This is a genomic window from Cohnella candidum, assembly GCF_003713065.1.
Taxonomy (GTDB): Bacteria; Bacillota; Bacilli; order Paenibacillales; family Paenibacillaceae; genus Cohnella; species Cohnella candidum.
Genome location: NZ_CP033433.1, coordinates 4,427,501 through 4,542,843, shown reverse-complemented (window position 1 = coordinate 4,542,843; position 115,343 = coordinate 4,427,501). Strand labels below are relative to the sequence as shown.

The 115,343-nt window shown below is 55.4% G+C and carries 111 protein-coding genes, 7 tRNA genes and 1 rRNA gene (1 of these 119 cut by a window edge); 30 read left to right on the top strand and 89 right to left on the bottom strand.

All coding sequences use genetic code 11. The features are described 5' to 3' along the window. From EAV92_RS21040 to EAV92_RS21020, 5 genes are all read left to right on the top strand, one after another. Positions 1-206, top strand: the 3' end of a protein-coding gene (locus tag EAV92_RS21040) for a PAS domain S-box protein (RefSeq protein WP_123042895.1). The gene continues 1,678 nt to the left of window position 1, outside the view; 206 of the gene's 1,884 nt are visible here — the last part of the coding sequence; the start codon falls outside the window, past its left edge; the stop codon is at positions 204-206. Between the two features lie 385 nt (positions 207-591). Continuing rightward, positions 592-1,038, top strand: coding sequence for a hypothetical protein (locus tag EAV92_RS21035; RefSeq protein WP_123042894.1), 447 nt, complete (start codon positions 592-594; stop codon positions 1,036-1,038). A 6-nt stretch (positions 1,039-1,044) separates the two neighbouring features. Then, complete coding sequence (locus EAV92_RS21030; RefSeq protein WP_123042893.1) at positions 1,045-1,272, top strand: helix-turn-helix transcriptional regulator; 228 nt, start codon at positions 1,045-1,047, stop codon at positions 1,270-1,272. Between the two features lie 150 nt (positions 1,273-1,422). Continuing rightward, on the top strand, positions 1,423-2,790 hold the full coding sequence (locus tag EAV92_RS21025) for a hypothetical protein (RefSeq protein ID WP_241158341.1): 1,368 nt from the start codon (positions 1,423-1,425) through the stop codon (positions 2,788-2,790). A gap of 334 nt (positions 2,791-3,124) precedes the next feature. Further along, entirely contained in the window at positions 3,125-7,054 is a 3,930-nt protein-coding gene (locus EAV92_RS21020) for a carbohydrate-binding protein (protein WP_123043842.1), read from the top strand. A gap of 60 nt (positions 7,055-7,114) precedes the next feature. Here EAV92_RS21020 and EAV92_RS21015 read toward each other — a convergent pair whose 3' ends face one another. The 3 genes from EAV92_RS21015 to EAV92_RS21005 form a co-directional block, all read right to left on the bottom strand. Further along, complete coding sequence (locus EAV92_RS21015; protein ID WP_241158339.1) at positions 7,115-8,293, bottom strand: acyl-CoA dehydrogenase family protein; 1,179 nt, start codon at positions 8,291-8,293, stop codon at positions 7,115-7,117. A gap of 329 nt (positions 8,294-8,622) precedes the next feature. Continuing rightward, entirely contained in the window at positions 8,623-9,093 is a 471-nt protein-coding gene (locus EAV92_RS21010; RefSeq protein WP_123042892.1) for a hypothetical protein, read from the bottom strand. 3 nt (positions 9,094-9,096) lie between these two features. Further along, positions 9,097-9,648 (bottom strand): NAD(P)H-dependent oxidoreductase, encoded by a 552-nt coding sequence (locus EAV92_RS21005; protein ID WP_123042891.1) that lies wholly within the window; start codon positions 9,646-9,648, stop codon positions 9,097-9,099. A gap of 163 nt (positions 9,649-9,811) precedes the next feature. Here EAV92_RS21005 and EAV92_RS21000 point away from each other — a divergent pair, with 163 nt between their 5' ends. Both EAV92_RS21000 and EAV92_RS20995 read left to right on the top strand, forming a co-directional pair. Next, positions 9,812-10,450: an HlyD family secretion protein gene (locus tag EAV92_RS21000; protein WP_123042890.1), complete on the top strand. Its 639-nt coding sequence runs from the start codon at positions 9,812-9,814 to the stop codon at positions 10,448-10,450. A gap of 10 nt (positions 10,451-10,460) precedes the next feature. After that, on the top strand, positions 10,461-11,996 hold the full coding sequence (locus EAV92_RS20995; protein WP_123042889.1) for a DHA2 family efflux MFS transporter permease subunit: 1,536 nt from the start codon (positions 10,461-10,463) through the stop codon (positions 11,994-11,996). Positions 11,997-12,045: 49 nt separating this feature from the next. Here the strand turns inward: EAV92_RS20995 and EAV92_RS20990 are convergent, their stop codons facing one another. Both EAV92_RS20990 and EAV92_RS20985 read right to left on the bottom strand, forming a co-directional pair. Beyond that, on the bottom strand, positions 12,046-12,150 hold the full coding sequence (locus EAV92_RS20990; RefSeq protein WP_123042888.1) for a sporulation protein YjcZ: 105 nt from the start codon (positions 12,148-12,150) through the stop codon (positions 12,046-12,048). 160 nt (positions 12,151-12,310) lie between these two features. Next, on the bottom strand, positions 12,311-12,664 hold the full coding sequence (locus tag EAV92_RS20985; RefSeq protein ID WP_123042887.1) for a hypothetical protein: 354 nt from the start codon (positions 12,662-12,664) through the stop codon (positions 12,311-12,313). 157 nt (positions 12,665-12,821) lie between these two features. Here EAV92_RS20985 and EAV92_RS20980 point away from each other — a divergent pair, with 157 nt between their 5' ends. Together EAV92_RS20980 and EAV92_RS20975 are read left to right on the top strand one after the other, a co-directional pair. After that, a complete protein-coding gene (locus EAV92_RS20980) occupies positions 12,822-13,406 on the top strand; it encodes a TetR/AcrR family transcriptional regulator (protein ID WP_123042886.1) in 585 nt (194 codons plus the stop codon). Further along, complete coding sequence (locus tag EAV92_RS20975) at positions 13,403-14,347, top strand: SDR family NAD(P)-dependent oxidoreductase (RefSeq protein WP_123042885.1); 945 nt, start codon at positions 13,403-13,405, stop codon at positions 14,345-14,347. Before EAV92_RS20980 ends, EAV92_RS20975 begins: the two co-directional genes overlap by 4 nt. Positions 14,348-14,392: 45 nt before the next feature. Here EAV92_RS20975 and EAV92_RS20970 read toward each other — a convergent pair whose 3' ends face one another. The 5 genes from EAV92_RS20970 to EAV92_RS20950 all read right to left on the bottom strand — a co-directional run bounded on the left by EAV92_RS20970 (position 14,393) and on the right by EAV92_RS20950 (position 18,064). Continuing rightward, complete coding sequence (locus EAV92_RS20970; RefSeq protein WP_123042884.1) at positions 14,393-14,686, bottom strand: hypothetical protein; 294 nt, start codon at positions 14,684-14,686, stop codon at positions 14,393-14,395. A gap of 169 nt (positions 14,687-14,855) precedes the next feature. Continuing rightward, positions 14,856-15,146 (bottom strand): hypothetical protein, encoded by a 291-nt coding sequence (locus EAV92_RS20965; protein ID WP_123042883.1) that lies wholly within the window; start codon positions 15,144-15,146, stop codon positions 14,856-14,858. 52 nt (positions 15,147-15,198) lie between these two features. After that, the gene (locus tag EAV92_RS20960; RefSeq protein ID WP_123042882.1) at positions 15,199-15,783 is read right to left on the bottom strand and encodes a TMEM175 family protein; all 585 of its coding nucleotides are present in this window, start codon (positions 15,781-15,783) and stop codon (positions 15,199-15,201) included. Positions 15,784-15,810: 27 nt separating this feature from the next. Next, positions 15,811-17,076, bottom strand: coding sequence for an FAD-binding protein (locus EAV92_RS20955; RefSeq protein ID WP_123042881.1), 1,266 nt, complete (start codon positions 17,074-17,076; stop codon positions 15,811-15,813). 16 nt (positions 17,077-17,092) lie between these two features. Next, positions 17,093-18,064, bottom strand: a complete 972-nt coding sequence (locus tag EAV92_RS20950; RefSeq protein WP_241158338.1) for a glycoside hydrolase family 43 protein — start codon at positions 18,062-18,064, stop codon at positions 17,093-17,095. Positions 18,065-18,136: 72 nt separating this feature from the next. Here EAV92_RS20950 and EAV92_RS20945 point away from each other — a divergent pair, with 72 nt between their 5' ends. Both EAV92_RS20945 and EAV92_RS20940 read left to right on the top strand, forming a co-directional pair. Beyond that, a complete protein-coding gene (locus EAV92_RS20945; RefSeq protein WP_123042880.1) occupies positions 18,137-18,502 on the top strand; it encodes a DUF6864 domain-containing function in 366 nt (121 codons plus the stop codon). Next, positions 18,499-18,813 carry a hypothetical protein gene (locus EAV92_RS20940; RefSeq protein ID WP_123042879.1) on the top strand — a complete coding sequence of 105 codons (315 nt, stop codon included), beginning with the start codon at positions 18,499-18,501 and terminating at the stop codon, positions 18,811-18,813. Before EAV92_RS20945 ends, EAV92_RS20940 begins: the two co-directional genes overlap by 4 nt. A gap of 17 nt (positions 18,814-18,830) precedes the next feature. Here EAV92_RS20940 and EAV92_RS20935 read toward each other — a convergent pair whose 3' ends face one another. Further along, on the bottom strand, positions 18,831-20,585 hold the full coding sequence (locus EAV92_RS20935; protein ID WP_164472873.1) for a methyl-accepting chemotaxis protein: 1,755 nt from the start codon (positions 20,583-20,585) through the stop codon (positions 18,831-18,833). A 189-nt stretch (positions 20,586-20,774) separates the two neighbouring features. Then, positions 20,775-21,140, bottom strand: coding sequence for a heme-copper oxidase family protein (locus tag EAV92_RS20930; RefSeq protein WP_123042877.1), 366 nt, complete (start codon positions 21,138-21,140; stop codon positions 20,775-20,777). 162 nt (positions 21,141-21,302) lie between these two features. On the opposite strand from EAV92_RS20930, the gene EAV92_RS20925 reads away from it, so the two are divergent. Then, entirely contained in the window at positions 21,303-21,896 is a 594-nt protein-coding gene (locus EAV92_RS20925) for a YdeI/OmpD-associated family protein (protein WP_123042876.1), read from the top strand. Here the strand turns inward: EAV92_RS20925 and ligD are convergent. Further along, positions 21,893-22,801, bottom strand: a complete 909-nt coding sequence (ligD, locus tag EAV92_RS20920) for a non-homologous end-joining DNA ligase (protein ID WP_123042875.1) — start codon at positions 22,799-22,801, stop codon at positions 21,893-21,895. The genes EAV92_RS20925 and ligD overlap by 4 nt on opposite strands. Positions 22,802-22,897: 96 nt before the next feature. Here ligD and EAV92_RS20915 point away from each other — a divergent pair, with 96 nt between their 5' ends. Continuing rightward, positions 22,898-23,845, top strand: a complete 948-nt coding sequence (locus EAV92_RS20915) for an ATP-dependent DNA ligase (protein WP_123042874.1) — start codon at positions 22,898-22,900, stop codon at positions 23,843-23,845. 7 nt (positions 23,846-23,852) lie between these two features. On the opposite strand, the gene EAV92_RS20910 is transcribed toward EAV92_RS20915, so the two are convergent. From EAV92_RS20910 to rarD, 4 genes are all read right to left on the bottom strand, one after another. Next, a complete protein-coding gene (locus EAV92_RS20910; protein ID WP_123042873.1) occupies positions 23,853-24,860 on the bottom strand; it encodes a FecCD family ABC transporter permease in 1,008 nt (335 codons plus the stop codon). Next, positions 24,857-25,843, bottom strand: a complete 987-nt coding sequence (locus tag EAV92_RS20905) for a FecCD family ABC transporter permease (RefSeq protein ID WP_123042872.1) — start codon at positions 25,841-25,843, stop codon at positions 24,857-24,859. Before EAV92_RS20905 ends, EAV92_RS20910 begins: the two co-directional genes overlap by 4 nt. Beyond that, positions 25,844-26,788, bottom strand: a complete 945-nt coding sequence (locus EAV92_RS20900) for an iron-hydroxamate ABC transporter substrate-binding protein (RefSeq protein WP_420888789.1) — start codon at positions 26,786-26,788, stop codon at positions 25,844-25,846. It abuts the gene before it with no gap. A 141-nt stretch (positions 26,789-26,929) separates the two neighbouring features. Then, positions 26,930-27,823, bottom strand: coding sequence for an EamA family transporter RarD (rarD, locus tag EAV92_RS20895; protein WP_123042871.1), 894 nt, complete (start codon positions 27,821-27,823; stop codon positions 26,930-26,932). A gap of 128 nt (positions 27,824-27,951) precedes the next feature. On the opposite strand from rarD, the gene EAV92_RS20890 reads away from it, so the two are divergent. Beyond that, positions 27,952-28,554, top strand: coding sequence for a P-loop nucleotide/nucleoside kinase family protein (locus tag EAV92_RS20890; protein WP_241158337.1), 603 nt, complete (start codon positions 27,952-27,954; stop codon positions 28,552-28,554). Positions 28,555-28,576: 22 nt separating this feature from the next. Here EAV92_RS20890 and EAV92_RS20885 read toward each other — a convergent pair whose 3' ends face one another. Beyond that, entirely contained in the window at positions 28,577-29,386 is an 810-nt protein-coding gene (locus EAV92_RS20885) for a TIM barrel protein (RefSeq protein ID WP_241158582.1), read from the bottom strand. A 122-nt stretch (positions 29,387-29,508) separates the two neighbouring features. On the opposite strand from EAV92_RS20885, the gene EAV92_RS20880 reads away from it, so the two are divergent. Together EAV92_RS20880 and EAV92_RS20875 are read left to right on the top strand one after the other, a co-directional pair. Next, complete coding sequence (locus EAV92_RS20880) at positions 29,509-30,774, top strand: aminopeptidase (protein WP_164472872.1); 1,266 nt, start codon at positions 29,509-29,511, stop codon at positions 30,772-30,774. A 74-nt stretch (positions 30,775-30,848) separates the two neighbouring features. Continuing rightward, positions 30,849-31,034 (top strand): hypothetical protein, encoded by a 186-nt coding sequence (locus EAV92_RS20875; protein ID WP_123042867.1) that lies wholly within the window; start codon positions 30,849-30,851, stop codon positions 31,032-31,034. A 149-nt stretch (positions 31,035-31,183) separates the two neighbouring features. Here the strand turns inward: EAV92_RS20875 and EAV92_RS20870 are convergent, their stop codons facing one another. The 9 genes from EAV92_RS20870 to EAV92_RS20830 all read right to left on the bottom strand — a co-directional run bounded on the left by EAV92_RS20870 (position 31,184) and on the right by EAV92_RS20830 (position 39,441). Continuing rightward, positions 31,184-32,071 (bottom strand): hypothetical protein, encoded by an 888-nt coding sequence (locus EAV92_RS20870; protein WP_164472871.1) that lies wholly within the window; start codon positions 32,069-32,071, stop codon positions 31,184-31,186. Further along, complete coding sequence (locus EAV92_RS20865) at positions 32,068-33,495, bottom strand: S-layer homology domain-containing protein (RefSeq protein ID WP_123042865.1); 1,428 nt, start codon at positions 33,493-33,495, stop codon at positions 32,068-32,070. The genes EAV92_RS20870 and EAV92_RS20865 overlap by 4 nt, the downstream gene beginning before the upstream one ends. Positions 33,496-33,580: 85 nt before the next feature. Beyond that, positions 33,581-35,317: a threonine--tRNA ligase gene (thrS, locus tag EAV92_RS20860; RefSeq protein WP_123042864.1), complete on the bottom strand. Its 1,737-nt coding sequence runs from the start codon at positions 35,315-35,317 to the stop codon at positions 33,581-33,583. A 376-nt stretch (positions 35,318-35,693) separates the two neighbouring features. Continuing rightward, on the bottom strand, positions 35,694-36,188 hold the full coding sequence (locus EAV92_RS20855) for a DinB family protein (RefSeq protein WP_123043838.1): 495 nt from the start codon (positions 36,186-36,188) through the stop codon (positions 35,694-35,696). Positions 36,189-36,194: 6 nt separating this feature from the next. Next, positions 36,195-36,956, bottom strand: a complete 762-nt coding sequence (locus EAV92_RS20850; protein WP_123042863.1) for an RNA polymerase sigma factor — start codon at positions 36,954-36,956, stop codon at positions 36,195-36,197. Then, positions 36,956-37,378 carry a VOC family protein gene (locus EAV92_RS20845; protein WP_123042862.1) on the bottom strand — a complete coding sequence of 141 codons (423 nt, stop codon included), beginning with the start codon at positions 37,376-37,378 and terminating at the stop codon, positions 36,956-36,958. The genes EAV92_RS20850 and EAV92_RS20845 overlap by 1 nt, the downstream gene beginning before the upstream one ends. A 149-nt stretch (positions 37,379-37,527) precedes the next feature. Further along, the gene (locus EAV92_RS20840) at positions 37,528-38,529 is read right to left on the bottom strand and encodes a hypothetical protein (protein ID WP_123042861.1); all 1,002 of its coding nucleotides are present in this window, start codon (positions 38,527-38,529) and stop codon (positions 37,528-37,530) included. Continuing rightward, positions 38,501-39,064, bottom strand: coding sequence for an RNA polymerase sigma factor (locus tag EAV92_RS20835; RefSeq protein WP_123042860.1), 564 nt, complete (start codon positions 39,062-39,064; stop codon positions 38,501-38,503). Before EAV92_RS20835 ends, EAV92_RS20840 begins: the two co-directional genes overlap by 29 nt. A gap of 134 nt (positions 39,065-39,198) precedes the next feature. Further along, complete coding sequence (locus tag EAV92_RS20830) at positions 39,199-39,441, bottom strand: VOC family protein (protein ID WP_123042859.1); 243 nt, start codon at positions 39,439-39,441, stop codon at positions 39,199-39,201. 238 nt (positions 39,442-39,679) lie between these two features. On the opposite strand from EAV92_RS20830, the gene EAV92_RS20825 reads away from it, so the two are divergent. From EAV92_RS20825 to EAV92_RS20810, 4 genes are read left to right on the top strand one after another with little or no spacing between them, the layout of a single operon-like run. Further along, positions 39,680-40,009: a PadR family transcriptional regulator gene (locus tag EAV92_RS20825; protein ID WP_123042858.1), complete on the top strand. Its 330-nt coding sequence runs from the start codon at positions 39,680-39,682 to the stop codon at positions 40,007-40,009. A gap of 13 nt (positions 40,010-40,022) precedes the next feature. Next, the gene (locus EAV92_RS20820; RefSeq protein ID WP_123042857.1) at positions 40,023-40,889 is read left to right on the top strand and encodes a pentapeptide repeat-containing protein; all 867 of its coding nucleotides are present in this window, start codon (positions 40,023-40,025) and stop codon (positions 40,887-40,889) included. Between the two features lie 14 nt (positions 40,890-40,903). After that, positions 40,904-41,674, top strand: a complete 771-nt coding sequence (locus EAV92_RS20815) for an ABC transporter ATP-binding protein (protein ID WP_123042856.1) — start codon at positions 40,904-40,906, stop codon at positions 41,672-41,674. Beyond that, complete coding sequence (locus tag EAV92_RS20810; RefSeq protein ID WP_123042855.1) at positions 41,675-42,445, top strand: ABC transporter permease; 771 nt, start codon at positions 41,675-41,677, stop codon at positions 42,443-42,445. A gap of 64 nt (positions 42,446-42,509) precedes the next feature. On the opposite strand, the gene EAV92_RS20805 is transcribed toward EAV92_RS20810, so the two are convergent. Beyond that, on the bottom strand, positions 42,510-43,004 hold the full coding sequence (locus EAV92_RS20805; protein WP_123042854.1) for a DUF1579 domain-containing protein: 495 nt from the start codon (positions 43,002-43,004) through the stop codon (positions 42,510-42,512). Between the two features lie 166 nt (positions 43,005-43,170). Here EAV92_RS20805 and EAV92_RS20800 point away from each other — a divergent pair, with 166 nt between their 5' ends. Then, positions 43,171-43,587 (top strand): SRPBCC family protein, encoded by a 417-nt coding sequence (locus tag EAV92_RS20800; RefSeq protein ID WP_123043837.1) that lies wholly within the window; start codon positions 43,171-43,173, stop codon positions 43,585-43,587. Between the two features lie 83 nt (positions 43,588-43,670). Here the strand turns inward: EAV92_RS20800 and EAV92_RS20795 are convergent, their stop codons facing one another. The 5 genes from EAV92_RS20795 to EAV92_RS20775 all read right to left on the bottom strand — a co-directional run bounded on the left by EAV92_RS20795 (position 43,671) and on the right by EAV92_RS20775 (position 50,931). Then, complete coding sequence (locus EAV92_RS20795; RefSeq protein ID WP_123042853.1) at positions 43,671-44,264, bottom strand: DJ-1/PfpI family protein; 594 nt, start codon at positions 44,262-44,264, stop codon at positions 43,671-43,673. Between the two features lie 77 nt (positions 44,265-44,341). Then, positions 44,342-45,442, bottom strand: a complete 1,101-nt coding sequence (locus EAV92_RS20790; protein WP_123042852.1) for a stalk domain-containing protein — start codon at positions 45,440-45,442, stop codon at positions 44,342-44,344. Between the two features lie 6 nt (positions 45,443-45,448). Then, on the bottom strand, positions 45,449-47,833 hold the full coding sequence (locus tag EAV92_RS20785; protein ID WP_123042851.1) for a hypothetical protein: 2,385 nt from the start codon (positions 47,831-47,833) through the stop codon (positions 45,449-45,451). Positions 47,834-47,836: 3 nt separating this feature from the next. Further along, positions 47,837-49,831: a P-loop NTPase family protein gene (locus EAV92_RS20780; RefSeq protein ID WP_123042850.1), complete on the bottom strand. Its 1,995-nt coding sequence runs from the start codon at positions 49,829-49,831 to the stop codon at positions 47,837-47,839. 188 nt (positions 49,832-50,019) lie between these two features. Further along, complete coding sequence (locus EAV92_RS20775; RefSeq protein ID WP_123042849.1) at positions 50,020-50,931, bottom strand: LysR family transcriptional regulator; 912 nt, start codon at positions 50,929-50,931, stop codon at positions 50,020-50,022. Positions 50,932-51,090: 159 nt separating this feature from the next. On the opposite strand from EAV92_RS20775, the gene EAV92_RS20770 reads away from it, so the two are divergent. Both EAV92_RS20770 and EAV92_RS20765 read left to right on the top strand, forming a co-directional pair. Next, on the top strand, positions 51,091-51,558 hold the full coding sequence (locus tag EAV92_RS20770; protein ID WP_123042848.1) for a DinB family protein: 468 nt from the start codon (positions 51,091-51,093) through the stop codon (positions 51,556-51,558). Continuing rightward, the gene (locus tag EAV92_RS20765) at positions 51,555-51,953 is read left to right on the top strand and encodes a nuclear transport factor 2 family protein (RefSeq protein ID WP_123042847.1); all 399 of its coding nucleotides are present in this window, start codon (positions 51,555-51,557) and stop codon (positions 51,951-51,953) included. The genes EAV92_RS20770 and EAV92_RS20765 overlap by 4 nt, the downstream gene beginning before the upstream one ends. A gap of 66 nt (positions 51,954-52,019) precedes the next feature. On the opposite strand, the gene EAV92_RS20760 is transcribed toward EAV92_RS20765, so the two are convergent. From EAV92_RS20760 to EAV92_RS20750, 3 genes are read right to left on the bottom strand one after another with little or no spacing between them, the layout of a single operon-like run. Next, a complete protein-coding gene (locus tag EAV92_RS20760; RefSeq protein ID WP_123042846.1) occupies positions 52,020-52,499 on the bottom strand; it encodes a VOC family protein in 480 nt (159 codons plus the stop codon). Positions 52,500-52,518: 19 nt separating this feature from the next. Continuing rightward, positions 52,519-53,022, bottom strand: coding sequence for an SRPBCC family protein (locus EAV92_RS20755; RefSeq protein WP_123042845.1), 504 nt, complete (start codon positions 53,020-53,022; stop codon positions 52,519-52,521). After that, a complete protein-coding gene (locus tag EAV92_RS20750) occupies positions 53,019-53,423 on the bottom strand; it encodes an ArsR/SmtB family transcription factor (RefSeq protein ID WP_206424247.1) in 405 nt (134 codons plus the stop codon). Before EAV92_RS20750 ends, EAV92_RS20755 begins: the two co-directional genes overlap by 4 nt. A 320-nt stretch (positions 53,424-53,743) precedes the next feature. On the opposite strand from EAV92_RS20750, the gene EAV92_RS20745 reads away from it, so the two are divergent. Next, a complete protein-coding gene (locus EAV92_RS20745; protein WP_420888834.1) occupies positions 53,744-57,712 on the top strand; it encodes a galactose-binding domain-containing protein in 3,969 nt (1,322 codons plus the stop codon). Positions 57,713-57,788: 76 nt separating this feature from the next. Further along, a complete protein-coding gene (locus EAV92_RS24765; RefSeq protein WP_206424246.1) occupies positions 57,789-60,332 on the top strand; it encodes a carbohydrate-binding protein in 2,544 nt (847 codons plus the stop codon). A gap of 53 nt (positions 60,333-60,385) precedes the next feature. On the opposite strand, the gene EAV92_RS20730 is transcribed toward EAV92_RS24765, so the two are convergent. The 10 genes from EAV92_RS20730 to EAV92_RS20685 form a co-directional block, all read right to left on the bottom strand. Further along, the gene (locus EAV92_RS20730) at positions 60,386-61,360 is read right to left on the bottom strand and encodes an NAD(P)-dependent alcohol dehydrogenase (RefSeq protein WP_123042842.1); all 975 of its coding nucleotides are present in this window, start codon (positions 61,358-61,360) and stop codon (positions 60,386-60,388) included. 125 nt (positions 61,361-61,485) lie between these two features. Continuing rightward, the gene (locus EAV92_RS20725) at positions 61,486-62,967 is read right to left on the bottom strand and encodes a DHA2 family efflux MFS transporter permease subunit (RefSeq protein ID WP_241158336.1); all 1,482 of its coding nucleotides are present in this window, start codon (positions 62,965-62,967) and stop codon (positions 61,486-61,488) included. Between the two features lie 40 nt (positions 62,968-63,007). Continuing rightward, entirely contained in the window at positions 63,008-63,436 is a 429-nt protein-coding gene (locus EAV92_RS20720) for an SRPBCC family protein (protein ID WP_123042840.1), read from the bottom strand. Positions 63,437-63,506: 70 nt separating this feature from the next. Further along, entirely contained in the window at positions 63,507-64,466 is a 960-nt protein-coding gene (locus EAV92_RS20715) for a sigma-70 family RNA polymerase sigma factor (protein WP_123042839.1), read from the bottom strand. 87 nt (positions 64,467-64,553) lie between these two features. After that, the gene (locus EAV92_RS20710; RefSeq protein ID WP_123042838.1) at positions 64,554-65,273 is read right to left on the bottom strand and encodes a hypothetical protein; all 720 of its coding nucleotides are present in this window, start codon (positions 65,271-65,273) and stop codon (positions 64,554-64,556) included. A gap of 404 nt (positions 65,274-65,677) precedes the next feature. Then, a complete protein-coding gene (locus EAV92_RS20705) occupies positions 65,678-68,335 on the bottom strand; it encodes a tyrosine-protein kinase family protein (RefSeq protein ID WP_123042837.1) in 2,658 nt (885 codons plus the stop codon). Positions 68,336-69,004: 669 nt separating this feature from the next. Continuing rightward, complete coding sequence (locus tag EAV92_RS20700) at positions 69,005-69,859, bottom strand: sulfurtransferase (protein WP_123042836.1); 855 nt, start codon at positions 69,857-69,859, stop codon at positions 69,005-69,007. Between the two features lie 24 nt (positions 69,860-69,883). Then, positions 69,884-70,294 (bottom strand): SRPBCC family protein, encoded by a 411-nt coding sequence (locus tag EAV92_RS20695; RefSeq protein ID WP_123042835.1) that lies wholly within the window; start codon positions 70,292-70,294, stop codon positions 69,884-69,886. Positions 70,295-70,362: 68 nt separating this feature from the next. After that, positions 70,363-71,388: a hypothetical protein gene (locus tag EAV92_RS20690; RefSeq protein ID WP_123042834.1), complete on the bottom strand. Its 1,026-nt coding sequence runs from the start codon at positions 71,386-71,388 to the stop codon at positions 70,363-70,365. A 23-nt stretch (positions 71,389-71,411) separates the two neighbouring features. After that, positions 71,412-72,614, bottom strand: coding sequence for an MFS transporter (locus tag EAV92_RS20685; RefSeq protein ID WP_123042833.1), 1,203 nt, complete (start codon positions 72,612-72,614; stop codon positions 71,412-71,414). Between the two features lie 123 nt (positions 72,615-72,737). Between EAV92_RS20685 and EAV92_RS20680 the strand changes: the two genes are divergently transcribed. Continuing rightward, positions 72,738-73,619, top strand: a complete 882-nt coding sequence (locus tag EAV92_RS20680; RefSeq protein WP_123042832.1) for a LysR family transcriptional regulator — start codon at positions 72,738-72,740, stop codon at positions 73,617-73,619. 74 nt (positions 73,620-73,693) lie between these two features. Here EAV92_RS20680 and eno read toward each other — a convergent pair whose 3' ends face one another. From eno to EAV92_RS20650, 6 genes are all read right to left on the bottom strand, one after another. Continuing rightward, positions 73,694-74,986, bottom strand: coding sequence for a phosphopyruvate hydratase (gene eno, locus EAV92_RS20675; RefSeq protein ID WP_123042831.1), 1,293 nt, complete (start codon positions 74,984-74,986; stop codon positions 73,694-73,696). A 46-nt stretch (positions 74,987-75,032) separates the two neighbouring features. Further along, positions 75,033-76,568: a 2,3-bisphosphoglycerate-independent phosphoglycerate mutase gene (gene gpmI / locus EAV92_RS20670; RefSeq protein WP_123042830.1), complete on the bottom strand. Its 1,536-nt coding sequence runs from the start codon at positions 76,566-76,568 to the stop codon at positions 75,033-75,035. A 1-nt stretch (position 76,569) separates the two neighbouring features. After that, a complete protein-coding gene (tpiA, locus tag EAV92_RS20665) occupies positions 76,570-77,325 on the bottom strand; it encodes a triose-phosphate isomerase (RefSeq protein WP_123042829.1) in 756 nt (251 codons plus the stop codon). Positions 77,326-77,341: 16 nt separating this feature from the next. Continuing rightward, a complete protein-coding gene (locus EAV92_RS20660) occupies positions 77,342-78,523 on the bottom strand; it encodes a phosphoglycerate kinase (protein WP_123042828.1) in 1,182 nt (393 codons plus the stop codon). A 170-nt stretch (positions 78,524-78,693) separates the two neighbouring features. Further along, positions 78,694-79,698, bottom strand: coding sequence for a type I glyceraldehyde-3-phosphate dehydrogenase (gene gap / locus EAV92_RS20655; protein ID WP_123042827.1), 1,005 nt, complete (start codon positions 79,696-79,698; stop codon positions 78,694-78,696). A gap of 108 nt (positions 79,699-79,806) precedes the next feature. Then, positions 79,807-80,829, bottom strand: a complete 1,023-nt coding sequence (locus EAV92_RS20650; RefSeq protein WP_123042826.1) for a sugar-binding transcriptional regulator — start codon at positions 80,827-80,829, stop codon at positions 79,807-79,809. A gap of 232 nt (positions 80,830-81,061) precedes the next feature. Between EAV92_RS20650 and EAV92_RS20645 the strand changes: the two genes are divergently transcribed. From EAV92_RS20645 to sda, 3 genes are all read left to right on the top strand, one after another. Continuing rightward, positions 81,062-81,136 (top strand) — tRNA-Arg (locus EAV92_RS20645). Between the two features lie 562 nt (positions 81,137-81,698). Next, positions 81,699-82,280 (top strand): ATP-dependent Clp endopeptidase proteolytic subunit ClpP, encoded by a 582-nt coding sequence (clpP, locus tag EAV92_RS20640; protein WP_123042825.1) that lies wholly within the window; start codon positions 81,699-81,701, stop codon positions 82,278-82,280. Positions 82,281-82,491: 211 nt separating this feature from the next. Continuing rightward, positions 82,492-82,752 (top strand): sporulation histidine kinase inhibitor Sda, encoded by a 261-nt coding sequence (gene sda, locus EAV92_RS20635; RefSeq protein WP_241158335.1) that lies wholly within the window; start codon positions 82,492-82,494, stop codon positions 82,750-82,752. A 122-nt stretch (positions 82,753-82,874) separates the two neighbouring features. On the opposite strand, the gene EAV92_RS20630 is transcribed toward sda, so the two are convergent. Together EAV92_RS20630 and EAV92_RS20625 are read right to left on the bottom strand one after the other, a co-directional pair. Further along, positions 82,875-83,336 (bottom strand): DUF2269 family protein, encoded by a 462-nt coding sequence (locus tag EAV92_RS20630; protein WP_123042824.1) that lies wholly within the window; start codon positions 83,334-83,336, stop codon positions 82,875-82,877. A gap of 13 nt (positions 83,337-83,349) precedes the next feature. Further along, on the bottom strand, positions 83,350-84,078 hold the full coding sequence (locus EAV92_RS20625; RefSeq protein WP_123042823.1) for an NAD(P)-dependent oxidoreductase: 729 nt from the start codon (positions 84,076-84,078) through the stop codon (positions 83,350-83,352). Positions 84,079-84,220: 142 nt separating this feature from the next. Between EAV92_RS20625 and EAV92_RS20620 the strand changes: the two genes are divergently transcribed. Next, entirely contained in the window at positions 84,221-84,589 is a 369-nt protein-coding gene (locus EAV92_RS20620) for a winged helix-turn-helix transcriptional regulator (RefSeq protein ID WP_123042822.1), read from the top strand. A 67-nt stretch (positions 84,590-84,656) separates the two neighbouring features. Here EAV92_RS20620 and EAV92_RS20615 read toward each other — a convergent pair whose 3' ends face one another. The 35 genes from EAV92_RS20615 to EAV92_RS20445 all read right to left on the bottom strand — a co-directional run bounded on the left by EAV92_RS20615 (position 84,657) and on the right by EAV92_RS20445 (position 115,190). Further along, positions 84,657-85,421 (bottom strand): SIMPL domain-containing protein, encoded by a 765-nt coding sequence (locus EAV92_RS20615; RefSeq protein WP_123042821.1) that lies wholly within the window; start codon positions 85,419-85,421, stop codon positions 84,657-84,659. A 123-nt stretch (positions 85,422-85,544) separates the two neighbouring features. Next, entirely contained in the window at positions 85,545-85,814 is a 270-nt protein-coding gene (locus tag EAV92_RS20610) for an HPr family phosphocarrier protein (RefSeq protein ID WP_123042820.1), read from the bottom strand. A gap of 102 nt (positions 85,815-85,916) precedes the next feature. Continuing rightward, positions 85,917-86,852: a DNA-binding protein WhiA gene (gene whiA, locus EAV92_RS20605; RefSeq protein WP_123042819.1), complete on the bottom strand. Its 936-nt coding sequence runs from the start codon at positions 86,850-86,852 to the stop codon at positions 85,917-85,919. Between the two features lie 5 nt (positions 86,853-86,857). After that, positions 86,858-87,844 carry a gluconeogenesis factor YvcK family protein gene (locus tag EAV92_RS20600; RefSeq protein ID WP_164472869.1) on the bottom strand — a complete coding sequence of 329 codons (987 nt, stop codon included), beginning with the start codon at positions 87,842-87,844 and terminating at the stop codon, positions 86,858-86,860. A gap of 8 nt (positions 87,845-87,852) precedes the next feature. Next, complete coding sequence (gene rapZ / locus EAV92_RS20595) at positions 87,853-88,743, bottom strand: RNase adapter RapZ (protein ID WP_123042818.1); 891 nt, start codon at positions 88,741-88,743, stop codon at positions 87,853-87,855. 78 nt (positions 88,744-88,821) lie between these two features. Beyond that, a complete protein-coding gene (locus EAV92_RS20590; RefSeq protein ID WP_123042817.1) occupies positions 88,822-89,772 on the bottom strand; it encodes an ROK family glucokinase in 951 nt (316 codons plus the stop codon). Positions 89,773-89,930: 158 nt separating this feature from the next. Beyond that, positions 89,931-90,881, bottom strand: coding sequence for a thioredoxin-disulfide reductase (trxB, locus tag EAV92_RS20585; RefSeq protein WP_123042816.1), 951 nt, complete (start codon positions 90,879-90,881; stop codon positions 89,931-89,933). 39 nt (positions 90,882-90,920) lie between these two features. Then, on the bottom strand, positions 90,921-92,666 hold the full coding sequence (locus EAV92_RS20580; RefSeq protein ID WP_123042815.1) for a tetratricopeptide repeat protein: 1,746 nt from the start codon (positions 92,664-92,666) through the stop codon (positions 90,921-90,923). A 276-nt stretch (positions 92,667-92,942) separates the two neighbouring features. Beyond that, on the bottom strand, positions 92,943-93,386 hold the full coding sequence (locus EAV92_RS20575) for an SRPBCC family protein (protein ID WP_123042814.1): 444 nt from the start codon (positions 93,384-93,386) through the stop codon (positions 92,943-92,945). Position 93,387: 1 nt separating this feature from the next. Then, positions 93,388-93,888, bottom strand: a complete 501-nt coding sequence (locus EAV92_RS20570) for a MerR family transcriptional regulator (protein ID WP_123043834.1) — start codon at positions 93,886-93,888, stop codon at positions 93,388-93,390. A 165-nt stretch (positions 93,889-94,053) separates the two neighbouring features. Then, a complete protein-coding gene (locus EAV92_RS20565) occupies positions 94,054-95,007 on the bottom strand; it encodes a ribose-phosphate diphosphokinase (protein WP_123042813.1) in 954 nt (317 codons plus the stop codon). An 83-nt stretch (positions 95,008-95,090) separates the two neighbouring features. Then, complete coding sequence (gene hisJ / locus EAV92_RS20560) at positions 95,091-95,897, bottom strand: histidinol-phosphatase HisJ (protein ID WP_123042812.1); 807 nt, start codon at positions 95,895-95,897, stop codon at positions 95,091-95,093. 9 nt (positions 95,898-95,906) lie between these two features. Next, positions 95,907-96,542 carry a bifunctional phosphoribosyl-AMP cyclohydrolase/phosphoribosyl-ATP diphosphatase HisIE gene (hisIE, locus tag EAV92_RS20555; protein ID WP_241158581.1) on the bottom strand — a complete coding sequence of 212 codons (636 nt, stop codon included), beginning with the start codon at positions 96,540-96,542 and terminating at the stop codon, positions 95,907-95,909. A 14-nt stretch (positions 96,543-96,556) separates the two neighbouring features. After that, the gene (gene hisF / locus EAV92_RS20550; protein ID WP_123042810.1) at positions 96,557-97,315 is read right to left on the bottom strand and encodes an imidazole glycerol phosphate synthase subunit HisF; all 759 of its coding nucleotides are present in this window, start codon (positions 97,313-97,315) and stop codon (positions 96,557-96,559) included. Between the two features lie 59 nt (positions 97,316-97,374). After that, the gene (gene hisA / locus EAV92_RS20545; RefSeq protein WP_123042809.1) at positions 97,375-98,115 is read right to left on the bottom strand and encodes a 1-(5-phosphoribosyl)-5-[(5-phosphoribosylamino)methylideneamino]imidazole-4-carboxamide isomerase; all 741 of its coding nucleotides are present in this window, start codon (positions 98,113-98,115) and stop codon (positions 97,375-97,377) included. A gap of 269 nt (positions 98,116-98,384) precedes the next feature. After that, on the bottom strand, positions 98,385-98,999 hold the full coding sequence (gene hisH / locus EAV92_RS20540; protein WP_123042808.1) for an imidazole glycerol phosphate synthase subunit HisH: 615 nt from the start codon (positions 98,997-98,999) through the stop codon (positions 98,385-98,387). Between the two features lies 1 nt (position 99,000). Next, positions 99,001-99,603, bottom strand: a complete 603-nt coding sequence (gene hisB / locus EAV92_RS20535; RefSeq protein ID WP_123042807.1) for an imidazoleglycerol-phosphate dehydratase HisB — start codon at positions 99,601-99,603, stop codon at positions 99,001-99,003. Continuing rightward, on the bottom strand, positions 99,600-100,889 hold the full coding sequence (hisD, locus tag EAV92_RS20530; protein ID WP_123042806.1) for a histidinol dehydrogenase: 1,290 nt from the start codon (positions 100,887-100,889) through the stop codon (positions 99,600-99,602). The genes hisB and hisD overlap by 4 nt, the downstream gene beginning before the upstream one ends. A 2-nt stretch (positions 100,890-100,891) precedes the next feature. Then, entirely contained in the window at positions 100,892-101,539 is a 648-nt protein-coding gene (gene hisG / locus EAV92_RS20525; RefSeq protein WP_123042805.1) for an ATP phosphoribosyltransferase, read from the bottom strand. Further along, a complete protein-coding gene (locus EAV92_RS20520; RefSeq protein WP_123042804.1) occupies positions 101,536-102,750 on the bottom strand; it encodes an ATP phosphoribosyltransferase regulatory subunit in 1,215 nt (404 codons plus the stop codon). Before EAV92_RS20520 ends, hisG begins: the two co-directional genes overlap by 4 nt. Positions 102,751-102,896: 146 nt before the next feature. After that, entirely contained in the window at positions 102,897-104,804 is a 1,908-nt protein-coding gene (locus EAV92_RS20515) for an FAD-dependent oxidoreductase (RefSeq protein ID WP_123042803.1), read from the bottom strand. A 42-nt stretch (positions 104,805-104,846) separates the two neighbouring features. Continuing rightward, the gene (locus EAV92_RS20510) at positions 104,847-105,320 is read right to left on the bottom strand and encodes an acyltransferase (protein ID WP_206424244.1); all 474 of its coding nucleotides are present in this window, start codon (positions 105,318-105,320) and stop codon (positions 104,847-104,849) included. After that, complete coding sequence (gene ppaX / locus EAV92_RS20505) at positions 105,317-105,979, bottom strand: pyrophosphatase PpaX (RefSeq protein ID WP_123042801.1); 663 nt, start codon at positions 105,977-105,979, stop codon at positions 105,317-105,319. The genes EAV92_RS20510 and ppaX overlap by 4 nt, the downstream gene beginning before the upstream one ends. Further along, entirely contained in the window at positions 105,972-107,057 is a 1,086-nt protein-coding gene (gene lgt, locus EAV92_RS20500) for a prolipoprotein diacylglyceryl transferase (protein ID WP_123042800.1), read from the bottom strand. The genes ppaX and lgt overlap by 8 nt, the downstream gene beginning before the upstream one ends. A 29-nt stretch (positions 107,058-107,086) precedes the next feature. Next, a complete protein-coding gene (gene hprK, locus EAV92_RS20495) occupies positions 107,087-108,019 on the bottom strand; it encodes an HPr(Ser) kinase/phosphatase (RefSeq protein ID WP_123042799.1) in 933 nt (310 codons plus the stop codon). 130 nt (positions 108,020-108,149) lie between these two features. Beyond that, positions 108,150-109,274, bottom strand: coding sequence for an ABC transporter ATP-binding protein (locus EAV92_RS20490; protein WP_123042798.1), 1,125 nt, complete (start codon positions 109,272-109,274; stop codon positions 108,150-108,152). Positions 109,275-109,361: 87 nt separating this feature from the next. Then, positions 109,362-110,456: a PucR family transcriptional regulator gene (locus EAV92_RS20485; RefSeq protein WP_123042797.1), complete on the bottom strand. Its 1,095-nt coding sequence runs from the start codon at positions 110,454-110,456 to the stop codon at positions 109,362-109,364. A 75-nt stretch (positions 110,457-110,531) separates the two neighbouring features. Next, positions 110,532-111,479: an MraY family glycosyltransferase gene (locus tag EAV92_RS20480; protein ID WP_123042796.1), complete on the bottom strand. Its 948-nt coding sequence runs from the start codon at positions 111,477-111,479 to the stop codon at positions 110,532-110,534. Positions 111,480-111,606: 127 nt separating this feature from the next. Then, a tRNA-Lys gene (locus EAV92_RS20475) sits at positions 111,607-111,682 on the bottom strand. 9 nt (positions 111,683-111,691) lie between these two features. Continuing rightward, positions 111,692-111,776, bottom strand: a tRNA-Tyr gene (locus EAV92_RS20470). Positions 111,777-111,804: 28 nt separating this feature from the next. Further along, positions 111,805-111,880 (bottom strand) — tRNA-Phe (locus tag EAV92_RS20465). Positions 111,881-111,906: 26 nt separating this feature from the next. Beyond that, a tRNA-Asp gene (locus EAV92_RS20460) sits at positions 111,907-111,983 on the bottom strand. Between the two features lie 13 nt (positions 111,984-111,996). Continuing rightward, a tRNA-Val gene (locus EAV92_RS20455) sits at positions 111,997-112,072 on the bottom strand. Positions 112,073-112,090: 18 nt separating this feature from the next. Further along, positions 112,091-112,167 (bottom strand) — tRNA-Met (locus tag EAV92_RS20450). 92 nt (positions 112,168-112,259) lie between these two features. After that, positions 112,260-115,190, bottom strand: a 23S ribosomal RNA gene (locus EAV92_RS20445). Positions 115,191-115,343 lie beyond the last annotated feature (153 nt).

The window sequence follows — 115,343 nt, the reverse complement described above, 5'->3', positions numbered from 1 at the left end:
TGCACATGCCGGTCCTGAACGGCCTCGAGGCGGCAAGGGCGATCAAAGAAGAGCACGGAGAGAATAGTCCGCGGATTATCGCGGTCACGGCCAATGCCCTGAAGGGCGATCGGGAGAAATGCCTGGCCGCGGGCATGGACGAGTACGTCAGCAAACCCGTCCAGCGGGAAGCCATTCTCCAACTGTTGAACCGGTATCTGAACTGATCGGAAGCCAGGCCCCACGGGGACCTGGCTTTTTCTTTCGGTGGCTTGAATAAGATCCGCGCCTACTTCGCCTCCAATTGCACGGAGTTCGATTTTGCACGCTTGCATCCACTTTATTGCCGAAAGTTTGGCTGTAGTTCGATTTTGCACACTTACAGTGCTGCTTTCCGGCAGCCTCTATGGATTCCTGCGTTTTAAGTGTGCATTTTCAAATTGCAGCGCGCTTGATGTCGAGAGTACTCGCTCTAAGTGTGCAAAATCGAATTACGGGTGCTTTAACTCATATGAGTGTAAATTAAACTTGACATTATGAATGGTATGAATTACATTATGATTAGAAAATCATACCTCTAGTCAAAATTACTTACGCTCGGGAGGATAAGCCATGACTTATCAGGAAAAGAAGAGCATCGTCACGTTATTCAGCACCATTCTCATTTTCGTACTGTACTGCCTGTACATGTATCCGAAATACCCGGGGGAAAGCGCGGACATAACGGAGGTTTTCCACTACTGGGGCTCCTTCGTCCTCGTGTTGACTTTGGTCTCGATTGTAGCTCACATTATCATCAGCATCGCTTTTAACGTCTTTTTCCGAGTGACGACCGGAGAGAAAGAGCCCGCATTCGAGGACGAGCTGGACAAGCTCATCCGCCTCAAATCAATCCGCGTTTCTTTCGCCGTCTTCGTTATCGGATTTCTCCTGGCGATGGGCTCGCTGGTGTTGGACTATCCGTCGAAGGTCATGTTCATGATCCTGATCGCCTCCGGGTTCGCGTCCGACGTGACGGGTTCCCTGTCCAGGCTGTACCACTATAGAAGAGGAGTCTAATCCGATATGGGCAAAAATCTCGTCGGTAACCATATCCGCAAGCTGCGGTTCAACAATAACGAAATGACTCAGCAGCAGCTGGCCGACAAGGTCGGCGTCACCCGGCAAACGATCGTCGCGTTGGAGAAGGGAAACTATTCCCCCTCCCTGGAGCTGGCGTTTCGCATCGCCCATGCCTTCGGCTTGCCGCTTGAAGAAGTGTTTTTCTATGGAGAAGAGAACGCAAACTCCTGAATAGGGGACCGGCAACCGCACGAGAGAGCGGGAATGCCGGTCCTTTTTTCTATGTGCAGGAAAGCATTGACAGGGAAACCATGCGGTGCTAAGATTTCCCTACTAAATCACTATGTTTTATAAGTATTAAGAAGAGAGGATGATACAATCGTGATTCTGCCATTTTCCAAAGGCAACAAATACCTGCTTACCGCCGCTTTAGCCGTCTCGTTGCTCGTTGGCGCCCAGCCCGTTTCGCATACTTCCGCGGCTGCAACGACAACGGCGGCTAAGGAAATTTCCTCCGCGGAATTCGCCGCTTTCCTTAAGGACAAGTTCAATGTCGCGCTTCCCGCGAGAATCACCCGGGGCGAGTTCATCCTCGACCTGGCCGCCTCGGTCCGACTGGAGCCGGCCGACGCTCCGGTGACTTTCGCGGACCTGCCGTCCTCCAGCCCTTATTACGATGCTGCCAATACGTTGTATAAGAATGGCGTGCTCGCCTCCGACACCGTCAATTCTTCCGCCTCTCTCACGGCGATTAACGCCGTCCAGTTGTCCGTCCGCGCAGCCGGCCTCAAAGAGTTGGCCGCTTCCTATCCGCAAGCGAAAGCCGAACTCGCGATCGCCAAGCTGCCGATCCGGGCGGATAAGCTCAACCTGCAAACCCGGCAGGAACTTGCCGCTGCCGTCGATACGGGGCTCCTGCCCTCCGCTTACTACAATCAACTCAAATCCGGAGCCGGCGTCACCGCGGACTTGGCCAACGTTCTAATCGGCAAGACACTCGTCTTCCGCGGCCAATATAAGCATTACATTGGCAGTGTCAGCGATCCCGACATTTACGCCAAACTAACGGACGCGTACAATGCCTCCGTCATCATCCGGTCCGACAAGCTCCAGAAGGTCGTCGATGCCGCGCTGGAACAGGGCCTCGTTACCGGATACAACCTGAAGGACAGCCGCTATGAGCCCAATTTCATCGAATCGTTAACGCTCGTCTATGGTCATTCCGACCTGAAGCACGCCATACAGCTGATCGGCCTCCTTCGAAGTGAAGGGATCGACGCCAAAGTCCAATTCGAGCCGAAAACTTCCGCATTCGTGTACCTCAAAGAATGGGGCGACCCCGGCGTATCGGACCAATACGAAGTCCGGCAGATCGCAAACGGCAATTACATCGAATACGCCAAAGAATACGATATCGCTTTCGAATTCAACCAATCCGCCGACAAGAATCGTTTTAACGAGATCATCAGCACCTATGCCAAGAAGAACAAAGAAGACCAGCCGGGCTTGATCGCAAACTCCTGGTGGCAGCCGTTGTATTACTCGCTGACCGCACTGCCGGATTATAAAATCATCACGAACAACAAAATCACCGCCGATCGCTATTACGCCCAGTCCTTCTCGCTGAAGGAACAGTCTCAGGCCGTCATTGACGGGTTCAAGAAGGTGGATCCTTCCGTCACGGTCGAACATTACGATTTCTGGACGGACGTTCCCTTCTACAATTATTTGAACGGCGAATCCCTATAAGCCCGAGCAGTCAGTCAAAGACTCCCCTTGAAGGGGAGTCTTCGTTTATTCGGACGATTCGTAAAAATACACACGATGTCTGTAGAATCGTAACTTCATGCCGCCGCCCGGCTGGATTATGATCATGGAGGAAATTCCTTCAACCTGTCCACGACGAGGAGGGATGCCGCACAAGGATGATAACGCTTTCAAACGATTAGCACCAGAGATTACGCAACGAAACGGTGGGAATGTCGCATAAGGATCAGCTTTCACTTTCGAATGCCCATTATGAAGGGAGAATTAAATCGTGAAAAGCAACAGACGAATCGTCTCCTTGGCTTGCATCCTGACCATGGTCATCGGCACCTTCTTGGCTTCCATCGGAACACCGGCTCCGGCCCATGCTGCCGGAGGCCCCAACCTCGCGCTGGGTAAACCCGTTACCGCCTCGGGCCATGGAGACGTCTACGTCGAAACCAACGCCACCGACGGCAATGCCGGCACTTACTGGGAGAGCGTCAACAACGCCTTCCCGCAATGGATCCGCGTCGACCTTGGAAGCAGCGCCAACGTGGACCAGGTCGTCTTGAAACTCCCCTCCGGCTGGGGGACCCGCAGCCAAACGTTGTCCGTTCAGGGCAGCACGAACGACAGTACTTATACGAACCTCGCAAGCTCGGCCTCCTATACGTTTGATCCCTCCACGGGCAATACGGTTACGATCAATTTCACGGCGGCGAACGTCCGCTACGTGAAGCTGAATATCACGGCCAATACCGGCTGGCCAGCCGGGCAAATTTCCGAGTTTGAGGTATACGGCACCTCCACCGTCTCGGCTTCCCCGATCCCGGGCAAAATCGAAGCGGAAAACTGGAGCGCGATGAACGGCGTCCAAACGGAAACGACGACGGATACCGGCGGCGGCCTTAACGTCGGTTGGATCAATGTCGGAGATTGGATCGATTACAACGTCAACGTGCAGACTGCCGGCACTTACACGGTCGAGTACCGCGTGGCCAGCAATGCCTCCACGGGCCAGCTGCAGCTGCAATCGGGCACGACGACGCTTGCGACCACGAACGTGCCGAACACCGGCGGCTGGCAAAACTGGCAGACGGTCACCGCCACGGTGACGCTCGCCGCGGGACAGCAAACGCTCCGCGTCTATGCCAGCGGTTACGACTTCAACATCAACTGGCTCAACTTCAAGTCCGGCACGGCGCCGGACACGCAGGCTCCTACGGCCCCGGCCAACCTCGCTTTCACGCAGCCGACTTCCGGCACGATCAATCTCACGTGGACGGCCTCCACGGATAACGTCGGCGTTACGGGTTACGACATTTACGCGAACAGCCAGCTTCGCGGCAGCGTGAACGGAACCACCCTCACTTACACGGACAGTCAGCCTTCCAACGTTACCGTCACCTACTATGTCGTCGCGAGAGACGCAGCCGGCAACGCTTCCGCTCCGAGCAATTCGGTGACCCGGAACGGCACCGTCGTTACCGGCTCCAACCTCGCCGTCGGCAAGCCGATCACCGCGTCGTCTTCCACCTTCACGTTCGTAGCGGCGAACGCGAACGACAACGACGTCACGACATACTGGGAAGGCAACGGACATCCGAGCACGCTTACCGTCGACCTCGGCGCCAATGCCAGCATCACGTCGGTCGTGATCAAGCTGAACCCGGATTCGGCATGGTCCACCCGCTCGCAGACGATCCAAGTGCTGGGTCACGACCAGAATACGACGGCCTTCACGAATCTCGTTTCGGCCGCCTCGTATACGTTTAATCCGTCCACGGGCAACACCGTGACGATTCCGGTCACTGCCACGGTCAGTAGCGTCCAACTGCTCTTTACGGCGAACTCGGGAGCGCCTGGCGGGCAAGTCGCCGAGTTCCAGATCATCGGCACGCCGGCTCCGAACCCGGATCTGGTCGTCACCGCGGCTTCCTGGTCGCCGGCTTCCCCGAACGAATCGAACGCGATCACGTTGAACGCGACCGTCCAGAATACCGGTTCGGCCGCCTCCGGGGCGACGACGGTGAATTTCTACCTGGGCAGCACCCTGGTTGGAACGGCGAATGTCGGCGCGCTCGCGGCAGGAGCGTCTGCGAACGTCTCGGCCAATATCGGACCGAAAGACGCCGGTTCCTATTCCGTCACCGCGAAGGTTAACGAAAACAACTCCGTTATCGAGACGAACAAAGCAAACAACAGCTACACCAACCCGACGCAGCTCGTCGTCAGCCAAGTCCAAAGCGCCGACTTGATCGGTACGGCGACCTGGACGCCCGGCAATCCGAGCGCAGGCAATACGGTCACCTTCACGGTCAACCTGAAGAACCAAGGGAATATCGCAACCGCGAGCGGCGCTCACGGCATTACGCTGGTGCTGAAGAATTCGGCAGGCGCCACGCTCCAAACCTTGACCGGATCCTACAGCGGCGCCATAGCGGCAGGAGCCTCCGTCAACGTAATTATGGGCACTTGGACGGCCGTTAACGGCAGCTACACGGTCACGACGACGGTTGCCGCCGATGCCAACGAAGTCGCGGCCAAACAAGGCAACAACACGAGCACGGCCAGCCTGTATTCCGGCCGCGGCGCGAACATGCCTTTCACCGTTCTGGAAGCCGAGTCCTCCTCGAACGCCACGAACGGCACCCGGCTCGCCCCGAACTTTACGCCGGGCGACTTCGCCGGTGAAGCTTCGGGTCGCTCAGCCGTATTGCTGGACGCCAACGGGGAATACGTCGAGTTTACGCTGACCTCGCCGGCCAATGCGTTCGTGCTCCGCAACGCGGTTGCCGAGAACACGACGGGTACGGTCAGCATTTACGTGAACGGCGTGGACAAAGGCAACTTTACGGTCTCGTCTAAGTTCTCTTATCTGTACGCGACTCCGACGACGCTCGGACGCCTCGGCTATGACAACTCGGGCACCAAAGCCTACTGGCTGTACGAGGATGCCCAATTGATGCTCGACCAGGTTTACCCGGCGGGTACGAAGATCCGCATTCAGAAAGACGCGGGAGACGTGAACTGGATCTACGTCGATATGATCGAGGCGGAAAACGTCGCTCCTGCGGCCTCCAATCCGGATCCGAGCAAATACGTGGAAGTGTCGAGCACCAAATCGATTGAGCAAGCGCTGACCGAATTCCGGCAAGACACGACGAAGAAAGGGATTTTCATTCCCGCCGGCACATGGACGATTAACTCGAAAATCTTCCTGTACGGCCGCGCGACCGAAATCATCGGCGCGGGACCGTGGTACACCAAGCTGGTCGCTCCGCAGGATCAAACGAACACCGACGTCGGCTTCAACATCGGCTCGACGGCCAACGGTTCCGTGATCAAAAACCTGTCCGCATGGGGCAACTACGTCTATCGGGTGGACGGTCCCGGCAAGTTCATCGACGGCAACGGCATGCAGAACGTTACCATCGAGAACATCTGGGCCGAACATTTCGTCTGCCTGTATTGGGGCGTAAACTCTTCCTACAACACGTTCCGCAACAACCGGATCAAAAACACGTTCGCGGACGGCATCAACATGACCAACGGTTCGTCCTATAACATCATCGACAACAACTACGCCCGCGGAACCGGCGACGATTCGTTCGCCCTGTTCAGCGCCGTCGACTCCGGCGGTTCTTACAACGTCGGCAACCAGTACACCAACCTCACCGCCGTCAACGTCAGGCGCGCAGCCGCTTTCGCGGTATACGGCGGCCAAGGCAACACCTTCGCGAACCTGTACGGCGCGGATACGCTGACCTACCCGGGCTTTACCATCAGCAGCTTGAGCTTCGGCTACAACACGCTCGGATTCGGCGCGCAGGATACGGTCATCGACGGCGTCACGCTGGACCGCACGGGCGGCGATTTCTGGACCAGCGTCGGAGCGGACGACAAGATCAACGATTATCAAAACTTCGGAGCGATCTGGTTCTACGGCGGAGACCGGGATTTCAAGAACATTCTCGTGAAGAACGTGGACATCAACAATCCCGTCTACTTCGGCCTGATGTTCCAGTCCAAGTCGCCGGAAAACCTTCCGATGCAGAACATCCGTCTGGAGAACATCAACATCAACAACCCGACCCGCTACGGCATCAAGCTCGTCGCGAAAGCGGAAGACGGGCAAGGACCTGTCGTCGGATCGGCAAGCTTCACCAACGTGAAGGTGAACAATCCCGGTATCCGCGCGATTTACGGGGAAGACAAATCCCCGAACTTCACCGTGATTCGGGTATCGGGGAACAACTGGTAATCTTGGCTTAGATGCGAATAACCCTTTGGCGGATTGACCCGCCAAAGGGTTATTTTCTTGCTATTCCGTGTCCGTCGTTTCCCGAATCGCCTGCTGGTGCAGCATCCGCAGCACGGCATCCTCCATCGGCGGATTCGACAGCCCGAACCGCACGTCGCGGTATAGCCGTTGCAGCGGATGAGACGCCGCCAAGCCATGCGCGCCTGCGATCCGCAGCGCTTTGTCTACGACGGAGAGGGCGGTCCGGATCGCGATCACCTTCACTGCGCCGAGTTCCGGGATCCAGCGGGAATCGTCCTCCATCGGCGCGTCCCAACGAGCCGCCGCGCCGTATAAGAAATGGCGGGCCGCCGTGAGCTCGAGTTCGATCTCTCCGATCAGCTGGCCGATATTCGGCGCGTAGAGGATCGGCTTATCGAGCGAGTTCGGCTGGTAACCGGCGGCGAAAGCCAGCGCCTCGCTCCGGGCGGCCAGCGCGATGCCGAGATAACATGCCGGTATATGCAGCAGGAAAGGACTGGCCTTCCCTTTCTCCCCTTGCGGCGACCTCTTCACGAGAGCTTCGGACGGCAGCCGGACATGGTCGAGCACCAGGTCGTGGCTTCCCGTACCGCGCATGCCCATCATGTCCCACACCGGATCGATGCTGACCCCTTCGGTCTGCATCGGGATAAGAAAATCCGCGTGCGTTCCTTCATTCGTGAGCGTTGCCGCCACGATGACCGTGTCCAGTACCGGGGCGAGCGAGGTGAACGTTTTGCGTCCGTTCAGGATATAGCCGCCGTTCCCGTCCGGGTCCGCGGTCGTCTGCATTTTGCCTCCCCGCGATGGGCTGCCCGTCGCCTTCTCCGAAACTGCATGGTTCGTCAGCTCCCCTCGAGCGGCTGCCTCAAGAAACGGCGCGAGCGCCTTCTCGTCCCAAGTGCGCTTGGTGGCTATATCGTACGTAACGCCCATATGCCAGCCGATGGCCAACGCGATCGCGGGATCCCCTTGTGCCAGCCGCTCCTGGTACAGCACGAATTCGTACGGCGTAATGCCGAATCCCCCGTATGCTTCCGGAACCGTCCACCCCGTATAGCCCGACCTGCGCAACTCCTCGAATTGCTCGTAACCGAACGCGCCTTCCCGGTCGTTCTCGTGCGCCCGCTGCCGGAACGAGTCCGCGAGCCGCCCGACGAAGTCCAAACGTTCCCGCTCTTTATCATTTCTGGCGAAGCTGGTCGTTATCGTCCTCACCCCCAATGTCGTTCTCCCGCCAATACAATATGTTTAGACACTAGCACTTCGTTTTCTTACCCGTCAAGCGCGCGAAGAAAGCTGATGCCAGAGTCAGTTAGTGTCGAAAAGCAATAATTCTCGATTTCCGGTGGTTGCGAACCCGGAATTATTGCTTTAGAGCAATAAAATAAGGGAAATCGCTCAAAAACGGGCCAAATCCGGATCAGTTAGTGTCGAAAAGCAATAAAACCGACATTCATTCGTGCACCCACCCGGACTTAGTGTCTAAAAGCAATAAAACACCCACCCTGCAAAAAGCAAGGTGGGTATTTAGCCGCCGCAACGCCTCAACGGCTCGGCGGGTTCCCGGTCGGCCCCTCGTCCGGGGAGGGGGACTTGCGGAAATTCCGCATCGCGTTCCGGTAATCCGAATCCGGCATATGCAAGGATTCCTCTTTCCTTGCCGGCGGTCTCGACGCTTGCGGTGGAGGCGCTCCCGCTCCCGCCTTCAAATCGCGCAGCGCGTTCCGGTAAACCTGATCTTTCATGGCATCGCGCGGGGGAACCGTTCGGTGACGCACCTCGGGAGCGGCCTCCGTACGTTCCGTCTCTCCGCCGGCCTTAGCCGCTTCGACGCCCTTACCCGCTTCCGCACCTTTCCCCGTATCCGCCGCTTCCTCTTGCACAGCAGCCGCCGGCGGCTCCTTCACCGTCTCTTCCCGGGCTGCGGCGGAACGCCGGGAAGCCGCCCGCACGTTGAACACGATCAAGAGCACGATGACGATGAACGCCGCAATCCCGTACCCGATGAAAATCATCGATCATTCCCCTCGCTCGCCTTTGAATTTGGCGGTCAGCAAGGCGACCCTGCGGCCCAGCGCCCGGCCCAGCGCGAGATCGTCCTCCGTGGGCATGTTCGGCGGGTCGTCGGGGGAGTCCTCCAATGGAACGGTAATGCCGACGCCGTAATACGAGCCGTAAAGCACGTTTTCCGGCACGTTGGCCGGCAAGCCCGCGATGATCATGCCCTGATGCAGCATGGGCGTGATCAGGTTCAGCAGCGTAGCCTCGATGCCGCCATGTTCGGTCGCGATCGTCGCGAAGACCGCCCCGATTTTATCCACCAGTTGGCCATGGGCCCACAGATAGCCGAGTTTATCGATCCACGTTTTCAGTCCTGCGCTGATGCTGCCGAAATGCCCCGGGCATCCCCAGATGATCGCGTCCATTTTCGCCAGATCATGCACGTCGGCCCTTTCCACATGATGCAGGTGCACATTGGCTCCCCTTACGCCGCGGGCTCCTTGGGCGATGGCGTGGGCGAGCGCTTCCGTATGGCCGTCCTCGCTGTCGTACACGACATAGATGTTCATTCCCTAACCTCCAGGACAATGGATTTTTCCATTATCTCTCCAACTTCCGTTTCATATCCTGCACCGTTGGAATTCGCCGCCATGGGAATAAGGGGCCGCCACAGGTGAAAACCTACTGCTACTCCCCATCCTTTGGCTTGTCCAGGAAAGGAATCCAGAACCCATGAAAAGTTCCAGTCTCGTGCTGATCAACGTGATCGTCATCCTGCTGCTCATCGCAGGGGGTGGCGCGGCCATTTACTACTACAATCAGTCCGTCAATTACATCAGCACCGACAATGCCAAAATCGACGGACAATCCGCAAGCGTGGCCGCATCTTCACCGGGGGTTCTATCCAGTTGGACCGGTAAAGTCGGCCAATCTTACCCTTCCGGCCAAATCGTCGGCACCGTGCTGAGCGACAAAGGTACCGTTAACGTCACGACGCCGACCGCCGGTACGATCGTCCAGCAAAATGCCGTCGTGAATTCGATCGTGGGTGCGGGCAGTCCGCTTGCGCGGGTTTTCGACCTCGACCATCTTTGGGTCACGGCAAACATCAAGGAAACGAAAATCAACGACGTGGCGTTGAACCAAGCGGTCGACATTTATGTAGACGCGTTCCCCGGCACGACGCTGAGCGGCAAAGTGTCGCAAATCGGCCTGGCGACCGCCGGAACGTTCTCCCTGCTTCCCACCACCAATACGACGGGAAACTACACCAAAGTCACGCAGGTCATTCCGATCACCGTCACAATCGATGGCTACAAAGGTCTCGCCCTGGTGCCCGGCATGAGCGTCAGCATTCGAATCCACCGATAAGGGGTGCCCCATGGCAGAACAGAGGAGCGTCGCCCCCACGGTCGTCGTGTTGATTTGCGGCATGTTCATCGCGATCCTGAACCAGACGATGGTGAACGTCGCGATTCCCCATATGATGAACGACCTGAACGTGTCGACCACGACCATCCAATGGCTGTCGACCGGATTCATGCTGGCCAACGCCATCATGATCCCGATCAGCGCCTTCCTGATGGAGACGATCTCCACCCGGCTGCTGTTCGCGAGCGCCATGGCTTTCTTCACGATCGGGTCGCTCCTGTGCGGAATCGGCGGCGTGTTTTCGATCATTATGTTCGGACGCGTCGTACAGGCCATCGGTGCCGGTATCATGATGCCGCTGGTGACGAACATTTTCCTGAGGATCTTCCCGCCGGATAAAATGGGGAGAGCCATGGGCATGATGGGCATCGCGATGATGTTCGCCCCGGCAGTCGGCCCTACGTTCGCCGGTTATATGGTGGAGCATTACTCGTGGCGGATTTTGTTCTTCATCATGGTTCCCCTCGGAGCCATCGAAGTGCTGCTCACTTTCAAATACTTGTCCAACATTCTCAAGCTGTCCTATCCCAAACTGGATTGGGTCGGAGCGATCTTCTCCAGCATCGGCTTCGGCGCTCTCTTGTACGGACTCAGCGAAGCGGGCAGCCGGGGGTGGGGCGATTCCGTCGTGGACATCTCGATCATCGTCGGATTGGTCTTCCTCGTGTTCTTCGTGTACCGGGAACTGGCCGCCAAAGCGCCGATGCTGAATCTGAGGGTGTTCTCCAACTTAACCTTCACGATGTCCACGCTCGTCAGCATGATCGTCAACATGGCCATGTTCGGCGCCATGCTGCTGCTGCCGATTTACGTGCAGAACATCCGGGGTTATTCGGCGCTGGATTCCGGCCTGCTGCTGCTGCCCGGCGCCCTGCTCATGGGCGTCATGTCCCCGATCTCGGGCATTCTATTCGACAAGTTCGGCGTTCGGCCTCTGGCCGTCATCGGCCTCACGATTACGGCGGTCACCACCTACCAGTTGACGAAATTGACAGATGCGACCGGCTACTCGCATCTGATGCTGATTTACGCGTTGAGGAGCTTCGGCGTCTCCTTCATCATGATGACGATCATGACGGAAGGCCTGAACGCGCTGCCGCCGCAGCTGAAGGGGCACGGCACGGCCGTCTCCAATACGATGCGGCAAGTGGCCAGCTCCTTCGGCACCGCTCTGCTCGTCACGGTCATGTCCACCCGGACCACCGAGCATGCCGCGAATTACTCCAATACCTTGACAATGAACAACCCTATCGCGAGCGAGAACATCGGGCTCTTCGAAGCCGGCGTCGCGGCGGTGACCGGACTTCCCGCCGAGCTGGGCGGAGCTTATGCCATGACGATCCTTGGCGGGTTAATGGCCAAAGAATCGACGATCGGCGGCATCAACGACGCGTTCCTCGTGGCGACTTTTCTGACGGCGATCGGCATTTTCTTCTCGCTGTTCCTCAGGCGGCCCAAGAAGGCTCCGCATCCGAAAGCAAAATAGGGAGAGTCGGCGAATCGCCGCTCTCCCCCAAGGATTACCGGGTCTTACTTTAGACCCACAATGCTCCAGCCAGAATGATCACCAACAGGATGTAGAGCACCAACACGATTGCGACACCGCCGCCGAAACCGCCGCAGCTGTAACCCATGAACATTCACCACCCTTGTTCGTGATTGGAATTCGTCTTACACCCATAACATATGGCAAGGGCGTTTCCACTGACAGGACGAACGCACAGACGTCTAGAAAATAGGCATCATGCAAGAAACCCGCGCTGCTTATCGCAGACGCGGGTTTTCCTCCTTGAGTTCGCGTTAAGGCTTTTTACGGTACAGTCCCTCGCCCCATTGTCCGAACATCACGATATCGCTACTCGTTCCCGGATTTCCCGCGCTGTATAAGATAAAGGCTCCCGGACCGTCATCCCCGGGAGTGAACTTGCCGTGGTCGCAAGATAAATAGCCGTATTTCATTCCCGGCTCTACGGTGGAGTTCGCGTTGGTCAGCTGGTAAACGGCTCCATTCCAATGCAGTTCTTCCGGCGCGGCTTCGCAGGAAGCGGATTGGGCCGCCAACCCTTCCTGGGGCTCCTGGCTTTTCTTCGCCGCGCAGCCGGCCGATCCGACGAGTACAGCCGCACTTAAGATCCAAATTAATCCCGTTTTCATCCTATTTGCTCCCATCTGCCATTTACCGAATAGACGGGAAGGCCGCGCTTGCCGTTGCAAGCTTCGAAAATTTTTCTTGCCATATGATGGATTCCCCCATACAATACATATCAAGTGATATATATCAAATGGTACGAATTGATGGAGATGACCCCCAATGGCACCGAAGTCCAAATTCACGAAAGAACAAATTGTCGACGCCGCCTTCGAAATCGCAAGGACGGAAGGCTTGGACGGCATTACGATCCGCAAGGTGGCCGACAAGCTGGGAAGCTCCATTGCTCCGATTTACGTCAATTTTAAAGAGGCTGGCGAACTGGTCGAGGCGGTGGTCCACAAGACTTTCGCGATCAGCCGACAGCTGCTAGCGGAACAAAATTCGGGACATCCGTTCCACGACATCGGAGTCGCGAGCCTGCGGTTCGCGAAGGAATACAGCGTCCTCTACCGTGACCTCGTCATGAAGAAGAACGATCACATGAAGCCTCAAGAGCAAGATTTAGACGTGCTTGTCGGCTTGATGAAACAAGATCCGAATCTCCAGGGACTCTCTGAAGAGGAGCTGCGGACGATCTTGCTGAAAATGCAAATCTTTCAGACGGGTCTGTCGGTTATGGTCGCCAACGGACTGCTGCCGGACAGCTTCGACGAGCAACAGATGATCCGCATCATGGACAGCGCGGCGGAGGATATCATGACAGCCGCGCAGATGCGGAAACAAACGGGAGGTGCGAAAGCATGAACGATAAAATCGTGATCATTACCGGAGCCAATTCGGGGATCGGCAAAGCGGCGGCACTGCGGTTCGCGACGGAGGGTTACCGTGTCGTCATGGCCTGCCGCAGTCTGGAGAGGGGCGTCTCCGCGCAACGGGAAATCCAGGAAGCATCGGGAAATCCGAATGTCGACCTGCTCGAGCTCGACGTCTCTTCTTTCGATTCCATACGATCGTTTTGCACGGCTTTCAAAGCCCGATATCCGCGCCTGGACATCCTTATCCATAACGCCGCCTATTTGAATTACGGAGAGCAAGCATATAGACTCAGCCCCGAGAACGTCGAGCTCTCTTTCGCCACGAACGCGTTCGGGCCGTTCTTCATGACCCGCCTCTTGGCGGATCATCTCGCGAAATCGGAGGATCCGAGAGTTCTTAACGCTTGCACGACGAACATCAAGCATTTCTTCGACCCGAAACGGCAGATCGAATTCGATAACCTGCGCGGCGAGTTCCGCGGGCAGCGGCGTTACAACGTCTACAAAATGTACGGCGATTCGAAAATGGGGCTGTTGATGTTGACCTTCAAGTTGGCGGAGGAGCTGAAGGATCAAGGAATCCAAGTCAACGCCTTGCTCATCAACCGCGTGAAGCTGTCACCGGAAACGATCGCGAAAATGAGCCCCGTCTGGCGCATGCTTGCCCGGGTTCAAAATCTGACGAACCCCTTGCCGGAAGGCATGGCCGACAACTACTTTAACCTCTGCACCTCGGAGGAGTACCGCAGCGTGACCGGCCGACTCTTCAACCATAAGAGAGAAATCGTGGAGCCGGCGGCTAACGAACAAGGATTCGCGCAGCTGAAGAACATTTTCGGCTCGCGGAGTTATCCCCGCTATGCGGCGGATCCCCGGAACGTGGAACGGATTTGGGCGCTCGGGTCTTCCCTGGCGGAAACGCGGACCTAAAAGTAAAGAGCATCGGAGACTATCTCCGATGCTCTTCGTTTGCGGTTACAATTTTGCTTTGATATCCCATAAATACTTGAGGACGACGGCTACTGCGCCTGCATAATAACCGGCAAGCACGATCCATCCCGTCGAATCCATGACCGAAACGGACGCAAGGACGAGCAGAGGCAGCACGTAGTAGAGGATATCTTTCAAGTAACGCACCACGAAATCCGGCACGAATCTCAAGCTGCCCCCTGTCCCGAGTTTGAACAACCCGATCAAGAAGTCAACCGCCATCGAGCCCAGCACGACCCACAATGCGATTTCCATCCAATGCGTTAAAGGAGCTAACATTTGGCATCACCTCCTTAAAGGAGGATTTTGTGTCACTTGCAATATATGCCGGGAACCGCAGGGTTGTACGGGTAATTCGACAGCGGCATTCGCCCTTCGAACAGATGAAAACAGCCCGTATCCGTGAGGATTCGGGCTGTTTCGGCTTGCTAGCAAATAGGCGAGGCTCTTACAATTTAAAAGCTTTTTTCATTTGATTCGCGACGAGCTCGGCCCCGGCCATTCCGTTCATTTCTTCCCAAGATTTAAAAGTGCTGTTTTCCGCTACATATTGATCCCAAGCGTCGTTATCAATCTTCTCAAAATCTTCTAGCGAGTTGATTTCGAATGGGCTTTTATCAAGGAAGTCCACAATATTTTCGTGTTTCGTATACCGCTTCATGAAAGACTCGTTAAAAAGCTGGGCAAACGACAGCTTATAATTGACCTGTTCTTCGGCTTGCTTTTCGTTGTTGTCCAATCTTATCGCCTCCATTCTACTCATCTTACATGCGGGCGATTCGGCTTGCAAGTTACATAGCCCTGTTCTTGATCACGCGCTCAATCCGCTGATCCGGCACGAACCAGATCGCGGCGACGAGTACGAAGAAGAAGCAAGATACCCATGCATTCAAGTAAGCCGTCAGGATGGCCAAGAGGTAGAAGAACGGCGAAATGATGCCTTTATAGTCCTTCCCCATCGCAGCAATCAGCGGCGAGTCGGGGGAGTGCTGCTTCAGAATCGCGCGTTGCAGCAAGGTGTAGGAGATGGCGGCAAGCAGCAGCACGATCCCGTACAACGCCGTCGGCGTCGGGGCAAAGCCGCTTTCCCCCATCCAGGCGGTCGAGAACGGCACGAGCGACAGACAGAACAACAGCAGCAAGTTGAGCCACATCAATTTCCCGTTCAAAGTTTGGACCGTGTGAAGCAGATGATGATGATTGTTCCAGTAGATCCCGACGTAAACAAAACTGACCGCGTAACTGAGAAGCTTGGGCACCAAGTCCACCAGAGAACTCCAGTCATGCCCTTCGGGAACCTTAAACTCCAAGACCATGATCGTAATGATGATGGCGAGCACGCCATCGCTGAACGCTTCCATCCGCGTGACCTTCAACGCGTCGACCCCTTTCGGCACAAGCCCTTAATGTCCCATGATATATTCGTTCAGGAACGCGTTGCGGAACTTTCCTTCGGGGTCCCGGCGAATAAGCAGTTGCCTGAAGTCCGGCAGCTTTTCGTAGAGAGCTTGCAGCCGAGCGGGTTCCATCGTAAACAGCTTCCCCCAATGCGGGCGGGCGCGGTAAGGCTCAAGGCTCTTCTCGATGAGCGGCAACACTTGCCGGACGGCTTCCCAATCCTTCATCCATGTAAAATGAATCCCGACCATCGCCTGTTTATAGCAGGGGCTCATCCACAAATCGTCTTCCGCGATGGTGCGAATCTCGGACACATAGAGATGCGGCGTGATCGCTTCCCGCAGCCTTTCAATCGCACACAAAGCTTCATAGGCATGCTGCCGCTGCACGAAATATTCGCTCTGCAGCTCCTCTCCGGCACTCGGCGTGAAATGCATGCGGAAGTGCGGTAGCCGCTCATGCCACGGCCCCGGAACACCCAGCTGCTCCGTGCAGTTTTCCGTGGGGTTGCCCGGTACCGGATGCACCGGAGCGGCAGCCGCCGTGGCCGTGTAAAACTCCGGTTCCAAGCGTTCGAAGCCCGGGTCGGCGGTATTTCGCTTGATCCAAACCTGGTTAAACGATGAGCTCTTCCAATCCGTAAACAAGCTGACGCTGTAGGCGCTGGAGAAAATTCCGTCGAAATTCCGCTCCAGCTGCGCGAGCGGCAAATTCTCGTAGACGTGCTGGCTCATTTCGAAAGCCGGGACTACGTCCAGCGTAATGCGGGTGACGACGCCCAATCCCCCGAGTCCGACGACCGCGCCCTCGAATTCCCCGTCACCTCGGTCACGGGAGAAAACGGCGATGTCCCCGTCCGCTTGGACAACCTCCAGCGCATGGACGGCTGCCGCCAAATTGCGGTTGGCGTCGCCGGAACCGTGCGTCGCGGTCGCGATCGCGCCCGCAACGGTGATGTGCGGCAGCGACGCCATGTTGTGCAAAGCATAGCCGTGATCGTGGAGGTATTGGCTCAGCTCCCCGTAGCGAATGCCCGCTTCAACGGTAACCCTGTGATTCTTGCGATCCAAAGAGATTAAGCGGTTCAACTTCTGCAGAGAAAGAAACCGATCCTTGGAGTCGGCGATTCCGTTAAACGAGTGACGCGTGCCCAGCACCTTGATTCGCTCGCTGCGAGCCACCCAATCCTGCACTTGCTCTACCGTTTCCGCGACCACGATCTCCGACGTGCCGTAGGTGTAGTTCCCTGCCCAATTTCGGTTATTTTCCACAGTCCCGCCTCCTATTCTATCGCAGCGCCAACCCGTTCTCCGTCTCCTCCACCGGCAGAAACAGCGGCCGTTCCTGTCCGTGAGGCGTATCGGGATAATGCGTGCAGATCCACAGCCGGTTCTCGAAATCGCGGAACAAGCTGGAATGCCCGGCATTGCGGTCCATGAACAACCGTTCGTCGTGTGTCCAAGGACCGTCCATTCGGCCGTTCGCGGAACGGGCGATCGCCACCGTGTAACCGCCAAGTCCGGAGTCGCCGTAATTCGGTACGGAGTAGCTGGACCACAGCAGCAACAGCTCCCCGTTACGGGCTCTGTACAAGAACGGAGCGTCGGTCAAATACCCCGTCTTCTCGATGCGCGGATCCCCGAACAGCCGGATCCACGGCCTGTCCGCCGCATTCAGGATCGTGACGGCTTCCCCATACGAGGCCTTCAAATCCTTCGTCAAACGGAGCGCTTTGATTTTCCCTTCGTAAAGCTCGGTCCATTCGTGGCAAAACACGATCCACCGCTGCCCGTCGTCATCCTCGTAATACGTACCGTCCAAACACTCATGGCCGGCCAGCGTGACCGGCCCTTCGCTGTGGACGCGGTACGGACCCGCGGGATGATCGGCGACGAGAATGCCCGTGCCGCGATTTTCTCCGATGCCGCCTTTGAAGGAAGCGAACATATAGAACCTGCCGTCTACCTCGAACACTTCGGGCGCCCAGTAATGCCGTACTCCCCAGAACCCTTTCGGAGGTTGAAACGCCGCATAAGGCCCGGTCCATAAAGTTAAATCGTCGCTGACATAGACTTCAAAGATCGGATCCTGGTCTCCGCAGCCGTCCGCGAACGTCGTGCCGAACAAATAATATTTTCTTTCCGCGCCGTAGGCGAACACGAAGGGATCGCGCATATGTATTTCGTTCGCGTTCACCGTCTTGATCGTTCGGAAGCCTGTCTGCATGTCCGTTTCCTCCCGTTTCGTCCGGATTGTCATGCGCGTACATTCTCTTTCGTAAAATATACCATCGAAGCTCGTACGATGACAGATAGACTCGGGGGGATGACCATGAAAATCACGTCCGGAGGGTTCGAAGCCGTCTATCACGGCAGAGTGTTCGCTTACGGCATGAATCCGATCGAAATCGTCTTGTCGGAAGAAAACGATCCTTTGACTTTCGTCTTCTGCATCGAAAACGAGCCCGGGAGGGACGACTTCACGACGGATATCCGGCTTGTCCGGTACAACGAGGTGCGAATTTCATGCGTGAACTTCCCGAGAGGCAAGGCGACCGGCAACCATGACATGATCCACCTCGGCGTGCTGAACAACCGCAAGCTGTCCCTTCGCTACGAGGTGACCATCAATTACGACGCGACCTCCTGGATGCTCACGTTTACCTTTTTCGCGGGAGAGGGGGTGTCGGCAACATGAATAAAATCGAGGTCCAAGACCCGAAGGTCGTCAGCAAAATCATCGCGGCGAACGCGGAGACGGAGAAACGCAAAGCGGAGCTCGGCATCCTCGGCAAATTTTTCGGCTCGGGAGAGAACGTCCGGCTGTACATCGTCGGCACGATCGCGATCATCGTTCTGCTCATCGCATTGATCTACACGCTGACGCCTCAGCCATTCCGTTCCGCCGACTTCGGACTGAAGGAAATGTGGACGCTCATCGTGCTCCCCGTCGAATCGACGATCGTCGGCTACTTAATCGGGTCCCGATCAAAGGAAAACCCCGGGTAACGCCCCGGGGCCCTCGCTTACAAATTGAATTTCCCTACCGCCGATTCCAGCACGGAGCTTCTCTTCTGCAGCTGCTCCGTCGTGTCGGCAATCCGTTTGGCCGCTTCCAGCTGATTTTCCGACATTCGCTGAATCGATGCCGTGTTCTCCGCAGCCTCCGTCGAAATCCTCGCGATCTGCTCCACGGAGGCGGTCACCTCTTCGGAGCCCGCCAGAATCTCTTCCGCGGCCGCAGAAATTTCCTGGATCTGGCCGTTCACGAACTGGTACCGGTCCACCGTATCGCGGAAGAACGACTCGACCTGGCCGGAAAGCTCCGTTCCTTTGGCCATTTCCTTGGCCTCCGCCGACATTCTCTCGCCGATCAGAGCCGATTCCTGCTGGATCTGCTGAATGAGAGACGTGATCTGTTCCACGGAAACCGCCGAAGCTTCGGCCAGCTTCCGGACTTCGCCGGCGACGATCGCGAAACCCGCGCCGTGTTCTCCCGCCCGCGCCGCTTCAATGGAAGCGTTCAACGCCAGCAGCTTGGTTTGATCCGCGATACTCGTGATCGAATGGAGCACCGGTTCGATCTCGCTCATGTACGTGTTCAAAATGTTCACGGAATTCGCGGTCTGCTCGGCGACGCCGGAGATCGACGCGACTTGTTGCTTCAGCCACAGGATGGAGCTTCTTCCCTGCTCTGCGGTTTCCAACGCTTCCACGGAGGCTCTCGATACGCTGGACGAAGATTCGGCCACCCGCTGAATGGCCAACGTGATCTCTTCCATCGATTTCGCGCTTTCCTCGACTCCAACGCGCTGATGCTGAGCACCATACGCCAGATGCTCGATCGATTGCTCAAGCTGCTCGTTTAACGTCACCAGCCTGCCCGCTTCCGAACTGAACTGATCCGTCGATTGGACAAGCTCCTGCGTCGTCGACTTCACTTCGCGGACCACATCCCCAAGCGTGACGCCGAGTCTGTCGATCATCTGCAGCATCGCGGCATAAGCTTGTCCGATTTCGTCCTTCGAGCGGACTCGTTTCGCTCCGATATGTTTCTTTGCTTCGGCGAGATCTCCACGTGCGATCGCCTCGGCGCCTTTCACGATGATGCCGAGCGGCCGCAAGGCACGGGACATGAACAACGCGATTAACGCAAAAACGACCAACGTCAGAACGCCCATCAGGATGAACAGCGGCAAGCTTTTGCGCAGGACTTCCCGGTAGATCGTTTTCGACACCGACACGTCCGTATCGATGCCCAGCACCCCGATCACTTTCCCGGCCGCATCGTGAATCGGGGCGTAGGCGGAGATATAGTCTCCATACTCGGGATTATGGATGATGCCGGATTTGGCGGACTCGCCCTTCAATAACGCATCCACCGCTGCCGCAGGCACGTCGGTGACTTCGCCGATCGGCGACGCGGTTTTTTCGTTTTTCGGCTGGCCGTCGATCAGTAGGATAGGCTGCTTTTGGTCGTCGATTTTGACGGTATAGACATACAAAGCGCCGATCTGCTCCCGATATTGGTTCAACTCTTGGCGAATGCTCCAATACAGGTCGCTCTCTTTGGCGTCTTGCAGGAAAGTTTGATAGGCTTTGACATCGAATTGTCCCGCGTAGGCTTCGGCGTGGTGAATGCTGAAATTGCCGATCGCTTCTTCGCTTGCTTGCTTCGTGTTGCTGATCTGAAGGAAAATCAATGCAGAGGATAAAATAACGAGAATCGCTAAAATCATAAGTGAAAGCTTGACGGCAAGGCGGCTCCGAAGCCTGGACATGGGGGTCATACTCCCTTTAGTGTAGTTTTGGCGTGTTTCCCTAATTTTCCTGTAATTTAGACATGATACATTCGGTGAGTTCGTGGACTTTTCCTTCTATTCGGATAGCAATTTCATGGAAAATTCAAAATAAAAAAGGCAGAGAAGCAAAAATCGCTTCAACTGCCTTTTAGTGGCTTCATGTGGAACTTATCTTAACCGCTTGAAAACGTTCACCGCCATGAGAATGGCCGACACAATGATAAGCAATCCGCCGAGCGCCGCAAACGGGATCCCGAGCGCTTCGTTGTCCCTCGCGAAGATGACCATGCTGATAATGAGCAGCGGCAAGCCGACATTGTGCAGATAGAACTGAATTCTGGCGAGTTTGGCTTCTCCCAAATCCGGATACACCTTATAGATGAGACCGATGATGGCCAGCGAAGCCCAGCCGACCAGATTGATGTGGGCATGCACGGAAGTGTACTCGAATGCTTGGGTGCTTCCCATCACCAAACCCAGAACCGTTCCGACCAGAAAATAAATGACGGCTGCCTTTATGAAACTCGTACTCATTTTGCATCCTCCCCGACAATGATGATCAAGCAAGCAGGCATTTGATCACCCTCATCGTAGCACACCGCTTGAATATTTTGGTCAAAAAGTTACGGGCAAGGAGTACGCAATCTCAGCGTCGAATAGAAAGATTAGGCGAAAATGGAAGAGGAGTGCTTCTAGATGACACAAGGGATTCGGAATCCGAAGATCGATCCGTTTTTCAAGAAGGCCAAACAGTGGAAGGAAGAATTTACGAGGTTGAGAGAAATCGTTCTCGACTGCGAGCTGACCGAGGTTTTTAAGTGGATGCATCCTTGCTACACCTATGACAATAAAAACGTCGTTCTCATCCATGGGTTCAAAGAGTACTGCGCGCTTCTGTTTCACAAAGGCGCCTTGTTGAAAGACCCGCACGGCATCCTCATTCAGCAAACGGAGAACGTGCAGGCCGCGCGCCAGCTCCGATTCACCGATGCCGAACAAATCGACGAGATGCAGCTAATCATCAAATCTTACATCGATGAAGCCATTGAAGTCGAAAAAGCCGGCCTGCAAGTGGAGCTTAAAAAGACGACGGAATACGAAATCCCTGAAGAGCTGCAAAATAAATTCTTTGAAATTCCGGATCTGAAAACGGCTTTCGAAGCGTTGACGCCGGGACGGCAGCGTGCTTACATTCTTTATTTTTCCGGGGCCAAACAGTCGAAGACTCGGGAATCGAGGATCGAGAAATATATCCCGCAAATCCTCGATGGAAAGGGAATGGACGATTAACCGTTTTTCCGGATGAATGCCAGCACCTCGTCTATCCGCTGCTGTAGACGGAATTCCTCGGACGATACTTGCCGGAACAAGTCGCCGACGGTCAGCAGACGCTGGGGCACCGCGGCGATCGTGAAATCCGCCGGATGGAAACCGGCGGCCACTTCGTCCCAGGTGACCGGCGTCGAGACCGTGGCTTTCGGTTTTGCTCTTACCGAATAAGCCGCGGCCATCGTCCGTCCCCGCCACAGCTGGAGATAGTCGAAATACAGCTTGTCCCCGCGTTTCTCCACGACGCGCTCGAGCGTGATCCGGTGCGGCATTTGTTCCTGCATATACCGGGCGATGAACGTATTGATGCGGCGGGTCTCCTCGAACGTGTATTTCGGTTCGATCGGCACGAATATCTGCAGCCCCGTCGCTCCGGACGTTTTCGGTATGCTGGCCAGCGACAACCCGTTCAGCACGTCCCTCAGCTTCAGCGCCACCTCGCGCACCGCTTCGAAGGGCATATTTTCGGCCGGATCCAGATCGAACACCAACTCGGTCGGGTAATCCTTCCGGTCGAACCGGTCAAACGGCACATGCAGCTCGACCCCGCCCCGATTCGCCACCCAGACGAGCGTAGCCGCATCGTTTAGCAAAATTCTCTCTTTCTCCGCATACACGACCCGCGGCACCCATTCCGGGGCTTCACCGTGGATCGATCTCTCCTCGACCCTTCTCCCCAAGATCCCGTCCGGATAACGCCACACCATCAACATTCGGTCCCTCGTGTAAGGCAGCAGGAACGGAGCCACCTGAATCAAGTACTGCAAGTAGTCCAGCTTGGTGATGCCGGCTTCCGGCCAAATCACGCGATCCGGGTGGGTGATTTCGAGCTCTTTGCCCTCTATCGTGATCAGGTGTTTCTCCATGGGAAGCCCTCCCCTCCCTGCTGGAACAAGTTGGTCATTATTTTGCGTTCGGCGGTTCAGAATATGTAAGAAGCAACCAAAGCCAAGGGGGCCGCCATGGAGCCGATTTATCCGTTCGAACCGGTCATCAGCGAGACGATCCCGACCGAGCCCCATTGGAGACACGAGATCAAATGGGACGGCACGCGCATTCTTACTTACCATCATCAACACGGGACCAAACTGTTCAACCGCAAGCAAAACGAGCGCACCCGCCATTACCCCGAATTGCTGGAGGTCCCCTCCTACTGTAAGGCTTCTTCCGTCATCTTGGACGGCGAAGTCATCGCATTGGCCGCGGACGGCAAGCCCTCCTTCCACGAAGTCATGAGGCGCGATCTCATTCAAAAACTGCATCGGGTGCCGGAAATGCAGCGAAGCGTTCCGATCACGTACATGATTTTCGATGTCGTGTACTGCGACGGCGAGTGGGTGAATTCGCGGCCTCTGTCAGAGCGGCTGGAATTGCTGCATGGCATCATCACGCCGAATGAGCACGTTCAGTTGGTCGCTTCCCATGGCGACGGAGCGAGTCTGTTCGAGGTGATGAGGCAGCAAAGCATGGAGGGAATCGTCTGTAAAGACCTGCGCAGCGCCTATGCGCTTGGCGGGAAGGATGATCGTTGGCGGAAGGTCAAAAATTACGGGGACGTCATGGCGGCCATCGGCGGTTTTACGTTAAACGGGGGCTTCGTCAATGCGGTGCTGCTCGGTCAGTATGATGGTGAGGGAAAGCTGTGGTACATCGGCCATACCGGAACCGGCAAGCTGACGAAGGCCGAGTGGCGGGATTTGACGGGAATTTTAACGCCGATGATGACGAACAGCTCTCCCTTCGCCAACCGCCCCGACCGGCATAAGGACGCCTATTGGGTGACGCCGAAGCTGACCGCGAAAGTACAGTACAGCGAATGGAGATGGCAAGAAGGCCGCGCGCTGCGCCAGCCTTCTATCCAGTCTTTCGTGAACGTGCCGCCTGAGCAGTGCAGGCTGCCTTGGACGTGAGGCGGTCTTATTGTTTCAATAGAAGATACAAGAAGTACGGACCGCCGATGAGCGCCACCATAATTCCCGCCGGTATGCCGGCCGGATCGACCAGATTGCGCCCGACGGTATCGGCACACAGCAGCAGCCACCCGCCCATCAAGACGGCCAGCGGCACATAATATTGGTGGCGGCGCCCAAGGATCGCCTTCGCCATATGGGGAGCCATCAGGCCGACGAACGCGATGCTCCCGGTGACGGACACGGCCGCGGCGGCAAGCGCGACGGCAGCCGTCAGCAGCCATAACCGATCCCGGTTGACGGGGACGCCCGCCCCGACGGCGATCCCTTCGCTCATCGCGAGCAGGTTAAGGGACTTCGACTTGTACAACGTATAAGGCAACAGAATCGCCAGCCACGGAAGGAGCGACCACACGAACGGCCAATCCGCTCCCCAAATGTTGCCCGCCAGCCATTTTGCGATGAAGTCGACCTTGCGGTAATCCGCCGAGGAAATGAGCACGACCGTCAGGCCGGCCAATGCGAAAGCAAAGCCGACTCCGACGAGCAGCAGCTTCACGGGCTGCAAGCCACTTGCTTTGGAATAGGAGAATAAGTAGAGACAGGCAGCCGTCGCCAGCGCGCCTCCAAACCCGACAAGGGGCAGTACATAAGCGAACGTCTTCGGATCGAGAGGGAAATACAGAAAAAAGGCCGAAATCGCGACGCCGGCTCCCGCGTTAATGCCGATGATGCCGGGATCCGCCAAGTCGTTCCGAGTCACGCCCTGCAGGATCGCACCGGACAGCGCCAATGCCATGCCGGCCAACAACGTGACGATCATTCGCGGCAATCGGATGGAGAATAACACGAAATTCTCTTTCGCGGTGCCTTGCCCGAAGAGCGTAGAGAGCAGGCGATCGATGGAAAGCGCCCCGGAGCCGATGCTCGTGCCGACAATGATCGTTGCCGCGATGAGCAGCACCAAGGTGACATAAACGGCGGTTTGCTTTCTGGCTTGCGCGGTCGAAATCATGCCGGCGTTTTCACCCCTTTGCCTGCGACGAACAAGAAGAACGGGAGCCCGACGATCGCGACGATCGCCACGACCGGCGTTTCGTACGGCGCATACAGCGTTCGGCCGAGCGTATCGGCAATCAGCATGAATGCCGCTCCCCATACGGCCGACATCGGAAGGACCAGGCGATAGTCGGTTCCGAACACCGCTCTCACCATGTGGGGAATCATGAGTCCGATGAACGCGATATTCCCGACAAGCGCGACGGCCGAACCCGCCAGCAAAATGATCACCAGGTATAAACCGGCTTTCACGTATTCCGTTCGCAGCCCCAAACCGACGGCCGATTCTTCGTTCAGGCTTAAAATGGTGAGCGCCTTGGACAACGCAAATGCAACCAAAAGGGAGCCGATGATGACAGGACTGATTGCTTGAACTTGCCCCCACGTCGTGCCGATCAAGCCGCCCGAAGTCCACATCGTGACGTCTTTGGACGTTTTGAACAGGAGCCCGATTCCGTTCGCCGCGGCTAACAGGAATGCGGATAAGGCGGCCCCGGCCAATACGACCCGGTATGGGGACAAGCCTCCTTTCTTCAGCGCGCTGATGCCGATGACCAGCATCATGCCCAGCGCGGCCCCGACGAAGCAGACGAGCATGTTCCCGAAATAATTCAGCGCCGGCAGCAACGCGACCGCCAATGCGAGCGCCGCATTCGCTCCGGCGGTCAATCCGAGAATGCCAGGCTCCGCGAGCGGATTGCGCGTCAGCCCTTGCATGATCGCACCGGCCGCCGCGAGAGCGGCGCCGACGAGTACGGCTGCCACCTCCCGCGGGTACCGGATTTCCCGGAGCATCGCGATTTTATCGTCGCCTCCACGGTTTGTGAGCACGAGCCACAGTTCGTGCAACGAGACGTCTTTGGCGCCGAGAAGCATGGCGAGCGAGAAGAGGATCGCAAGCGCGGCTATACTGATGCCGATTTTAAGAGAGCCTCGCATTTATTTCAGGAAGCCTTCCTTGAAGATGTTCAGCAAATATTCGAGCGTCGTCGGATCGCTGTAAGTGGAGGCCTCAGTGTCGATCTCAATGACGTGACCGTTTTTGACGGCGGGGATTTTCTTCCACGTCTCTGTTTGCATAAAAGAGTTGTCTCCCTCCGAGCTTCTGCTGAGAACGAGATAATCGCCTGCGTAGTCGCTGAGCATTTCAGGCGACAACGTATAGTAGCCCGGGCCAAGAGCGTCCGCTTTCACCTTCTCGGGCATGTTCAGCCCCATGGCCTGATACAGGATCTCGGTTCCCCTCGCCCACGCTTTGCCGAATACGTAGAAGTTTTTCGAGTCGGTCTCGAAGACGGATACCGTCGCGTTCTTGCCGATTTTGGCTTTGATCTCTTGGCCGATCGCTTGGGCTCTTTGCTTGAAGTCGTCGACCCAAGCCTGCGCTTCCTTCTCCTTGTTCAGCAGCTTGCCGATCTCGATCTGTTGCGCCAAGTAGTCCCGTTTGCCCCACGTGTAGGCCACGGTAGGCGCGATTTCTTTCAGCTTGTCGATGTTCTTGCTGCCGGCGTCGGCGATGATTAAATCCGGATCGACCTCGAGAATCTTCTCCAGCTTGTCTTCGGATACGACTTCTACGCCGTTCAGCTTATCTTTGAAAAGCGGGTTCTTGTTCGTCCACTCGTCGACGCCGACGAGCGTTCCGCCCAACGAGAGTACGTTCGGCGCGTTCGTGAGCGCGACGATGCGCTGCGGATGGGCCGGCACTTCGACCGGACCGAGTTCGGACTCGTATGTAGCCGTGCCGGTATTGGACACAGACGCGCTCGCACCCGCACTCGCGCTGGGAGAAGACGCCGTATCGGTTGCGGTCTTATCGCCGCAAGCGCTCATGATAACAGCAAACAAAAGAAAGATAACGGGCATAAGAACTTTGTTGCTCACTTGAATATCCCTCCAATTGATATTGATTCTCATTATCAACTGTTACTATATCGGCATCCCACTTGGTTGTCAACCAAAAAAACAGAGCCGCCGAGGTCGCCCTCAGCCGCTCTGTTCTCTCGCTATTTTTTTGATGCTGCCCTATGTTCGCTCAGGATTCAACCGATTCGCCGGCTTGTTCCGTACAAACGATGCTGCGCTGTACACGATGAGAGCCAGCCAAATGAACGCAAAGCTGATGAACTGGGACGACTCGAACGGCTCATCGAATACAAAAATCGCGAGCAGCAGACTCGTCGTGGGAGCGATATACTGGATGAAACCGACCAACGACAGCGGCAGCACCCGTGTCGCTTTGGCGAACCAGAAGAGCGGCAGCGCGGTAGCGGGTCCGGCGAGCAGCAGGAACAGCATTTTCAGAACCGGCAGTTCCGTGAACGTGCCCGTCCCTTGCGTTTGCACGAAAACCAAATAGATTAACGCGACGGGCAGCACGATCATCGTCTCCCACGTCAGTCCGAGCAACGCGTCCAGCTTCACCGCTTTCTTTGCAAGACCGTACAAGGCGAACGAGACGGCCAGCGACAGCGATACCCACGGAAGGCTGCCGAATTCGACCGCCATCACAACCACGCCGGTACCGGCAAGCCCGATCGCGATCCACTGCCCGACGGACAGCCTCTCTTTCAGAAAAACGACCGCCATCAAAATGCTGATCAGCGGGTTCATATAATAACCCAGGCTTGTCTCTACCACATGATCGTTGTTGACGGCCCAAATAAAGATCAACCAGTTCGCGCTGATGAAGACGGAGCACAACGCGACGGCGATTCGGCTTCGTTTGTCGGAGACGACTTTCTTCAATGGCTTCCACTGCTTGCCCGCCGTCACCAGTAGAGCCACGAACACGAACGCCCACACAACGCGGTGCGCGAGCACTTCCCATGCCGGCATTTCTTGAAACAGCCGCCAGTAAAGCGGCAACAGCCCCCAGGCCAGATACGACAATACGGCATACACGATTCCTTGCTTCATAGCTGAATTCCTCTCGATGACCCGCGGATCAAATAGATTTGAATGAATAATACTATTGTAATGGTTTCGTCCGAATGAGCAATGATTGCGCCGTGGATTCCCTCGTTATAAGATGGAGAAAATCTCGGGTGGAGTTGGGGAACGATGGCAGGCTCGTCTTTTTCGTCGGAGGTGCGGGCGCCGGTAAGACGACGCTGGCGAAAGCAGTCGCCGCCAAGCGAGGCGCGGCTTTGTTCGACATGGATACCTTGCTCCGACCGGCAGCGGAAGCGCTGATGACGCAAGCCGGTCTCGATCCTACGGATCGGGATTCCGCCGCATACAAGAAGCTGTGCCGCGATTTGGGCTACAAAATCACGATGGACGCCGCGCTCGAGAATCTCTCAATCGGCAACGATGCGTTCGTCATCGGACCGTTCACGAAGGAGCTCGCCGATCCCGGCTGGATCGTGGAGCAACTGTCCCGCCTCCCTGAGGATACGCGCATGAAGAGCGAAACGAAAGTCGTGGTCGTCCATCTCAAAGACGAGACCGCCTATCGGGACCGTATTCAGGCACGCAGCTCCGATTTGGACCGCTGGAAACTGGAGCATTGGGACGAGTTCCGCCAATCGCTCACCCTCCGGCGTCCGGCGTGGGAAATACCCGAAGGAAACATTCTTTACGTGGACAACACGGAGCTACCCTTCACTGACAACGCGGATCGGATCGAGCGCTTTATTTTCGGATAAGGAGTAAAAGTCGGCAGACTCGTCATGTGAGCAGCTGCCGACTTTTTCCGTTTTCTTCCGCCTCCACGTTCGCGAAATAATGCGCGCTTTCCACCATCGGCGTGCAGTCGGAATGGTCTCCGCTGAGCGTAATCTCGAAAATAAAATCCTTCCCCCACACGAGCGGTTTTACCATCCGCCAATCGATGCGCCCCAACCCGAGCTGCAGCGAATCGTGCTCCAAACCCATGCTGTCCACGAGATGGTAATACTGAGCATAAGGTTTCGTCCTTTCGAGAACGTCGCGCAGCCGCTCATTATCACCTCGGAAAGAAATGAACGTATGGCTCACGTCGACGGTTAACGGCAGCTTCAAAGGCACGATCAAATGGTCGATCAGATAAGGGTTCCCGCCATAGGAAAACAGCCCTTCGATGGAATCCTCCCACACGAACACATCCCGGGAGTAAGCCATGATTCGCCGAATTTCTTCACGCAGGATCAGCGTGCGTTCCAGCGTGACGTCTCTGCAGCTGTGGGTGCCGACGTAGTGGGCGTGGACGACGCATTTGGCCTTTTCCTCGATGCATATGCGTGCGAGCAGTTCGCAGGATTCGTTGTAAAAACGCCGGACCTCCGGGTTATCGCTCAGGATGTCCAAGTACTCTCCTTGGTGTTTGGGCGGATGGTGCAAATACGCTTTGACCCCGCGGTCATGAAGCTGACGGATGCGGTCCCGAATGCGTTCCGGATCCAGCAGATCCCGGTCGCTCAGAAAGAACTCAATAATGTCCGGCTCGTAGCTCAACCGGTTATCCAGGTTGCGTTGCTCCAGATTTCCTTTCAAGCGCATCAAATTCACTTCACATCACCTCTGTTTCCATTTTAGCAACCGTATGTAAAAAAGAAATTAGCGCGAAACCCGTCTTTGCTATAATTGCCTTAATAGACCAGCAAAATGAGGAGAGATTCCCAGTGGCGATTCCGGAAAAGTGGTTGGACAGCTATTGCGACGTGATCCTGAAGGTCGGACTCAACCTGCAGCCCGGCCAGCCTATCGTCATTGGCGCCGGTCCCGAAATGTTCCGGACGCCGATCGAGTCCCGGCCGTTCATCCATCGATTGACCCAAAGAGCTTACGACCACGGCGCAAGCGAAGTGGAAGTGCATTGGTTTGATCCCGTGATCGCCCGACTGCACAAAGAACGCGGCTCCGTGGAGCGGCTTGCGGAGTACGATGAGTGGAAAGCGGACCGTTTTCTCCAAGCCGCGAAGAAAGACGCCGCGTTTATCATGACCTATGCGCCCGACCCGTCTCTATATAACGGAATCGCAGCAGAGCGGCTGGATGCTTACCGCAAAGCGGAACTGGCTGCATTGGCGCCGTTTCGCAGGCTGTACCACGGAACGATGGAAGTGAGCTGGACGGTCGCATCGGTCGTGACGACCGAATGGGCAAGCCGCGTGTTCCCGGAAGTATCCGTCACCGAAGCGAAAGAGAAATTGTGGGGACTGTTGCTGAAGGCCGTGCGGGCGGATCAAGAGGATCCGATTGCCGCCTGGGAGCAGCACCTCGGACATCTGCGGAAGAGGCAGCAATACATGAATGATAGGCAATTCAAGGAGCTGCGGTACGAGGCGCCGGGAACTCGGCTTACGGTCGGGCTTCCTGACAAGCACCTCTGGATCAGTGGGGCGACGACGACGAACGGCAAAGGAATCCCTTACTCGCCGAACGTGCCGACCGAAGAAATTTTCACCTCGCCGGATCGCAGCCGAACAAGCGGAACCGTTCGTTCGACGTTGCCGCTCAGCTATGGCGGACGTCTGATCCGCGATTTGGCGTTTCGCTTCGAGCAAGGCAAAATCGTGGAAGCGACCGCGGATTTACCCGCCGACGAACTCGCCTCCGTCCTCGGGCTCGATCACGATGAAGGCGCGCGTTATTTGGGGGAAATCGCGCTCGTACCCCAGCGTTCTCCCATCGCGGAGCTGAACACCGTGTTTTACAACACGCTCTTCGACGAGAACGCTTCTTGCCATTTGGCCTTCGGAGGCGGATTTCCAACCGCGATAGAAGGCGGGGCAGGGTTGCCGTCCGATGAGGTGCTCAGCCGGGGAGTGAACGTCAGCGCCGTACATGTCGATTTCATGATGGGATCCTCGGAGCTCCAGATCGACGGAGTCACCGCTGCAGGAGAGATCGTGCCATTGTTCCGCAATGGCAATTGGGTCGTGTGATACGACTAATTCCTTCCCCAATGTCGCACATTAATGTCGGGAACTTCCGACAGGACATTGGAGGTGAATCAGCAATGCCGTCAAGCCGAAATCATCAAGAGGCGAATGGCATCGGGCAAATTGAGGAACAGCTGCAACAACAGGCCGATGCGGCAGACGCCGTGCAGGGCGGAAGCGAAACCGACCGCGAAATTGCGGACGCAGCTAACCGAGATGCGCACACCTCGCTGGATGAAATTGTCGTAAAACACGAAGCATAAGGAGGAACCGACATGGCTCGCAAAAGATCGAAAAACCAAGGAAAACAACCTCCAGGCAACAACCACGATTCGGCCGTACCAGGTTCGACCAACAATAAATAAATGAAAAGGCCGGAAAGCACACCCTTGAGGTGGCTTCCCGGCCTTAGTTATGACGATATCATCGGCACAAAATTTTGCCCATATACATCGGACAGTCTTCCGCCGTTTTCAGCGACAACGTAGATGGTGTATTCATAACCGTTCTCAAACGTTAACGGGATTTCTTGATTCGTCGAGTCCGTCACGTCAATGCTGCCGCTGTCAATCGTCCCTGCGGCGTTACCGTCTTTTACGGCATCAGCATTGGGAACTCCAGCATCATTCACGATAACGTAATATAGCTTCGACGCATTCTGAAACGTAACTACGAAATTGACATGAATAGCACTTGTTTCGGGATCAATTCCCACACTGTAAGTCACGTCGGTAACGGAAGGCGTGGGTACTGATACCGGTGGTGCAGGCGTTCGGCAGCTTGAGTCGGAGGGATTCAGCGAGCAGTACGACGCCGTCCGAACACCGCCGATTTCGGCCACATTGTTCAAATCGCCGGGATTCGGGAACAGACTTTTCGGATCCATGCCTGGCGGTAAAATGAGATTCCCGATCGTTCCCTTCGATTTCAAGGTAATGGACCCGTTCGTGTCGTTCACCGTTACGTTTTCGATGTTCGCCGATCCCGTGAAGGTCGCGCCTATTGTTGTGTTAGGATCGCCGAGAACCAGTTTTTGTATCGGCTTGTCACCGGTATATTCGGCATCTGCGCCGGAGTGAACGATAATGCCGCTTATCGTTCCGGCCCCGTCGACACCTATCTTCGCATTTACGAGTGCTTCCACATTGCAGTTGACGTTCTCGCACGTGACCTTCAATGGCCTCTTCTGATCCCTGGAAGGATCCGAGGGAGGTCCCCCAATGCCGCTGCCATTGAAAATCGGCGGAGGTGCGAATTGTAAACCGGGATTAGATGGCAAAACAATCGGCGGCGGATTCATGTTCGGCACATAGCCGAACTGACCGGCTTGAAAAGCGAGGCTCCCCCCGAGTTCGTGGCAATGATGGCGCCATCGGTTACTTGAAGATGAAGACCGGGCGCAAGGACCGGAGGACCGGTTGGCGGCTTTTCAGTACCCGTCGGTAAGATGGGAATCCCCAGCGGCGGTAATTTAGGAGTCGCCGTCGGAAGGTTTAGCTTGCCGGTCTTCTCCGGTTCAGCCGATACGCGTATTACTTTTGCCGGTTTGTCCCCGGTTTTGGACAACTTGCCGGAATCGATATGGACCTGTCTTACATTCACGCTGTTTCCAAGAACCACTTTCCCCAAATCGCTGTCCTGTAAATCCAGATTGGATACCTGATCCTTCGACCGGCCGAAATCCTCCAAATAAACGGTTTGGCCTTTGACGCTCACGTGATAGGCCAGAAAATCGGATTGGAATCCCCGGCCAAGAATCAGATCGCCTTTCACTTCCAGATTCGCCAGCGTGACATGATCCGCGTCTACCATCACGATGCCGTTAATCGCGTTTCCGTCGGCGTCTAATACGAGAGGTTTATCCTCCCTTGCCAATGCGCCTTTATAACCGATCATCAAGTATTCTACGGATACGATTTTGTTACCGTCAGCCGTGAACTGAATCGCCGCATTTTGTAATACGGCCTTATTCGACCATTGAAAAATTCCGCTTATCGATTCGTCTGCATGGTAGGCCCTGCCGTCGATCATGATCACGCCGTCGGCGCGAACGTCCTGAATAAGCGGAGGGCTAAAAAAAGACCGGTCCAGCATGGAGATCGTTTCAGCTCGGCTAATGGAGTCGGCCGGGGCGAATCGATCGTCGGATTTTCCGGATACGATACCCGCTTTCAACAACGTTTCCACGGAGCCGGAATACCAGCTGTCAGGAGAAACATCGCGAAATCGCCGGCTCGTTGGGGATTCCGTCTGCAGCTTTCTTGCCGCGGCAATCCAACGGGCTGCTTCGGCACGGGTAACCGGAGCGCTCGGACGGAAAGTGCCGTCCGCGTAGCCGTTCGCGAGCCCGGACTCCTGCAAAGCGGTAATATATCCGGCCAGATCATTGCCCGAAAGGTCCTTGAAAGCCGCCGGTTTTGAAGAGGGAGTCAATCCGAGCGAGTAAGCGAGCAAGAAAGCAAAATCGCCGCGTGTCGTCACGAAGTCAGGCTGAAATTTATCCCCTTGCTCAGGCTTCAGAATGCCCAGAGCAATCCATCCATTCACAGCCTTTGCATACCAAGCATGATCCGGCACGTCCGCATATCCGGGTACACTCGAATTCGTCTCGGCCTGAGTTTGATTTGATTCGGCCGCGAAGCCGACCGGGGCATAAGCCGTAAGCAGAAGACCCGCTGCAAGTGTAACGGAAAGCCATTTCTTGCGAAGTATTGGGCGCGGCATACAGAACTCCCTTCTAAGCCATAATCATAAATACATGAATAAGGAAAATTATAGCATAAGGTGTATGGTTCAGCCGCGCGAAAAGCTATTTCTTCTCTTGAATTTCTTTTACGATTTGCTTGGATACCTCAGAGACCGTCATGGAACCGATATCGCCTTCTCCCCTGCGTCTAACTGCCACCGCTTCCGAACTTTTTTCCTTCTCGCCGATGACGAACATGTAGGGGACCTTCTCCAACTGGGCCTCGCGAATTTTATAGCCCAGCTTCTCATTTCGGATATCCACTTCCACGCGGATGCCCGCTTCCGCAAGCTCTTGCTTCACGTGTAATGCATAATCGATGTACGGATCCGAGACGGGCAACAGCTTCACCTGAACAGGGGCGAGCCAAACGGGGAATGCCCCGCTGTAATGCTCCGTCAAAATACCGATGAATCGGTCAATGGAGCCGTAAATGGCCCGGTGGATGACGATTGGCCGATGCTTCTGATTGTCTTCGCCGATGTACGTAAGGTCGAACTTCTCCGGCATCTGATAATCCAGTTGAATCGTGCCGCATTGCCAGCTGCGCTTGAGCGCATCCAGAATATGAAAGTCGATTTTGGGGCCGTAAAAAGCTCCGTCACCCTCATTAATACGATAAGGGATACCTCGCTTATCCAACGCATTTTGCAAAGCTTGCTCCGCTTCGTCCCAGATCTCTACCGTACCTAAGAAATCTTCCGGCCGAGTCGACAGCTCGATTTTATATTCAAAGCCGAACACCTGATAAATATGATCGATCAGCGCAATCGTCCGGTTGATCTCATCTTCGATCTGATCCTGGCGGATGAAGATATGCGCATCGTCCTGGCAGAACGTGCGAACCCGCATCATTCCGTTGAGCGCCCCTGAAAACTCATGGCGGTGCACCTGGCCGAATTCCGATATGCGAATCGGCAGCTCCCGATAGGAGTGAAGACTGTTCTTGAAAATGAGCATGTGTCCCGGACAATTCATCGGCTTCAGCGCGAACGGCGTCTCGTCCACGTCCGTAAAGTACATGTTATCTTTGTAGTGGTCCCAATGTCCCGACTGTTCCCACAATCGCCGGTTCATCATGAACGGAGTACGTACCTCGTCGTAATCCCGCTGGTTCTGCATTTCGCGCGAGAAGTTTTCAAGCTCGGTCCGGATGGTCATCCCCTTCGGAAGATAGAACGGCATTCCAGGCGCTTCTTCGGAGAACATGAACAACCCGAGCTCTTTGCCAAGCTTTCGGTGATCCCGTTTCTTCGCCTCCTCAAGCTGATGCAGATGCTCCGCTAACTGAGATGCCTTCGGGAACGCCGTTCCATAAATCCGTTGCAGCATTGGGTTCTTCGAATCCCCACGCCAGTAGGCGCCAGCCACGCTGAGCAGCTTGAATGCCTTAATTTTGCCCGTCGACGCGGCATGCGGGCCTCTGCAAAGATCGAAAAACTCTCCCTGCTCATAAATCGTGATTTCCGCCGACTCCGGCAAATCACGGATTAGCTCCAGCTTTAGGCCGTCCCCTAACTCCTCGAAAAGCCGTACCGCCTCCTCCCGATCGACGACACGCCGTACGATCGGCCAATCCTCCTGCACGATCTTTCGCATTTCCGCCTCAATCTCGGCCAGATCTTCAACCGACAACGACTTCTCAATATCGATGTCGTAATAAAATCCGGACTCAATCACCGGCCCAATACCGAGCCTTACCGCTTTTCGCCCGTAGATACGCGCGATGGCCTGCGCCATCACGTGCGCCGCGCTGTGCCTTAACCGACCGAGTTCTTCCGATGTTGCTTGATTGTCCATTTTTGCTTCCTCCCAGGGTAAAATTCGAACGCAAAAAAACGCCTCTATCCCAAAGGGACGAGTGCGTTCGGCTCGTGGTTCCACCCTGATTCAGCTTACCGTTAGGCGCAATTCAGCGCATACGGCAAGCCCTTATTCGGAATCCGGTAACGGGGATCGGACGGCGGCGTTTACTGCCGGAGGTCATGTTCGCCATCCGGGTTCAGCGTCACGGCTGCAAAGGGGTAATCTCGCTTCGGTTGCCGTAGGGAGTCTCAGCAATCCTCCCTCTCTCTGTACCGTCCGTAAACGAGACCATGTCTTTGGTCAATGCCTGATTGGTATGCTTTGACAAGATTATAGACACTTTGATCGCCTTGGTCAACATTCGGTGATGCTAAGTGAAAAGCCCTCCCAAACGATCATCGGCAGGAGGCGGACAGCCCAGATGTCTGGCCATCGATACGATTTGACCTTTGTGATGAAATTCATGTGTCATGGTATGAGTAAACAACAGCATAGGAGTAGGCGCCTTCGGGTAACCCTGCCAACTCTCATCTTGCACGATAGGTTCGGACCAGCGATCGCGATATTCGTTTAAGAAACGGAGCACCATTTCATCGACTTCCGCAAATCTGTCACGTACGAATCTCACATCAGCGTGCTCATCTACGAAAATATCCTTATGTTCATTTATCTTCCTAAACGCAAAAGATCCCAACCAGAATCGATAAGAATCACCGACATGAGCATGGGTCCGTATGATGGATCCGCGCCCGAATTCGGGAATCGTTTGATGCAATTTTTCAGGAGGAATCTCTTCCATGAAAGCAAACAAGTTTTCTCTAACGGCTCTGATCCAATCGTATTGCTGCTGCAAGATTTCCAACAAGAACATTCACCCCTGATCCCCGTGCGTTTTTAATTTCTCCGTAATCATCAACGGATTTCCGTCGGGGTCTATGATCGTAAAATAAAGCGTATTTCCGCGCAACTCGATGCGATTCAACACAGCGCCATCCTTAATCAGCGTCTGGTACGACCGGAATATCGCAAACGGGTCCGCACGGCGAAAACCGTCGACCAACGCTTCGAACACCTCGATGCTAAGTCCGTTGCGCGGAGCGGTAAGCACAGAATCATCCCAGTATTCTGGATGGCGTTCAACGGCCGCTTTCAGCCTCGTCCTCGCCCGCTTCAGCGCCGCCTTGACCGAACCCTCGGTTTGTCCGAACAACTTTCCCGTTTCTTTCGCGGTAAAATCAAATACATCGATCAGCAAAACAAGAACGACTTGCTTCGGCTCAAGCCGATCGGACAACAGCTCGAGCGCCTCACGCACATCCCAGTGGCTCCATTCCTCATAGGAACCGATGGAGTGCGCCTCGAGTTGTCTGACCGACGGCTGCAATTTACGGCTGCGGCAAATATCGACCCACGCATTGGCGGCGATTCGGAACAAAAACGGCTTCGTAATTTCCCTGTTCGGAAACCGAGTATGCCAACGGTATGCTTTAAGAAGCGACTCCTGCAGCAAATCATCCGCATCCCACGCCGATCCCGCTTTGGACAGACAATACCGTTTAAGATCACTTTGCAGCGGAAGCGTCATCTCCGCGAACGTCTCGTATCCTGCGTCCGAATAATCTTCCTGCGGCACTATTTTGGATTCCTCAAACTGTTCTTGTGAGCAAAGTACGGCGTTTGCCCCGTCTCTTCCACAACACTAAGGGGATTTCCGTCCAGATCGAAAGCTTCGAAATACGTAAATCCATCCTCTTCGTGGATTTCGCTTAACTCCGCTCCCTTGGCCTTCAGCTGATTATACGAATGGTTGATATCGTAAGAAGTGAAATTGAAGTAAGGCATCATCGCTTTGCCCGAATCGAATTGGACAGGCTGCGGCTTTTCCACTTTCCATAATAAAATCAAGGTTTGACCGTTCGGGAACGCGAGTCCGACACGTTGATCTGTCTTTTCAATCGTTTTCAAATCGAACATTCGAACGTACCACTCCGTAGAACGGGCAATGTCGGTTACCGGAATGAAAATACTGCCTACAAACGAGACGATTCTCTCCATCGATCAGCCACTCTCCTTCTCCCTTCATTTTTAATGTATTAACGATAAAAATCCATAAAAAGATACGGGCAGGCTGCGAAGGACAAAAAAATACATCGCCATGGCACGCCGGCCGCATGACGATGTATTTAACAATAAACCCAATCATTCTAGCGTTCTTCGGATGTCGCTTTGATAACCGCATCCGCAAAGTCCAGCTGTTTCTGGATATCCGCATCGCTCGTCAGCCTGAAATCCAGTTCTCCGTCATGACCCAGTTGACGCCAGATTAAAGAAGAACCGTTTTGGCCGTCGATTTGGTAGATCGGGATACCGCCGGCCTCGTGAATCCGTTCAGCTGAGGGGTTCTGGTCGAAAACCTCAAATGATGTAAAATCTCCGGCGTTGCCCATAAGCCTAAACGTTGAATCCGCACTCCGATAGGAGAATATGATGACGGTATCATCCAGATACGCACGTTCATCCGCATTGAACTTGTAATAAGCATAAGGATTACCCGATGCTGTATCCGTCGCCTCCACCCACTTGTCGAGCGGAACGGCATTGGGATGACTGAGATTAGGAACCATTTCCACTTTGCTGATTTTGGCGTCCATGAATCGGTCGCCCAGCTTTTTCATCCCGCTCAAATGGCCCACCAAACGGGAGGATACGTCTTGCGTTGACGAATATTCGTGACCGCGATAGGTTGAGAGGTACCTTTTCGGCTCTTGATATCTTCGGACGGCGTCGATATTCTGTTGGCCAACCAGGATAAGCGCGCCCTCTCCGATCCGCAGTCGGTCATGGATCGTTTTCCTAATCCGATCTTCAAGTTCCTTTTGCTCCGCAGGGATGATGGTATTCGGTTTTTGGACTTGCATGACGACTCGTCCGTTATCGTCTTTTATGGTGAGTAAACCCGACGTCAGGGCATAAGTAAATCCGGATAACAACATGACAGATAGTGCGATCAATGCGATGCCGATTGTCACTCGCTTTTGTCTAAGGGGCCTACGGAGAACAGGAGCATCGCAGGTTGCCGTTTCGCCGATTTTGCCCATCACCATTTGTTTGATTCTTTCCGAATCCGTTCCACTATCGTTCCGAAGTTCAATCCCATCCGTCGCCGGCAGCGGCTCTTCAAACAGTTCCGAGACTCTTATTCTCATAGTAGCCTCCTTCGATTAACTTCTCTTTCAAGTATTTGCGTCCACGCGACAATCTGCTTCTGACCGTAGCTTCCTTGGTATTCAGCCGTTCGGCAATGGATGCGGTCTTCTCCATGAAGAAGTAGTAGCGGAGAAAAATTTCCCTGTCCAAGTCACTCATGGAGGATAATGCCCATTCGAGCGCATGCCTGAGTTCCGTCTTCGAACGGAAATCGTTGCGATCGACAATCCATTCCAGCTCATCATCGAGCGGGTGAACCCTCGGATTATAGCTTCTCAGCTTCTTTAGCGCCTGATTTCTTGCGATGGTGGCCAGGTACGACTTTAATGTGCCGCTCTCTTGAACTTGAGCGGCATTCCGCCATAGCAGCACGAACGTGTCGGCTACCACTTCCTCTACATCCTCGGTTTTCATCCAGTGACCGATCACATTGTTCACAACCGTGCTGATATACGCCGTATATATTTCGATAATCCGCTCCAACGCTGACGGATTCCTCTCCTTTAACTGCCGGATCAGCTCCCGCTCCTCCATCTATCCACCCCCTGACGATCGTCACCCTTATATATCCAGCAAGTCTTCGATTTGTTGCATCCCACTCAACATAAAAAAATACATCCCCAGGACACCTTGCTCTCGTGGCGATGTATTCAGCAGTTCAGGTACGGCTATGCGTCAATAGGATTGACTGCAAAGATCGAATGAATGTTGCCATCCGGGTCTGCGAAGAATCCCGTAGTGTGTCCCCAATCCTTGGATTTCGGCTCCGTAATTGGAGTAGCTCCTTTGGAGACGAAGTCCTCATACATCCCGCGGACCGCTTCCGGCGACTCGCACTGGAAATTCAATTCAAAGGCTTGGCCCTTGCGTTCTTCTATAAAGGAAAAATGCCCGTTCGTATTCTCTGCCATTCGTCATGACCGTAATCCCCTCTAACTGCACCTTCATCCTTACAACACCCCTTTATATTTGCTGATTATAACATAAGTGGGCGGGCTGCCCAGAAACTCTCAACATGCAAGATTTTTAGCTGTCCCCATCGGGACAGCCCTTTTTTTGACGAAATGGATTCATCAAAGTATTTCACTTAAAACATTACCTTGACAAACATAGTACTACACTGTATCATGCAATCATGGAGGTGATGAAATGAGCGAGAACAAAATCACGTCCGACCTGCTTCGCGGACATACGGATACGATGATTTTACGGCTCTTGACGGAAGCTGATCGTTACGGCTACGAGATCGTCAAGCTGATTCATGAACGCTCAGGCGGCGAGTATGAATTGAAGGAAGCCACGATGTACTCCAGCTTCCGCCGGCTTGAGGCAGACGGCTATATCGAGTGGTACTGGGGCGATGAAACGCAGGGCGGACGGCGCAAGTATTTTAGAATTACCGACAAAGGCAAGGATCATTACGCCAGCAACAAAAGCAATTGGGAGTATGCCAAGCGCGTGCTCGACAACTTACTCTAAGGAGATGGATGATATGAATCCAAAATTAACGAACTATTTGAACGGCGTATTTACACCCTATGAGGGACTGAAAAGCGTGGGCGAGCTGAAGGCCGACCTGCTTGCCGATTTGCAGGAGCGGTACAACGAACTCAAAGCCGAGGGCAAGGACGATGATACGGCGATTAAGATGACGATCGAGAGTATCGGAGACATCGAACAAACGATCGTGGAAGTCGCCAACCTCTCCCGCTCCCTTGAGCGGCAAGTCGTGACGAACTTTAGCGCAAGCAACCTGGCGAAAAGCGACTTTGCAGGCGTTACTGCCCATAAGGGCCAGTTTAAAGCCAGCGCGTTGCACGGTTCCGACTTTTCCGGCGCGGATTTGACGGGCAGTACGTTTAAAAGCAGCGACGTACGCGAAGCCAATTTCGACGGCGCGAATCTGACGGACTGCAGCCTGTACGCGCTTGACCTGTCAAACGCAAGTTTCAATAAGACGACTCTCGTGCGCACGAACTTCAGCAAGTCGTGGCTTGCCGGCGCCAAATTCACGGACGTAAAACTGACCGACGTAAAGTTGACGGTTACCGATCTTAGAAAAGCGACTTTCGAAGGTTGCGTATTCGACGGGGTTGACTTCACGACATCCGATCTGAGCGGACAGCGATTCGACGGACAGACGTTCATCGGCGTGAAGTTTGACAAAGCGGGATTGAACAACGTTTCGTTCCGGGGCGCTACGCTCAAAAACGTATCCTTCCAGGCCGGGTTTGCCTTGACGAAGAAGTACTACCGCGCGATCAAAACGATCTGCTTCGACGGCGCAACGATGGATAAACTGACCTTCGCCCTGCTCAAAGGATTGGAAGCCGATTTGTCCAAAGTTACGGTCATTTAAAAGGAGGGAATCCGATGCAAACCGTGCAACCCAAGTCCATTCAAGTCAAAGGACTGCAGAAATCCTACAAGCAGCTTCAAGTGTTGAAGGGCGTGGATTTCGAAGTCGAGAGGGGCAGTATTTTCGCTCTTCTCGGTTCCAACGGGGCGGGCAAAACAACGGTTGTCAAAATCCTCACTACGCTGCTCAAAGCGGATAATGGAACTGCCGCCGTTAACGGATTCGATGTTGCGTCAAAACCGGATCATGTGAGGAACGCGATCAGTCTGACCGGGCAGTTTGCCGCGGTTGACGAGATTTTGACCGGGCGGGAAAATCTCGTCATGATTGCCAGGCTGCGACACCTTGATCATCCGCGTCAGGTTGCGGACGATTTGCTCAAACGCTTCGGCCTGACGGAGGCCGCTGACCGGAAAGTATCTACTTATTCGGGGGGAATGCGCCGCAGGCTCGACATTGCCTTGAGCCTAGTGGGAAAACCGCAGATCATTTTCCTCGACGAGCCAACGACCGCTCTTGACCCTGAGGCACGAATCGAGGTATGGAAGGTCGTCAAGGAGCTTGCCGACGGAGGCACCACGGTATTCCTGACCACCCAGTATCTTGAAGAGGCTGAGCAGCTTGCCGACCGAATTGCGATTCTGCATGAAGGCAGAATCATCGCCAGCGGCACGCTCGCGGAGCTTAAACGGCTATTTCCATCCGCAAAAGTGGAGTATGTGGAAAAACAACCGACATTGGAGGAGATCTTCCTTGCGATCGTCGGCAAAAAGGAGGAAATGTAAATGGAAACCACGATAAAGAAACACTACTTCAGTGATCTGGGGGTCATGCTTGGACGTTCCATGCGCCATATTTTCCGCAGCATGGACACCATTATCACGGTCGCCATCACGCCGATTGCCATGATGCTGCTGTTTGTCTATGTGTTCGGCGGCGCAATCCAAACCGGAACGGATAACTATGTGAACTACCTCTTGCCCGGCATCCTGCTGATCGCTATTGCAAGCGGCATTTCTTATACGGCTTACCGCCTGTTTATGGATAAGCAACGCGGCATATTCGAGCGATTCCATTCGATGCCGATTGCACGTTCCACCGTGCTATGGGGGCATGTGCTGACCTCGCTCGTATCCAACGCCATCACGGTTGTCATCATCATTCTCGTAGCGCTGATCATGGGCTTTCATTCTACCGCGGGAATTCTATCTTGGCTTGCAGTAGCCGGCATACTCGCACTGTTCACGCTAGCTTTAACTTGGGTCGCTGCGATTAGCGGATTGACCGCTAAATCGGTAGACGGAGTAAGCGCCCTCTCCTATCCGTTAATTTTCTTGCCGTTCATCAGCTCGGCGTTTGTGCCAACCGATTCGATGCCGAAGATCGTTCGCGCCTTTGCCAACAACCAGCCGGTCACCTCGATCGTGGAGTCCATCCGCGCACTGCTCTCAGGTCAGCCGGTGGGCAATCATATAGGGATCGCGCTTGCGTGGTGCGTCGGGATAATGGTCTTGGCTTATATCATCGCGATGAGGACATATCAAAAGCGGGTGTGAAAATATGCTTAACAACCAAACAACAAGAGATCCAACACGGCTCGTGAGGCTATCGCTTCACGGGCTATTTTTTTGTTGTAAACTCCATTATCCAATTCGTATCCCAATGGATTCCGCCATCGAACGAAAATGCTTGTTGCCACCTCGCCGTATTTTCCGTAATTTCATCCCACGTAAATCTCACATGCATCGGCCTTCCGTCGGGCGTAGTTGTCTCCTGATAAAACTGCCCGACCCCATTTTCAAATCTTCCGACCAGCGGAGTAAAATCATGAGGGTTGCGGTTATCCAGCCATACCAACGACCAAAGCTGCGTTTCTTCGTCAAAAGCGCGGATCGTCATCCCTTTCCTGACCTCACCGTCTGGATATGTTCCTTCAAAATGGTCGATAATCACTCTCCCATCGAGGTACTTCTCGCCCGTGTGACTAGCCTCGAATTCTCCCCATACGCCTTCCATTTCGGGATACAGGGCATTCGTCCGTCTTCGATTGCGATTTATCATCGGTTTTAGCATGAAATCGAAATCATGAATACCCGAGTGATGAATACTTTCCATTGGTAAACATCTCCTATAATCAAATTTACAATCATCGTAACATGGGAACATATGTTTCTGTATATATAATTTTTATATTTTCCATGCATTTATTTGCACTATACCAATCCGGTGGGTTAATGCAGATCTAATCTGGAGTAAAATGGTCACTGGGAGCGTGATCATCGTGCCATCGATTCGCAAGGAGATTGTGATTGATGCTTCGCCCGAGCAAGTTTGGGACGCCGTCAGCGACGTAGGAGCCGTACATGACCGTCTTGTCCCCGGCTACACCGAGAACACGCTGATGGACGGTCATGAAAGAACACTATTACATCCATATGGCGGCAGGACTCGCGAGTACATCGTTTCCATCGATCACGAGGAACGCCGAATGGCGTACGCGGTGGTAAAAGGACGTATGCCGCTGCTGCATCATCATGCATCGTTTCAAGTCTTCCCTCATGGTGACAACGGCTCCAAGCTCATCTGGATCACCGATTTTCTACCGGCGCATCTCGCGCCGGAGATTGAAGCGCGTGTCCATCGCGGCGCGGAGGTGATGAAGGAAACCATCGAGGCTGAAGCCAAGGGAAGGCCGTAGAGGGAAAGAAAAAACCGGAGATCCTCCATGCGAGGATCTCCGGTTTTTTTAGTGTCAAACATAATCTGGGCAAGTCGAATCGTTTAAGAAACGACGTTCTGATATTCCTGTTTAACCGGTTGCTCGAGTAAGTTCAGAAACTCGCGCATAAAGCCCGGCAAATCCGGCCAAGCGTGTCCGGATACGATGTTGCCGTCCACATGAAGCGTGCCGTCTGCGTACTGCGCTCCGAGCGCTTCGACTTCCAATCGGCAGGCGTTATAGGCGCTTAGCGTGCGGCCTTCGAAGTAGGTGCGGTCCTTCAGCGCCAAGAAAACTTGCGCGCCGTGGCAAATCGCCCCGATCGGTTTATCCGTGTCCAGAAAATGCCTGACGATCCGCGGCAGGTCGGCATCCGAACGGATATATTCGGGCGCCCGGCCCCCCGGAATGATAAGAGCGTCAAATTCGGAAGGCTCCACGTCTGCAAACGCAATATCGCATGGCAACCGATGAGCCGGCTTTTCCGTGTACGTCTCCCAATTCTCAACGAAATCGTGGCAGACGGTGTTCAGGATCTGTTTTTTCGGGGCAGCGATGATAGCTTCATAACCCGCTTCCTTCACGCGGAAATAAGGATAATAAACTTCTAAAACCTCTGCCCCGTCGCCCGTCAGGATCAGTACGCGTTTGCTCATTCCGATCGCTCCCTGCTTTACGTTAATTAGAACTCTAGAATTTATATGAATGAAAATAGCAGTTATGCAAGGGAGCTTTATTGGGCTGGCGCAGCCTTGAATTCAAGCTCGGCTTGATAGATGCCCGGCACGAGCGTATTGAATTGGAATTCGACGGATTGAGCGTATTCGCCTTTGCCGCGTACGCGAACGACCATCGGCACGGGGTTCTCGCCGGGAGGCGCATAGCGGGCCGTCACCTTGTACTTGCCAACCGGCACGTCGTTCATGCCGAACCCGCCCGGGAAGTTGTAGCCATACCGCGTAATGGCTTTTCCGTTTCCTCCTGTCGGCGTAAGCGTCACTTCAATGTTTTGTTCATAGTAGCCTTTCACGAATTCATCGAGCGGAACGTATAAGTAGATCTCCCCATAGACGGTCTCGGTCTGCAGGGTGAAATTGCGAACGGCCCCCGTATTCCCCGCGAAAGGCTGATCGACCTCGGGAGTCAGGTCAACCTCGTACGAGCTCCCGTCTAGCCGGACGTTATGGGAGCCGCCCATCCTCCATGTCGTGGCGAGCAGCGGCAACTCGATGCGATAATACCCGTTCGAATCGGTTACCGTGACCAGATTGCTGTTGTAGAGCAACTGATTGTCCGCGAACACTTCGGCTCCCGCCACCGGTTTGCCCTCCGAATCCACGACGCGGCCTTTCACGACGTAAGGCTCGGCTTTATCGCGGTTCACGGACCCGATTTGGATGTCCAGCAGTTTGCCGTTGTCGGTGTAAGACACTTGATAACCGCTGTTCTCCGAGACGAAGCGAAGCGGCACCATCGTGCTGCTGCCGATGATCTGCGCGGGAACGCCGAGAAGGACGGTTTTGCCGTTCACTTTCGCGTTCTTGTCGTTGATCGTCAGCACGATTTCGAGCCCATCCTTCGTTCCGATCGCCTTCCTGGTTTTGCCGTCGTCCTTCCAGCCGACCTCGAAGCCTAACGTCTCGAACAGCTTGCGGAACGGCACGAGCGTCGTTCCGTTCACGACGACGGGCTTCGCCTCGGCGAACGTAAGCGGCTGTCCGTTGAACGAGATGCGAATCTGTTTCTCCGCGGCTTCAATCACCTGCGGGGCCAGCATCAAGATAAGCATGAAGCACAAGAACATCTTGGCGAAACGAGAGCCTTTTCCGAGCAAGACGGTTCACTCCTTTTCAGATTCATCCGAATCATCCGGAACCCATTTTAAATTCCACTTGGCGGTACCGGTGCCATTGTCTTCCGTTACCGTCTTGCTGCCTTGAATTTCATGCGGATTCGAAGGATCGATCTTGCCGCTCAGCACCAGCAGCGATTCGATCGGCACGGAGAAGTCCAGCTGGTCCGTAAACTCGTCCTCGCTGTTCGGCTGCGGAGTCCCGCACGTTCTCACGCGAACGACCGTGGATTTGTTGGTTTGTTCGTAAGGTACATCCGGAGGTCGGGCGCTAATGGAGTAGCCGCCGTTGCCGTTGGTCGCCACACTGATGTTAAGCGTAGCCTCGTATGGTTCCGACATGCTCCCCGAACCCTTGATGCTCGTATCGAAAGTTTCCGTCAAGCATAAAAATTCCGTTTCTATGACGGCGTGGGACGTCGTATCCATCGTATAATCGGCAGTTGCGGTTCCCGTCAACCAATTGAGATCCTCCAATGCGGTGACGGCTCTTCTCTTCGTTCCGGTGATGTTGATCGTCGCCGAATAGGCGGATGAAGTTTGACTCGTGCCGTCCGCGGTGTCCTCGGCGAGCGAATATTCGTACTCGTACGAGATCGTTCCGACCCAATTCCCTTTCGGATCGTCGTGATAGATGACCTCGAGCGTACCGTACGCCTTCGGCGTCGCGATGGACTGGATCATGCCCGCGGCCAGCTCGACGATCGCGTCGGTAATGCCGAGCACGTCGCCCATGCCGCCTTTGACCGTATTAATCAGGGTACCGAGACCCGGTGCGGAGGATGTGTCGAGCGACGCTTGGGCGGTCACGCGGGCGGTCTTCTCCGGACCGCTGCGGTCCTTCGCCTTATCCGGCGTCAGATCGACGACCAGCGTAGCGGAGGCCTTATGGTCGTCTTCTTGCTGAAGCTGCATCTCCAGCTGTCCGGGCAGCAGGAATTTGTTATTTTGCAAGCTGATGGTGCCGTGCTCTTCCCCGCCTTCGACCAATCTCCATTCAACCGTCCAATTCGCCGCGTCCTTGCCGAGATCCCCGACGTCGTTCAATACGGGCAAGCCGGCAATATTGAAACAATCGCGCAAGGATCGGACGATATCGCTGGAGGAGATGTCCTTCTTATAGCGCTCCCAATCCGCGTCGCTGACGCCGGCATGCGCCGTAAAGGCAGTAAACTTGGGCTCTTCGCTTTCCAGGTGCTTCTGAAGCGGATTCTCCGAATCGACCGTGATATCCAGCTGCACTTGGCTGTACAGCGTCGCCAGCTTGAGGAGCTTGTTGGCAATGCCGATGGAGGTAATCATCTTGCTAAGCTGATCAGCGCCGAGTTCTTTGAAGCCCGCGCTGAGGAACGCCTCCTTCATCCCGAAGCCGGTTCCTTCGCCTAGCGCTGCCTGTAAAATTTCGCCCGCCACCTTGCCTTTATCGCCGAATGTCTGGCCGAGCCAATTTTTGACGTCGGTGCAGGGTTCGGCCGCATGCGCGGTATTTATGCCGAGTACAAAGGCGGTTTCGTTCCCCGGCTGCCCGCTTTGCATCGCTCTATCGAATGCGCTGAAAAAGAGCTGCATATCGAGCATGCTTAAGCGAAGCTGATCCGGCTCGTAGTCCCCCGTCAAATCGACGGAAGGATGCTGACTTTTGGCGCTTTCCGCGAGGAATAACGGCACGAAGCTGGTCGGATCGTCCGGACGGGTCCGCGCCGCCGACACCCACCCCGACAGGAACGCTTGCAGTTGCTCAGCGGCATCCATCACCTCGTGCTCGAACGGAAAGCCGAGCCCCTCCAGCATGTCGGCGAATTCGGTTAACGTCAGCCGGCCGGCCTCCGGCCGATGGCGCGCCTCAAGCGCCAGATTGGCGGCCTCGGGAACCAGCACCGTGAAGGAGGCCGCGGGAGCGGCGGCCTGCGAGGGTTTGCCTTTACCGCTAACGGTCGAAATGCCGGCCAGCGCCAGAACGTCCCTCACGCCGGAAGATGCATCCTTGTAGGATTCGGCGGCGAACAACCGATTCGCCAACGTTGCGGCCACGGACGCTTCGTACTCGGAAAGCGGCTCTTCGCTCTCGGTGGAGGCGCTGCGATTCGTAATCACGCCCGGAGCGAACAGGGTTGCCGTCACCACGATGACAACGATCAGCGCGATGGCGATCAAGCGCCTTTTCGGCGGCGTGCGCAAATAAACCGACCGGATCGCGGGAAATAGCGTGCCGCGGCACCAGGACCACAGCTTTGCAGCTGCCCATCCGAGGAAGACAAGCAGGATACGCACCAAGGTGACGATAACCGGATACACCTTATGGCGAAGGAATGGCCACGCCATTTTCCAGGCCGTTTTCGATGCTTGGGCCAACCGGGAGCGCCAGTCCGACATGAATCATCTCGCCTTCCCGTCATTTAAGGATTGATACAACATTTCGAGCGCCTTGTTCAGATACCTGAAGTAAGTAGCCGTCGACACGTTCAACAAGTTGGCCACGCGTTTGTGAGGCCGAATCTTCTCCAAATAGAGGTGGGTGAGAAGCTTGCCGTACAGGGCTTCGGTTTCGTCGCCGTCCGCCAGACGACCGATCGTTTCCTTGAGATCTTGCTGCACGGCATAGGCGGCCGCTTCATCCGACAAGCCATTCAACAAGCGATGAGGAAACAATCTAGCGTACGTCTCAGCCCATGCAGGCTGCCGCCGAAGCACGGACCAATGCTTCAGGATCTTCTTGAGCTCCTCGATGTCTTGCTTGGTTATCGGCTCCTCGACGCTTTGCGCCGCCGTCACCCGGCTTACGGACCGGTCAAGCTTCGCGATGAAGTCTTCTTCCCTGAGATCGAGGATGAACGCCCGATATTCCGTTCCCTTGGCGGACGCAGCGTCGGCCCACTCCCCTCTCTCGAATCCGCAAAGCTCGAATACGGGAAACCACTCCTTGTAACACGTGAAATCCAGAATCCACTCGGAGCGCGAAAAATGGTTAATGAGCGCATTGAGAAAATATCCGCGGATGTTGCCCTCAAGCTCCGGCCGCATACCGACGATAGAGAACAGATAAGCATTAGGGACCGGTTGCCAAGCCTTTAAAAACGGCCCGAGCAAAGGTTCTTTCGCCGCGACCTGCAGCATTCGGCCCCGTAAGGGAATTTTCCCGAAAAAGGCGATGAGTTCGTTCTGTTTCCAGACGGTAATGAAGGATGCGGGATCGATTTCCCATATCTCCGGGATGAGATGAAGCATAGGAGGCGGATCGTCGGGTGTCGGGGAAGAATAGCGATGAAAATCCAGGTACAAGTCGTGCAGGGCAGGAAGATCGGCTTGTCGGCAACGGCGCAGCTCAATCTCGCCGGCCGGATGACCGGAGAAAGAGATCGCGCGCACAATCGGATGCTCGTGCAAGCTCATTTTGTCGATTTGCAATCGGTCTCTCAGTTGCGGACGCAGCCGCTCTTCCTTGCGGATTTGCGACAACGCGTTGCGCCGCATCTCTTCGTATGCGGTCGGCCTGCGCAGGATGAAATCCTCGAGCGCCCAAGCCCGAACGGCATCATGAAGCATCCATCCGTCTTCTTTCATCGTGACGAAGGGCAAGTCGACGAACCGGCGGAACGAATCCGGCTCGAGCTCCTTCTCCATGACGGCCGACAGTCTCTCTTCATTGAATCTCCAGTACACGGAAGCGGCTTCGAGCATTCGCCCAACGTCTGCCGGCAGTCCTTGGAGCAACCCCTGCATCAGTGCGGCGATCAGCTGATATTTATCCTCGCGCGCGAAACGCCCGGATTCGCCTCCGATCAGCAAAGTCTCCACGGCAAGAACCATGGCGAGCGGAACGCCTCTGGAGAATCGGAACAGCTCGGCCTGATCGGCCGAATTGACGATTCCCCGGTCCGTAGCGTATCTCCCTACCTCGGCAGAGGTCAGTGCCTGAAGCTGTACGGCATGAATGGAATCCGCCCATTCGGAACGCAGCCAGCCTCCCGTAATCGTGCTCCGGCCGAAAGTCACGATCCGGACCCCAGGTGCCAAGCTCTCCATCCATTGCAGAAACCCGTGCTCGATCGCGTGCCAATGGTCGAAAGAGTCGATTAGAAGGACGACAGGGTTTCCGAATGATCCGTCGGTTTCAAGCTGCGTTGAAAGTTCGCCGGTCTCGATGTCGTTTTGTTGAATGACCTTGCCCCCGTCAATGTAATGGCAACGGCCATTCCTTTCGGTCATGAACCGGCGCAGCAACGTGGATTTGCCGATTCCGCTCGGGCCGTACAGATGGAGCCACCGCCACGCCGTTTTTCCATCCGCATGCTGATGCAGCAAGTTCAGCTCCGACGTGCGTCCTACGAAACGGGCCATCTCGGATCGCAATGCTTTTTGGCTGGAAACCATCGATAACCGACTCCTTCAATTTATCAAGTGGCGCTGGAAAAGACTATGCGTTTTGAGAGTTCGATCCTTTTTTGAGACATTATTGAGAGTATGTTGAATGTATTCTGGGTAGGCAACGATTTACCTTTTATTTGGAAACATAAAAAACAAAGAGCAGGAGGTGGTCCCTCGCTGCTCTTTATCGTTTATTACCCCAAAGACCGATTGGAAAGTTCCGTTACGCTTTGAATGAAGGACTGCAATTCTTGTATGAAAATTTTCGCGGCTTGCCCCATGAATTTGTCCGTTCGATAGAGAATGCAAATATCCTGACTTGGCGTAGGATGAATCAGTTTTACGACTGAAACGTTATCGCGTTTCAGATAATCAAGAAGCAGCCGCGGAAGAATGGCCGCCCCTATCCCTTGTTCGACTAAGGACAGAAGCGTCGATAAAGTAGAGGTCTCAATGGCATTGTCTACGGCAATCCCTTTTTCATGGCAATAAGAACGGATGACCTTGGTAATCTGGTGCTCAGGATTGAACATGACCATCTTTTGCTGCTGTAATTGTTCGAAGGGGATCGCCTTTGACTTCGCAAACGGGTGATCGGAATGGACGGCTAAAGCAAACTCCTCGTGAAATAAAGGAATGACCGATATGCGATCATCCGGATTCGCGGGTACAATCGTAACTCCGAGGTCTCTTGTGCCGTTGAGAACCTGTTCATACACGTCTACGGTCTCGGTAACGCGTATGGAAAGCTTCGGATAGGCGCGGTGGAAATTGATCAACAGGGCATCAAACAGCAAATCTCCGTCACCGGGGAGAATCCCGATGTCCAGCCTGCCGCCTTCCAGTCGCTTAAGATCCGCAATCGCTCCCTTCACATAGTCGATCCGCTCGAAAATTTGATGACATTGATCGAGCAAGATTTTGCCCGCATCCGTTAACGCGATCCGTTTGCCGATGCGATCGAACAGAGGTACCCCGAGCTCATTTTCCAGGAACTTGATCTGCTGGCTCAAATTCGACTGAGTCGTACATAGATTCTCCGCAGCCCTTGAGAAATGCATTTCCTTGCATACCGCGGCAAAATACTCGAGCTGTCTAAGTTCCATTCCTCACCCTCCTCCTATACCCTCAGCCCTTCGATCCATCATTACTCAAACCGATCAATTGCATCGGAATCTCGTGATTGTTGCTCTGCGGGGAGGGAGATACACTTTGGATGTGAAAGCGAAACATGAACAACAAATGAATGGGGAGGCGTTACCACCATGGCAAATTCAATCATTAACACTGGAAAAGTTCTACGTCAGATCGTGATCGGGCAGCTTCAGAGCGTTTCGGAAGATCAACTCGATTTTCAATCCACGCACTTCAACAACACGATTCGTTGGAATGCCGGTCACATCGTCTATTGGATGGATAAATACGCGGCTTTGTCCTTCGGATTCCCGTCTACAATTCCATCTCGATACGAATCGCTGTTCGGCTCCGGAACGAAACCCTCGGATTGGACGGCCGCTCCGCCCTCGAAGGAAGAACTGTCCGAAATGTTAACGGCGCAGCTATCCAGGCTTTCCGAGCTGACGCCCGAAATGCTGGACAGAAATCTGCAATCGCCGTTTACCATGGGTCCGTTCCAATTCACGACCTCCGGCGAATTGTTCAACTTCGCTCTCATGCACGAAGCCATACACCTGGGTGTCATTTCGTCCCAGCTTAAGGTCTATGCCGAATGAAACCGGATCAGGTGTTACAAGGATATTTCGAAAATTTGGCGGATATGGATAAAGCGCTCGGCTATGTACACAGAGACGCCAAATTTATCGCGGCGTTCGAGATGGAGACGGACAGACATCACTTTTATGGCACCTATCATGGAACGGAAGGCGTTAGGACGCTGCTGTCCAAGTTCCGGAAAGATCTTGATCCCCAACAATTCGAGATCCACAAAATACTCGCTGACGAAACCACAGCCTTTGCTTGGGGAAAATTCAAGCATCGGATTCGGCCAACCGGTAAAATGTTCGAAAGCCATTGGGCGGTGGTTTGCGAAGTGGAAGACGGCAAGATTAAGTATTTCAGGGGCTTTGAAGATACGGCGGCTTTAGAAGCCTCTTTTAGACCGGAATGATAAGCTAAAAGAGTTCAATACGACTGCGAAGGAGCTGCCTCGGCAAGCTCCTTTCGTATTTGGCTCTTATTCCTCGTAGGCATCCTTCAATGCCTGGATATCGATTTTATTCATTCGCATCATGGCTTGCTGTACTTTGCTTGCTTTCCGGGCATCCTTGTCTGCCAGCAGCTCGCCGAGGATTGTCGGAATGATCTGCCACGAAAGGCCGAATTTGTCCTTCAGCCAGCCGCACCGGCTGGGCTCCCCTCCATCAGCGGTGAGCTTCTCCCACAGATCGTCGACTTCCTCCTGCGTCGTGCAGTTCACGTAGAACGATACGGCCTCGTTGAACTTAAAGTACGGACCGGCGTTTAACGCCATGAACCGCTGGCCCTCCAACTCGAAAGTAGCGGACATCAGCGTCCCTTTCGGAAACGGCGCTCCGTCACCATAACGGGTAACATTCAGCGTTTTTCCGTTTTTAAATACCGAGCTGTAAAAATTGATGGCTTCCTCTGCGTTGTCATCGAACCACAAAAAGGGGGTAATTTTGTTGTTTTCCATGAACTTTTCATCTCCTTTGTTAAGCCATAAGCTGGCCGATACTTACAGCGAACTTATCCAGTGACTGCTGCATGCCGAGAACGGCGAATTTGGCCATTTGGCCTGGCGCCCATTCGTGTTCGGTGATCGTCAGTTCCGTCCGACTGTCTCCCAAAGCTTTGAATTCGATGACGAATTCAACCACTTCCGGAAAATCCGGGGGCATGCCAACGTCTGCGGGAGCGATTGGGTTACCCTGCGCATCGGAAAGGCTCTGCGTAAATTCAAGGCGTTCATGAGGCACGATTTTCGTATAGACGCCCGTGTTGTAGTAGATATGGCTCCCTTGCTCCGGCGGCGCCTGCATGCAGAATAAATACTTGCCGCCGACACGAAGATCGATTTCGCATCCCGGCGAGGTATAGTGCGCAGGCCCCCACCAAAGCGGTACAAGCTTAGGATCCGTCCAGCCTTTCCAGACCCATTCGATGGGGATATCCAATACTCGGGTGATCACGAGATCTTGCTTGTTCGATTGGCTCATCGGGATTCCTCCGGATCTTTCGTGGTTTTGGCGGCTTTCGCCATCTCTGCTTTCATGACGGCCTCGAACCTATCCAAGCGCTGACTCCATCTACGTCGCATGCTCTTGGACCAGTCCTCGAATTCGGCCATTGTATCCGTGTCGATCCGATAGATGCGTTGCTGCGACCTTTTTTCCACGCGGATTAATTTCGCCTCAAGTAAACTCTTCAAATGTTGGGAGATCGCCTGCGGACTGACCTGGAATTGTTCGTGGATCTGAGATGCGGAGAGCTCTTCATGGTCGGCAAGCATCTCCAGGATGCGGCGACGCGTCGGATCTGCCAATGCGGAAAATATATCGTTGGGCATACAACTGGTTCCTTTCCCCTCCCCTCGTTTACCGGCCTTCTTTGAATCCATATTAAACCATTTGTTTTATAAAGTAAATGCTTTAGTAATAATTCGTATCGGTTTTTTTATCATAATCCCGCACACGATCTTGATAAAATCACTCCTTCATATGGAAAGCCGCCTGCCATATGATCGAAAGGCAACACTCTATCAACCATCCATGGGAGGAGGTATTTACGATAAGTTGATAGCGCTTACACCAGCCGACGTCGGAAGGAATGAGCGATAACGGACACCCACGATTTTCACTCACGGTCACTGGAGGGAATTCAAAATCGAAAGGAGCTTTCAAATTGAGAAGCCATCATCGCATCACCGCTTGGGTTTGCATGTTGACCATGGTTTTGGGAACGTTCCTCGCCGCAGTCGGATTACCGAGCCCGGCTCAAGCGGCCGGAGGACCGAATCTGGCTGCCGGCAAGCCCGTTACGGCAAGCAGTTATACGCAAACTTATACGGCAGGCAACGTGGCGGACGGCAATCAGGCCACCTATTGGGAGAGCGCGAACAACGCGTTTCCTCAGTGGATTCAAGTGGATTTGGGCAGCTCGGCGAGCATCGACCAGATCGTCTTGAAGCTCCCCGCCGGTTGGGGATCGAGAACGCAGACCTTATCGATTCAAGGAAGCACGGACGGCACAAATTTCACGAACGTCGTCGGCTCCGCCGGTTATACGTTCGATCCGGCTTCGGGCAATACGGTGACGATCAACTTCGCCGCCGTCAGCACCCGGTACGTCAGGGTTAACATTACGGCTAATACGGGCTGGCCGGCCGGGCAGTTCTCGGAATTCGAAATCTACGGCGCCGCCGTCAGCACGCCTTCGCCGATTCCGGGCAAAATCGAAGCCGAAAACTACAGCGCGATGAACGGCATCCAGACGGAAACGACGAGCGATACCGGCGGCGGCCTGAACGTGGGCTGGATCGATGCGGGCGACTGGATGGATTACAGCGTGAACGTGCAAACCGCCGGCTCCTACACCGTCGAGTACAGGGTAGCCAGCCCGAACACGACCGGCCAAATCCAGCTTCGCTCCGGCGCGAATACGCTGGCAACCACCACGGTGCCGAACACGGGCAACTGGCAGACCTGGCAAACCGTGACCGCGACCGTGAATCTCAGTGCCGGACAGCAAACGCTCCGCGTATATGCGGGCGGCGGCGGGTTCAACATCAACTGGCTTAACTTCGTGCCGGGTGGAGGAGATACGCAGCCTCCTACCGCCCCGTCCAACCTGGCCTTCACCGAACCGGTGTCGGGCCAGATCAAGCTGACCTGGAACGCCTCCACGGACAATACCGGCGTAACGGGTTATGACATCTATCTCAACAACGCGCTGCTGACGAGCGTGGCGGGCAACGTCCTGACGTACACGGACAATCAGCCGACGACAGCCACCGTTTCCTACTTCGTGAAAGCGAAGGACGCCGCCGGCAATCAATCCGCGGCCAGCAACACGGTGACCCGCAACGGCAATCCCGGTACCGGCACGAACCTCGCGCTGAACAAGCCGATCTCCGCTTCCTCGAACACCCAGAACTTCGTGGCTGCGAACGCAAATGACGGCAGCACGGCGACCTATTGGGAGGGCGGCGCGTACCCGAGCACCTTAACGGTGGACCTTGGCGCGAACGCGAGCATCACCTCCGTCGTGGTGAAACTCAATCCCGACCCGATTTGGGCGACGCGAACCCAAACGATCCAAGTGCTGGGACACGACCAGAACTCCACGACCTTCAACAATTTGGTCTCCGCAGCCCAGTACACCTTTAATCCTGCATCCGGCAATCAAGTGACCATCCCGGTGACGGCGACGGTCAGCGCGGTCCGGCTCCAGTTCACGACCAACTCCGGCGCTCCGAGCGGGCAAGTGGCCGAATTCGAGATCACGGGCACCCCCGCAGCGAATCCGGATCTGACCGTCACGGGCATGTCCTGGTCGCCGGCTTCTCCTGTGGAAACCGACGCCATTACGCTCACCTCCACGGTGAAAAACAACGGTACCGCGGCTTCAGGTGCGACGACGGTCAATTTCTACCTGGGTACGACGAAAGTCGGATCCGCTTCCGTTGCCGCATTGGCGGCGGGAGCGTCCGCGAACGTGTCGGCCAATATCGGAGCCCAGACGGCAGGGACGTATTCCGTCATTTCCAAAGTCGACGAGACCAATGCCGTGATCGAATCGAACGAGGCGAATAACAGCTTCACCAACCCAACCTCGCTGACGGTCAACCAAGTCGCAAGCGCCGACTTGGTCGGTACGACGACCTGGTCTCCGGCGACTCCGATCGCCGGGAACGCCGTATCTTTCACCGTGAACCTAAAAAACCAAGGCAACATCGCTTCGACGAGCGGTTCCCATGGCATCACGGTCGTTCTGAAAAATTCGGCGGGCACGACGGTCCAGACCTTCAACGGTTCCTACACCGGTACGCTCACGGCAGGAGCTTCCGTTAATGTCGCCATGCCGGGCACATGGACGGCAGCCAACGGCACCTATACGGTGACGACGACGGTTGCCGCGGATGCCAATGAAGTCGCGACCAAGCAGGGCAACAATACGAGCAATGCGAGCCTGGTCGTATACTCGGCCCGCGGCGCGAGCATGCCGTATAGCCGCTACGATACCGAGGACGGCACTCTGGGCGGCGGCGCCGTTCTGAGAACGGCACCGAACTTCGACCAAGCGCTTACCGCGTCGGAAGCTTCTGCCCAAAGCTATGCGGCGCTTCCTTCGAACGGCTCCTCTATCCAATGGACGGTCAGACCGGGCCAAGGCGGAGCAGGCGTCACCCTGAGATTCACGATGCCCGACACGTCTGACGGCATGGGCCAAAACGGTTCGCTTGACGTTTATGTCAACAACGTCAAAGTGAAAACCCAAGCGCTTACCTCCTACTACAGCTGGCAGTATTTCTCGGGTGACATGCCCGCGGATACGCCTTCCGGAGGACGCCCGCTGTTCCGTTTCGACGAAGTGCACTTCAAGCTGCCTCAAGCCCTTCAGTCCGGAGATACGATCCGGATCCAAAAAGGCGGAGACAGCATCGAATACGGCGTCGATTTCATCGAAATCGAACCGATTCCCGCCGCGATCTCACGTCCAGTTGACTCGGTTTCCGTAACGGATTACGGCGCGGTCGCCAATGACGGCGCGGACGATCTTGCGGCCTTCAATTCGGCTGTCAATGCGGCCGTAGCCGGCGGCAAGACCTTGTATATTCCGGAAGGCACGTTCAACCTCGGCAATATGTGGCAGATCGGAACCGTCAGCAACAAAATCAACAACTTGAAGGTGACGGGCGCCGGCATCTGGTATACGAACATTCAGTTTACGAACCCCAATGCATCCGGCGGCGGGATCTCCCTCCGGATGTCGGGCAAGCTGGATTTCAGCAACATTTACCTCAATTCCAATCTGCGTTCGAGATATGGCCAGAATGCCGTCTACAAAGGCTTCATGGACAATTTCGGGGTGAATTCCGTCATCCATGACGTCTGGGTGGAGCATTTCGAGTGCGGTTTCTGGGTAGGGGACTATGCCCATACTCCGGCCATCGCGGCCACCGGCCTGGTGATCGAAAACAGCCGTATCCGGAACAACCTCGCCGATGGCGTCAACTTCTCCCAAGGCACCAGCAACTCGACCGTGCGCAACAGCAACTTGAGAAATAACGGCGATGACGCGCTGGCCGTGTGGACCAGCAATACGAACGGCGCTCCCGAAGGCGTCAACAATACCTTCTCTTATAACACCATCGAAAATAACTGGCGTGCGGGAGGTATCGCGTTCTTCGGCGGCAGCGGACACAAGGCGGACCACAACTACATCATCGACTGCGTCGGCGGCTCCGGTATCCGGATGAACACCGTGTTCCCCGGCTACCATTTCCAAAACAACACCGGCATTACGTTCTCCGATACCACCATCATCCGGTGCGGCACCAGTCAAGACTTGTATAACGGCGAACGCGGCGCGATCGATCTGGAAGCTTCCAGCGACGCCATCCGGAACGTTACGTTCACCAACATCGATATTCTCAACACGCAGAGAGACGCGATCCAAGTGGGCTACGGCGGCGGATTCCAAAACGTCGTGTTCAACAACATCGTGATCGACGGCACCGGTCTCGACGGGGTAACGACCTCGCGGTTCTCGGGACAGCACCAAGGTGCGGCCTTCTTCTCTTATACCAGCAACGGTTCCGCGACGTTCAACAACCTGACGACCCGAAACATCGCCTACCCCAGCAAATATTACATCCAGCCCGGCTTTAACTTGATCATCCAGTAAGCTTTCGTCTTCGCATGGGGAGGAGTTTCTCGGAACTCCTCCTCGATTTTTCGCAAAATGGGAGGCGTATCCGAGGATGAGAAAACATTTGGCTTGGCTCAGCATCGTGGCGATGCTGGCCGTGACTTTCTTTTCCACTATGGGTTCCCCAACGGTCCAAGCGGCCGGAGGACCGAATATGGCTGCCGGCAAACCTGTTACCGCTAGCAGTTATACGCAAACTTATACCGCGGGTAACGTGGCGGACGGCAATTCGTCAACGTATTGGGAGAGCGCGAACAACGCGTTTCCTCAGTGGATCCAAGTGGATCTGGGCAGCGCGGCGAGTTTCGACCAGATCGTCTTGAAGCTCCCCGCCGGGTGGGGATCCAGAACGCAGACCTTATCGATTCAAGGAAGCACGGACGGCACGAATTTCACGAACGTCGTCGGCTCCGCCGGTTATACGTTCGATCCGGCTTCTGGCAATACGGTGACGATTAACTTCACCGCCGTCAGCACCCGGTACGTGAGGGTTAACGTGACGGCCAACACGGGCTGGCCGGCCGGGCAGTTCTCGGAATTCGAGATCTACGGCGCCGCCGTAAGCACGCCTTCGCCGATTCCGGGCAAAATCGAAGCGGAAAACTACAGTGCGATGAACGGCATCCAGACGGAAACGACGAGCGATTCCGACGGCGGCCTGAACGTGGGCTGGATCGATGCGGGCGACTGGATGGATTACAGCGTGAACGTGCAAACCGCCGGCTCCTACACCGTCGAGTACCGGGTAGCCAGCCCGAACGCGACCGGCCAAATCCAGCTTCGCTCCGGCGCGAACACGCTGGCGACCACCACCGTGCCGAACACCGGGGGCTGGCAGACCTGGCAAACCGTAACCGCGACCGTGAACCTGAGCGCCGGACAACAAACGCTCCGTATATATGCGGGCGGCGGCGGGTTCAACATCAACTGGATTAACTTCAAAGCGGGCTCCAATCCGCCTAACGGAACGGGTACCGGCTTGTCAGGCCAATATTTCGACAACGCGGACTTCACGAATTTGAAAATCACGCGAACCGACGGGACGGTGAACTTCAATTGGGCGAACGGATCACCGGACGCCTCCATGGGAGTCGACACCTTCTCGGTTCGATGGTCCGGCAAAGTCGAACCCAAATACTCGCAATCTTATACGTTCTATACGAATACGGATGACGGCGCCAGGCTATGGGTGAACAACCAGCTGATCATCGACAAATGGGTCGACCAAGGGACGACGGAATGGAGCGGCACGATCAATCTGACCGCCGGACAGAAATACGACATCCGGTTGGACTACTACGAGAACGCCGGAGGAGCGGCGGCCTCCTTATCCTGGTCCAGCGCCTCCCAGCCGAAGCAGATCATCCCGCAAACGCAGCTTTATCCGTCCAATGTAACTCCGACGCCGACCGGAGGCGGGGATGTCGTCGGCAACGTTTTCGCAGGGTATCAAGGTTGGTTTAACGCGGGCGGCGACGGTTCGCCGATGAACCGTTGGGTGCATTGGTCTAAAAACGGCAGCGCGCCGACCGCGAACTCGAATGTAAATTTCGAGCTTTATCCGGATATGGGAGAGTATTCAAAGACTTATGCCACCAGCCTGGCGAACCTAGGAAACGGCCAGCCGGCCACCCTCTTCTCTTCCTACGATCAGGAGACGGTGAACAAGCATTTCCTGTGGATGCAGACGTACAACATCGGCGGAGCGGCGCTGCAAAGATTCGGAGCCGATTCGACGGATCCCGCGTGGAAGTCGACTCGCGACAGCGTCGCCGTCAAAGTCAAAAATGCCGCGGAAACGTACAACCGGAAGTTCTACGTGATGTACGACATTACGGGCATGAACGCCGGCTCCTGGGTGAGCGCGATCAAAAACGACTGGACCAACAATATCGTGAACTCCATGCAACTGACGTCCTCTAGCGCTTATGCCAAACAGAATGGCAAGACTGTAGTCTGCATCTGGGGAATCGGCTTCACGGACCGGCCGGGTACCGCGGCCGAAGCGGCGGATCTCATCGGCTGGTTCAAAAACCAAGGCATTTACGTCATCGGAGGCGTGCCGACTTATTGGCTGGACGGCAAAAACGATTCCAAAACGGGATTCCTGGAAATCTACAAATCGTTCGACATGATCTCGCCTTGGTTGGTCGGCCGTTTCGGAGGATTGGACGGCGCCGACTCCTTCAAGACGAACCTGCTTCAGCCGGACTTCACCTTCTGCCAACAGAACAATATCGCGTACCAGCCGGTGTTATGGCCGGGTTTCTCCTGGGCGAACCTGAATCCGGGTTCCCCGCGGAATCAAATCCCAAGACTTCACGGCGATTTTATGTGGCGGCAAGCCTACAATATCAAGAGTTTGGGAATCAGTACCGGTTATGTGGCCATGTTCGACGAGTATGACGAAGGGACCGCGATCGCCAAAGCAGCGGAAAACAGCTCCATGGTTCCGACCAATCAATATTTCCTCACGCTGGATGCCGACGGGGTTGCCGTTTCGTCCGACTTCTATCTCCGTCTGACCGGCGATATCAATCGGTTGTTCCATGACCAAATTCCTTTAACGACGAATCATCCGACACCGCATCAGTAACGCAAAAAAAACCTGCCGGGGCATTAGCCCGGCAGGTTTTGTTTTCGTTCCTATCACGCTTGAACTGTAACAACTACATTTCCTTTCTTATGCCCTTGATCGACATACTGATGTGCCTCGATCATTTTATCGAACGTATAGGCTCTATCAATGACCACTTTCAGCCGACCCGCCTCGACAAGCGCTTTAAGATAATCTAGAGCTTCTGCCGTTTCGGGGGAGTTTTGGCCGAGGATCAGCTTCTTTTTGCTTGTTATCTGAGTCCATAACATCCGCAGATCCGGCAAAGGTTGCGTGACATTGATATAGACACCGTTCGTCTTTAGCGATTTCATGCAAGCTGCGAACGAACTCTTATTCACTGCATCGAAAACCAAATCATACGTCCCGCCTCGAGCGGAAAAATCTTCTTTCGTATAATCAATGACCTCGTCGGCCCCCAGTGATTTGACCATCTCCACGTTCGCCGAACTGCATACCCCCGTCACATGCGCACCGAAATGTTTGGCAAGCTGTACCGCATAAGTACCTACGCTTCCCGAAGCTCCATAAATAAGAGCTTTTTGTCCGCTCTGCAGGTTCGCTTTTCTAAGATAGTGCAGGGCGGTACGGGCTCCGATTGGAATAGCTGCCGCTTCTTCATATGTAATGTTGCTCGGCTTTATGGCCACCGCCCCATCCTCGCGCAGGCACTTATACTCTGCATAAGCACCAAAACCCACCAGAGTGGCGGCAAATACCTGGTCACCTCTTCGGAATCGCTTCACGTCTTTGCCAACCGCTTCGACTTCTCCGGCCAGTTCCATTCCTAATATCGCTTTTCTTGGTTTGCGTAGCCCAAGCGCGAATCGCGCAGGCAGCCATACGGAACGGGGAATCGTAAAGCTCCGAGTCCGAATATCTGCAACCGTAACGGTTGTAACAAACACTTTCACCCGAATCTCATTGTCCTTTGGCTCAGGTTTTTCGATTTCTCTGAGCTGGAGAACATCCGGCGGCCCGTACTTCGTATATACGTACGCTTTCATCGAGATTCTCCCTTCTGCAAACGTCTGGAAAACGGCACTCCTATTCCAGTACTATGATTTTGCCGGACATAATAAAACATCACCGGAGCCATGGGCTGCACGGTGATGTTTTCAAGCGATATCTCTTAATGCCCCATCATGACGGGAGCTTGGGCTTGATCCGATGCCTCCGCGTCTTCCGCAACTTTGGGTTTCCGAAGCAGAAGGGCCAACAAGGCACCGGCCGCGCCGATGCATCCGGCGATGAAGAACGTATCCCCGAAAGCCGAGACGAGCGAAACTGCTGCATCGCCCTTGTTCGCGGCCATATGATCCACGACCCGCGTACTCATGTAACTTGCCAATCCCGCAACGGCGAACGAAACCACGACTTGCTGGGCGGCCGACGTAAGCGGCGTTACCCGACCCACGAGATGGCGCGGCGCCACTTTCAAGATATGCGTGTTCACCGGCATCATGGACAGCCCCATGCCTGCGCCCATGATCATCGTCGCCGTGATCACGTATCCCGCTCCCGAATCCGCTTGAATTTGCGACATGTAGAACATGCCTGCCGAAATTAACGCGATACCGACCACGCTCACGGCGCGGGCGCCGAATTTGTCGAACAGCTTTCCGCCGAACGGCATGAACAGTCCCGTCATCGCGACTTGCGGCAGGATCATGAATCCGGTTTTCAGCGGCGCATAATGAAAGACCTGCTGCATGTACATCGGCACGAACAAGAATGACCCGAACAATGCCATGGTCGATAACCAAGACGTGACAATGCCCAAGGTGAAGTCCCAGGACTTAAACACCCGCAGCTCCAACAACGGTTGTCGGTGGCGAAGCTCAACGATAATGAATAACAGCAACGCGACGATCCCCACGATCAGGCTGACGATCGTATTCTTGGAACCCCAGTCCTTGCCTCCTTCGCTAACCGCGTAGGATAGGGTAGCGAACGCGATCGGCGCAAGAAGCATCCCCCAAAAATCGAGTGCCGGCACGGTTTTGCGTTCCACTCTCGGCAAAAATTTGAGGCCGACCAGGATCGCGATAATACCGATCGGCAGATTGATCAGGAAGATCCAGTGCCAAGTCGCGTATTCCAGCAAATAACCGCCCAGTACCGGACCGAGCGCGGGTCCTAGCATCATCGGTATGCCGAGCATTCCCATGACCGCTCCTTGTTTGTTAGGTGGAGCGAGCTTGAAAATAATCGCCATCCCGATCGGCTGCACCATGCCTCCGCCGATTCCTTGGATAATTCGGTAAACAATCAGTTGTTCAGGCGTCGCAGCAAAGGAACAAAGAAGGGAGCCTGCCGTGAACAAAAAAATCGTAATCAGAAAGATTTGTTTGGCGCCGAATCGATCGGTCAGCCAGCCGGCCAACGGAATGACCGCTGAAAGCGCCAACGTATAAGCCGTAATCGACCATTGCATCGTATTGACGGTGGTACCGAAATCATGCATCAAAACCGGCACGGCAATGTTCATTACCGTACTGTCGAGTATGACCATGATCATTCCGACGACGATCGCCATCATCGGACCCATGATCGCTTTCATAGAGAACGGCGCGCCCTCTACTCTAGAAGCTGCATTCGATTGGTTAGACAACTTTTCTCCTCGTTTCGCTTAATTTCCCATCTACAGACGGTTACTCTGATTCTTCGGCATATCTTTTAAAATTATTTAGAATCGCTTGCCAGCCCGCCTGCTGAAACTCCACGGGGTGGGTGCTTTCGGCATCGAAAGTTTCAATGACCGTCGTCGTGTTTCCTTGATCGACGAAGGTAATATCCACTTTCCTTCCGTCTCCGATCGTGTAGGAAATCGTCTCATGTTGCTTTACTACATCGTAAGTGCCTCCAAAATCAAAGCCCATGCTGCCGTCTTTCGCTTCCATTCTTGTCGTAAACTTGCCGCCGACCCGAAGATCATTCTCCGCTCTTGGCGCGTGCCAATCCTCCGAAGCTTGATTCCACTGGGTAATGTGACTCGGCTCGGTCCAATATCTCCATACTTTGTCTACAGGTGCTTGAATGACGGCCTGCACGGTTACTTTCGTCGGGCTATTCGTTTCCATTGTGATCGACACCTCTCCGATTAGGGTTATTTCGTTTCTCACCTTTTTAGACGAATGCCGATTTCAAAATTCATCGGTGGATTTTTTCGGGGAGCCCCAACCGGGAAAATAATTTTGCGCTGATGAAGTTTTGAACGTGGAGCACTTGATTGTCTTTGACTTCAATGACGTGGATACCCCAAGGGACCAAGACGGATGGTGCCTCTTTACTCGGCATATATTGCGCCAACGCAGGATAACCACCGTTCACTTGAACCGGCAAGAATTTTGACCCCTCGCAATGCCAACGAGTAAGCCCAAAGAACTTGGACAGATCTTCTCTCCCGCGTATCCACATGGCGAATGGCGGCATAGACATGCAGCCTTCCTCATGGAACAACGCGACAAGCGCGTTGATATCGAATTGCTCGAACGCTTCCACATACCGTGAAAGAAGATTAGGATCCGGGTAGTCATCCATCCTGCTGAATTCGTCGGAACGAAGCTGCGTTCGATCCAATGTTTCCCTGGCTCTTTGCAACGCGCTGTTCACCGCTGCTGACGACATTCCTAACGTTTCCGCGATTTGTTTGGACGACCATTCGTATACGTCCTTCAAGATGAGAACGGCCCGTTGGCGCGGGGGCAACGTTTGCAAGAGCGCGATAAAGCAGAGTTGAAGGTTGTCTTTGCGAACAAGAACGTCTTCCGGATTGTCTCCGAAATGAGGGGAAGGCCAAATCCACGTCGAGTCCGGCAGCGTTTCGGTAGGTGCAATGATGGACACCGCCGGGTCGGATAGATCAACGGGAAGCATTCGGCGTTTGGCTTGTCTCAACTTATCCAAGCATAAGTTCGACGCGATGCGGTAGATCCATGTTTTAAGAGAGGACTCCTCTCTAAACGAGCTCCAGCTCTGCCACGCCCGAATGTAGGTTTCCTGAACCGTATCGTCCGCATCATCAATGGATCCTAGCATTCTATAACAGAACGACGTTAACCCCGGCTTAAAGCTCTCGAATGACTTGCTATCAAAAGCGGTCTCGTTCATCTTGGCCTCCATCTACTCCCTTACCTTGATCGAACTGGCGAACACCTGTGAAGGCGCTTAGGTTTGTGGTAGCTCATTCTATACTCGCTACATTCCATCAATCTTTTCTATTATTTCATTTCTAACTTTTATAAATGAATTATATAGTGACATCGCTAATGCTTGTAAAATATTTCTATCAGTTTGAGACATTTCATCTTGCTCCTTAATACTATTAATGAGTTCTATGTATTCATTGCACTCCTTTTTTATTTCAAATGACTTACTCTCCAAGATATGAAAAAGTAGTGGATTCTGTTCCCGTACAACATCGCCATATTTTTTGAATGATTCATCTAACCATTGCTTCATTTCATTTAAATAACTTAGTATTAATTCAAAGTTGATCTGCTCGCTCGGTACTTCATGCGTTAATTCCTTAATAATTTTAGGAACAATTGCAGCGCTGTTTGTGCTCCATATAGTATCGAAAGGAACCCATATGGAAAAGTTTTTGTTACGTTCTTGTTTTTGCACACTATCTAATGTATACCGAATACCAAGAAATGTAACAAAACCGCCAATGACTCCTCCAGCTATATTCCCCCAATAACCGATCCAATTCTCGTTTGCATAATATACATTTGCATAAAGACTTACAATGATAATGAAGATCAATCCAAGGCCGGCTATATAATAAAAGTTAATTTTTATTTTACTTTTGAGAGTCTTGTATAGCAAAAATAAACAAGTATATATTACAAAAATAATAAATAGTATCTCAGTCCATTTTAGCAATTTTGGCGTATTATCAAACAACTGGATCAACGTTTTCTCATCCTCCAGAATTTATATCCTCCATGCGCATTTTAAAGAAAATGTCTTGTTATGGTGACATAAAATTCACCTCCATCTCGTTTAAATCCTCTATAACTCGCACATAACTTCATCGAACCAAAAAAAGAAGTCCGGTAAGCACTTGTATAAGGCGTCCCGGACTTCTTTTTGTGCCTGTATTGGCATACAAATGTTTCGCCACGTTCTGAAAGCATTTCTGCAACCCAAGGTTATCCTTTAATTGACCTCTGAAATGATTAATACCTGGAAATGACTGCTGTATCGACAAGTGGTCTGTATGCAGAGCACGCTTGTTACGCGCTCTCTCGGCTCTTAATCATCCCCAGACACAATCGGGTGGCTAGAGTTAGATATGCAAAAGTAACTTTGTTAATTTATAACTTTCTTCCATGACTTCTCTTCATTCCAAATCCATGAACATACATATCTGCAAACCTGTATTGTATCTCACCTTTAACATAGTCTTCTGATACTAAACCAATATTCTTGAGAGTAGCAATAAAGTCATCTAAAGTTCTATCCATTGGTTTATAACATTCTTTGTAAATTGTTTCGATATCCTTTTTGCCGCATAACTCAGAAAAATTTGATAAACTGTCAAACACCTTCACTAGATCCGGATATTCTTCACGCAACTCTTGGCTTCTATGTTTGGCTGCACTAATTAATCCTGCGTTTAATGACTGGCTCCTAAGCAATCGATCTGAAGGTGCAGGAACATGTGCTTGATTAATATATTGCATTTCATGATCTTTGGCAGCACTTAACAAGAGACCTAAAACACGCGGAAAAGTAGTTCCCGAAGCATCTGTTAATCTCTCATGAACCCATCTTCCAACGTATTTCGAATTTCTATTCTTCTCTCGCCTAATTCCCCAAAGTATTTGAAGCGCGTCCAGGATCGCCTCTTCCGAAGCATGATCGATCTCTTGAACAGGAAAAAATTTATCAACCAACTCTTTGTACTGTGAGGAATAAAAAGATTGACGCAATGCTAGCCTTAAGAAATCTATTCGTGACCACTGCAATAATACGTCTCTACCATTAAAATGACTTTTGTTTGTGAAATTTATTCTGTCCCAAATATCTTCCCTGATGAAGATTTTAAATTTAATATTCGAGAGCTTTTGAGCGTCTACAGAACGGACAAAGTAAAATAGTCCCGACAGAACATCGTTTTGGTACGCACTTCTTTCTTGGATATCTTCATCTAAATCATCATATAGCAACCAAGTAATCTGCTCTTTCTTCTTAAATTCATCATTCAGAAATTGCATATAATCCTTTATAAGGATACTTTTTTCAATATCTGACGACAAGCTGATCAATATTAACGTATGATCGTGTGACCAAATATCATTCCTTTTCCCAACTTTTTTCAAGGCCTGATAAATTACTTCATATTTATTGTTCCGAAATGGAGGCAACTTGTTTTCCATATAGAGTCTTAATACCGAGTAGGCTCGCCACACTGCTTCCCAAGACGCTTTCTCACCTAGTTTTTCATACATGTAACGAAATTCTTCTTTTCCAGGGCGTGCAGAGAAATGTCCATGCCCTGAAATAGGTGTAATTCTATCAAGCCTTCCCTTTGCAATTGCTTTGGCATTATCAGAATACTTCAGCAACATCCAATATAAAGCGGTTTTTCCCGTTCCTTTTTGTCCGTGAATAACTGCAGTATTTTCATCAATAAATTTATCAAAGTCAGATGTTCGTTGAAAAACTTTACCCAAGTCGTTTTTTTCATCTTTCGCATCAACCGACTCAAAAACCAAAGATTCAATAATTTTCCACCTGTTTGTTCCAGATAAAATTACTTTTAGTTTGTTTTGCTCAGACCCCTCATCAATTAAATTGGCAACGGGAGCATATACGGAAAATAAATGTTCAATTGGGTAGGTCTCAGAAAGAGCTATATCAGCATTATAGTAAATTACGACCGGCTCTCCGCCATCAGTATCTGAATAAGTATCATTAGTATCCTCTTCGTAATTATTGAGTGAAACTCTAACTTTTTCCCAATATACATCTGCTCGTTTTTTTCCGTCCTTATTCGACGGAACCTTGGTAAGAACGAAATTAATAGTCTTATTACTGTTATTTTCAAGTAATTTTAACCCATCAGAAATAAGACTCAAGCCTTCATAATTCTCTTCATTAGGATACATGCAAAGAATAATATCATCTGCTGCTTCAAGGAGTGAAAAGGCGCCCCACTCATTAATACCAGTTCTGGAATCAATGAGAATTATATCTGGGTGCAACTGTTCATTCACATCATATAAGAACGTATTCCAGATTTTCTTATCACGTAATGCCGCTACCCTTAAATCGTCCACTTTTGTGATATATGAATAGTCGACAGTCCCTGCAGGAATTACAAATAATCTGCCAGGTGCATTTTCTAAATGCATTTCTCCAATAATATTTGATATATGTATGTTATATTTGTTAGCTGGTGTATAAGCTCGCTCATATAAGTAATCTACCATTCCAGAAGTAGGTTCAGGAGAAAGCTTTTTAAATAGCATGTGAAGACTAGGAGCTTCAAGATCTAAATCTACAATTAGAACCTTATTTCCTCGTTTAGCTAATATCGCTGCGACGTGTACTAAAGCAGTAGTCCTACCCACTCCTCCCTTATAAGAATAAAAAGCAACTGTTCTAATATCTGGTGAATTTTTACTTGAATCTATACCTTCAGTTTGTTCGTCTTCATTTTGAACCATCGAAGCTAAGTCGCCCCATGATTTCGGGGTTCCCTCTACATTCTTTGAAGTGCGGGTAATATCTAATTCTTTCGCTTCGTTAACGGTAAAAATATAAATAAATCCAAACTCATAGCTAGTATCTAAAAGTTGAATAAGATCATTCATTCGCTCTGATTGATTCATAGAAGAAAAATAATCACTTACAATTGTAATATTTAATAATCCAGTCGGCGAAAATTCAAGTTCAATCCATTCCCGCTCAGAGCTCACATATCTTTCGGACAGAAACTCTGTAAGGCGCTTCCTATTTGAATTCATCTGACCAACTACTTTCTTAAAGAGTTTTTAAATTGACTATTAACCATTGTAGCAACGTTTTATATGATTTATACCAATGTTCGTAATCCATTAATGTAGGCTCAACCCCTTGGTAACGCCATTGAACATAATGTTTTCCACATGGCTGTTGCACATCTCTTATTAATTGCATGACATTCGAATTAGAATTTGCCCTTGATTGCAATCTCATCATGAGATTTATCAATCCATAAATCCTATGGCCTGGGTTGGTTATTACTTGCCCTGAAACTACACTTCGTTCATCCCAGCTACTGATGCCATGGTACTTGAAGCAAGCATCTTTCAACATGCACTCAATAGTGAATCCTCCCAAGTGCATTGAAGCAATCTGTCGGTTCGCATTATACAAATGCTTAGTGTCTAAGCATCTGCTTATAAAGGCTGCTGGGTAGTCGTCCATTTATACCACCTGTACGTCTTATATTTCTGTATAAATTCTACATTTCCATTTGTTTTACCTTCTTAATCTAGATCGCTACGCAGTAACCTTCAAGTGGATTTCGGTTATTTGGAAATCGTTAACAGTGATCGGATCCTAATACACAATTGTTGATACAAAGTTGATTAAAAACTTAAAAATACAGAGCTAGAGAGCTCTGTACTTAGTAATTAACATGCTACTTTATGTCATTTCGCTCTATAATCTTCATCACCGTTAGTAATCGGATTATGTATATACGAAATCCAATCGCTCCAACTACCCACGTACAACCGCACATTCTGGAATCCCGCTTCCTCCAGAGCTAGCACGTTCGGGCAAGCCGAAACACCTGATCCACAATAGACGATGATGCTTTCCTCTTCCTTCAGATCCCCGAATCGCTCGCGCTGCTCCTCCGCGCTTTTCCACGCGCCATCTGCGCCCAAAACATCCTTCCAAAAACGGTTCTTCGCCGTCGGGATATGGCCCGCTTTCTTGTCGATCGGCTCCATCTCGCCGCGGTAGCGTGGTGCTTCACGGGAATCGATCAGCACGTCGGTTCCTTCCTGCGATGCGCGCCGAACGTCCTCTACGCTGGCCAGCATCTCTGGATGCAACTGTGCCTCGAACGTTTTCGGGAACCGCACCGGCGGAGCGGCATTTGTCACCGGATAGCCCGCACTCTTCCACGCGCTGAACCCTTGATCGAGTACATATACTTGCTCGTGACCAAGATAACGGAGCAGCCACCAGAAACGAGAGGCCATCATGCCGCCTTGATCGTCATACGCTATGACGCGCACGTTCCGATCGATGCCCGCCTTGCCCAGTTTCTGCACTAGTTCATTGATATCCGGCAACGGGTGGCGACCGCCATGTTCGCCTACCGGCGAAGACAAGTCCCGCTCCAGATCGAAATGCACCGCTCCAGGTATGTAGCTTTCCTCATAAGCGTGACGGCCGGCATCGGGCTGGCCAAGCTGGAACCGACAGTCTACGATCACCATATCGGGTTCGTACAATCTCGCAAGAAGCCATTTCATCGTCACAACGTTACGCATCGGGACACACCCTTTTCATCGTATTTATAACTTCTCCGCCATCTTCCCCAAAATCACTTCCATCCGAACCTTCATCAGCGCTCGTGTCTGAGGGCCATCGAGATGCTCCTGATGGAATGCGACAGTCGTTCTGTCCTCATGAATCGGCAGCAAACGGATCTGCAGCGTGGATGCCTTCTCCCAGCCCGGTTTCTGCCAGGTGAGCCGCAGTTGCTGGAGCGGCTTCACCACCCGCATCTGTCCGCTCGTGCCATCTCCGCACCGATACTCCGCCCCTGGCTCGAGATCGACCTGCTCGATATCCCCCAGCCACAACTTCAGACCTTCGGGCGAGACTAAAAAATCCCATGCCTGCTGTTGCGACACGGGTAGCGTTCTCCGGACTCCAATTTGATAGCCTGCCGATTGCGTCAGCCCCACGGATTTGGCATCCATCTGCGATCTCTCCTTGAATTCCCTCATTTCTCCATCTAGTAAAATCGTAAGCGTAGCCTCTCTAGAAGTCAATCCGGCAGCGGATAGCCCAGCTCGTCCAGAGTTCTCTGGATCTCCCTATCCACCTTGGCCTTCCCGGTCGCGAAAGTGAAGAAGCTCAGCGTTTCCGGTCGCCGCTGCTGAATGAAAGTTTCAAAATCCACCGCCATCTTAAAGAGCACCAGCTTCCGCAAGGACGGCAGGTTCTCCAAGCCGGTGAACGACGATAATGTTTTGCAGTTCACGATCATGATATCTTCCAACCGTTCAAGCAGCGCATCGAAATGCAACTCCGTAAGCCGGGGCTGATCCTCGATCCGCAGCTCCCGAAGCGCTTTGAAGTTACCCAGGTTCGCGAAGCTGCTGAATCCCACAACCCTGTCGATCCTTAAATATTCAATTCCGATCTCCCCGATTTCGTCGAGGTTCTCCCTGCCCCCGCCCAGCAGAATTAGCCTCTTAAGACGACCCAGCCGGTTCACGAAATCGAGCGGAATCCTCCCGCCCAAATTCAGCGATAGCGTCTCTAGCTCAGCGACATACCCGATGGCATCTGCGTTTTTAACCTTGCCTCCCGCATGAAGGGTATGCAGCTCACGAAACTCCTTTAGGTACTCGACGTTGATCGTTTTCTTCTCGCTGTGAACGCCCAACTCCCCCAAAGAGCGCAAGTTATCCGACCGCAAGATCTCCGGATCCTCCAGCTCGTAGACGTTGAGATTCAGCCGATACAGGTGCTCCAACCGCGCTAGCTCTTCCGTGTGCGACACCTCGGCCAAACAGTCCAAGTACAGGGATTTGACGCGGGGGATAAGCAGCAACGTGCGAAAATCAAACGAACTGGAGTAGTGGCCATAAAAACGTACGGTGAGGCGGTCATCAAGCTTCGCGCACAGTTCGTCCAATTCTCTAAGAATCTCGTCCGTATAGACGGGCCGTGAAAACTGAACGGTGATCGAATGCCCGTCGTTCCAATCCTTCTCAAGGGAAGAGCGGTCGATGAATGGCGGATTGTCGATCCGAATCTGTTCTCTCTGCTGTTGATCGGGTGCCATTTGGCATTCACCTCTAGAATCCATTATCTCGCTTTTGCACCTATCATACGCGCCCCATCATCTTGCACCCGCGATTTCGGGGCCGTTGCCGCGAATTGAACCGCCATCATCAGCACGATGATCACTCCCATTCCCGCCATGGCGTACACGAAGCTGCCGGTCGCATCATGAATCCATCCCAGCAGGATGGGACCTGTGGCACCGATCACGTATCCGGCAGACTGCACCATCGCGGACCAAGCGGCGGCTTCGTGGGCATTATTCGCGGCATCGATAGGCAGCAGAAGGTTGATGGAAAACAATCCGCCGGCGCCGATCCCGATACTTGCGGAAGCGACCCAGGGTTCCGCGTGCAAGGCAAGCAACAGCAGTCCGGCCAACTCGAGCGAACCGGAGACGATCAGCCACAAGCGGCGGGACGGGAATCTCTTCAACAAAATCGGGAGCGCCAGACTGACAGGAATCTGAATCACGACGAACACGGTCAAACAAGTCGCGGCGTAAGTTTTGGCGTATCCCATTCCTTGAATCATTTGAGGAAGCCATGCCGTAAACGAGTAGAACAGCATCGCCATCAAGCCGAAGGAAACCGTCAAGATCCACGCTTTTCCGTTTCCCCACGGCAGCCGGGCATTCGTCCCCGCAGGGGCCGCCGTATGGGCCGATCCTTTGATTTGCCGATTCACGAACAACCACCAGACGATCGCGGCCACGAAGGCGATAATCGCCCAGAAAGCCAGGGACTGCTGCCAGGAGCGGAGACTGCGTTGCAACGGCGCGGACAGCGCGGAACCGAAAGCGGCCCCCATCGTGAGGGCAACCGTATAGACGGCGATCATGGCCGGAACGTGACCGGGAAAATGCCGTTTGATAAAACCGGACAACAGAGGCCCGATGAACGCAATCCCGATCCCGGTGATGAATGCCGAAATGAGCAGCAGGGATGCAGTATTCGCGAACAGACGGATCACGGTACCCACCCCGATGACCAACAGCGAAAACCCTTTGACCCGTTCAATCCCCCATTTTCCGCCGGCTTTCACCGCGATCGGAGAAAATATCCCCATGCACAAGACCGGAATGGAAGTGAGCAAACTGGCCAGGGCGGCGCTCATACCCAGTTCGGCTCGGATGCTGTCCAGCAGCGGGGCAATGGAGTTGATCGCCGGACGCAAATTCAGCGAGGCCAAAAATAACGCGATAACCATCAGTACGTTTTTTCTCATATCGTTCAACCTCTCGTCGGATCATTTTTTTTGGTAAACCCATCCTACTGGGATTCCAATCATTTATCAATTATATTAAAGTTATGATAATGATTTGTTTTAAAAATGATTTGGAGGCGGAAAATGGAGCTTCGGCAATTGGAGTATTTCGTGGCGGTGTGCGATGAACTGCATTTTACGAAGGCAGCGGACAAGATCGGGATCTCGCAGCCGAATCTGAGCCTGCAAATCAAATCGCTCGAAGAAGAAGTCGGAATGCCTCTATTCGACCGGATCGGCAAACGCATCGCGCTGACCGAAGCCGGCACCGTCCTGCTGAAGTACGCCCGGAACGTGCTTCAAAACCTCCAGAACGCCAGACATGAGTTGTACGAGCTTCGCCATCAACGGGGAGGGAGCCTTGGCGTCGCGGCGCTGCCTTCCGAACTGGATTACCGGCTGACCCCCATGTTCATTGAATTCAGCAAGCAATACCCGAACATTAAGCTGAAAATCGTCGCGGAGGTCGAAGTGGCCGACCTCGTGCTGAGCAACGGCATCGATATCGGGATCTCCGTGACGCCTTTGTACGACAGCCGGCTGGTCATCCGTACGCTCAACCGGGAGGAGTACGGCCTGGTCGTCCCGAAGGATCATGAGCTGGCCGCACGTGCATCCATTTCCTTGGACGAGCTCAAAGAATTGCCCATCATCATGTATCCGAGAGGTTTTTGGGGACGGGAGTTTATCGAGAACCATTGCCGGCAGCGCGGGTTCCAGCTGAACGCCGTGGTCGAAACGTCCTCCAACCCCTCGCTCTTCACATTCGTCAGGGAGAATATCGGGGTCACCATTCAATCGCAATCGCTCGTCGCCTCCTACGATCAGATGCAGCTGCGGTTTATCCCGATCCGTGAAGATCCGCCCATCCGGGAAATGAGCATTATCTACCGGTCGGATAAATATTTGAGTCACGCGGCCCGAGCCTTCATCCATTTCGCGGAGGAACGGTTGAAGACGCAATAATCCACGTTGAAAATGAAAAAGAAGGCAGGGAACGGGGATCCGTTCCTCTGCCTTCTTTCGTGCTTGTACGATTCTTATTTCAGGCCGCGCAGGTTGTAGAATGCGGTTTTGCCGCCGTAGATCGCGGTCGTTCCCAGCATGTCTTCGATGCGGAGCAGTTGGTTGTACTTGGCCACGCGGTCCGTACGGGACGGAGCGCCGGTTTTGATCTGGCCGGCGTTGGTCGCAACGGCGATGTCGGCGATCGTGCTGTCTTCGGATTCGCCGGAACGGTGGGAGATAACGGCCGTGTAGCCGGCGCGTTTCGCCATTTCGATCGCGTCGAACGTTTCGGTCAGCGTGCCGATTTGGTTCACTTTAACCAGGATCGAGTTGCCCACGCCGCGGGAGATACCATCTGCCAGACGCTCGGTGTTCGTAACGAACAGGTCGTCGCCGACGAGTTGGACTTTGCCGCCCAGTTTCTCGGTCAGCAGCTTCCAGCCTTCCCAGTCGTCTTCGGAGCAGCCGTCTTCGATCGAGATAATCGGGTATTTGTCTACCCAGCTCGCGAGCAGGTCGACGAACTCAGCGGACGTGTAGGATTTGCCTTCGCCTTCGAGGTGGTATTTGCCGTCCTTGAAGAACTCGGTGGAAGCGACGTCCATGCCCAGGAACACGTCGACGCCCGGCTTGTAGCCAGCTTTCTCGATGGCTTCGATGATCGTCGAGAGCGCTTCTTCGTTGGAGCCCAGGTTCGGTGCAAAACCGCCTTCGTCGCCTACAGCCGTGTTCAGGCCTTTGGCTTTCAGAACGGATTTCAGAGAGTGGAAAATTTCAGCGCCAGCGCGGAGAGCTTCCTTGAAGGAAGGCAGGCCGACCGGCAGTACCATGAATTCTTGCACGTCGACGTTGTTGTCGGCATGCGCGCCGCCGTTGACGATGTTCATCATCGGAACCGGCAGCGTTTTGGCGTTGAAGCCGCCCAGGTAGTGGTACAGGGAGATGCCCAGAGCATCGGCAGCTGCGCGGGCAACAGCCATGGAAACAGCCAGGATCGCGTTCGCGCCCAGGTTTCCTTTGTTCGGCGTGCCGTCCAATGCGATCATCGCACGGTCGATGGCGACTTGGTCGATGGCGTCGAGGCCGATGACTTCGGGAGCGATTTTCTCGTTCACGTTGTCGACGGCGTTCTGAACGCCTTTGCCGAGGTAACGGGATTTGTCGCCGTCGCGCAGTTCTACGGCTTCATAAGCGCCGGTGGAAGCGCCGGACGGCACGATGGCGCGGCCGAGGGCTCCGGATTCCAGGCGGACTTCGACTTCCACGGTCGGATTGCCGCGGGAGTCGAGTACTTCGCGTGCATAAACGTCGGAAATGATGGTCATGCTTCGACACTCCTCTTGCGATTGGATTTTGGTATTGCTCTTAACGCTATTGTATCAGACTTGCGCCCGTCATTTCTTTCGGCTGGGCAAGCTCCAGCAGCTTCAGCAGCGTCGGGGCCACATCGGCCAGGATGCCGCCGTCGCGCAGGGTGACGCCTTGCTTCGTCACGATGCACGGCACCGGGTTGGTGGTGTGCGCCGTGAACGGACGGCCTTGATCGTCGATGACCATGTCGGCGTTGCCGTGGTCGGCGATGATGACGGCTACGCCGCCTTTGGCGAGAATCGCGTCGACGACTTTGCCGAGGCACTCGTCCGTCGCTTCGACCGCCTTGATCGTAGGCTCCAGCATGCCGGAGTGGCCGACCATGTCGGGGTTCGCGAAGTTGAGGATGATGGCGTCGTGACGCTCCGCCTCGATTTCCTTCACGGCGGCGTCGGCCACTTCGTACGCGCTCATCTCCGGCTGCAGGTCGTACGTGGCGACCTTCGGCGAATTGATGAGGATGCGCGTCTCGCCTTCCAGCTGGACATCGCGTCCGCCGCTGAAGAAGAATGTGACGTGCGGATATTTCTCGGTTTCGGCGATCCTCAGCTGTTTCTTCTTGTTTTGCACAAGAACTTCGCCGAGCGTGTTGTCGAGGTTCTTCGGCTTGTAAGCCACGTACCCGCCGACCGTCTCGGAGAACAGCGTGAAGCAAACGAAGTACAAGTTTTTCGGGAATTTATCGCCCCGGTCGAACCCGCGGAAATCTTCGTTCGTGAACACGTTCGACAGCTGAATCGCGCGGTCCGGACGGAAGTTGAAGAAAATGACCGCGTCCTCGGACTCCACCAAGCCCACCGGCTTGCCGTTCGCATCCACGATGACCGTCGGCATGACGAACTCGTCCATAACCGACTTCTCGTAGGACTCCTTCACGGCTTGGATCGGGTCGGTGTAGGTCGGGCCTTCACCGTAGACCATCGCGCGGTAGGACTTCTCGGTCCGTTCCCAGCGCTTGTCGCGGTCCATGGCGTAGTAGCGGCCTTGGACGGTCGCGATTTTACCGACCCCGATTTCCTGGATTTTGGCTTGCAGCTGCTGCAGGTAGCCGATCGCGCTGTCCGGAGCGACGTCGCGGCCGTCCAGGAACGCATGGATGTACACTTCGCTCAGCTCTTCTTTCTTGGCCAACTCGAGCAAGGCGAACAAATGCGCGATGTGGCTGTGCACGCCGCCGTCGGACAGCAGGCCGTAGAAGTGGAGCTTCTTGCCGTTCTTCTTCGCATGTTGAACGGCGCCGATCAGCGTTTCGTTCTCGAAGAAATCCTGATCGCGGATCGATTTGGTGATCCGGGTCAGGTCCTGGTACACGATCCGGCCGGCGCCGATGTTCAGGTGGCCGACCTCGGAGTTGCCCATCTGGCCTTCCGGCAAGCCGACGGCTTCGCCTTGGGCGGTCAATTGCGTATGCGGGAACGTCGACCAATAACGGTCGAAGTTCGGTTTCTTCGCTTGCGCCACGGCGTTGCCGTGCGTTTCCTCGCGGAGGCCGAAGCCGTCGAGGATGATGAGCGCGACCGGTTTGGGAGCGGACATCTTACTTCGCCCCCTCGACCAGCGCCACATAGGATGCGGGCTCCAAGCTTGCGCCGCCTACGAGCGCGCCATCGATATCGGATTGCTGCATGTACTCGCGGATGTTGTTCGGCTTCACGCTGCCGCCGTATTGGATGCGGACTTGGTCAGCGGTTTCGGCGTCGAACAGGTCGCGGATCACGCCGCGGATGTAGCCGATGACTTCGTTGGCGTCTTCCGCCGTCGAAGATTTGCCCGTGCCGATCGCCCAGATCGGTTCGTAGGCGACGACGACGTTAGCCGCTTCGCTGGCCGACAGGCCGTTGAATGCCGCTTCCGTCTGCACGCGGCAAACGTCCTTCGTCTGGCCGGCTTCGCGCTCTTCGAGCTTCTCGCCGACGCAGACGATCGGGATCAGGTGATGGCGGAAAGCCGCATGGACTTTCTTGCTCACGATCTCGTCCGTTTCCGCGAAGTAAGCGCGGCGCTCGGAGTGGCCGATGATGACGAAGTCCACGCCGAGGTCGTTCAGCATGATGCCGCTGATCTCGCCCGTGAATGCGCCATTGTCCTCAAAATGGAGGTTTTGCGCGCCGACTTTGATCGACGTGCCTTTCACGGCTTCAACGAGTGCCGGAAGAGCGGTGAACGGCGCGCAAATGACGCTCTGAACGCCTTCGACTTCCGCCTTGCCCTTCACTTCGGTGACGAAAGCCTTCGCTTCCGCAGCCGTTTTGAACATTTTCCAGTTGCCTGCAATGATCGGGGTTCTGCTCATCGTATCATCACTCGCTTTACTTGTCGTTCAGCGCTACGACGCCAGGAAGGGCTTTGCCTTCCATGAACTCGAGCGACGCGCCGCCGCCGGTGGAGATATGGTCCATCTTGTCAGCCAACTTGAACTTCTCGGCCGCAGCCGCGGAGTCGCCGCCGCCGATAACCGTGTATGCGGAAGTTTCGGCGCAAGCTTGCGCTACCGCTTTCGTACCGCCTGCAAACGCATCGACTTCGAAAACGCCCATCGGTCCGTTCCAAACGACCAGCTTGGAGTTCTTGATGACGTCGGCGTAGATTTCGCGGGTTTTCGGCCCGATATCGACGCCTTCTTTGTTCGCGGGGATGCCGTCGGTGCCGACGATTTCCATGTTGACCGCTTCCTTGAAGCTTTCGGAAACGACAATGTCCACCGGCAGGTACAGGTTTTTGCCCATCTTCTTCGCCTTCTCGACGAACTCTTTCACCGTTTCCAGCTTGGAGTCGTCGCACAGGGAGAGGCCGATTTCATGACCTTCGGATTTGAAGAACGTATAGGAAATGCCGCCGCCGATGATGATGTTGTCCGCGATCTCGATCATTTTGTTGATGACGTCGATCTTGTCCTTCACCTTGGAGCCGCCGACGATCGCCGTAAAAGGACGCTCCGGATTGTTCAGCGCTTTGCCGAGTACGTCCAGCTCTTTCTCCATGAGAAGACCGGAAACGGCTGGCAGATGGTGGGCAATGCCTTCCGTCGAAGCGTGCGCACGGTGAGCGGCGCCGAACGCGTCGTTCACGAACAGGTCCGCAAGCTCTGCAAAACCTTTCGCCAGCTCCGGATCGTTCTTTTCTTCGCCCGCGTGGAAACGGACGTTCTCAAGCAGCAATACGTCGCCGTTCGCCAAAGCATCGGCTTTCGCTTTTACCGCAGCGCCTACGGACTCGTCGGCTTTTTGAACCGGCTTGCCGAGCAGCTCGGACAGGCGGGCAGCGACCGGCGTCAGGCGGAGCTCTTCGACGACTTCGCCTTTCGGACGGCCCATGTGGCTCGCGAGGATGATTTTGGCGCCATTTTCGATCAGGTAGCGGATCGTCGGCAGCGTTTCGCGGATGCGCGTATCGTCCGTGATCGCGCCGTTCTCGAGCGGCACGTTGAAGTCGACGCGGACGAACACCTTTTTGCCCGTCACCTGGACGTCTCGTACGCTTTTCTTGTTCATGAACGGATTGCCTCCTCATTACAACGATTAACCCCACCGGGGGAAGGCGGGCTCCTGGAGGAGTCCGCTTCCTGACCGCTGGGTCTTGCGGGAGTGCTGATAAGTAAAGGGTGTCCCGGCATTGCTAGGCAATCCGGGACGGTATGATCTCTATGGTAGGCGTTTAGATATTACAGGCCTTTGGAAGCGATGAAAGCAGCCAGGTCGACGACGCGGTTGGAGTAGCCCCACTCGTTGTCGTACCAGGAAACGACTTTCACCATGTTGCCTTCGATGACCATCGTGGACAGCGCATCGATCGTGGAGGAAGCCGGGTCGCCGTTGTAGTCGCTCGATACGAGCGGCTCGTCGGAGTAGTTCAGGATGCCTTTGAGCGCGCCGTTAGCGGCGTCTTTCAGAGCAGCGTTCACTTCGTCGACCGTGACGCTTACTTTCAGCTCGGCAACGAGGTCCGTAACGGAAACGTTCGGAGTGGGAACGCGGAAGGACATGCCGTTCAGCTTGCCTTTCAGCTCAGGCAGAACGAGGGAAACGGCTTTCGCGGCGCCCGTCGTCGAAGGGATGATGTTCTCTGCGGCAGCGCGAGCGCGGCGCAGGTCTTTGTGAGGCAGGTCGAGCACTTGCTGGTCGTTCGTGTAGGAGTGGATCGTCGTCATCATGCCTTTCACGATGCCGAACTTGTCGTTCAGGACTTTCGCGAACGGAGCCAAGCAGTTCGTCGTGCAGGATGCGTTGGAGATGATCGTGTGTTGAGCCGGGTCATACTTGTCTTCGTTAACGCCGAGAACGACGGTGATGTCTTCGTCTGTAGCCGGTGCGGAGATGATGACTTTCTTCGCGCCGCCTTTCAGGTGAAGGGAAGCTTTTTCTTTAGCGGTGAAGATACCCGTCGATTCGACGACGATTTCAGCACCTACGGATGCCCAAGGCAGGTTGCCCGGGTCGCGCTCTGCGAACACTTTGATCGTTTTGCCGTTGACGATCAGGGCGCCTTCGCCTACTTCAACGGTTCCGTCCAGACGACCATGCGTCGTGTCGTACTTGAGCAGATGAGCCAGCGTGTTTACGTCCGTCAAATCGTTGATCGCAACGATTTCGACGTTCGGGTTGTTCAGGGATGCGCGAAACACGTTGCGGCCGATGCGACCAAATCCGTTAATACCGACTTTCACCATAAGGGGTGTGCCTCCTCAAAGACATGATTTTTTTGATCTATGACAGGCGTCTAAAACGCCAAGACCACACATGTAACATTAAACTTCGGGGGTAATCGCGTACCATTTTCAGATGTGTTGCAGGGCTTCCAATGCGGCCGCTTCGTCGGTGACGAGCACGTCGTCGTGTCCGAAGCGCAGCACCGATGCGATCGCTTCTCCTTTGCTCTTGCCGCCGGCGATTCCGATGACGACTCCCGCCGCCTCGATGTCATCCAGCCTCAAGCCGGCCGTAGCCATACGGTGAACCACCTTGCCGTCCCGGTCGAAGTAGTAGCCGAACGCTTCCGCCAGCGCGCCGTCCGATCGGATTTCCTCCATCGTACCGGCTTCAAGCTTACGTCTGCGTGCCATTGTCATCGCGTCGCCGATTCCGTGCACCACGATGCGGGCGCTGCGGATCATGTCGACGACTTCCCGGACGCCGGGCTCCTGCATGATCGTCTGGTAGGCTTCTTCGCTCAGGTGATCCGGCACGTGAAGCATCCGGTATCGAGCGCCTGTCCGTTTCGCCAACTCCGAAGCGATCGTGTTCGCCTGATAATCCACGCTTTCGCCGAGGCCGCCCCTAGCAGGTACAAACCAATTGTCCCGCTGCTGGTTGGGCATCGTGAACTGCGAGGCCATGCGAAACATGGTCGATCCGCCCATCACCGCGACGACGTCCCCGGGGGACATGCTGTCGCGAAGCACCCTTGCGCCTGCGCGCCCGATTTCGAGCTTCACGTGCTCCGATTGGTCCGAATCGCCGGGTACGATGACGACCCGCTTCAATCCGAAAGCCGCGCGCACGCGCTCCTCGAGGTCGGACAAGCCGAACATCTCTTTGACGAGCGGCTGCATTTCATCCACCAGCTGGCGTCCCGCTTCGCTGAGCGTCATGCCGGACGTGCCGGTTTCGAGCAATCCTTGGGCCCGAAGGATCTCCAGCTCCGAACGCAGCACCCGTTCCGTCAGGTCGACCTCGGCCGCGAGCGACCGCCTGCCGATCGTACCGGACGTCGAGATCCGGTGCAGGATCTCGTACCGCTTCTGCAGGATCTGCATCAGATCCGGCAAGAGCTTCTTCTGGATCTCAAGTAAATGGCGCATTCTTTCCGCTGGCCCTCCTGATGAACGATGGATGGTTCGGGATGAATGCAAGTCGTGCTGGACTAAAAATGTCCCGCAGGTCCTTTTCTGGTCCCACCATTATCATATCCCATCGGAGGGCGTCTTGCAAGATGGCGAATTCCCCGTATCGTCAAATTTACCAGGCCGAAGCTTCTTGCTTTTTGCCTCGGCATCGCCTATAATAACTTTTGCTGTCCTTGATTGATGTCATGCGCCCGTGGTCCAACGGATATGACGCAGGCCTCCGGAGCCTGAGATTGGGGTTCGATTCCCTACGGGCGCGCCAAATTCTAGCATACAGCACAACCGACCGTTCCATACGGTCGGTTTTTTGTTTTTTTCGACGCCGCACGCACCTTCGCCATCCGCCGAAATAAGTAAACGACGTTTACTTAAACCCCCTCGCAACCCACCATCCGCCGAAAAAAGTAACCCACATTTACTTAAACCCTCACGCACTCCCGCCATCCGACGCAATAAGTAAACCACATTTACTTAACTCCGCTCATCTCCCGCCCTCCACAACTCGAGCCCTCCCACACAATCACGATCCACCACTATCCCGCGAAGCCCCGTCCATCCACCAAACCCACGCGCACCGTCATTAGTAAAAACGCGGGTGTCCAGAGGGCGCAGCGCCTCGGAATCCCCCTTCCGGGGAAGGGGGACTTAGGGGGTTGGCGGAAGAAGTTAGGGGGAAAGCGAAAAAATGGGTATACTGAAAAAGTTACCATCCCAACACTTTGACTTTCTTTGACTTTTGATTCCGAATTGGATATGATGAGATCATGAAATGGGTAAAACTTGATGAATCAAGCGAATCATTCCGCTAAGGAGGGACTTCCCACATGAGTTTCGTACCTATGGTCGTCGAACAAAGCAACCGAGGCGAACGGGCCTACGACATTTACTCCCGTCTCCTGAAAGACCGCATCATCTTCCTCGGCACGGCGATTAACGACGTCGTCGCCAACTCCATCATCGCGCAGCTGCTGTTCCTGGCCGCCGAAGATCCGGAGAAAGACATCCACCTGTACATCAACAGCCCGGGCGGTTCCATTACTTCCGGCATGGCGATCTACGATACGATGCAGTTCATCAAGCCGGACGTCTCCACGATCTGCGTGGGCATGGCCGCTTCGATGGGCGCGTTCCTGCTGGCTGCCGGCGCATCCGGCAAACGCTTCGCGCTGCCGAACAGCGAAGTCATGATCCACCAGCCGCTCGGCGGAGCCGAAGGCCAAGCCAGCGACATCGAAATCCGCGCCCGCCGGATCCTGAAGCTGCGCGACAAGCTGAACCGTATCCTGTCCGAACGTACCGGCCAGCCGCTGGAACGCATCGAGAAGGACACGGACCGCGACAACTTCATGGAAGCCGAGACGGCCAAAGAATACGGCCTCATCGATAAAGTCATCGAGAAAATCTGATTCTGACGATCGATACGGCGCACCTCAAGCCCCCTTCCACCTTGGAAGGGGGCTTTTCATATCACGTTTTTTTATTTCCGTCAACAAAAATTCAAAACTTTGAATACCCCCTCTTTCTGTCTCGAGATCCGTGTTATCCTTTTGCAAAGAGGTTGTTCCATAAACCTCCATTTCTAGTTATCACCTAGGAACTACATAGGGGGATACCACCATGAATCAAAGGACCTATCCTTACCTCGTGACCCAGCAGTCGAACGACAGCGAATCTTACGCGCAACCCAGCGGCAGCCCGTCCGATATGCTGGCCGCCCGCCGCTTGAGCGATAAAGCATCCTTGCTTCGCCCGCTGCAAGACGAACATTTGCTGGAAGTCTACCGGGAAGCCAAGAAGATGAATCTCTCCAGCGAATTCATTGAACTGTTGGAAGAAGCGATTTCCATGCGCCAGCTCGACCATCGCCGGGAAGCATGATCCCGCGCGCAAGATCCTTCATCGATTAACGCCGCTCCGGACCGGAGACGGCGTTTTTTTCGTCCAATGCCCTGTCAAAGCCGCCCCGATAGCCCATAGAGCTTCGGGGTCGACAGGCTTCTTTAAAAGGGCTTCAAGACCATAAGCACGATTATGGCAATCATCATTGCTTGCGCCACCGAATCGAACGGCACGATCGTTCTCATCTCTTGCGTAAATTCGCGCGGGATCTCATCACCTTGTTGTTTGTTTTCGGACATCATCCGCATGATTTTCTTTACTCGCGGCTCGATCATAGCGTCGATCAAGACGATCAATAGCAACGATAACAGGATAGATAGATTCAGCCACATTTGGGTGAACCCTATCCCGCTCTCGATCATGAGCCAAACCCCGGTCGCGATAAGGACGACTCCGCCGATTTTGGGCAGGAAGGCCAGCTTGGCCGAGACATCGAAAGCATACCGCAGCTGACCTGCGGTCCTGGCGGATCTGCGGATGACGGGCACGACAAGCGCGGGGCCAATGACGGCAAACGCCGCCAATACATGAATAACGAGCAGCCAGCCAAACAAACCGTTCATACTCGTTCCCTCCTCAGCGGGCCGGAATATCGCTTCGATAAGCGAGTCCGACCCTTTTCCGTTTATACGGCCCATCGAGCTCGACATGGTTCAGCATCCAATTCGCCACGTCCTCGTAAGAGACATTCAGCTCTTGCAACCGGCTGAACAAAAGACCTGCGATATCGGACTCCGAAAGTTCCTTGATCGTCTCCGGCACGGACAAGGGCAAGGCGTCCGTCGTCGCATGAAGACGAACCGGCTCCGGGTGCCAGGTCGAATCGACCATCGTTCCCGGGCACATCACGGACCAGTCGAGCCGAGACTGCCTCAGCCGCTCGAGGTTCCGATTGTGCGTCTGATACATGGGCGGGAAGCCGGGCAGATTATTGCCGATGAGATCGGTATGCGGAATATCCAGCAAGCCGGCTCCACCCATTAGCCATACCCGTCCGGCGAAGCTGCGGTGGTCCTCGCATTGGCTGACGATGTTATCGACGATACGAACGAATTCATCTCCTTGCTCCGCGTTTCCGGCAGCGATAATCGCGGCGTCTTGTTGCGAGAGAGCCTCGCGGACGCCGTGCGGATCCATGATATCTTGCGCAATCACGTTCACTTGCCTTGCGGTATCCTCACCTTGCTGTTCATGCAGCTTCTCGGGACTTCGAACGAAAGCGGTCAATTCATGACCCATCCGAACCCCCTGCGCCAGCACTCTCCGGCCCGTATTTCCCGTTGCTCCGAAAACGATGATTTTCATCTTTCTTGCCCTCCTTCAGAATGTTTCCTTATTTTTCAACTTTGGGTTGATTGAAGCATAACATTGCTCTAAGATCTTGATAAGAACGCACTTTCATGTCGGATACTCACTTGAAAGTAAGCAATAGGCGAGGAGGAATATCATGTTTGTCCGCGCGGAGACAGGGCAGGACAGGAAATGCCCCATCGAGACCGTGATCCAAGTCGTCGGCGGGAAATGGAAGCCCTTGATCTTGTGGCAACTGCTGGAATCCTCCAAGAGGTTCAGCGAGCTGGAGAAGTCGATTCCCGGGGTCACCCAGAAGATGCTGGCGCAGCACTTGCGGGAGCTGGAGATGGACCGGCTGGTGACGCGTACGATCTATCCATCGGTCCCTCCCAAGGTGGAATATTCGTTTAGCGAACACGGCAAGACGCTGATTCCGGTGCTGGAAGCCATGTGCGAGTGGGGAGACACTCATAACGGGCAGAGCCCGAAGCCGATTGCCGGGGCAGTGGCAAATTCGGTATAAGTCTGCTATAAACGCAAATAAGCCTCGCCTCATCCGGGCGGGGCTTATCTACGTTTAATTGCACTTGTTACATCTGATACTGAACGGTCACGCTCGCGCTGATTTCGATCTGCCCCGTCTGCACGGACGTCGGCGCCCCTGCCGAATCCGCCGAAGCGGAAGCCAATTCCTTGGCAGCGTACAACACCGGAGGCGGCGTGGACACACCCTGGACGATGTTGATGACGCCTTTCACCGTGCGCTTCGCCGAAGCCGCGAGTACGTTCGCTTTCGCGTCCGCGTTCGCCATCGCCTTCTTCAGCGCGTCCAGCTCGTATTGGTCCGCTTTCTCCGTGCCGAACTGCACGCCGTCCATTCGGTTCGCGCCTGCGGCGGACATGGCGTCCAGCAGCTTGCCGATGTCCTCCAGCTTCCGGTAGCTCACCTTCACGGAATGCGTCGCGGTATAGCCGGTCAGCTTGCGGCCCTCTTTCTCCGTGTAGTTATACTCCGGTTGCACGTAGAAACCGGTCGTCTGCACGTCTTTCTTGCTCAGTCCGAACTTATCGTAGAGCACCTTCTCGACGGCCGCGAAAGCATCCGCGTTCGCCTTCTGGGCTTCCCCTGCCGTCGCGCCGTGCGTCTCGACGGCGGCATTCACGTAAGCGACATCAGGGTCAACCTTGACCGAGCCGGTCGCGCCTACCGTAATAGTGTTCAACGCCGCCGCATTTGCCGTCACCGCCACCGATTCCGCCTTCGCGATGCCCTCGCCCCCTCGTCCGAATCCGAACCATCCAATCAGAGCAGCCGCCAATACGACAGCCGTCACCCGCCAACCTCTCGCCATCATTTCACCATGCCCCTTTCGCCGTTTGACCTATGGACGCAGTATGGACAAAAAAGGTTTCAGTTTAGCCGGGTAAAATTCCCTGAAAATGCAAAAAGCCCCTCCAGGGGCTTTGAGCGGTTAATATTATTGGTTTTCGAGCTCTTCCTTGCTGACCAGCTGCACTAAAGCGGTTACAGCTTGCTCTGCATCGGAACCTTCCGCGCTAATGGAGACCTCTGTGCCGGAGCTGATCGCAAGGCTCATGATTCCCATGATGCTCTTGGCGTTCACTTTCTTGTCGTCCTTCTCCACGAAGACGTCGGAGGAGAATTTATTGGCTTCTTGCACAAAAAGCGCCGCCGGTCTGGCGTGAAGCCCCGTTTTGAGCCGAACAACCACCGGCTGTCTCGTCATTGGAACGGCTACCCCCTATCTTTGATTCAACGCACCGCACAACATGCCATGCATGGTTTCGAACAATATTATAACATTGTTTGGAACAAAAGCGCCATACGCTTATGCTCCGCCGTTCCGGATTTTTTCCGCCCATTCGTCAAGCTTTCTCAGCCTGTGGTTGACCCCGGACTTGCTCACTTGACCCTTCAGCAGGTCGCCGACTTCCTTCAAGTTAATGTCGGGATGCTTCAGCCGGATTTCGGCCACCTCACGGAGTTTGTCCGGCAGGTTCTCAAGCCCGACTTCCTTCTGCAGCAGCTTGATGTTGTCGATTTGGCGGACCGCGGCGCCGATCGTCTTGTTCAGGTTGGCGGTCTCGCAATTGACGATCCGGTTGACGGAGTTGCGCATGTCCCGCATGATGCGGACGTCCTCGAACTTGAACAGCGATTGGTGGGCGCCGATGATGCTCAGGAATTCGATGATTTTCTCGCCTTCCTTGATGTACAGGATGAACCCTTTCTTGCGTTCGATGAACCGGGCGTTGAGATGGAACTTGTTCGCCAGATCCACGAGCGAGCGGCAATGTTCCTCATACATCGAGGCGATTTCCAGATGGTAGGACGAACCCTCCGGATTGTTGACGGATCCCCCCGCCATGAACGCCCCCCGCAGGTAGGCGCGTTTGCAGCAGGGCTTTTTGATGAGGTCCTTGTCGATGCTGGGATGGAATTGGAACCCTTCCGACGTGATGGACAGCTTTTTCAGCAGCTCCTCTACGCCTCCGGGCACCCGTACCATATAGACATTATTCTTCTTCAGCCGCATTTTCTTGCGCACCAAAAGCTCCGTCGGGACGGCAAAATGGCGCTTGAGCAACGTGTACATCCGGCGTGCGATTGCGGCGTTTTCGGTGGAAATGTCCAGCACGATGCGCTTGTTCGTCAGTCCGACCGAGCCGTTCATCCGGATCAGCGCGGACAACTCCGCTTTCTCGCAGCAGGAATCTGCATCCACCAGCGTTAATTCTTTTTTGGTCTGGGCCGCAAAAGACATCGGTCTTACTCCTTCCGAAGCATCCAATTCTCCACGAGCTGATAAATATGGTCGCTCAGCTTCGCGGCGTCATGGCGCAAATAGGTTCTGAACAAGACGAGCCGGTCCGCGATCACCTTGTACCCCCGGCGGGTCACTTCCTCCAGGTCCAGGTGAACCGCTTGGGCTCCTTGCTCGGCATAAAGATCTTGCACTTGGGGAGGGATTTCCCCATCGTTGACGATGACATAATCGAATAAATGATGGCCGATATGGGCATGAATGGCGTCCAGATGGTCGCCGACCGAATAATTGTCCGTTTCGCCGGGCTGGGTCATCACGTTGCACACGAAAAGTTTGACGGCGTCCGAGGCGACGATCGCCTCCGCCAGCTTCGGCACGATGAGATTGGGAATGATGCTCGTGTACAGGCTTCCCGGACCGATCAGGATGGCATCCGCCTCTCGGATCGCCTCGACGGCTTCCGGCAGCGGCTCCACTTGTTCCGGCTCGGTGAAGACGCGGCGGATCGCCTGGCCCGCCTTCGGGATCGACGACTCTCCGACGACGATGGACCCGTCCGCCATTTCCGCTTTCAATACGATCGCTTGGTTCGCGGCCGGCAATACGCGTCCCCGAACGGCGAGTACGCGGCTGAGTTCTTTGACTCCGGTTACGAAATCTCCCGTGATTTCGGTCATGGCAGCCAAAATCAGGTTGCCCAAACTGTGTCCGGCCAAGCCGGTTCCGCTATTGAAACGGTATCTTAGCATTTCATAAAGCAGCGGCTCGGTATCCGCCAAGGCCGTCAGCACGCTGCGGATGTCTCCCGGAGGCGGGATCTGCAGCTCTTCCCGCAGGATCCCCGAGCTCCCCCCGTCATCGGCGACCGTCACGATCGCCGTAATGTCGAGGGGTTTCTGCTTCAAGCCGCGGAGCATGACGGACAAGCCCGTTCCTCCGCCGATCACGACGATACGGGGCTTGCGGGACAGTATCTTGTTCAACTCCATCCCTTCACCTACCCTTGCCGCTCGCGCTCGGCGTCGCGGTGATGGACCCTGACCGTCTCGGTTTCGCCGACGGCCAGCATTCTGCCCAGATACTCGGCGAGCGCCACGGAACGGTGTTTGCCGCCCGTACAACCGATGCCGATGACGATCTGGCTCTTGCCTTCCTTCTGGTAAAGCGGAATCAGATACTGGAGCATATCCAGCAGCTTCTGCAGAAAGGTCTGCGTCTCCGGCCATTTCATGACATAGTCGTAGACGTCTTGGTCCTGGCCGGTTTTCGGCCGCAGCGTTTCCACGTAGTGCGGATTCGGCAGAAAACGGACGTCGAAAATGAGATCGGCGTCGATCGGGACGCCGTATTTGAACCCGAACGAGGTCACGTTGATCGAGATCGCGTTGCGGTCGAGGTTCGTGAACCGGGAGACGATTTTCTCCTTGAGCTGGGCCGGCTTCAGGCTGCTCGTATCGATGACCTGAGTGGCCCACCCCTTCAGGTCTTCCAACAGCTTGCGTTCCAGGTGGATACCTTCGAGGGGCATCCCCTCCGGCGCGAGCGGATGGCGGCGGCGGCTTTCCTTATACCGCTGCACGAGCACCGAATCGGTCGCGTCGAGGAACAGAATCTCGTATTGGATCGTGTAGTGCTCGCGGACGAAGCCCAAGGATTCCGACAAGGCCGTGAAAAACTCGCGCCCGCGCAAGTCGATGACAAGCGCGACCTTCGCGATCCGGCCCTGCGACTGCTCAATCAGTTCCGCGAATTTCGGAATGAGGACGGGGGGCAAGTTGTCGACGCAGAAAAATCCGAGGTCTTCCATGCTTTGAACCGCGATGGTTTTACCCGCCCCCGACATGCCGGTGATAATGACGAGCGTCGGCTGTGTACCGTGCAATTCCATGTCCGTATCCCCTCCTGAAATGACAGGGCGCCCGGCCGCCGCGAAGCTTGCGACGGAACAGGCGCCGTTGAAACGGATTTAGGCGTTGTGCATCAAACCGGCGGCTCCGACAACTCCGGCATTGTTGCCGAGTTCGGCCGCCACGATGTCGACACCTTCTTGCGCCTTATCCTGCGTATACTTCTGGAACACTTCGCGAATTTGGGAGAACAGGAACTCTCCCGCCTTGCTCACCCCGCCGCCGATAATGAAGCGCTGGGGGTTCACGACGACGGCGACCAGCGCCATCGACTTGCCGAGGTAGAAGGCCGCCCGGCTGACGATCCGCTGCGCGACTTCGTCGCCGTTCTTCGCCGCGTCGACGACGTCCTTCGCCATGATCGTCTCGACGAGGGACAGCGAGGTCCGATCGCCTCTCTCGACGGCGTCTTTCGCCATCCGGATGATGCCGGTCGCCGAGGATACCGTCTCCAGACAGCCGATTTTGCCGCAGCCGCATTGGATGGCTTCCAGGTCCGGCACGATCGAAATGTGGCCGAGCTCGCCAGCCATGCCGGAGAAGCCTTCGATCAGGCGCCCGCCGACGACGATGCCGCCGCCGACGCCGGTTCCGAGCGTGTAGCACACGACGCTGGATACTCCGCGTCCCGCTCCGCCCCAAGCTTCGCCGAGGGCCGCGACGTTCGCGTCGTTGTTGACTCTTACGGGTTTATTTAACGCTGCCTCCAAGTGGTCCTTCAAGGGCACGTTGGTCAGCGGAAGGTTCGGAGAAAACTTAATGAAGCCTTTGTCGAAATCCATGAAACCCGGGATGCCTACCCCAACGCCGGCGACCTGCTCCCACGTGTAAGGAGATTCGGAAACGACATGCCGGGCGTAATTGGCGATTTTGCTCAGGATCGCGTCGGTCCCTTGCTCCGTTTCGGTCGGACCTTCGTACGTTTGGAGAAGATCCCCGCTCTCGTTGCAAATGCCCACCTTGATTGCGGTACCGCCGATATCCACACCGACGTAGATTTTATCCGACATTTTCAGGCACACCTCAATGTTAAGAATACTGGCCAATTACAGGGTACAGAATCATTATAACTATAAGGCAACGGACCCCAGCGGTCAAGAAAAAGCGGGCGCGCCCGAGAGCCGGCGATAATAAAGAAAACCGGAGTTTCCTCCGGTTTTTCCTGCTATTAGGAAAGGGCTCCCGACCAGTCGTGGACGGCCGAGCCTTCCAGGAACTTCTCGGCGTCAAGCGCCGCCATGCAGCCGCTTCCGGCCGCCGTGATCGCTTGACGGTATTTGTTGTCCTGCACGTCGCCGCAGGCGAAAATGCCCGGCACGTTGGTCTCGGAGGTACCCGGCTTCACCTTGATGTAGCCGATCTCGTCCGTGTCGATCTGGCCGTTCAGGAACTTCGTGTTCGGCGTGTGGCCGATCGCGACGAACAGGCCTTGCGTTTCGATGATTTCTTCTTGGTTCGTCTCGTTGTTCAGGACCTTCAGCCCCGTCACGCCCATGCCGGTCGCGACGACTTCGAGCGGCGTGCGGTTGAGGTTCCACGTGATTTTCGGGTTTTCGCGGGCGCGGTCCTGCATGATCTTGGAAGCGCGCAGCTCCGGCCGGCGATGTACGAGAACGACCTCGGACGCGAATCTCGTCAGGAAGTTCGCTTCTTCCATGGCGGAGTCCCCGCCGCCGACGACGATGATTTTCTTGCCGCGGAAGAAGAATCCGTCACAGGTCGCGCACGTGCTGACGCCGCGACCTACGTTGTCGCGTTCGTTCGGGATACCCAGGTACTTCGCGGAAGCGCCGGTGGAGATGATCAGCGTCTCGCCCTGCAGCGTTTCCCCGCCTTCCAGGGTCAGCGTGAACGGACGTTTGGACGTATCCACCGAGTTGACCCAGCCGGTACGGAATTCGGCGCCGAAACGCTCGGCTTGCTTGCGCATGTTGGCCATCAGATCAGGGCCCATGATCCCTTCCGGGAAGCCCGGGAAGTTCTCGACTTCAGTGGTCGTGGTCAATTGTCCGCCCGGTTCCGGTCCTTCGATGACCAGCGGATTCAGGTTGGCGCGCGCCAGGTAGATGGCCGCCGTCAGCCCGGAAGGGCCTGTTCCGATTACGATCGATTTGTACATGGTTCTCTTCCTCCGTCTCTCTCTATATAAGATATAAGCTTATTTAGGCTCCTTGAACGCGGGAGTCGTTAAATCCAATTTCTCGCGGATGCCGCAGGCTTCGTCGATCCGGTTGGCATACCGGCTGATGCTCGCCTGGGACGCCCCGTAACGGTTCACCAAATCGGAATAGGTGATCGTCCTGCGATGCATCTTGGCGGTCCAATACTCGAGCGCCGCGGCCCAGCCGGAAGCCTTGTGCAGCTTCGGCACTTCCGGGTACACGCGGGACAAGTAATCGACCCACAGCGTCATCATGTCGTGCTGCTGCACGACGTCGTAGCGGCCGGACATGTTCTCGAGCGCCTGCTCCAGCACCGCCTGCCACGCGCTGTCCCATACGGGAAGCTTCGCCGATTTGCGGCGGGCTTCCAGCGTCAGCGTGCGGCCGCTGAACGTCACGACCAGCGAATCCTGCACGCCGATCGAGCGAAGAACGAGCACCGCCACGCGTTTGAGCTCGTCCTCTTCCTCCGGGTCTACCAGGAAAGCCTTCAGGGCCTCGATCACCTCATCGTCGGCCACGAGGCCGAGCGCTTGGATGACCTGGACCTTCGTGCGGCGGTCTCCGTGGCGGAGCGCCCAGAAGAAGGACGAACGGATGAGCGGATCGCGTTTCAAAGCTTCCGACACGAGGCCGGGACTCGTCTCCCACCGCTTGAACTGCTCTTCGAAGGGCAAGTGGTAGTGATAATGGACCGGCGGCTTCTCTTCCCCCGCGCGGATCTTCTCGAGCTTCTTCAAATAAAACGCGGGCACTTCCGAATCCGGATCCAGCCGTCCCGCCTGCCGCCAATACCGGTCCGATTCGTCGAAGAGGCCGAGATTGGCCGCGGCCACGGCCGCGAAGTGGTGCAGGCTGGGTTCGCCGGACAACTCGCCGGTCTTCAGCAGCCGCCGGAAGTGCCGGTAGGCTTCCCGGTGCTCGCCGACGATCCCAAGGGTCGTGGCCAGCTTGAACACGTGCTCGGGATGGAACGGCACCGTCTTCCGGAGCTTCTCCATCAGCGACCGAAGCGCCGCGTCTCGGTTGGCATGCTGGTAAAAAATCGCCAGATTGCAGAGCGCGTGCAGGTTGCCCGGCTCCGCGTCCAGCACCTCGGTGATCGTCTGGACCGATTTGTCGAACAGGCCCATGTAATAGTATGCCAAGCCCAGATTGTTCCGCGCGGCCAGGAAGTCCGGCTGGCGCTCGATAATATCTTCCAGGATTTTGACCGCTTCGGCGAACCTTCCGGCCTCCAGGAGCTCGCGCGCCTTATCGTGCGCGTACATGTTCTCCTTCGACTTGATCGTGGCGATCTTCGTCGGGCGATTCAGCTCATAGCCGAGAAGGTCCAGCAGTTCGTCCGCTTCGTCGAGGAACTGGCCTTCCGGGTCGTTCTCCAAATAGCGCACGAGCGCTTCTTCGGCGGCCTCGTAGAGCTCCATGTTCGCGTAATTGTTGGCCAAGTAATAGTAGCACTCGGTCATCGCGGGATCGATCTGGTCGAGAACCGACCGCAAAATCACGTTCGATTCCTCGTAGCGCCCCATTTCCGACAAAATGCCGGCCATATTGCAGTGGTTCACCGGATTTTCCGGTTCGTATTCGACAGCCCGGCGAAAATACTTCAGTGCCTTGTCGTAATGAAACCGATCCAGCGACTGCACGGCGCGTTCGAAGAAAAAAGTCGCGTCCAGACGCATCGGAATCACTTTCGGACGACGGCTTTTGTTGCTGGCCGCGCGTTTCCGCTGACTCATCGGCAAGGCACCTCCCCGGTTGTACTCGCGTTTAAGTTCACGCTATGCCTCCATGCGTTTCCCCTCTTCATCACCCAAGATTATATCACAGCACTTGCCATCCATAAAATAAAAACGCGCGCCCGGGGAGGACGTTCAATTTATAATCATTATAATCTAAGTTTCATTTTAAACAAGAGGGTCGGTTGAAAATTAGAGGACACCAAAAACAGCCTTAGCTCGGCGAAAGACCGAACGAAGGCTGCCCCTACCGCTTGTTTTCGATTATCCGATTCATCAACTGTCCAGCGCGTCGCCAAGCCGGTCCAGCAACGCTTTCGTTCCATGTTCGCGCTGTTCGGGCGTGTCATGCCCGTCCAGGAAAACGCCCTGTTCGGTGAAGATCAGACGGGTGCCGCCGCTATCCGACGTTTGGAACTCCACCGTGGCGACGGAGACGGAAATCCGGGTGTCTTCCATGTCCATCACGTACGAGTAAACGATGCGCTTGTCCGGAACGATCTCCTGATAGTGAGCATCGAACGTATAAAGCGGGCCTCCTCCCGGCGGACGTCCTCGATTGAGTTCGCGGCCGCCGACGCGGAATTCGAACTCGTCGGCTTTCGGGAACCAGGCGGCTTTGGCAGACTGGTCCGACCAAGCGGCAAATACTCGCGCCGGCGAGTGTTTATAGCTCCGTTCGATGACGAATGCGGCATGTTTCGCGGATGGTTCCTGCATGTTATTTTTCCTCCTTGTCCGGTTCTTCCGGATTGTCATCGAGATACTCGCCAAGCCGGTCGAGATGGAGATCCCAGCTGCTCTTCCGCTCGGCGAAAAACTTCTCGTGATTCAAACGCATCACTCGCATGATTTCGGCGAATTGTTCGACGGTAAAAGGTTCGTTTCTCTGCATCCGGCCAGACACGTTCTCCAATTCGCTCAGGAGCTTCTGTTGAACGCGGATATTTTCCTTCAGCCGTTCCATTTGCAGCGAGACGATGTCAAACAGGCTGAGCTGATCTCCGGCCAGAACCGATTTGATCTCCTCCAGAGACAGCCCTAACTCTTTCAGGGAAAGAATTTGCTGCAACCGGGACAGGTCCGATTCGCCATAAAGCCGATATCCCGCAACGGAATGGCCGGAGGGCGAAAACAAGCCGATTTGGTCGTAATAACGCAATGTACGAATCGTCAAGCCCGCCAACTTCGCAAGCTCTCCGACTTTCCACTCCTTTGGCATGATCATCCCCTGTCTTTTTCGCCAGCTGTTTACCGGTAACTTTACTATAGACCATGACGTGACGTAAGGGTCAAGCGTTATCTGCAAACTTTTGCCAAAAAGAAAAACCACCGGACCCGTTAAGATTCAGTGGTTGTAACATATGAACGATTCTCTTTATCTACATTAGACGCCCGCGTTCTTGAACAGCGTGCTGATCGAGCCGCCTTCCATGATGATCCGGATCGCTTCGGCCAGCATCGGGGCGACCGACAGAACCTTGAAACGATCGGGATGCTCTTCCGGAAGCAGGATCGAGTCCGTCACCACGACCTCTCGGATGAACGGGTGGTCCAGCTTCTGGATGGCGTTCGCGGAGAACAGCGGGTGCGTCGCGCAGACGTAGACGTCTTCCGCTCCGCGTTCCTTCAAGCTTTCGACGACGTTGACGATCGTCGTGCCGGTATCGATCAAATCCTCGATGATGATCGGCGTGCAGCCTTCGACCTCGCCGATGACGTGCGTGATGACCGATTCGTTGTGCGCCGGGCGTTTCTTGATCATGATCGCGAACGGAGCGTTCAGCTGGTTCGCCAGCTTCTCGGCCGTCGAGGCTCGTCCCGCGTCGGGCGAAACCACGACCGGGTTCGGCAGGTTCAGCGATTTCAGGTGATCGCTGATCAGGTCCAGCGCGGTCAGATGGTCTACCGGAATGTTGAAGAAACCTTGGATCGCCGGAGCATGCAGATCGATCGTAATGACGCGTGTCGCGCCTACGGTCGTCAGGACGTCGGCCACCATTTTGGCGGAAATCGGCTCGCGCGGCGCCGCTTTGCGTTCTTGGCGAGCATAGCCGTAATAAGGAAGTACGACATTGATGGTGCGGGCCGAAGCGCGTTTGGCCGCATCGATCATGACCAGCAGCTCGACGAAATAGTCGTTGATGGGATGGGAATAGGACTGGATAAGGAAAACGTCGCAGTTGCGGATCGTTTCCTCGTAGTGCACATACACCTCGCCGCTTTTGAACCGGGAAAGCTTGATCTTCCCGAGCGGGAGTCCTAGCTGTTCGGCGATCTTGCGAGCCAGCGGCTCGTTGGACGATCCCGAGAAAACGCGGAGTTTACTGCTGCTGTACATGTGCCCCTCCAAAAAAATCGGATTGTGCGACAATAACCGACTCATTTCGTTCCTTACCCATTATACATGACATGGGAGGTTTTTCACAAAGGAATCCTATCCCTTTTCCGTCCCTGGAACGTGGCAATTTCGTTAAAACCGGCGGCCCTCAGGAGGCGCTCCGCTTCCTCGCTTTTTTGTCCAACGCGGTCGGGGTGGTGAGCATCCGAACCGTACGTGACGGGGATGCCCAGCGTATGGGCCCGCTCCAACATGCGCAAGGACGGGTACATTTCCTTAGCCGCCGTATGGATGCCTGCCGCGTTCAACTCGATGGCGAGCCCGTGTTTCGAGACGGCTTGCAGGGCGCTGTCCTCAAGCTCGGTCACGTCTTCTTCGGGGCGATAGCCGAAGCGCTTGATCGCGTCAATATGGCCGATGTAATCGTACAGTCCCGTGGCGGCGGCTTTGCGGACCGCATCATAGTATTGCTCATAAACTTGGAAGACGCTGCGCCCTTCCCAGTTGTGCACCTGCCGGAAGTCGGTCACGTCCCAAGTCCCCAGAAAATGCACCGAGCCGATGACGTAATCCCAAGGATACGCCTGCACGATTTTAGCGATCGCGTCCTCGTACCCCTCGATAAAATCGCCTTCCAGCCCGACGCGCACGGAGATTTCGTTTTGATACTTGTCCTTCAGTCTGAGGCACTCTTCCACGTAACGGGGCAGCTCGTCCATCGGCATCGCCATTTCGGGATAATACGCCGCCGGGTCGACATGAAGAAGAGGCATGTGATCGGACAAGCCGATCTGTACCATGCCTTTCGCAATCGCGCTTTGCACGTATTCCTCGATCGTTCCGACGGCATGGCCGCAGCGGACGTTGTGTGTATGGTAATCGATTTTCATCCGGTCCACCTAGTCTTTCTTGACCGGCTTGCGATGACGGAATTCCAGTTCGGCCAGCACGTCGTCCAGCGGAATCCCCTGTTCCCGGAGCAGGACCATCAAGTGGAAAATGAGGTCCGCCGCCTCGGCGCGCAGCTCTTGAGCGTCACGGTTCTTGCCCGCGATGATGACCTCCGCCGACTCTTCCCCGATTTTCTTGAGGATTTTGTCCAGGCCCTTCTCGAAAAGGTAGGTGGTGTACGAACCTTCGGTGCGCTCGGCATCGCGCTGGGCGATTGTCGACTCCAGCTGGCTGAGCGGCGCGAAGCGGTCCGGGTTCGGCTGGGCTTCTTGGCCGTCTGCGCTGCGGTAGAAGCAGCTGTAAGCGCCGGTGTGGCAGGCCGGGCCGGCTTGCTTCACCGTCACGAGCAGCGTGTCGCCGTCGCAGTCGTACTTCAGGGAGACGACCTCTTGCGTGTGGCCGCTCGTCGCGCCTTTGTTCCACAGCTCGTTGCGGGAACGGCTCCAAAACCACGTTTGCCGGGTTTCCAGCGTTTTGCCCAGCGATTCCCGGTTCATGTAGGCCAGCATCAGCACTTCCTTGCTGATCGCGTCCTGCACGATCGCGGGTACCAGTCCTTGCTCGTCGTACCGGATTTGTTCCATCCATGCCGTATCGGTCACCTGACGTTCACTCCTTTGCTCCGCAGCTCTTGCTTCACTTCGTTTACGGTCACTTCTTTATAGTGGAAAATGCTCGCAGCCAGCGCTGCGTCGGCGTGTCCGAGCGTGAGGACGTCGGCAAAATGCCGGGCGTTTCCCGCTCCTCCCGAGGCGATGACCGGAATGCCGACCGCGTCGGAAATCGTCCGGGTGAGCCCCATGTCGAAGCCGTCCTTCGTGCCGTCGGCGTCCATGCTGGTAAGCAGCAGCTCGCCCGCGCCTCTCCGTTCGGCTTCCTTCGCCCATGCCAGCGCGCGGATGCCGGTCGGTTTGCGCCCGCCGTGCGTGTAAACTTCCCATTCCTGCCACTCGGCATTGAACTTCGCGTCGATCGCGACGACGATGCACTGCGCGCCGAAGGTCCGGGAGCCGTCCGCGATGAGGTCCGGATTCAGGATGGCGGCCGTGTTGATGCCGATTTTGTCCGCGCCTGCGCGGAGCAGGCGCTTCATGTCCTCGACGGCTTTGATGCCGCCGCCCACGGTGAACGGAATCGAGACTTCCTCCGCCGTGCGGCGGACGACGTCGACCATCGTTTCGCGCCCTTCATGGGAAGCCGATATGTCGAGGAACACGAGCTCGTCGGCGCCTTCCTTGTCATAGAGGGCGGCGAGCTCTACCGGGTCCCCGGCGTCCCGGAGGTTGACGAAGTTAACTCCCTTGACGACCCGGCCGTCTTTGACGTCGAGGCAGGGAATGATTCTTTTGGCGAGCATGGGCAATCTCCTTTCGTAACCGGATCAGCCGGCGGCGGCAAAACGATTGCTGCCGATTCTTAAGCCTGCGCGGACGCTTTGCGGACGGCTTTGGCGAGGCTGATGCTGCCGGTGTACAGCGCTTTGCCGACGATGGCGCCGCCGACGCCGTCGTTCGCGTGCGCGGCGAGCCGGTCCAGGTCCTCCGGACGGCTGACGCCTCCGGACGCGATGACCGTGCGGCCGGATACTTGCGCGAGGCGAACGATCGCCTCCACGTTCGGGCCGCCCATCATGCCGTCGCGCGAGATGTCGGTGAAGATGAAGGTTTGCGCGCCTTCGGCGGCGAGTTGTACGGCAAGGTCCTCGGCTTTCACCTCGGACGTCTCCAGCCAGCCGCGGATGGCGACGAGGCCGTTGCGCGCGTCGATGCCGATCGCGACGGCGGAGCCGTGCTTCGCGAGCACGCGCGATACGAACGCGCGGTCCTCGATGGCCGCGGTGCCGAGGATGACGCGGGAGACACCGAGTCCGAGCAGGCGCTCGACGTCCTCTTCCTTGCGGAGGCCGCCGCCTACCTGAACGGGCACGTTCACGGACTTGGCGATGCGGCCGATCAGCTCGTCGTTGACCGGATGGCCGGCTTTGGCGCCGTCCAGGTCCACGAGATGGATCCATTGGCCCCCCTGCGCTTCCCAATCGCGTGCGACGGCTGCCGGGTCTTCGTTGTAGACCGTTTCTTGGTTATAATCGCCCTGCACGAGCCGGACGCACTTGCCGTCGCGGATGTCGATGGCGGGGTAGATGATGAACTTGGACATACGGTGAAACCTCCGAACGCGGCCCCTTGCGGGTCCGCGGTGATGGGTGGTGTGAAGGGCGGGTGCTCCAACGGTACTTTCTCACGTTACAAGTCACAAAGCCGCGCTTTTCAGCGCTCCAACGGTACTTTTTACCGTTGCAGACGATTGAATCGACCTGGCAGCCGCTCTAACGGTACTATCTACCGTTGCAAGACTTAGATCAGTCCGTTTGGATGCTCCAACGGTACTTTCTACCGTTACAGCCCTGCCGCCGCGCGCTAGTGCGCTCAGCCAGCCTGACGGGCGGTCAGCTCGAGGAAGCGCCGGAGCAGCAGCGTGCCGAGCTCGCCGCTTTTCTCCGGGTGGAACTGCATGCCGAACAAATTGCCGCGTCCGACGATCGCCGTTACCGGCTGGTGATAGTCGGTCACCGCGAGCAGATCTTCCTTCCGCTCTGGCAGCGCATGGTACGAGTGCACGAAGTACACGTGGCCCGGCTCTAAGTCCGCGAACAGCGGGCTGTCCTGCAGAAACTCCAGGTCGTTCCAGCCCATGTGCGGCACCTTGTAAGAGCCTTGGAACCGCACGACGCGGCCGGGAAGCAATCCGAGGCCCTCATGCCGGCCGTGTTCCTCGCTCTCGGAGAACAGCAGCTGCATGCCCAGGCAAATGCCCAGCAGCGGCTTGCCGCTCGCGGCGTATTCCTTCACGACCGCGTCCAGCCCGGTCTCGCGCAGGTTCGCCATCGCGTCGCCAAATGCGCCGACGCCGGGCAGGATCGCGCCGTCCGCGCCCAGAATCTCGGCTGGATTCGAAGTCACGACCGCCTCGTACCCGAGCCTTTCGATCGCTTTGCTCACGCTGTGCAGGTTGCCCATGCCGTAATCGATGATCGCGATCATCTTACAGCACTCCTTTCGTGGAGGGCACGCCTTTCACGCGGGGATCGATCGAGGTCGCTTCGTCCAGCGCGCGTCCCAGCGCCTTGAACACCGCTTCGATCATGTGGTGCGTATTGCGGCCGTAATGCACGATGACATGCAGCGTGATCCGCGATTCCAGCGCCAGCTTCCACAGGAACTCGTGCACGAGCTCGACCGTGAAGCTGCCCACCGTCGCAGCCGGAAATTCCCCGCGCATCTCGAAATGCGGCCGACCGCTGATATCGATAATGACCTGGCCCAGCGCCTCGTCCATCGGAACGAACACGCTTGCGTAGCGCTTGATGCCCTTCTTGTCGCCGAGCGCCTTATGCAGCGCCTGGCCGAGGCAAATCCCGATGTCCTCTACCGTGTGGTGGTCGTCGACGTCGACGTCGCCCCGCGCTTCCACCTTCAGGTCGAACTGTCCATGCCTGGCGAACAAGTCGAGCATGTGGTTCAGGAAAGGAACGTCGGTCTCGATCGACACGTCTCCCGATCCGTCTACGTTCAAAGCCAGCTGTATGTCCGTTTCTCCCGTTTTACGGGATACGGAACCTTGGCGTCCTTCCGCCCATTCACTCATTGCGATTCCCCGCCTTCCAATCGGATTTCCACCGCGCGCGCGTGGCCTTCGAGTCCCTCGTGCCGGGCCAGCGTCGCAATGCCGGACGCGTCCCGCAGAAGGGCTTCCTTGCTGTATCTTATCAAGCTGGATTTCTTCAGAAAATCGTCCACGTTGAGCGGAGACGAGAACCGGGCGGTCCCGTTCGTCGGCAAAATGTGGTTCGGCCCCGCGAAGTAGTCGCCCACCGGCTCGGAGCTGTACGGCCCGAGGAAAATCGCTCCTGCCGTCTCGATCCGACCCAGCAGCTCCAACGGATCCTCCGTCATCACCTCGAGATGTTCCGGAGCGAGCTTGTTGATCACATCTACGCCCGCATTCACATCATCCACGAGCAAAATCGCCCCATACTGCTCCAGCGACTTTTCCGCGATCTCCCGGCGAGGCAGCAGCGCGACCTGGCGCTTCAGCTCCGCCTCGACCTCACGGGCCAGCTTCTCCGACGGCGTCACGAGCACCGCCGACGCCATCTCGTCGTGCTCCGCCTGCGACAGCATATCCGCGGCCACGTACCGCGGATCCGCGCTGTCGTCCGCCAGCACGGCGATCTCGCTCGGGCCCGCGATGCTGTCGATGTCGACCGCGCCGAAAACGGCGCGTTTCGCCAACGCCACATAGATGTTGCCGGGCCCGCAAATCTTATCGACGGCGGGAATGCTCGCCGTCCCGTAAGCCAGCGCCGCCACCGCCTGCGCGCCCCCGACCCGGTAGATCTCCGTCACGCCCGCTTCCGCGGCGGCGACGAGAATGTACGGGTCGATGCCCTCGCGCCCGCCCGTCGCGGGCGGCGTCACCATCGCGATCTCCGGCACGCCGGCGACCTTGGCCGGAATCGCGTTCATGAGCACCGACGACGGATAAGCCGCTTTGCCGCCGGGCACGTACAGACCGACCCGCCGCAGCGGCCGGATGACCATGCCGAGCATCGTGCCGTCCGGCGACACGTCCATCCAAGAATTCCGCTTCTGCTTTTCATGAAAAGCCCGAATGTTCGCCGCCGCTTGCCGCAGCGCAACCAAGAAATCCTGCTCCACGAAACCGTACGCGGCCTGGATCTCTTCTTGCGTCACGCGAAGCCGCTCCGGCGTCAATTCCACTTTATCGAACGAAGCCGTGTACCTCAGCAGCGCGTCGTCGCCTTCGCGGCGAACCGCCTCGACGATCGTCGCGACGGCAGCGTTCTGCTCCGGCGTGCCGTATTCGCTCTCCCGCTCCAGCCGAAAACCGGAAGCCAATCCGATATACATGCTCACACGCCTCCTTGAACCGCAATCGCGCGCCCAAGCTGGTCGCACAGCGTTTGGATCGCCGTATTTTTCAGACGGTAGCTGACGCGGTTGGCGATGAGCCGGCTGGTCACCTGGAACATCTCCTGCATCTCCACCAGCCCGTTCTCCCGCAGCGTCTGCCCCGTTTCCACCATATCCACGATGCGGTCGGCCAGGCCGATCAGCGGCGCCAGCTCGATGGAGCCGTTCAGCTTGATGACCTCCACCTGCTGTCCTTGCTCGCGGAAATATTGAGAAGCCACGTTCGGATACTTCGTCGCCACGCGCGGATGGATGACCGGCTTCCAGTCCGGCAGCCCGATCACCGACATCCGGCAACGCGCGATGCCGAGGTCCAGCAGCTCGTATACGTCCTTCGCTTCCTCCATCATGACGTCCTTGCCCACGACGCCGATGTCCGCCACGCCGTATTCCACGTAAGTCGGAACGTCGACCGGCTTCGCCATAATGAATTCCATGCCCGCTTCCGGCACGGGAATGATGAGCCGCCTCGAGTCGTCGAAATCCTCGGGGATCGGAAGGCCCGCCTGGCGGAACAGCTTGCTCGCCTGCTTGTAAATCCGCCCTTTGGGCATGGCCACCTTCAAAACGCCGCCGTTCTCCGTCATACGCGTCCTCCTTCCCCGAAAACGATCATTTCGCCGTACTCCGTTCCCCTGTGCGAGAAGACACTGCCTGCCGCAGCCGCTTTCCGCAATTCCGCAGCCAACTCGGGATCCGCCGCCATTTCCGTTACGACGACGCGTCCTTCTCCGCGCAAGCGTTCGGCTGACGCCAGAGCTTGCCCGCGCGCGGCCGGCGCATACACGATCAGCGTCTTGCCGGCCGCTGCCGGCTCTTCCTCCACGACTTCCAGGATCCGCGTCGTCTTAAGCGCGAAGCCGGTCGCCGCCGCAGGCCGCCCGAACTGGGCCAGCAAGTTATCGTATCGGCCGCCGCTGCAGACCGGGAAGCCCAAATTCGAAGCGTAGCCTTCGAACGTCATGCCCGTATAGTAAGAGAAATCCCCGATCATCGTCAGGTCGATCAGGACATGCTCTTGCACGCCGTAGGCTTCCAGCACGTCCCAGATTTCGCACAAATGGCGGATCGCCGCCCGCGCGCCGTCGCTGCCGCTCAGCTGCATCGCTTGCTCGCATACCTCTTGGCCGCCGCGCAGCCGGAGAATGCCTTCCAGCTCCGCGCGTTGGGATTCGTCCATATCCAACGAACGCAAAATGTGCCGGTACCCGACATGGTCCCGCTGCAGCAGGCAAGCTTTGAGCGCCTCCTGCTCCGCTTCCCGGCCGGGCAGCGTTTCTTGGAACAGCCCGTTCAGGAAACCGACGTGGCCGAACGCGATTTTGAAGGAACGCACTCCCGCAGCCTGCAGGGAGGCGATCGCCAAAGCAATGATCTCGGCGTCCGCTTCCGGCGACGGATCCCCGACGAGCTCGACGCCCGTCTGGAAAAACTCCGCTTCCCGCCCCGCATCCTCTTCGAATGCGCGGAACACGTTGCCGTGATAGCTCAGGCGCAGCGGAAAAGGCTGCTCCTTCAGCAGCGAGCCCACGACCCGCGCGATCGGCGCGGTCATGTCCGAACGCAGCACGATCGTCGTGCCGCGCTGATTGAGCAGCTTGAACAGCTTCTGGTCGGACGTCGCGCTCGCCACGCCGACCGTATCGTAATATTCCATCGTCGGCGTCATGATCTGATCGTAGCCCCAGCGATGCATGCATTCCAATACGCTCCGCTCGATATGGCGCAGCTTGGAAACGGCATGGGGCAAGTAGTCTTTGACGCCGATCGGCTTCTCAAAACCTTTGGGTTTCGACACTCCAAACACCTCGTAACGCTTTAGTAAGTTAATGTGCTACCATGTTACCATACTGCCAAAATAAAGGGTTTGATCCACTTTAGCATGAAACCGATCCATCGTCAAGAAACGAAGGCAGCCCCCCGATCGCTCGAGGGGCATACCGTTTATTCATACTTCACGCCGACGTATTTCTCCATCAAATCGCGGATCAGCATGAACGTATCGCCGTTCGTCAGCTTCTCCGGATCTTTGATGCCGTCAATCGTTTGCTGCGCCAGCCACCCTTTCGAGAGCAGCGCCGCCTCCGCCGAATCCGGCGTCAGTTCGAGTCCGCCGGCCAGCCCGATCGTATAGGCCGCTTGCTTCAACGACAGCGCGTGCTTCGCAGGATCGGCGATCGTCGTGATCGCCTTGGAGGGCTCACCTTGGAAGAAGCTCGGATGCACCTTCTTCACCCCGAGCATCGCGTTGACGAAACGCTGAGGATTCGAGGCTCCGTCCAAGTCGAAATGCTTGTTGTCATAATCGCCGAAGGCCAAATTCATGCTGACCGCGGCGAGAAGCCCCGGATAAGCGGGGTTCTTGGCATAGTCCGGCGTCTTGATCTCCGGCATGGTCAGATCCATGCCCTGAGCCGTCAACCGCTTCCGCAGCTCCGCGATATCCGTCTTCGAACGGGACAGTTCCCGGAAGCTGACGCCTTTCTCGATGGCCAGCTTGGCTGCGGCGCCTGCCGCTTGTCCCGTCGCCATGCCGAGCGGAATGACGCGCGCGCTTCCGTGCGGCAGCGAGTCGAAGCTGGCGGACCGGCCGACGACGAGGAGCCCGTCCACTTCCAGGGGGACCAGCGTACGGAACGGAACGCCGTACGCTTGGGGCTTCAACGCGACGGCGCCCGGGTCATTCGCGTTCCGGCTCTGAATGTCCACCTGATAAGAGCCGTACGCGACGGCGTCCCATGCGTCCCGGTTTTGCATCAAATCCGTCATTTTCAGCCGGTACTCGCCTTCGATGTGGCGCGATTCCCGCACATAAAGCTCGGGTGCGGTCCCCGCGTATTCGAGGTTACGGAATTCCTTGAACGTCTTCTTTAAGTATGCGGCAATGAGGGGGGCTTCCTTACGCCCGATCTCCAGTCCTTCCCGCACGGATGCGGGATTCAACGGATCCACGTCGTAGATGTGCATGGCGTTGATGAGGATCGTGTTGTCGTTTTGCCGGCCGATGTTGAGCCCGCGGAGCTTGACCCGTTTCGGGTTGCTCGACACGTAATCCTTGGCGGTGGGAAAGCCCCAGGCGCTCATCTTGTCGATGCCGGAATCCTTATGTTTGCCGAACGACTCCCAGACCTCCTGGGTGACGCCGCTCATCTTGAACACCAACGTAACCGCCATGCGCGCGCTCGGCTCTCCGATGTCTTCCCGACCGAACGTATAAGGAACGCCTGCCGCAGCCGCGATGTCCGCGTCCTGCGTGGCGTCAATCAGCGCCTTGGTCCCGATTTCCGCCGTGCTTCCGTCTTCCTTCACGATCCGAAGTCCCGTCACCTGGTGGCCCGTGAGCATCGGTTCCATTTTGCGGACCTTCAGCAGGACGTCGATGTTCGATTCCGCCGCGACCATCTTATTGAATGCATTGGCCGCCGTGTTCACGTCGAACGACGTTCCTTCGATCTGGTCGTACCATTCCTGGAAAATGCCTTTATTCAAAAAATTGTGCTTGCCCGTCAGCGGCTGCTGTTTCGGAGAATAGTTATTGTCGAGGGAGTTGAGCCAGCCGAGCGTCATCAAGCCGCCCAGAATATTGCGGTCCCTTCCGTCGACCAGCAGAACCTTCAGCCCGTTGCGGGCCGCCGATACGGCTGCCGTGACGCCTTCGGGATCCGTTCCCGCGACGATGACGTCGTAGGATCCGGAGAGCTTCGACGACACCTTGACCGGCTGCAGCTCTTGGCGTTTCGCTTCATTGACGACCTCACCGCGGAATTTCCAAATGAAAAATGCCGTAATCATTCCAATGAGGACCAGGACCAGAAGAAGGACCTGTTTCTTGCGCGTGGATAAAGCAGGCATGAAGCCACTCCTGTCGGGGATGAAAAATATACGCGAGCGGCTCTAAAGCTCTCTGAGCGGATTGCCTCCCACCCTCGCGTGAGCGGGAACGTCGCGGTGCACGACGGAGCCGGCCGCGACCACCGCGTGATCGCCGATCGTCACGCCGGGCAGCACCGTTACGTTGGCACCTATCATGACGTTGGAGCCTATCGTAATGTTGCCGAGCCTGTACTCGGCAATCAAATATTCATGGGTGAGCAAAGTCGTGTTGTAGCCGATGATGGAGTTATCGCCGACGGTAATCCGCTCGGGGAAAAACACGTCGACCATGACCATCAGCGCGAATGCCGTGCGGTCCCCGACTTTCATGCCGAGTACGTGACGGTAGATCCAGTTCTTCACCGGAAGGCTGGGACAATACCGAGCCAACTGGATAAAAACGAAATTCCGGACGGCTTTCCATCTGGATACCGTCCGGTAGACTTGCCAAAGCGAATTCGGTCCTTCCACCGGATACCGCTCTACGTTTCTCAAGCTTCCGCACCCTCGATTCCGCATAACGTCAGCAGCTCTTCCATGCGATGAATGACGAGCGCCGCTCCCGCTTCTTCCAGTACCGCTTGTCCTTTCAGCGACCATGCGACCCCGATCGGCATCGCGCCCGCGCGGATCGCCGATTCCATGTCGACCGTGCTGTCGCCCACCATCGCGGTGTGGACCGGCTCGGCTCCGATCGCCTCCATTGCTTTCTGAACCGGCTCCGGATGCGGCTTTGCATGTTGAACGTCGTCCAGCGTGATGATGATATCCATGTGCTCGAACAGTCCGAACATCCGGAGCGCTCTTTCGGTCGTGGGCCGCATCTTGGTCGTCACCACGCCCATGCGGATCCCCTGCGCCTTCAGCCTGCGCACGACCTCCGCCACGCCCGGAAATAGTACGACCATTTCGTCATGCTTCAAATAGTTGTATTCCCGGTAGGACTGGGTCAGCGCCGTGACGTCCTCGAGACCGGAGAACAGCCGAAGCTGGTCGCTGAGCGGCAGTCCCATGCTGGGGATGATGTGCTCCCGGCCGAAGTCTTCCGAGACCGTTCCTTTCAAAGCGTGCAGAAACGATTGGATAATCAGCTCGTTCGTATCTACGATGGTGCCGTCCAGGTCGAACAAGACGGCTTTGATTTCTTTAGTCATCCTTGCGCGTGTCTCCATTCTGTTCTGGCTCGGCCGGAACATCCGGAGATGCTTCAGCCTTGTCTTCGTTGTCGATTGGAGCGGCATCTTGTACGCTGACCGGTTCTTCCGCGTTTTCCGCCACGACTGCCGACTCCGCTGGCACCGCGGCTTCCGCCGGGACCGTTCCCTTACGTTCAACCGGATCCAAGTACCGTTCTTTGGCGGCTCCGGTCACCCTGCGTACGACGATGAAAACGATGCCTGCAACGACCAGAATCAGCGCCAGCAGTTGGGAAGTTCGAACGTTGCCGTAAGCCGGATCCAGGTAGCCTTCTTCGAAAACGGCGGTCATCGGCGACCAGATGCCGCGAAGCAGGGAGGCCAGCCAGTCCGGGCCTTGAAACGCCAAGCTATCCGTGCGCAGCGCTTCAACCAAGAATCGGCCGAACGAATACCAAATCAGGTAAAACGCGCACAGCTCGCCGACCCTCAAGAACCTCATGCGCCGGATGATGAAGATGATCGCGAGGCCGACCAAGCTCCACAGCGATTCGTACAGGAAAGTCGGATGGCGATATATGCCCCCGATGTACATTTGGTCCACAATGAAGTTCGGAAGGTGCAGCGTGTTCCGCAGGAAATTTTCGTTCGTCGGACCCCCGTACGCTTCCTGGTTCATGAAGTTGCCCCAGCGTCCGATCATTTGGCCGATCAGCAGCGACGGCGCGCAAATGTCCACGATACGAATGAACCGGTAACCTTTGGCCCTGGAATAGATGAAGCCGCATAAGAAGGCACCGATCAAGGCGCCGTAAATCGCGATGCCGCCGTTCCAGATCTGGACGATCTCGCCCGGATGAGCGCTGTAGTAATCCCATTTGAACGCGACGTAGTATATCCGCGCGCAGATGATGGCCGAGGGAACGCCATACAGCAGCAGATCAAGGAAAAAGTCCGGCATGATGCCGAACCGCTTGCCCTCTTGTATCGCTAAAAACAATCCCGCCAATGCGCCCAGGCCCAAAATGATCCCGTACCAATGTACCGTTAAGGGCCCGAGCGTAAAAGCGATCGGATTCAAGCTAAGTGGAAGCATGTTCGTCCTCCGTCCCGACTATTCTCTTGTCACTCGTAATCGTCGTCCGCGATCGCTTCGGTCAATTTGTTCGTGAATTGCAGGGCTGCGTTGTAGCCCATGCGCTTCAACCGATAGTTCATGGCGGCGACTTCCAAAATGACCGCAAGGTTGCGACCGGGCCTTACCGGCACGGTCAGCAGCGGAACCTCGGTATCGATGATTTTGGTCGTTTCTTCGTCCAGCCCCAGCCGGTCGTACTGCTTGCCCTGCTCCCAGTTCTCCAGCTTCACGACGAGGCTGATGCTCTTCTGGTTGCGGACCGCGCCGGCGCCGAACAGCGTCATGACGTTCAAAATGCCGAGGCCGCGGATTTCGAGCAGGTGGCGGATGAGATCCGGCGCGCTGCCGAACAGGTAGTTGTCCGCGGTTTGGCGGATTTCGACGGCATCGTCCGCTACGAGACGGTGCCCGCGTTTGACCAACTCAAGGGCGGTCTCGCTTTTGCCGATGCCGCTGCCTCCTGTGATGAGCATGCCGACTCCGTATACGTCGACGAGTACGCCGTGGATCGTCGCGGACGGCGCCAGCCGCTTCTCCAGGAAGTTGGTAATCCGGCTCAGCAGGATCGTCGTCGCGACGCCGCTTCGCAGCACGGGAATGTGGTGTTCATTGCCGATATCCACCAGCTCTGCCGGCGGTTGAAGGCCTCGCGTAATGATGATACACGGGGTCTGCTCGCCGCACAGGCGTTCCATGCGATCCCGGCGCATCTCCGTCGTCAGCGTCTCCAGGAAGGCCAGCTCGGTGCGGCCCAGAATCTGTACGCGCTCCGCGGGATAGTAATTGAAATAGCCGGCCATTTCCAGTCCGGGCCGGTTCAAGTCATCCGTCTCGATCGTGCGCCGCAGCCCGTCTTCGCCGGCTGCGACCTCGAGATGAAATTGCTGCACGAGTTCGGAAACCTTCACTTTTTTGGGCATCGTACAGCTCCTCTCCGATTTTCCAATACAATCGTAACGAAAATGGGCGGTTAAAGCAATGATGCATATTCCGCCGCGGAAGGTAAAAAAAACCGCCCGGCCAAAGGCCGGACGGTTCGCGGTTGAGAGATTAGTTAGCCTCGAACACGTTCAGTTCGGAGTCCTTGTCGAACACGTGAACTTTGTTCATGTCGATCGCCAGTTTGACGTTCTGGCCTTCTTGCAGGCCGGAGCGGCCGTCGACGCGGGCGATGACGTTGTCTTTGCCCAGGCCGTTCAGGTAAAGGAACATTTCGTGACCGAGGTTCTCGGAAACTTCGATGTTCGCGTTGATGATCGAGTTCGGGGAAGCTTCGATGAAGACCGGCTCTTCGTGGATATCTTCCGGACGAACGCCCAGGATGATTTCCTTGCCGATGTAGCCTTTGCTGCGGAGCAAGCTAGCTTTGCCTTGCGGCACTTCAACGTTGATGCCCGTAGCGCGGAAACGAACGGCGCCGCCTTCTTCAACCAGTTGGCCCGGCAGGAAGTTCATGGCCGGAGCGCCGATGAAGCCTGCAACGAACAGGTTAACCGGGTGGTTGTAGAGCACTTCCGGAGTAGCGGCTTGCTGGATCAGGCCGTCTTTCATGACGACGATGCGGTCGCCCATCGTCATGGCTTCCGTCTGGTCGTGGGTAACGTAGATGCAAGTCGTTTCCAGACGCTTCATCAGCTTGGAAATGTTCGCGCGCATTTGCGTACGCAGCTTGGCGTCCAAGTTGGAGAGCGGTTCGTCCATCAGGAACACTTGCGGTTCGCGGACGATTGCGCGGCCCAGGGCAACGCGCTGGCGCTGACCACCGGAGAGAGCCTTCGGCTTGCGCTCGAGCAGGTGCTCGATTTCAAGCGTGCGAGCGGCTTCGCGAACGCGGCGATCGATTTCGTCCTTGCGGAATTTGCGCAGTTTCAAACCGAAAGCCATATTTTGATAAACGTTCATATGCGGATAAAGTGCGTAAGACTGGAACACCATCGCGATGTCGCGGTCTTTCGGAGCAACGTCGTTCACGACGCGGTCGCCGATGTAGAGTTTGCCTTCGGAAATTTCTTCGAGGCCCGCGATCATGCGGAGGGTCGTGGACTTACCGCAACCGGAAGGTCCGACCAGAACGAGAAACTCTTTGTCTTCGATGTCGAGGTTGAAGTCCGTTACGGATGCTTTGTCCGAACCCGGATATTTTTTGAATACATGTTCCAAACGTACGCCTGCCATTGCATTTCCCCCTAACGCTCGTTTAAGGTACGTAACCATCTTACCTCGGACCGGGCGAATTGACTATGCACAAAGCGTACAAAAAATTCATTTCCTTTTCGTGACTTTGTACAATAGCAATAAAATGCGCACCAAAACCGCGTCGTTAAAGGAACGGACGTCCAAGCCCGCCTCTTGCTTGATCTTATCCAGCCGGTACAGCAGGGTGTTGCGGTGGATGAACAGTTTTTTGGCCGTCTCACTGACGTTGCAGTCCATGGAGAAGAAGGCGTCCAGCGTCGATACCGTTTCCGGGTCGTTGAACAAATCCGGCCTGCCCATCATCTCTTCGACGAACCGGCTGCGGACCGCTTCGGGAATGCCGCTGAGCAGCCGTTCCAGATGGATCAACCATGGCAAATGAACCTGCATGCCCATGTGGAATCTCCGCCCAAGCTGCACGGTCTCCCGGAGAATCGCGACCGTATGGACGACGCTTTCGGCCGGATCGATCGGTTCCCCGACGGCCACATGACACTCTCCGCCCCATTCGCCGGTCACCATTTGATGAAGTCCCGAAGCCAGCGACGCCAGCACCGTCTTCCCTTCATCGCTGTCGACGATCTCCTCGTCGGCGCCTTCGGTTTCGGCCATCATCCGGTCGGGCGCGAGGATGAGCCATTCATGTTCGCGCAGCGGAACGAGCAGCGTATCTTCGCTCAGGAAAGAGCGAAGCGCTTTCTCGAGATCGGAATAGGAGGGCTCCTTGTCTTCCGCTTGCTCGCACATGAGCAGGAAAGGAATCATCCCGTCGAACAGCCGCGTCCGAAGCTCCATCCGTTCGGGAACCTCCGCCCGCGTATCACCTCCCGACACGCATTGAATGATCCATTCGCCGAGCTTGCGCGCCTGGCGTTCCAAATCCGAGGCGCCGCCGGCCGGGGCACGGCCGTTTCTTTGCCGAAGAAGCAGGCGAAGAAGCTCCTGCTCCAGTGCCGTGAATTCCCCTGCAGTGTCGTACACGGTGATCTCGGATCCGGCCGTCCGCGCGACGAAACGCGTCCCTTCCGGAAGCTTCACCGAGTCCCCGGCTTCGGGATACTTGCTCCCGCCTTCCCGTTCCCACTCCGCGGCCGTCATCGTCCTGGTCGTCACTTTGGCTCCCAGCAACTGCTCCAACTGCTGCCATTTCGCACTCTGCATCGCGCTTCCCCTTTGCCGGCCAACGTTTTCTGCGTGTATTGTATCATATTTCGCAGGACCGGGGGGAATGCCCTCTTAACGGAGCATGAGGAGAACGACAATTGAAAGGAGCGAAAAAACCGCCGCGATCAAGTATAGGAAGGATACGGTCTGAACCTGGGTGAGGCCCCATTTCATGAGACTGTGGTGCGTATGCAGATTGTCCGCGCGGTGCAGGCCTTTGCCTTCAAGGATCCGCCTCGTGAACACGATCACGGTATCGAGAATCGGCACGCCCAGCGCAAGCAGGGGGACCGACAGGGAAAGGAAAGTCGCTCCCTTCAGGGTTCCGTCGACGGCAATTACGGCAAGCGTATATCCCAAAAAGGTGGCGCCGGCGTCACCCATGAAAATGCGCGCAGGGTGGAAGTTGTAGGCGAGAAAAGCGAGACACGACCCGGCCAGCGCGATCGCCACGACCGCGGTCACCTGCTGGGACTCGATCAGCGAGGCGAAGAAAATCGTCAGCGAGGAGATGACGCAGACGCCGGAGGCCAGTCCGTCGATTCCGTCGATGAAATTGACCATGTTGATCAAGGCAAAGACCCATACGGCGGTTACGATGGCGGAAATGACGGGAGGAAACAAAATCATGGCGGCTGGCGATGGGGAGGAAACGCCCTGGATCGTGATCCCGTGCCAAACGGGAATGAACGAGACGGCTATGTACAGAAGCAAACGAGGCCACACCGGGAAATCGCGTCCGCGCGATTTGAAGGAATCGTCCAACAGGCCGATCGCCACGAGAATCGCTCCGCCCGTCACGATCGTGCGAAGCAGCGGATGGCTGCCGAGGAACAGGAACGAGCTGAGGATCACGCCGGCGAAAATCGCCACGCCCCCGGACAGAGGGATGGGTTTGGAATGGATTTTGCGTCCCGTGGGGCGATCCACGAAACCGAGCCGAAGCGCGGCCGCGCGAACGACGGGAACGAGCGCCATTACCGTGATGAACGCAACGGCCAATGCATAGAGATAGGTCATGGGCGGTCCTCCGGAATGAACTTTGTATTAACAGTTCCCCAACCGGGCTTCGGCCATCCGCCGTTCTTACCATGCATTCGTACAAAACAAAAAACAGACGCTCGCGCATCTGCCTCGTTGTTATGACTGGTGAGCCATGAAGGACTCGAACCTTCGACACCCTGATTAAAAGTCAGGTGCTCTACCAACTGAGCTAATGGCTCGTAAAGAAATGGTGGAGGCTGATGGATTTGAACCACCGAACTCAGAGAGAGCAGATTTACAGTCTGCCGCGTTTGGCCGCTTCGCTAAGCCTCCACGATGTCCGCCTTTGAGGGGCAAACAATGGTGGCTCGGGACGGAATCGAACCGCCGACACGAGGATTTTCAGTCCTCTGCTCTACCATCTGAGCTACCGAGCCATATAAATTGTTATTTGTAAATAAAATGGCGGAGCCGACGGGATTCGAACCCGCGGTCTCCTGCGTGACAGGCAGGCATGTTAGGCCTCTACACCACGGCTCCGCGTTGTAAAGAATGGTGGAGGCTGAGGGGATCGAACCCCCGACCCTCTGCTTGTAAGGCAGATGCTCTCCCGGCTGAGCTAAGCCTCCACGGGAAGGAAAGAAAGTTGGTAGCGGCAGAGGGGATCGAACCCCCGACCTTTCGGGTATGAACCGAACGCTCTAGCCAGCTGAGCTACGCCGCCACGTCCATTACCATTTCAGGGCTTGCGCCCTGAAAACCGGATAGCGAAACTTGAAAGCAGTGCTGAAGAAACAATCACCTGTGTTAACTGCGTAGGATAAGCCCTCGACCGATTAGTACCCGTCAGCTGCACGCGTTGCCGCGCTTCCACCCCGGGCCTATCAACCTGGTGTTCTTCCAGGGGTCTTACGAATTGGGAAATCTCATCTTGAGGCGGGCTTCGCGCTTAGATGCTTTCAGCGCTTATCCCTCCCGCACTTGGCTACCCAGCGGTGCTCCTGGCGGAACAACTGGTACACCAGCGGTGCGTCCATCCCGGTCCTCTCGTACTAAGGACAGCCCCTCTCAAATTTCCTACGCCCGCGACAGATAGGGACCGAACTGTCTCACGACGTTCTGAACCCAGCTCGCGTACCGCTTTAATGGGCGAACAGCCCAACCCTTGGGACCTACTTCAGCCCCAGGATGCGATGAGCCGACATCGAGGTGCCAAACCTCCCCGTCGATGTGGACTCTTGGGGGAGATAAGCCTGTTATCCCCAGGGTAGCTTTTATCCGTTGAGCGATGGCCCTTCCATTCGGTACCACCGGATCACTAAGCCCGACTTTCGTCCCTGCTCGACTTGTGGGTCTCGCAGTCAAGCTCCCTTATGCCTTTGCACTCTTCGCGCGATTTCCAACCGCGCTGAGGGAACCTTGGGGCGCCTCCGTTACTTTTTAGGAGGCGACCGCCCCAGTCAAACTGCCCGCCTGACACGGTCCCTTCACCGGATTCACGGTGACAGGTTAGAACTCCGATACGATCAGGGTGGTATCCCAACGTCGCCTCCACCGAAGCTGGCGCTCCGGCTTCTAAGGCTCCCACCTATCCTGTACAGACCGTACCAAAGTCCAATATCAAGCTGCAGTAAAGCTCCATGGGGTCTTTCCGTCACGTCGCGGGTAACCTGCATCTTCACAGGTACTAAAATTTCACCGGATCTCTCGTTGAGACAGCGCCCAAGATCGTTACGCCATTCGTGCGGGTCAGAATTTACCTGACAAGGAATTTCGCTACCTTAGGACCGTTATAGTTACGGCCGCCGTTTACTGGGGCTTCGGTTCACAGCTTCGGGTTGCCCCTAACCGCTCCCCTTAACCTTCCAGCACCGGGCAGGCGTCAGCCCGTATACTTCGCCTTACGGCTTCGCACAGACCTGTGTTTTTGCTAAACAGTCGCTTGGGCCTCTTCACTGCGGCCCCCTCGCGCTATTCACGCTACCGGGGCACCCCTTCTCCCGAAGTTACGGGGTCATTTTGCCGAGTTCCTTAACGAGAGTTCTTCCGCGCGCCTTAGAATTTTCATCTCGCCTACCTGTGTCGGTTTACGGTACGGGCACCTTCGCCTGGCTAGAGGCTTTTCTCGGCAGCGTGAGCACAAGACCTTCGGTACTGCAATTTTCCCTCCCCATCACAGCTCAAGGTTATAGTGTGCGGATTTGCCTGCACACACCCCTCACTGCTTGGACGAGCTATTCCATCAGCTCGCGTCCTTGCCCTCCTGCGTCCCCCCATCGCTCGTAACGGCTTACGGTGGTACAGGAATTTCAACCTGTTGTCCTTCGACTACGCCTTTCGGCCTCGCCTTAGGTCCCGACTTACCCTGGGCGGACGAACCTTCCCCAGGAACCCTTAGGCTTTCGGCGGACAAGATTCTCACTTGTCTTTTCGTTACTCATACCGGCATTCTCACTTGTATGCAGTCCACCAGTCCTTCCGGTCTGACTTCTACCCGCATACAACGCTCCCCTACCCAAGACACCTAAGTGTCATGCCATAGCTTCGGTGGTGTGTTTAGCCCCGTTACATTTTCGGCGCAGAGTCACTCGACCAGTGAGCTATTACGCACTCTTTAAATGGTGGCTGCTTCTAAGCCAACATCCTGGTTGTCTTCGCAACTCCACATCCTTTCCCACTTAACACACACTTGGGGACCTTAGCTGATGATCTGGGCTCTTTCCCTCTTGACGACGGATCTTAGCACTCGCCGTCTGACTCCCGAGTATACATCCATGGCATTCGGAGTTTGACTGGACTTGGTAACCCTTGGCGGGCCCCGCACCCAATCAGTGCTCTACCTCCATGATGCTAAACCTCGAGGCTAGCCCTAAAGCTATTTCGGGGAGAACCAGCTATCTCCGAGTTCGATTGGAATTTCTCCCCTACCCCCACGTCATCCCAGAGCTTTTCAACGCTCACGAGTTCGGGCCTCCAGTGCGTATTACCGCACCTTCACCCTGCACAGGGGTAGATCACACGGTTTCGGGTCTACGACCACGTACTTAAGCGCCCTATTCAGACTCGGTTTCCCTTCGGCTCCGCCTCTACAGCTTAACCTTGCACGTGAACGTAACTCGCCGGTTCATTCTACAAAAGGCACGCCATCACCCATTAATCAGGCTCTGACTTCTTGTAAGCGCACGGTTTCAGGTTCTTTTTCACTCCGCTCCCGCGGTGCTTTTCACCTTTCCCTCACGGTACTGCTTCACTATCGGTCGCCAGGGAGTATTTAGCCTTGGCAGATGGTCCTGCCGGATTCCCACGGGGTTTCACGTGTCCCGCGGTACTCGGGATCCGTCTCGGAGAGAGCAGGCTTTTGGCTACAGGGCTCTTACCTTCTATAGCGGGACTTTCCAGTCCTCTTCGCCTAACCTGCTCTTTTATCACTCCATGTGAGACGTCCCACAACCCCAGGGAGCAAGCTCCCTGGTTTGGGCTAATCCGCTTTCGCTCGCCGCTACTGACGGAATCACTCTTGTTTTCTTCTCCTCCAGGTACTTAGATGTTTCAGTTCCCTGGGTGTGCCTCTTCATGAGCTATGGATTCACTCATGAGTAACTGCGCATTACCGCAGCTGGGTTTCCCCATTCGGAGATCCCCGGATCAACGCCTACTTACGGCTCCCCGAGGCATATCGCTGTTCGTCGCGTCCTTCGTCGGCTCCTGGCGCCTAGGCATCCACCGTGCGCCCTTATTAGCTTAACCTTGCTGTGGATCCTAAGATCCGCAGTTGCAGTCAAGGCACAAGGTGCTTGATGTTTTCTTCAGCGCATTGCTTTCGTTTCGCTATCCAGTTTTCAAGGTGCAATTCCTCGCTGCCTCATTGGCAGGAAGATCATCTTATCACGGCTCGCTTCG

Excerpts from the sequence above, each read along its gene's own strand:
- EAV92_RS21035 (WP_123042894.1), top strand. The coding sequence starts at position 592 with ATGACTTATCAGGAAAAGAAGAGCATCGTCACGTTATTCAGCACCATT.
- EAV92_RS21030 (WP_123042893.1), top strand. The coding sequence starts at position 1,045 with ATGGGCAAAAATCTCGTCGGTAACCATATCCGCAAGCTGCGGTTCAAC.
- EAV92_RS21020 (WP_123043842.1), top strand. The coding sequence starts at position 3,125 with ATGGTCATCGGCACCTTCTTGGCTTCCATCGGAACACCGGCTCCGGCC.
- EAV92_RS21010 (WP_123042892.1), bottom strand. The coding sequence starts at position 9,093 with ATGATTTTCATCGGGTACGGGATTGCGGCGTTCATCGTCATCGTGCTC.
- EAV92_RS21005 (WP_123042891.1), bottom strand. The coding sequence starts at position 9,648 with ATGAACATCTATGTCGTGTACGACAGCGAGGACGGCCATACGGAAGCG.
- EAV92_RS21000 (WP_123042890.1), top strand. The coding sequence starts at position 9,812 with ATGAAAAGTTCCAGTCTCGTGCTGATCAACGTGATCGTCATCCTGCTG.
- EAV92_RS20995 (WP_123042889.1), top strand. The coding sequence starts at position 10,461 with ATGGCAGAACAGAGGAGCGTCGCCCCCACGGTCGTCGTGTTGATTTGC.
- EAV92_RS20990 (WP_123042888.1), bottom strand. The coding sequence starts at position 12,150 with ATGTTCATGGGTTACAGCTGCGGCGGTTTCGGCGGCGGTGTCGCAATC.
- EAV92_RS20985 (WP_123042887.1), bottom strand. The coding sequence starts at position 12,664 with ATGAAAACGGGATTAATTTGGATCTTAAGTGCGGCTGTACTCGTCGGA.
- EAV92_RS20980 (WP_123042886.1), top strand. The coding sequence starts at position 12,822 with ATGGCACCGAAGTCCAAATTCACGAAAGAACAAATTGTCGACGCCGCC.
- EAV92_RS20975 (WP_123042885.1), top strand. The coding sequence starts at position 13,403 with ATGAACGATAAAATCGTGATCATTACCGGAGCCAATTCGGGGATCGGC.
- EAV92_RS20970 (WP_123042884.1), bottom strand. The coding sequence starts at position 14,686 with ATGTTAGCTCCTTTAACGCATTGGATGGAAATCGCATTGTGGGTCGTG.
- EAV92_RS20950 (WP_241158338.1), bottom strand. The coding sequence starts at position 18,064 with ATGACAATCCGGACGAAACGGGAGGAAACGGACATGCAGACAGGCTTC.
- EAV92_RS20945 (WP_123042880.1), top strand. The coding sequence starts at position 18,137 with ATGAAAATCACGTCCGGAGGGTTCGAAGCCGTCTATCACGGCAGAGTG.
- EAV92_RS20940 (WP_123042879.1), top strand. The coding sequence starts at position 18,499 with ATGAATAAAATCGAGGTCCAAGACCCGAAGGTCGTCAGCAAAATCATC.
- EAV92_RS20935 (WP_164472873.1), bottom strand. The coding sequence starts at position 20,585 with ATGTCCAGGCTTCGGAGCCGCCTTGCCGTCAAGCTTTCACTTATGATT.
- EAV92_RS20930 (WP_123042877.1), bottom strand. The coding sequence starts at position 21,140 with ATGAGTACGAGTTTCATAAAGGCAGCCGTCATTTATTTTCTGGTCGGA.
- EAV92_RS20925 (WP_123042876.1), top strand. The coding sequence starts at position 21,303 with ATGACACAAGGGATTCGGAATCCGAAGATCGATCCGTTTTTCAAGAAG.
- ligD (WP_123042875.1), bottom strand. The coding sequence starts at position 22,801 with ATGGAGAAACACCTGATCACGATAGAGGGCAAAGAGCTCGAAATCACC.
- EAV92_RS20915 (WP_123042874.1), top strand. The coding sequence starts at position 22,898 with ATGGAGCCGATTTATCCGTTCGAACCGGTCATCAGCGAGACGATCCCG.
- EAV92_RS20910 (WP_123042873.1), bottom strand. The coding sequence starts at position 24,860 with ATGATTTCGACCGCGCAAGCCAGAAAGCAAACCGCCGTTTATGTCACC.
- EAV92_RS20905 (WP_123042872.1), bottom strand. The coding sequence starts at position 25,843 with ATGCGAGGCTCTCTTAAAATCGGCATCAGTATAGCCGCGCTTGCGATC.
- rarD (WP_123042871.1), bottom strand. The coding sequence starts at position 27,823 with ATGAAGCAAGGAATCGTGTATGCCGTATTGTCGTATCTGGCCTGGGGG.
- EAV92_RS20885 (WP_241158582.1), bottom strand. The coding sequence starts at position 29,386 with ATGCGCTTGAAAGGAAATCTGGAGCAACGCAACCTGGATAACCGGTTG.
- EAV92_RS20875 (WP_123042867.1), top strand. The coding sequence starts at position 30,849 with ATGCCGTCAAGCCGAAATCATCAAGAGGCGAATGGCATCGGGCAAATT.
- EAV92_RS20870 (WP_164472871.1), bottom strand. The coding sequence starts at position 32,071 with ATGAATCCGCCGCCGATTGTTTTGCCATCTAATCCCGGTTTACAATTC.
- EAV92_RS20865 (WP_123042865.1), bottom strand. The coding sequence starts at position 33,495 with ATGCCGCGCCCAATACTTCGCAAGAAATGGCTTTCCGTTACACTTGCA.
- thrS (WP_123042864.1), bottom strand. The coding sequence starts at position 35,317 with ATGGACAATCAAGCAACATCGGAAGAACTCGGTCGGTTAAGGCACAGC.
- EAV92_RS20845 (WP_123042862.1), bottom strand. The coding sequence starts at position 37,378 with ATGGAGAGAATCGTCTCGTTTGTAGGCAGTATTTTCATTCCGGTAACC.
- EAV92_RS20840 (WP_123042861.1), bottom strand. The coding sequence starts at position 38,529 with ATGAGAATAAGAGTCTCGGAACTGTTTGAAGAGCCGCTGCCGGCGACG.
- EAV92_RS20835 (WP_123042860.1), bottom strand. The coding sequence starts at position 39,064 with ATGGAGGAGCGGGAGCTGATCCGGCAGTTAAAGGAGAGGAATCCGTCA.
- EAV92_RS20830 (WP_123042859.1), bottom strand. The coding sequence starts at position 39,441 with ATGGCAGAGAATACGAACGGGCATTTTTCCTTTATAGAAGAACGCAAG.
- EAV92_RS20825 (WP_123042858.1), top strand. The coding sequence starts at position 39,680 with ATGAGCGAGAACAAAATCACGTCCGACCTGCTTCGCGGACATACGGAT.
- EAV92_RS20820 (WP_123042857.1), top strand. The coding sequence starts at position 40,023 with ATGAATCCAAAATTAACGAACTATTTGAACGGCGTATTTACACCCTAT.
- EAV92_RS20815 (WP_123042856.1), top strand. The coding sequence starts at position 40,904 with ATGCAAACCGTGCAACCCAAGTCCATTCAAGTCAAAGGACTGCAGAAA.
- EAV92_RS20810 (WP_123042855.1), top strand. The coding sequence starts at position 41,675 with ATGGAAACCACGATAAAGAAACACTACTTCAGTGATCTGGGGGTCATG.
- EAV92_RS20805 (WP_123042854.1), bottom strand. The coding sequence starts at position 43,004 with ATGGAAAGTATTCATCACTCGGGTATTCATGATTTCGATTTCATGCTA.
- EAV92_RS20795 (WP_123042853.1), bottom strand. The coding sequence starts at position 44,264 with ATGAGCAAACGCGTACTGATCCTGACGGGCGACGGGGCAGAGGTTTTA.
- EAV92_RS20785 (WP_123042851.1), bottom strand. The coding sequence starts at position 47,833 with ATGTCGGACTGGCGCTCCCGGTTGGCCCAAGCATCGAAAACGGCCTGG.
- EAV92_RS20780 (WP_123042850.1), bottom strand. The coding sequence starts at position 49,831 with ATGGTTTCCAGCCAAAAAGCATTGCGATCCGAGATGGCCCGTTTCGTA.
- EAV92_RS20775 (WP_123042849.1), bottom strand. The coding sequence starts at position 50,931 with ATGGAACTTAGACAGCTCGAGTATTTTGCCGCGGTATGCAAGGAAATG.
- EAV92_RS20770 (WP_123042848.1), top strand. The coding sequence starts at position 51,091 with ATGGCAAATTCAATCATTAACACTGGAAAAGTTCTACGTCAGATCGTG.
- EAV92_RS20765 (WP_123042847.1), top strand. The coding sequence starts at position 51,555 with ATGAAACCGGATCAGGTGTTACAAGGATATTTCGAAAATTTGGCGGAT.
- EAV92_RS20760 (WP_123042846.1), bottom strand. The coding sequence starts at position 52,499 with ATGGAAAACAACAAAATTACCCCCTTTTTGTGGTTCGATGACAACGCA.
- EAV92_RS20755 (WP_123042845.1), bottom strand. The coding sequence starts at position 53,022 with ATGAGCCAATCGAACAAGCAAGATCTCGTGATCACCCGAGTATTGGAT.
- EAV92_RS20750 (WP_206424247.1), bottom strand. The coding sequence starts at position 53,423 with ATGGATTCAAAGAAGGCCGGTAAACGAGGGGAGGGGAAAGGAACCAGT.
- EAV92_RS20745 (WP_420888834.1), top strand. The coding sequence starts at position 53,744 with ATGTTGACCATGGTTTTGGGAACGTTCCTCGCCGCAGTCGGATTACCG.
- EAV92_RS24765 (WP_206424246.1), top strand. The coding sequence starts at position 57,789 with ATGAGAAAACATTTGGCTTGGCTCAGCATCGTGGCGATGCTGGCCGTG.
- EAV92_RS20730 (WP_123042842.1), bottom strand. The coding sequence starts at position 61,360 with ATGAAAGCGTACGTATATACGAAGTACGGGCCGCCGGATGTTCTCCAG.
- EAV92_RS20720 (WP_123042840.1), bottom strand. The coding sequence starts at position 63,436 with ATGGAAACGAATAGCCCGACGAAAGTAACCGTGCAGGCCGTCATTCAA.
- EAV92_RS20715 (WP_123042839.1), bottom strand. The coding sequence starts at position 64,466 with ATGAACGAGACCGCTTTTGATAGCAAGTCATTCGAGAGCTTTAAGCCG.
- EAV92_RS20705 (WP_123042837.1), bottom strand. The coding sequence starts at position 68,335 with ATGAATTCAAATAGGAAGCGCCTTACAGAGTTTCTGTCCGAAAGATAT.
- EAV92_RS20700 (WP_123042836.1), bottom strand. The coding sequence starts at position 69,859 with ATGCGTAACGTTGTGACGATGAAATGGCTTCTTGCGAGATTGTACGAA.
- EAV92_RS20695 (WP_123042835.1), bottom strand. The coding sequence starts at position 70,294 with ATGGATGCCAAATCCGTGGGGCTGACGCAATCGGCAGGCTATCAAATT.
- EAV92_RS20690 (WP_123042834.1), bottom strand. The coding sequence starts at position 71,388 with ATGGCACCCGATCAACAGCAGAGAGAACAGATTCGGATCGACAATCCG.
- EAV92_RS20685 (WP_123042833.1), bottom strand. The coding sequence starts at position 72,614 with ATGAGAAAAAACGTACTGATGGTTATCGCGTTATTTTTGGCCTCGCTG.
- EAV92_RS20680 (WP_123042832.1), top strand. The coding sequence starts at position 72,738 with ATGGAGCTTCGGCAATTGGAGTATTTCGTGGCGGTGTGCGATGAACTG.
- eno (WP_123042831.1), bottom strand. The coding sequence starts at position 74,986 with ATGACCATCATTTCCGACGTTTATGCACGCGAAGTACTCGACTCCCGC.
- gpmI (WP_123042830.1), bottom strand. The coding sequence starts at position 76,568 with ATGTCCGCTCCCAAACCGGTCGCGCTCATCATCCTCGACGGCTTCGGC.
- tpiA (WP_123042829.1), bottom strand. The coding sequence starts at position 77,325 with ATGAGCAGAACCCCGATCATTGCAGGCAACTGGAAAATGTTCAAAACG.
- EAV92_RS20660 (WP_123042828.1), bottom strand. The coding sequence starts at position 78,523 with ATGAACAAGAAAAGCGTACGAGACGTCCAGGTGACGGGCAAAAAGGTG.
- gap (WP_123042827.1), bottom strand. The coding sequence starts at position 79,698 with ATGGTGAAAGTCGGTATTAACGGATTTGGTCGCATCGGCCGCAACGTG.
- EAV92_RS20650 (WP_123042826.1), bottom strand. The coding sequence starts at position 80,829 with ATGCGCCATTTACTTGAGATCCAGAAGAAGCTCTTGCCGGATCTGATG.
- clpP (WP_123042825.1), top strand. The coding sequence starts at position 81,699 with ATGAGTTTCGTACCTATGGTCGTCGAACAAAGCAACCGAGGCGAACGG.
- sda (WP_241158335.1), top strand. The coding sequence starts at position 82,492 with ATGAATCAAAGGACCTATCCTTACCTCGTGACCCAGCAGTCGAACGAC.
- EAV92_RS20630 (WP_123042824.1), bottom strand. The coding sequence starts at position 83,336 with ATGAACGGTTTGTTTGGCTGGCTGCTCGTTATTCATGTATTGGCGGCG.
- EAV92_RS20625 (WP_123042823.1), bottom strand. The coding sequence starts at position 84,078 with ATGAAAATCATCGTTTTCGGAGCAACGGGAAATACGGGCCGGAGAGTG.
- EAV92_RS20620 (WP_123042822.1), top strand. The coding sequence starts at position 84,221 with ATGTTTGTCCGCGCGGAGACAGGGCAGGACAGGAAATGCCCCATCGAG.
- EAV92_RS20615 (WP_123042821.1), bottom strand. The coding sequence starts at position 85,421 with ATGATGGCGAGAGGTTGGCGGGTGACGGCTGTCGTATTGGCGGCTGCT.
- EAV92_RS20610 (WP_123042820.1), bottom strand. The coding sequence starts at position 85,814 with ATGACGAGACAGCCGGTGGTTGTTCGGCTCAAAACGGGGCTTCACGCC.
- whiA (WP_123042819.1), bottom strand. The coding sequence starts at position 86,852 with ATGTCTTTTGCGGCCCAGACCAAAAAAGAATTAACGCTGGTGGATGCA.
- EAV92_RS20600 (WP_164472869.1), bottom strand. The coding sequence starts at position 87,844 with ATGGAGTTGAACAAGATACTGTCCCGCAAGCCCCGTATCGTCGTGATC.
- rapZ (WP_123042818.1), bottom strand. The coding sequence starts at position 88,743 with ATGGAATTGCACGGTACACAGCCGACGCTCGTCATTATCACCGGCATG.
- EAV92_RS20590 (WP_123042817.1), bottom strand. The coding sequence starts at position 89,772 with ATGTCGGATAAAATCTACGTCGGTGTGGATATCGGCGGTACCGCAATC.
- trxB (WP_123042816.1), bottom strand. The coding sequence starts at position 90,881 with ATGTACAAATCGATCGTAATCGGAACAGGCCCTTCCGGGCTGACGGCG.
- EAV92_RS20580 (WP_123042815.1), bottom strand. The coding sequence starts at position 92,666 with ATGAGTCAGCGGAAACGCGCGGCCAGCAACAAAAGCCGTCGTCCGAAA.
- EAV92_RS20575 (WP_123042814.1), bottom strand. The coding sequence starts at position 93,386 with ATGCAGGAACCATCCGCGAAACATGCCGCATTCGTCATCGAACGGAGC.
- EAV92_RS20570 (WP_123043834.1), bottom strand. The coding sequence starts at position 93,888 with ATGCCAAAGGAGTGGAAAGTCGGAGAGCTTGCGAAGTTGGCGGGCTTG.
- EAV92_RS20565 (WP_123042813.1), bottom strand. The coding sequence starts at position 95,007 with ATGTACAGCAGCAGTAAACTCCGCGTTTTCTCGGGATCGTCCAACGAG.
- hisJ (WP_123042812.1), bottom strand. The coding sequence starts at position 95,897 with ATGAAAATCGATTACCATACACACAACGTCCGCTGCGGCCATGCCGTC.
- hisIE (WP_241158581.1), bottom strand. The coding sequence starts at position 96,542 with ATGGAACAAATCCGGTACGACGAGCAAGGACTGGTACCCGCGATCGTG.
- hisF (WP_123042810.1), bottom strand. The coding sequence starts at position 97,315 with ATGCTCGCCAAAAGAATCATTCCCTGCCTCGACGTCAAAGACGGCCGG.
- hisA (WP_123042809.1), bottom strand. The coding sequence starts at position 98,115 with ATGTCCAAGTTCATCATCTACCCCGCCATCGACATCCGCGACGGCAAG.
- hisH (WP_123042808.1), bottom strand. The coding sequence starts at position 98,999 with ATGATCGCGATCATCGATTACGGCATGGGCAACCTGCACAGCGTGAGC.
- hisB (WP_123042807.1), bottom strand. The coding sequence starts at position 99,603 with ATGAGTGAATGGGCGGAAGGACGCCAAGGTTCCGTATCCCGTAAAACG.
- hisD (WP_123042806.1), bottom strand. The coding sequence starts at position 100,889 with ATGTATATCGGATTGGCTTCCGGTTTTCGGCTGGAGCGGGAGAGCGAA.
- hisG (WP_123042805.1), bottom strand. The coding sequence starts at position 101,539 with ATGACGGAGAACGGCGGCGTTTTGAAGGTGGCCATGCCCAAAGGGCGG.
- EAV92_RS20515 (WP_123042803.1), bottom strand. The coding sequence starts at position 104,804 with ATGCCTGCTTTATCCACGCGCAAGAAACAGGTCCTTCTTCTGGTCCTG.
- ppaX (WP_123042801.1), bottom strand. The coding sequence starts at position 105,979 with ATGACTAAAGAAATCAAAGCCGTCTTGTTCGACCTGGACGGCACCATC.
- lgt (WP_123042800.1), bottom strand. The coding sequence starts at position 107,057 with ATGCTTCCACTTAGCTTGAATCCGATCGCTTTTACGCTCGGGCCCTTA.
- hprK (WP_123042799.1), bottom strand. The coding sequence starts at position 108,019 with ATGCCCAAAAAAGTGAAGGTTTCCGAACTCGTGCAGCAATTTCATCTC.
- EAV92_RS20490 (WP_123042798.1), bottom strand. The coding sequence starts at position 109,274 with ATGGCAGGCGTACGTTTGGAACATGTATTCAAAAAATATCCGGGTTCG.
- EAV92_RS20485 (WP_123042797.1), bottom strand. The coding sequence starts at position 110,456 with ATGCAGAGTGCGAAATGGCAGCAGTTGGAGCAGTTGCTGGGAGCCAAA.
- EAV92_RS20480 (WP_123042796.1), bottom strand. The coding sequence starts at position 111,479 with ATGACCTATCTCTATGCATTGGCCGTTGCGTTCATCACGGTAATGGCG.